The following is an 84114-nucleotide window of genomic DNA, read 5'->3' as shown; positions in this document are numbered from 1 at the left end:
TCCCCGGTCTGCACATCCCGCAAGTGGGAGAGGGGCGGGGGAGAGGGTGCGACGGCTCAAATTGAGACAGGTCTCAGATCTAAGCGTTTGCCCTCTCCCCCAACCCCTCTCCCGCATGCGGGAGAGGGGAGCAAACCGGCAGCCTACGCCGCTGCCGCATCGCCGGAGGATCAGGCCGATGCACTGCACAAGGCAGTGGGGCAGTTCAGGCTGGCCGGGGCGATTTAAGTGGGTTGTCTCCCCTCTCCCACAAAGTGGGAGAGGGGCAGGGGAGAGGGCGCGGCAGCTCAAATTGAGACCGGTCTCGGATCTAGCCGCTTGCCCTCTCCCCCAACCCCTCTCCCGCATGCGGGAGAGGGGAGCAAACCGGCAACCTACGCCGCTGCCGTCATCTTGAAGATCCCCTGCGCGTTGCCCGCATCGAACCCGAGGTCATAGCGTGTACGCGCCGCTTGTTCGTCGTGGAAGCGGTCCCGCGTGATGAACTCGTAGAACGATCCGGGCACTTCGCGCTGCACAGTCTTGCCATCGGCGCCAACGAAGTCACGCACCACCGGGTCCGCGCGGAACGCCGTCTGCTTGACGCGGCCGCTGCCGGAGACCTCGACCTTTTCCTTCATCGGGCGGCCCACGGCCTTTTGCTGTTCGGCCAGCGCGAACACATCGTCGACGCGATCCGTGGCGTGGTTGAACGCATTGCCTTCGGTGGAAATCCAGGCCATCTCGGCCGATTCCTTCAGCAGCGTCTCGTAGTCCTCCAGGCGCGGGGCCGGATGGTGGCGTTCGAAGCAGCGCGCCAGCAGGCCGACCAGTTCGGCGCCGTCGTCCACGCTCAGCAAGCCGTCGCGTTCCAGTTGCCACAGCAGTGACTGCGCGCGCGGCGTCAGCGGATCGGCCGACGTTTCGGTAACGCGGGTCACGGCTGCGCGGAATGCATCGCTGTAGCGTTCGCGGTCCGGGTGGAATTCGCTCAGGAAGAACTGGGCGATCTGCTCCGGCGCGTCGGCGTGCGCATAGGACCGGCCCGTCATGCCGATGCGATCCAGCGGATAGGTGCCGTTGAGCACGTAGCCCAACGGACGCAGGATTCGCGTGAACGCCGCCTCGCCCTCCGGCAGCGCGCCATTGGGCCACTTCACCGTGCGCAGCGCGCCGTGGTCGAACGTGACCTTGCCACCGGCCCGGGCCACGTCATCGGTATATGCGCGGCCCGTGGGCACGCGATCGAGAATTCCGCCGAACAGGACGACATTCAGCGCCTGGGCGATTTCGGCACGCGTGGCACGGCCCTCGATATCGACGGGCAGGCCCTCCGGCATGGCGACCAGCGTCATCAGGTGGGCGGCACGCGTGTCGCCGAGGTTGGCAGTGAGCAGCTTGGCTATATTCGGATTCATCGTGGGATACGGCGTCAAAGAATTCGCGCGCAGCATAGCGGGCGGGCACGCCGCGTCACAAGCGACGAATGCTCACAACGTTGTGCGTCCAGCGCACGATTGCCGTATCGCTATACTTCCCGGTCCGCCCGCCCCCATCCGCCGCATCATGAGAAAGGACATTCCCAACCTGACCGCGCTCCAGGCATTCGAAGCCGCCGCGCGGCTTGGCAGCTTCACGCGTGCGGCGGACGAACTGGCGCTGACGCAAAGCGCGGTGGGCCGGCAGGTGGCAATGCTGGAGCAACGGCTCGGCGTGGCGCTGTTCACGCGGGTCAGGCGCAGGCTGGAACTGACCGAGACGGGCCGCGAGTATGCGGCGCGCGTGCGGCGGCATCTGGACCATATCGAACGGGATACGCTGGAAATCAGCGCGGGCCGCACGCAGGGCTACACGCTGGAACTGGCCGTGGTGCCGACCTTCGCCACCCAATGGCTGATTCCGCGCCTGCCCGATTTCGCGCGGCGCCATCCCGGCATCACGGTCAATCTCAGTGCGCGTTCGCAGCCGTTTTCGTTCCAGGACTGCGCCTATGACGCGGCGATCTATTTCGGGGACCAGTTCTGGCCCGGCACGCGCGGCGGCATGATCTTTCGCGAAGGCGGCATGGTGCCAGTCTGCAGCCCCGCATTCCGCGCCGCGCACGCGCTGGAGGACGCGCAGGACTTTGCACACTGCTGCCACCTTCACTTGAGCACGCGCGCGCAGGCGTGGCGTGACTGGTATGCCGTGCAGCAGTGGGACTACAGCGTGGCTGCGGCACGCGGACCGCGCTACGAGCTATTTACGATGATGACAGCGGCTGCCGCTGCCGGGCTTGGCATCGGGCTGGCGCCGCGCCTGCTGATCGAGCAGGAACTGGAGACGGGCCAGCTTGTGATCCCGGTCGAGCGCGTGCTGGACGTGAGCCAGGGATACTACTTCGCGTACCCGGAGGGTCGGCCGCAAGTGCCCGCGCTGGAGGCGTTCCGGGACTGGGTGCTGGGCCTTGCGCCCGATGCGGCGCGGCGCGGATAGAGAGGAAAGAGAGAAAAGGGAGGAGAGACAAAGGCGCCGCTGCCCAGCCCCCTCCCGCAAGCCGAAGAGGGGGCTGGCGCGCGCAGCGCTTCCAGCGCTTACTTCTTGCTGGAGTTGTTGTTCATATTGTTGAGCGCCGCGAACTGCTGGGTAAGGTAGGAGCTGGTGCGGTTCATTTCGGCCACGACCTTGTCCAGCTGCGTGAACTGCTTGCGATAGCGCTCGACCGTGGCATCCGCGCGCGCCGACATCGCGTCATATTGCTTGCTGAGATCCTTCATGCTCTTCTCGATGCCGCTGGTAGCAGCACTGAGCGCACCATTGGTCCCCGTCACGCGATCCACCGCGTCGGACAGGCGGCGCGCGAAGCCGCCCTTCGTGCCGTCTCCGCCGAACAGCGCGGCCACGTCGTTCAGGTTGGCGCCAAGCGCAGCATCGAGCTTCTTGGTGTCGATCGACATCGTGCCGTCCTTCTGCAGCGTCACGCCGATCTGCGCCAGCGTGTTCGGTGCATTCGCGGCCATGCCGTCCTCTGGCGTATTGAGGATCGCGCGCAGCGTCGATTGAATACCGCGCAGCACGGCGTCACCGGTCAGCGCAGCCTTGGTGCCGGCCTTGACGTCGAACGCGGTCAATTGCTTGGCGGCGGCCTGGATGTTGTTGTAGGCCGAGGCCAGCCCCTGGACCGCAGCCTTGATGCTGTCGAGATCCTGCGAGATGGACATCGACGTGGTGCCGGTCTTCTTGAGCGTCATCGTGACGCCCTGCGCGGCGTCCGTCACGACATTGCTGGCGCTGGTGACTGCGATGTCGTTGATGGTCAGCGACGCGTTCAACGCGCGCATCGTTTCCTTCATGCCGCCGGCCTGGGGGCCTGCCACGGGATCGTAGCCCACCAGCGCCTGCAGTTCCGGCGACGAACCGGTGATGCGCATGCTCATTGCCTCGCCGGTCTTCTCCGAATTCAGGATCAGGCGGTACGGCGTGCCGCTGCCGTCGTTGATGATGCTGGCCTTGACGCCGATGTTGGCCTTGTTGATCGCGTCGCGAATGCCCTGCAGCGTCTGGTTGCTGCTGTCGATCTTCACGGTCTTGCTGGCGTCCGGGGTAGCCGTGAACGTCGGGTTCACATACTGGCCGTACGTGGGCGACGACGGATTGTCGTCATAGCCGCCCGTCACGCCGAAATCGAACGTCAGCGTGCCGGTGCCAATGGCCACGTCCTGCTTGGCCTGGCCGGCGCCCGCCAGCGACTGGGCTTGTGCCAGGCGCTTGACGTTGACCGTGAAGTCGCCGGGTACCGAATTGCTGCCAGCGGCAACGCTCATCACATCGCTATTGCCCACCTGGGCCTTGACGGCGGAAAACGTGTCTAGCTTGGCCAGCGACTTGGCCGACGCCTGGAACGCGGACAGCATGCTCTTGATCGTGCCGTATCCCGACAGCTTGGCCTGATAGGCCGCGTTCTGGTTTTGCAGCGCCTTCAGCGGCACGCGTTCCGCCGCGGAAAGCTGGTCGAGAAGGTCGCCGAGTTGCAGGTTGGAGCCGATGCCGATGGAGGAGATTGTCATGTTCTTGTCCTTCGCCGTACGTTACTTCGATGTGATGCATCCAGCCAGGTGGATGAATGTCTTGACATCCAAGGTTTACGGCCAGCCAAAGTGGCTCTTTAGCCTTTTCGATACGAAATCGATACAGAACGGATACACAAGCGGCAGCGAGACTCCAGACGTGAGCAAATACTCACGCCGGAGGGCCTGCAAGAAGGGACTCAGCGGTTTTCGCTGTGCTGTAGCGCGGCCAGGCAGAAGGTAGCGACAACGTCGGCCATCTGCTCGACGCCGTGCGGCTCGGCCGAGATCGCGCGGGAGCCGCCACGCGTGGCCGTCAGCGTGGCCAGGCCGTGCGCGGCGGTCCAGACACAGAATGCAAGCTGCTCCTGCGTCAGCGTGCCCGGCTCGCGTCCATCCAGGCATGCGGCAACGGTTTCACGCACGCGATCGAACGAGCCGGACGACGCTTGCTGCAATTCGGGATACTGCTCGCGGTGTTCGATCACGGGGCCGAACATCAGGTGAAAGCGCGCCGGATACATGTGCGCGAACTCGGCGTAGCCGACCAGCAGCGCGCGGAGCATGTTCGCCGGCGAATCGCGCGGAATCCGCTGCGCGCGGTCGCCGCGGAACGCGCCAAGTTCGCGGAACGCCTGCGCGGCGATGGCGGCAAGCAGGCCGTTGCGATCCTGGAAATGGTGAGCCGGCGCGCCCGGGGACACGCCGGCCAGCTTCGCGGCTTCGCGCATGCTCATTGCCGCGATGCCCTGCGTATCGAGCAGGTGAAGGCCCCACGCGATCAGCGACGCACGCAGGTCTCCGTGGTGCCATTGCCCCGCTGGCTTGATGGAGCCCCCGGCGGCCGCCTTGCGCGCGCCGCCCTTGCGCTTCCCGCCCTGCTTCGTACCGCCTTCCGTCATCCGTACGCTATCCCGCTACCCAGTTGCCATGAAATCCGAACGGCACGCGTTGCGGCAGTTCGACGGTTGCCACCGGCCCCGCCGCGACATGACGCGCGTCGAACACCAGCAGCTCGCTGCATTGTGCCGCAGCACGCCACACCACCGCCAGAATCCATCCGTCGCCCTCCTCGCTGCCGCGCGGCGCGAAAACGGGCTCCGATGTGATATCGCCAGCCGGCAGCCAGTACGCATCAAGCGCGCCGGTCGACATGTCGACATGCATGATGCCGTTGAGTTCGCCGTCGCCATACTCGCGATGCGAAGCGGCGAACCACCCATGGCGATGCCTCACGCCAGACAGGCGGTCGTCGATGCGCGGAAACTCCCCGGCCGTATCGTCCAGGCGCTCCGCGGCAAAGCGGCGGGTTCCGGCCGACAGATCGAATGTCCAGCGCGTCAGGTAGGCCTGCTGCCGTTCAGGGTTGCCGGGCGATCCGTCCGCATGCGGAAACAGCGGCGGCTCATCGTAGACCATCACATCGGCCAGGATCCGATCCCCGTCTTCCCATGCGTTCATCACGTGGAATACGTAGCAGGCCGGTCCCTCGAACCATTGCACGTCCTCGGCACCGCCGCGCCTCGGCAGAATGCCGATCATCGCCGGCTTGCCCGGCTCCCACGCATACCCCGGCCCGCCCTGCTCAACGCGCGCCAGACTGCCGGTCAGCGGCAGCACCGGAATCAGCAGATGACGCGGCGTGGCCATGAAGTCGTGGATCATGCTCGGGTATGGCGCCTGGAAACGCGCGTAGTGCGTCAGGCGCCCATGCGCGTCGATCGCGCCGATCTGCACGCCCGGCGTGAGCTTGCCATCGGCGTTGTAGCCGAAGAACAGCAGCTCTCCCGTCTGTGGATCGGTCTTTGGATGGGCCGTGAACGGACCTTTCAGCGGGCCATATTCCATGTAGCCCAGCGTCTCGACGGTGCGCGGCGTGACGGCGGTGGGCATGTGCGCCTCTTCAAGCGCCAGCAGCGCGCCGGCGTGCCAGATGATGTTGGTATTGGCCACGCCGCTGTCCGTGCCTGACCAGTCGGGCGCATCAGGCAGCTTGCCGGCGAACGCGCGGAACAGCGCCCGCCCGGCGCGGTCCTCGTCACGCCACTTCGGCGTGTGGACCCAGCGATTGCGGTACGAAACTCGCCCGTTGTCGAGATCGAACGCGTGCACCATGCCGTCGCCGCCGAACCAGTGGGCTTCAGGCTGGGGAAAACGGGGATTGGGGCCGATGCGGTACAGCGTGCCCCGCAGCCCTTCGGGCAGCTTGCCGCGCACGGCAAGATTGTCGGCTTCGATCTCGCGCGTCACCGGCGCAAAGTTATCCACCTCGGTGTCCACCTTAGTGTCCACTTCAGTGCCCACGTCAGACAGGCTCGCTTCCATGTCGCCTCCAAACTATTCAGTGAATAGTTTGCGAAGTATCGGTGCCAGTATCTCCGCCGTCAAGCATGATTTCCCCGATGGCCGCTGACCGCACATTCTCTGATTTTGATGAGTGTCAACGCGATCACGAGCATGCGAACTAGACTGCTTTGGTTGCTGCCCGGCAGGCTGCGGGCGGCCTTTCTCGCCAACCAGCAGGAGGTATCACATGGCAGGCATGCAAGCGGCAGTATTCCTTGGTCCGGGCAAGATCGTGCTGCAGGAGAAGCCGATCCCCGCCGTCGGACCCACCGACGCACTGATCCGCATTACCACCACCACGATCTGCGGCACCGACGTCCATATCCTCAAAGGCGAATACCCGGTCAAGCAAGGCCTGACAATCGGCCACGAGCCGGTGGGCATCATCGAAAAGCTCGGCAGCGGTGTCACTGGCTATCGTGAAGGCCAGCGTGTGATTGCCGGCGCCATCTGCCCCAGCTTTTATTCCTACGCGTGCCAGGACGGCTGCTCGTCACAGGATGGGCAGGGTCACGCGCACGGCTACAAGCCGATGGGTGGCTGGCGCTTCGGCAACACGATCGATGGCACGCAGGCCGAGTACGTGCTGGTGCCCGATGCACAGGCGAACCTCGCACCGATCCCCGACGGACTCACGGACGAACAGGTGCTGATGTGCCCGGACATCATGTCCACCGGCTTTGGCGGCGCGGAACGCGCCAATATCAAGATCGGCGACATCGTCGCGGTATTCGCACAGGGGCCGATCGGGCTGTGTGCAACGGCCGGCGCGCGCCTGCGCGGTGCGTCGATGATCATCGCCGTCGACGGCATCGATGAACGGCTGACAATCGCGCGCCAGATGGGCGCGGACGTGACGCTCAATTTCCGCAATACGGACGTCGTGCAGGAAATCCTGCGCATCACTGGCGGCCGGGGCGTGGACGCATCGATCGAAGCACTCGGCACCCAGGCCACGTTCGAATCGGCGCTGCGCGTGCTCAAGCCCGGCGGCACGCTGTCCAGCCTTGGCGTCTATTCAAGCGACCTGCGGATTCCGCTCGATGCCTTCGCCGCGGGCCTGGGCGACCATCGCATCATCACCTCGCTGTGCCCCGGCGGGAAGGAACGCATGCGCCGGCTCATGAACGTGATTGAAACGCAGCGAATCGATCTCGGCCCGCTGGTCACGCACCGCTACAAGCTTGCGGATATCGAAGCTGCGTACGATCTTTTCTCGCACCAGCGGGACGGGGTGCTCAAGGTAGCCATCACGCCCTGACGCTTTCCCCCAGCAACCGGCGGAAAGCCACATCTGTGCGTGCGCCCCGGACGGCATTGTTACGTGACACGTAACGCCTCCGGGGCGTCTGTTTCAAGTGCCGGCGCGGGCATGCCCTGCTTCCGCAATGATCTTTTATGTAGACATGCAGCGCATCGTCCAGTGCTGCTGGACTGCCGACAGGTTGACCGCTGTGATCCAGCGCGGTGCGGTCAATCCGTCATCCTAGGTGCGGTATCGCACTTGCGGGCCGACGTACGGCAGCATAATCTCCAAAGCCAGTGCATCCAGAGCCCGAAGGCAGTCAACGCAAACATGAGCACGTTTGCGGTGCATGGAAGGACAACCACCCGACTGATTTCTGGCATTCAGGTAGCCGAGCGTCGCCCCCTGGGAGAAAAAGACGTCATGAAGAAGCGCTCGCTGCGGGGCATTCGTTGTGCCAGTTGCTCCACGATGCTGCTGCTTGGCGGTCTGGCGCACGCGCAGACGACGCCCGACGATGCTCCCCCCACGGCCGCGCAGTTTGAATCGCTTCAGAAGGAGATTGCCGAGCGGGCGAAGCAGCTCGAAACCATGAAACGGGTGCTGACCGAGCGGGCGGACATGATTCGCGCGCTTCGGAGCACGGTGGATAACGAGATGTTGTCGCACAAGCGCGGCGGGCAGGCCGTGGGCAACGGCGTGACGCCAGGCAATGGCTCGCCCGACCCGGCCGCGTCGGGCTCGGCAAGCAATTCCGCGCAGATCAACAAAACGGTCCAGCAAGGCGCGCAAGACCAGCAGACGCCATCTGACATGCCGCCGCAGGCCGTTGCGCCGCAGGGCGTGCAACAGGTTCAGGCGGGCCAGGGCGAACAGCAGGGCGAGTCCGCGCCTGACTCGGGGCAGCCGGTCGGCACGCCACCGGAACGCGATACGCGGCCGCCGGCAATCGCGCCGATCTTCGACCAGCCAGGCGTGCTGACTCCGCAGGGCAAGATCGTCGTCGAACCGAGCTTCCAGTACAGCTACTCGTACGGCGATACCGTGTCGCTGGTTGGCTACACCGTGATTCCAGCCGTGCTGATCGGGTTGATCGATATACGCGATATCAGGACGTCCACGTACGTCAGCGCGTTCGCATTCCGATACGGCATCACCAAGCGCCTCGAGATCGAAGCCAAGGTGCCGTACGTGAGCGCAAGCAGCAACACGGTCAGTCACGAGGTTTTCACGGGGACCGCAGTCGACAGTGCCTTCACCGCCAATGGCAGCGGCCTTGGCGATGTGGAAGCGACGCTTCGCTACCAGCTCAACTATGGCAACGAGAAGATGCCTTACTTCATCGGCTGGCTGCGCTACAAGTCGAACACTGGCAGGGACCCGTTCCAGGTGGTGACCGATTGCGTGACACGCTGCGTGGGAAATACCACAGGCACCGGTCTGCCGCTGAGCATGCCGACGGGCACCGGCTTCCAGGCAATCCAGCCAGGCATCACGTGGCTGTTTCAGACAGATCCGGCCGTACTCTTCGGCGGATTCAGCTACCTGCACAACTTCGCGCGCGATGACGTCTACCGCAACGTGCTGGCCGGCCAGCAGGAGTCCCTCGGCAAGATCGCCCCGGGGGATATGTTCGAGTTCAACTTCGGTCTGGGTGTGGCCCTCAACGAGCATGGGTCTTTCAGTATCGGCTACGACCAGAGCATCATCTGGCCAACCAAACAGAACGGAGAAACCATCGCAGGATCGGTGCGCATCACGCAGGGTACGCTGCTGGTGGGCTACTCGTATCGCTTCAACAACAGGTACACGCTGAACCTGTCGGTCGGAGCAGGCCTGACACGCGATACCCCTGACCTGACCGTCACGGTGCGGCTACCGATCACGTTCTGAAGGGCATGATCGAGGGTGAAGGAGCCTGCCAGACTTAACGCGCGCGGCGGTACAGGAACACAGGCAATGCGGTAAGCCGCAGGGATCAAGACAGCCGTCTGGCTTTACCTTAGTGAGACCCCGGATATACAACCAGCGCCGGGCGGGCATGAGGATGCGGTGCCGGTGACAGTGGCATGCCCAATGCCGCGCCGCCTGTGCCCGCCGCTTTCACCACGGTCACGGGCACCGATGTCTTGCGCATGACGCTTGCTGCCAACCCACCCCCGAAGCAGGCCTTGATCTGCGTCCACAGGTTGACGCCGATCACGATGCCGTCGCAGTTCATCGACTCCGCCGCGCTTGCGATTGCCCGGGCCGGACTGCCGACCCCGATCATCGCCGTATAGCGCACCCCGGAGTCGTCAAGGATGTTGCTGGCCAGTTCGAGCGCGGATTCGCCTTCGCGGGATTCCTGCTCGCGCAGTTCGGCAAGCGAGTGAAACGCGCTGGCCCGTGTGTGTTCCAGTGGCGGCTGCACGTTCAGCAGCACCACCTCGGCCACGCTACTTTCGCGATACAGGAACGCGGCGTGCCGCACGGCAGACAGCGCGCACGCGGAACCGTTCACTGGCACAAGTATCTTGATCATGGTCCATCCCTTTGGTCATTCCCCTGACTCAAGGGTAAGCAACCGTTCATACAGGCTGGATCAAAGGATGGCGACGAGGGATAAAAATCTCGTAAAAATATCGCCACGCCGTCCGCGCGCGCTTCCGGCGGCGTGAAGTCCCGCCTACATTAGTCGCAGAGCCGAACTTGCCGCGTGGCGGCACATTCGGCCGGCTTGCGGATGCGCAAGTGGGGAGACGACGATGGCGGAACTGTCCAGATGGTGGCGATACCTCGCCGGCAAGCCGCTTGATCCCCTTTCGCCGGCCACACGCCATGCCATCGCGGTGGCGCCCGTGCTGGCCTGGGTTGGGCTGGGGGCGGACGGCCTGTCGTCGTCATGCTACGGGCCGGAGGAAGCGTTTCTCGCGCTCGGCTCGCACACTCCGCTGGCACTCTTCCTGGCGCTGGCCACGGCCACCACGGTGTTCATCATCGCGCTTGGCTACAACCAGGTCATCGAACTGTTTCCCACGGGGGGCGGCGGGTACCGGGTGGCAACGGCCCTGCTCGGTCCGCATCCGGGGCTGGTATCGGGGGCGGCGCTGCTGGTCGACTATGTCCTGACGGTCTCCACATCGTTGGCCAGTGGTGTCGATGCCTTCTTCAGCCTGCTGCCGCTTGCCGCGCAGCCCTACAAGCTGGTGACGGAGCTGGGCATCGTTGCCGCCATGACCATGCTGAACTTCCGCGGCATGAAGGAATCGATACTGGTCCTGCTGCCGATCTTCATGGGATTCGTGGTGCTGCATCTGGTGCTCATCATCTATGGCGTGGCCGCCCATGCCGGGTCGATCGGGCAGGTGGTGCCCGGCGCGGTTGGCGAAGCGTCGTCGATCTCGCAGGCAATCGGTCCGGTCGCCATGCTGGCGCTGATGATGCGCGCGTTCTCGCTCGGGGGCGGTACCTACACCGGGCTTGAAGCCGTTTCCAACAACGTCAACATGCTCGCGGAGCCCCGGGTTTCCAACGGCAAATGGACCATGTTCTACATGGCGACCTCGCTGGCGTTCACGGCCGGCGGCATCATCCTGCTGTACATGCTCTGGCATGCAAAGCCTGTGGAGGGCCAGACACTCAATGCCGTGGTGTTCGGCAGCATCATCGACAATCTTGGCCTCGGTTCGCCGCTGGCTCGTCACGGCCTGCTGGCCGCCGTGCTGGCGTTCGAAGCGGGCCTGCTGCTGGTTGGCGCGCAGACCGGCTTCCTGGATGGCCCGACCGTGCTTTCGAACATGGCTGGCGATCACTGGGTGCCACGCCATTTCCGCGATCTGTCCGCCAGGCTGGTGCGCCAGAACGGGATCATGGTGATGGGTGTATCCAGCGCGCTGATCCTGCTCTGGACGCACGGCGACGTATCGGTGCTGGTGGTGCTCTACAGCATCAACGTGTTCCTGACCTTCAGCCTTTCGCTGTTCGGTCTGTGCGTGTACTGGTGGCGGCACAGGACAGAGCAAGGCTGGGTACGGCATTTCGGGCTGTCGCTGCTGGGCTTTTCGGTCACGGCAACCATCCTGGTGGTGACGACCGTCGAGAAGTTCACCGCCGGTGGATGGCTGACACTGCTCGTCACGGGACTGGTGATCCTGTTCTGCATCCTGGTCAAGCGTCACTACTCGGCCACGCGCGCCGAGCTTGCCCACGCGGACGCCATGTTTGCCGGAAGTCCCCCGCCGGTCGATCCTGCACAGGCGCCCCGGCTCGATCGGGACAAGCCGACGGCCATCGTGCTGGTCGGCAAGCATCGCGGCGTCAGCATGCATGCGCTGCTGTGGGTGCAGCGCCTGTTCCCGGGGCACTTCCAGAACTTCATCTTCCTGGCCGTCGGCGAAGTGGACGCGCAGAGCTACGAGGGACAGGAAACCCTGCACAGGCTGCAGCACACCATTGGCGATGCACTGCAATACTACGTGGGCACCTGCCAGCGGCACGGCCTGGCCGCCGAATCGCGCGCGGTCTACGGCACCAATCCGGTGATGGAGTTCACCCTGCTTGTGGATGAGGTCATGGCCGAGTACCCGAACAGCGTCTGCTTTGCCAGCAAGCTGATCTTCCGCCATGTCAATTTCCTGACCGCGTGGCTGCACAACCAGACCCCGAACGAAATTCAGAACCGGCTGCACTTGCAGGGCAAGCAGATGGTTCTCCTGCCCATGAACGTTGCTTGAAGCACTTGAAGCCGTTTCAGAATGATTCTGGCGTCGTTGCGCCTTTGCCCTACCCAAGCCAGTTTGCACCCGGCCTGTGTTCAAAAATCGTCCAGCGCACTACACTTTGCTTATCCAATGAAGCAATCAGCCAACCGTCATGGACGATACGGATCGACAACTCATTGCCCTGCTGCGGGATGACGCCCGCATGCCCGTTGTGATGCTTGCCAGGAAGCTGCGCGTGGCGCGGGCAACGGTTCAGAACCGCCTGGCCAGGCTGGAGGGCGACGGGACGATCGTCGGCTACACCATCCGGCTACGTCCCGAAGCGGAGGCATTCCGCATCCGCGCGATCATGAGCATCGAGATCGAGGGCAATCACAGCGAGGATGTACGCCGGGAGTTGCGCGGACATCCGAACGTCGTCGCGCTGCATACCACCAACGGCCGCTGGGACCTGATGGCCGAACTGCGCGCCGACACGCTGGAAGCGTTCGACCGCATCCTCAGCGCCATCCGCCTGGTCCCCGGGATCGCCAACACAGAGACGAGCATTCTGCTGTCAACGCTGAAGCTGTAGTCGTACACCTCGACCGATCGGCATCGCGGAGTCGTCAATCAATAAGGCAAGAATCTCTGCACGCGCAGTAACTGTGGACGGGCGTGCCTTGCACAACACGGCCGCAACGTATCTGCCAACGGATGTGTAAATCGGTTTGACTTGGTGCCATCGATGACAGATTGTGAGAGAGGCCACGCGCCCTCACCCGGTCTGTCTGTTCAACCCATTCCCCCATCTCCGACACGCAATCGATGCTGGCTCTGACTGCCCGCCACCCTTTCGGGTGACGTGAAGCGTCTTCAGCCGAAGCAGCAGCCCTTTGTCTTGCGTCGTCGTGCCGGTATCAGCGGAGGGCGCCCCGCCGATGTCGTTGCATGACGTTGCAAAGAAGGAGTTGCTGATGCATCCCAAAGTCTTCCTGCCCACCTCTCTGGGGCATGAGCTGGCGGTCGGCGTTCTTGCGCTGATGGCTGGCACCGCCGCCTGTGCACAGTCCGCGTCATCGCCCGAGCAAAAGTTTCCACCCGGATACCTCGAGGCTGTGTCCACCGGATATGAAAACGGCCAGACGGCAGTGGCGCCGTCATCGCCCACGCAAGGGGCAACGGAACCCGTGGGACGCCTGACCCAGGCGTCGTACCTGGTCCCGCCCACGCAACCGGCGACAACGGCCACCCAGCCCCACAAGGACAAGAAACACCACTAAGTCCGGTCTGGAGAGCGATGCGCCTCGAACGGGGGCGCATCCAGGCAGGCAGATCCTGCCGAATCATCGACCGTTCGCCAGGTTAATCCCGAGAATTAAATTTCTTCGACACGCGTGATAAGCACTTTCGTGCGCCGATGTTTGTGCGGCGGCCGTTACGGCATACTGCGATGCGCCTCTCTACATCTGGAACCACGACAAGGCTTACTCCGTGAAAAAATCGCTAATCGCACAGCACGTCATCGTCATCGTCATCATGCTCGCCGGTCTCGGCGTGGCACATGCGCAAACCGCCACCGCACCCGCACCCGCAGATGGAAAACCCGTTCCGGTCACGGTCGACAATTTCATACGCGCCGAGTCCGACACGTACTTCGGAGGTCTGGCCAAACAGGGTGGCCTTGGAAAGATCCTGCACCGCCGCGAGCCGGCCTCGATCGATCACCAGACCGTGATCCGCCTGAACCGCGACACGCTCTATTCGTCTGCCGTATTCGATCTGGACGCGGGTCCCGCGACCATCACGATGCCCGACCCGGGCAAGCGCTACATGTCGATGCAGGTCATCAGCGAGGATCACTACGTACCCAACGTCTTCTATGGCGCCGGCAAGCACGTGCTGACGCGCGAAAACGTGGGTACGCGCTACGTGGTGGTAGGCATTCGCACACTGGTCGACCCCAACAATCCGGAAGATGTGAAGCAGGTACACATGCTGCAGGACGCCATCCAGGTAAGCCAGCAGGCGCCTGGGAAGCTGGAACTGCCGCGCTGGGACCCGGCAAGCCAGAAGAAGGTGCGCGATGCGCTGCTGACGCTGCAGGCCACGAGCCCCGATTTCCGCGGCGCATTCGGCAGGAAGGGGGAAGTCGATCCGGTGAAGCGGCTGCTGGGCGCGGCTGCGGCGTGGGGCGGCAATCCCGAGAAGGACGCCACCTACCTGAACGTGACCCCGGCGAAGAACGACGGCAAGACCGTCTACCGGCTGGCGGTGAAGGACGTGCCGGTTGACGGCTTCTGGTCCGTCAGCGTTTACAACGCCGAAGGCTATTTCCAGAAGAATCAGTCCGGCGCGTACACGCTGAACAACCTGACCGCCAGGCGCGGCAGCGACGGCGCCATCGCGATCCAGTTTGGCGGATGCGATACGGGCGTCCAGAACTGCCTGCCGATCGCCGATGGCTGGAACTACACCGTGCGGCTCTACCGGCCACGCTCCGAGATCCTGGGCGGTACCTACAAGTTCCCCGAAGCGCAGCCGGTGGACTGACGTACACCGAATTGGCCTACGCCCGCAAGCCACCTGACCGAAGGGGTGACAGGCCACACGCAGCATGGCTAAATGTCGTCATCGTGACTTGACCCCACGATGCACCTATCGCCCGCGAACCCCCGATCTCGCGGGCGTTTTTTTCGTCTGTGCGTTGACCTGTCGCCGGGGCATGGGCCGGCCCTACTGCCAGCCGAAGCGACGGATATAGAACCGCTTCATTGCCGTGGTCAGCAGCGTGTAGCTCAGCACGATGCCGAGCATCCACGGGAAGTACGCGGCCGGCAGCGCCTGCAGCTTGAAGTAGCCGGCCAGAGGCCCCATCGGCAGGAACACCCCGAATACCATAACGACCCCGGTCGTCACGATCAGCGGCCAAGCCGCGCGGCTTTCTATGAATGGCAGCTTCGGCGTGCGGATCATATGAACGATCAGCGTCTGCGTAAGCAGGCCCACGATGAACCAGCCGGACTGGAACAGAGACTGCCCGGCAACCGTCCTGGCGCCGAATACAAACCACATCACCAGGAACGTGGTGATATCAAAGAGTGAGCTGATCGGCCCGAAGAACACCATGAAGCGGCCGATATCGCCCGGGTTCCACTGCAATGGCCGCGCCACAAGCTCGTCATCCACGCGGTCGAACGGAATGGCGATCTGAGAGATGTCATACAGCAGGTTCTGCACCAGCAGTTGCAACGGCAGCATCGGCAGGAACGGCAGGAACGCACTGGCCACCAGCACGGAGAACACGTTTCCGAAGTTGGAGCTGGCCGTCATGCGGATGTACTTGAGCATGTTGCAGAACGTTCGCCGGCCCTCGATGACGCCCTCCTCCAGCACCATCAGGCTCCTTTCCAGCAGGATCAGATCGGCCGCTTCCTTGGCGATGTCCACCGCGCTGTCCACCGAGATGCCGATATCGGCGGCGCGCAGCGCCGGGGCATCGTTGATGCCATCGCCCATGAAGCCGACGATATGGCCGTTGGCCCGCAGCGCACGGACCAGGCGCTCCTTGTGCAGCGGCGACAGGCGCGCAAAGACGTTGTGCGTCTCCACAAGGCGCGAGAGCTGCGCCGTTTCCATCTTTTCGATGTCCGAGCCAAGCAGGATGCCGTCGATCTCCAGCCCAACCTCGCGACAGATCTTGGCGGTGACCAGCTCGTTGTCGCCGGTCAGCACCTTGACCGTGACGCCATGCGCTGCCAGTGCGCACAGCGCCGGCGCCGTGGATTCCTTGGGCGGGTCGAGGAAGGCGATATAGCCGATCAACGTGAGATCGCGTTCGTCAGCCACGCCGTAGGTGGTGAGCGCCGGCGGCGTTTCCTTCATGGCGACCGCCACCACGCGCAACCCTTCCGCGTTGAGATCCTGCGTGACCTGACGCACCTGTTCCAGAAGCGTATCGTCGAGCGCCAGCGCGTTGCCGTCGATCTGCACGCGCGAGCACACGCTCAGGATTTCCTCGACGGCGCCCTTGCAGATCAGTTCGTTGTGGTCGTCGCGTTCGGATACCACCACCGACATGCGGCGGCGCTGGAAGTCGAACGGAATCTCGTCGACCTTGCGGTAGTCCTGCACGGGCTGGAGTTCTCGCTGCAGTTCCACATGCTCCAGCACCGCGCGGTCAAGCAGGTTCTTCAGACCGGTCTGGAAGTAGCTGTTCAGGTAGGCGTGCTTGAGCACTTCCGTCGACAGGTGGCCCAGTACATCGGTATGCCGTTCCAGCACGATCCTGTCCTGCGTCAGCGTGCCGGTCTTGTCCGTGCAGAGCACGTTCATCGCACCGAGGTTCTGGATTGCATCGAGCCGCTTGACGATCACCTTGCGGCGTGACAGCAGCACCGCCCCCTTGGCCAGCGTGGAAGTGACGATCATCGGCAGCATCTCCGGCGTCAGGCCCACCGCCACCGACAACGCGAACAAAAAAGCCTCCATCCAGCTGCCCTTGGTGAAGCCGTTGACCAGCAGCACGATCGGCACCATCACCAGCGCAAAGCGGATCAACAGCCAGCTCACCTGGTTCACGCCCGCCTGGAATGCGGTCACCGTACGGTCGGTGGCGGTCACGCGCGCGGCCAGCGTGCCGAAGTAGGTGCGATTACCGGTCTCAAGCACCAGCGCAGTTGCCGCGCCGGACACCACGTTGGTGCCCATGAAGGCGATGTTGCTGAGTTCCAGCGGGCTGTCCGCGCCCTGGCGCCGGTCCGCAAACTTCTCGACCGGCAGCGACTCGCCGGTCATTGCGGCCTGGCTTACGAACAGGTCCTTGGCGACGAGGATGCGGCAGTCTGCCGGAATCATGTCGCCCGCCGACAGCGCGACGATCTCGCCGGGGACCAGTTCCCGCAATGGCACTTCAATCCTGGCTGGCGGCTTCGAGTGCAAAGGCAGATGCAGGTACTGCGCGCTGGTTGCCGTCACACTGGCGGCCATGTCGCGGCGCACGACGGTGGCCGTGGTACTGACCATGGCCTTCAGGGCTTCGGCGGCGTGGTTCGAGCGGCGCTCCTGCACGAACCGTATCAGCGTCGACAGCGCCACCATGGAACCGATCACGACCGTGGCCTTGACGTCCTCGGTCAGCCAGGAAATCACGGCCAGCACCGTCAACAGCAGGCTGAACGGGTTGCGGTAGGACTGCCACAGGTGCAGCCATGCCGGCAGCGGCTTCTCGTGGTCGACTTCGTTGGGCCCAACGCGCTTGAGACGCTCCTGCGCCTCTTCCGTGGTCAGGCCGTCCTCATGAGAGTGCAGACGCACCAGCACGGCGGGCACATCGTCCCGCGCCGCACGCTGCAGCGCACGCGTCAGCGCTTCGGGCATCGCGCGCGACAGCCCCGGCTCGCCCAATGATTCGAACAGGGCCAGCCGGCGGAAATGGTGCGTCACCCGGCGCGCACGCAGGAAAGCACCGTAGAGGGTTTTCAGGAACTCCAGGGTCATGTCCGGTTCTCCGGATCAATGTACGCCGCAATGGCTGCCAGCGCACACATGCAAACCCGGCCTTGTATGGATATCCAGACACCCGGACAGGCGAGGGAAGGGCATGTCCAGCCTAGGGATTTCACTGAATTTGGCCCCGCAAGACTCTTATGGATCACAACATGATGCATTTCGAAAGGTTGGCGCAAGGCTAACGAAAGGCGATTGCAAGCCATCCCTTATAGATTGCTCGGACCCGGCGCGCCGCGACTACCCTGTCTACAGGCGCTTGGCGCCGTTGGCGTTCTGAAAGGATGGAGGAGAGCATGACCAGTCGACATAGCGGCGTTCGCGCATCTGCAGCGGACAAAGCCGAAGGACAGCCCCAGTGGCGCAACCGGAGGAGGGCCTTCAAATGAGCCAATCCAAAGGATTCAAGAAGGATTACTACGGCGGCACGCTGATGACACTGGTCGGGCTGGCTGCGGTATGGGCCGGCATGCAGTATCACACCGGTACGCTCAGTCACATGGGGCCGGGCTTCTTCCCGGTGGCCGTGGGGTCGCTGCTGGCTTTCGTCGGCGTGCTGATTGCCATATCCGCGCGCGGCGATGCGCCCCAGGGCGCGCCAGCGGCCGGCCATGGGCACGGGCACGGCCACGCCGCGCCGGACCTGCGCGGCACGGTATGCATCGTGCTGGGCACTCTCGCCTTCCTGCTGTTCGGCAAGTACGGCGGCATGATTCCCGCCACGTTCGCCATCGTGTTCATCTCCGCTCTTGGTGATCGCAGCAACAGCATCAAGCAGGCCTTCCTGCTGTCGGTTGCAATGTGCGTGATCGCAGCAGTGGTGTTTTCCTGGGCGCTGCAGCTGCAGCTTCCTCTGTTTACGTGGGGAGCGTGAGTACCATGGTTTCGAATGCCTTACATGATCTCTGGTTCGGCTTTGGCGTCGCGTTCCAGGGCACCAACCTGATGTGGTCGTTCTTCGGCGTGCTGGTCGGGAACCTGATTGGCGTGCTGCCCGGCATGGGCGCGCTCTCGGCGATCTCGATCCTGCTGCCGCTGACCTACGTGATGCATCCGGTCCCCGCCATCCTGATGCTGGCCGGTATTTTCTACGGTTCGCAATACGGCGGCGCGATCGGCGCCATCCTGCTGAACCTGCCGTCGCACCCGCCGCACGCAGTCACCTGTATCGATGGCTATCCGATGACCAAGGCCGGCAAGGGCGGGACGGCGCTGGGCATCACGATGATCTGCTCGTTCTTCGCCGCGTCGGTGGGCATTCTGGTGATGATCTTCGCATCGCCGCTGCTGACGGCCATCGCCTTCAAGTTCGGTCCCGCGGAGATCTTCTCGATCATGCTGCTGGGCCTGCTGGCCGGGTCGACGATGTCGCGCGGCTCGCCGCTGAAGGGCGTGGCGATGACGCTGTTCGGCCTGCTCTGCGGCGTGGTTGGCACCGACGTGAACACCGGTACGTTCCGCTTTGCGATGGGCATCCCTGAGCTGAGCGACGGTCTTGAACTCGTGGCGATCGCGATGGGCCTGTTCGGCGTTGCCGACTTCATCCTGAACGTGAACCGCATGACCGCGGTGACCAGCAACACCAAGCTGCGCATCCGCGACATGCGTCCTAGCCTGGCCGAGCTGAAGCAGGCCTTCTGGCCGATGGTGCGCGGTACCGGCGTGGGCACGCTGTTCGGCGCCATGCCCGGCACTGGTCCGACGATCACGACGTTCGTGGCCTATGCGCTGGAACGCAAGATCTCCAAGACGCCCGAGAAGTTCGGCACCGGCATGATCGCCGGCGTGGCGGGACCGGAAGCGTCCGCGCACTCGAAGACGCAGGTGGACTTCATCCCGACCATGAGCCTGGGCATCCCCGGCGACGCAGTGATGGCACTGATTCTCGGTGCGCTGATGATCCAGGGCATCGCCCCGGGGCCGCAGCTCATCAGCGATCACCCGGACATCTTCTGGGGCCTGATTGCCAGCTTCTGGATTGGCAACGTGATCCTGATGATCCTGAACGTGCCGATGATCGGCGTGTGGGTCAAGCTGCTGCAGGTGCCCTACCGCTACCTGTTCCCGTCGGCAATGTTCTTTATTGCGGTCGGCGTGTTCAGCACGCAGAGCAGCCTGTTCCAGATCTGGGAAGTGCTGGCGTTCGGCCTGATTGGCGCCTTGCTGATGTACCTGGAGTTCTCGGTGGCACCGATCCTGCTCGGCTTCGTGCTCGGACCGATGGTGGAAGAGAACTTCCGCCGTGCCCTGCTGCTGTCGCGCGGCGACATGATGGTGTTCGTACAGCGCCCCATCAGCTGCACGTTCGTGGTGATCTCGGCACTGCTGATCGTTGGCGTGACCTGGTCGGCATGGCGCAACCGCGGGCCGAAGAAGCCGGCATTCGATGTGCCGGAGTCGGATCTGGCTGTGAACGAGTAATCGCTGCACCCTGAACGCCAACGCACGGGCGGGTGTCCTCCGGACTCCCGCCCGTGTTTTTTTATGTGTCCCATGCGCGGGCACCTCGCCGTCTTCAATCGCCTCGGTCTTTTTGTATGCAATTTACGGATACAATGCAGACCGCCCGCGGACCGATGGCGAGGCGTTTCCGATTACGTACTGGAGGACACATCGTGACGAACCAAGCAATCCCTGCTCAATACCTGGCGGCCCTGGAGCCGATCGAGAACTACCTGGAAGGCCACCGTACCGGCCGCGCCGAATTCATTCGCCGCGCCTTTCATGCCGACGCCCGGATCATGTCGTTCCGCGACGGCACCCTGCATGCGCTGACGGTCGATGAATTCTCGGCCCGCTTCCAGGGCGAGCCCGCCGCTGACGAAGCACAGCGCAAGCGTTTCATCGCCAGCTTCGACGTGGTCGGCAATGCGGCCACAGCGAAGGTCGTGCTGCAGTACCCCGAAGTGACGTTCACGGACTACATGAACCTGCTGCAGATCGACGGCGTCTGGAAGATCTCGAACAAGACGTTCAGCGCGGCACCGAAGGCGCCGGCGCAATAAAGCTCGCAACGCGGCGAGCCATCCTGATCGAAACAGCGCGATTTCTTGCCAGTGCAACCTAGAATAGGTTCACACCGGTTCACACCGGCCATGAAACGGGAGGGGACTCACCATGACACGCCTGCTTTCGATCTGGACGCTCTGTCTCGGCCTGATACTGGGTGGCTGTACCTACTATGGCTATCCGCCCGGCACGGTGCCCGCCAGCTACGATCGTTCCTTCTTCGCGGCGGCCGATGCCATGCGCGATCAGGGCGTGTCGATCAACGTGCAGAACCAGGTCAGCGGACTGATCTCCGGAAACTACGGCAGTACGGCGGTCACGGCCAATGTGCGCCAGCAGCAGGACGGGAGCGTCGTGGTGCAGTTCAACGCCGACGACACGCGCGATCCGGGCCTGGTCCAGCGCATCTCGCAAAGCTATGACCGCCGCATGGGACGTTGATCAGCCCGCGCTGTAAATCTGGCTGGGCTCGATGAACACGTAGACGTCATGGGCCTGCGGCACGCCCGGCATCAGCACGGCGAGGTTCATCGCACTGCCGTTGATGGACTGGAGGAACGTCCACCCAATGGTCTGCCCGCCGGCGCGGAATGCCACCGATTCGCCCGAGGCGACGGTCACGCGCTTCATGCCGGGGGCAACGTCGATGGTGCGTGTCACCGTGTCCACTCCGGCGCGGGTTCCAAACAGCGCGCTATCACGGCTGACGGCTGAAGCCACGGGGGCGGCGCCGCTGGACGCGGCTGTCGCGCTCCAGGCCAGCACGGGAGTGAGCACCAGCAAAGTGGCAAGCAGGGAGGAGATGGGGCGATTCTTCGAGGTCATGGCGCACATGGTGCAATTCGTGATGCAAATCGTGGCCCTGCCTGGATGGCAGTCCGCAGCAGGGCTGGCTTCGCCGGATTCTTGCCGGGCTGCCGGTTGAGCGCTGGGAGCGGGAACGATGCAGTCGTGGCGCGGAGGGGCGATGTCTCCGCCAGGCGTTTTGGATTCAGCCCAGGTGACAGATTAGCCCCTTCACATCAATTCGGAAAATGACTTGAATTCACAGTATTTAGTCGATTTTTTCCGAATCGCGTCGAATCAGCCTCATCCGCCATGCCATCCGGGGGCGCTGGCGGCACCCAACCCCGCCCTCCGAGAAAACCAATACAATAGCGACCCCGCGCGGCGGGCCCGGCCGGGCACTGCCTTAAGTTCTGCTGTACCTCAATCCGGAATTTCATGATCTCAAACGCATGCGGTGTCGACTTCGGCACGTCCAACTCCACCGTCGGGTGGGTTCGCCCGGGCGCCCCGACGCTGTTACCGCTAGAGGACGGCAAGGCAACCCTGCCGTCGGTGATCTTCTTCCACGCCGAAGACCCGCTGGTCAGCTACGGCCGCGCGGCGCTGGCCGACTATCTGGCCGGCTACGAGGGTCGCATGATGCGTTCGCTGAAGAGCCTGCTGGGCACCTCGATGATGGACGACAGCACCGAGGTGATGGGTCAGGCCATGCCGTTCCGCAAGCTGCTGGCCCACTTCATCGGCGAACTCAAGGGCCGCGCCGAGCGTGCCGCCGGTCGGGAATTCAGCGCGGCGGTCCTCGGCCGTCCAGTCCATTTCATCGACGAGGATGCCGCCGCCGACCAGCTCGCGGAAGATACGCTTGCCGAGATTGCACGTGATGCCGGCTTCCGTGACATCGCGTTCCAGTACGAGCCCATCGCCGCGGCGTTTGATTACGAGGCTGGCATTTCCGGCGAGGAACTCGTGCTGGTCGCCGATATCGGCGGCGGTACCTCCGACTTCTCGCTGGTGCGCCTGTCGCCCGAGCGCGCGCGCCGTACCGACCGGCTGGACGACATCCTCGCCAACGGCGGCGTGCACATCGGCGGCACCGATTTTGACCGCGCGCTGAGCCTGGCCAGCGTGATGCCAATGCTGGGCCTGGGCAGCGAACTGCGCAACGGCAAGGCCATGCCGTCCGGCCAGTATTTCGATCTTGCAAGCTGGCACACCATCAACCTGGTCTACACGCGCAAGGCGTGGTCCATCGTCATGGACAACTACCGCGACGTTGCGGATACCACGAAGCTGGACCGGCTGATCCGGCTGATCCGCGAACGCGCCGGACATTGGCTGGCCATTCAGGTGGAAGCCGCCAAGATCGCACTGTCGACGGACGCGCAGACCGTGGTCGACATGGGCCGCGTCGCGCCGGACACCACGCTCGCCATCACTCGCGAGGAATTCGACGAGTCGATCGCCAAGCTCGTCGGCAAGACGGCCACGACAGTGCAAGGCATGCTGAAGACAGCCGGCGTCACCGCCGACGCCGTCGATACGATCCTGTTCACCGGCGGCTCCAGCAGCGTACCGCTGTTGCGCGAACAACTGGCTCAACTGCTGCCCGGCGCGCGCCGCGTGGAGGGTGACCTGTTTGGCGGCATCGGCTCAGGGCTGGCGCTGGACGCCATTCGCAAGTTCGGCTGAGCGTCGTCCAGACAAGATCGCGCGTCGCGAGAGGGGCAGGCGATGCGCCCGCTACGCGACGCAGATGCCAGGTATCGCGACCTTCTGGAACACGTGCGGACTGGCAACCGCCGATGCGGGATAGGCCGGCAGTTTCGCCTGAAACTCCGGGTGCATGAACGCGGCCCGGAATGCAGCCGTGGACTCCCAGACCGCGTAGTTCAGATAGGTTGGACTATCGCCAATCGCCCGGTGCAGCTGGGTCGAGATAAAGCCGGGTTGCCGTCTCATGAACGCCGCATCATCCGTCCACACTTGCAGAAAGGCCGGCTCATCTGCCTTGTCCATCGTGAATACGTTCACCAGCACAACCGGCGCCGCATCGAGCGCGAGCTGACGGTCAATCGGGAAGGCCGGGTCCATCGGGCGAATAAGAGACATGAGCGGCTCCGTTCGGTCTGGTCATCCAGGGTCTTACGAGCCTAGTACATGCGAGCGGCATGTGACGGTCCCGGCCGTCACCGCCACGAATATGCCAATCCGGCGCCGTAGGTGATCTGGTTGCGCGTGCCGCGCTGGCTGACGATCGGGCTGTCCGCGGCGCTGCCGGTAATGCGCTGCGCGTAGACCATGGCCCCCGCGAACCAGTGCTTGTCGATCTGGTAGATCGCCGCCAGCCATCCCGTGCCTTGCTGCAGCCCGCCGCCTGGCGAATAGACAGGCAGGCCGCTTGCCACGCTGTCGTCGGGCGTCACGCCAAAGTAGGTCTGGTTGAAGCTGCGGCTCACCCAGGTCAGGCCCAGCCCCACGCCAACCAGCACCTGCGGGTGGACCGGCATCCAGAAGCTTCCGTTCATGGACACCCGGGGGCCGCCGTACACGATGCCCGCGTTCGTCATGACATTGATGCTGCCGCGCAGGCGATACGGGATCCCGCCGGCGTGGATGTACTCGTAGCCGACGAAGCCGCCCGCCTCCGCTGTCGTGTCGATCTCATGGACGCGTGCCACCACGGGATCGTCGACATTCTTTCGTCCCAGGCGCAGCGAAGCAGCCGGGCCATACTGGAAGCCGGTCAGGCTCCCGAAATTGAACTGCGCGTACGGGCCATACCATTCGAGCAGCTTGCCGCCCTCGGTCGTGTATCGCAGGCCCGGCAATGCGCCGATGATCCGCTCGTTGGCGCCGGCGTACTGGGTGGTTGAACCAATGCCCAGGCCGACCATATTGGGGATGGTCCCTGGCAGGTCCACCGGTGACGCACTGGCGCAGCCGGCCGCGCAGGCCAGGCCAATGCCGGCAAGAACGCGCCAGCGCGCGCAGTGGGCAAAAAAATTCCGAAACGTGGTCATTGAGTTGGGGGGCTTTCCCGTCATGTCTCTTGTCATCCCGCTTGGACGATCGGAGCCATGCGAGATTCCATGAAAGACAGGCAAATCCGGGGAACACGTCAAGCGCTCTGCCAGATACGAACTGCAGGCGACGGGCGTTGGGCGCATCGCTGCCCAGGGCGCGATTATGCGTCATTGCCGGCGAAGGCCCCGGCTTTCGCCCCCTTTTCGTCCCCTTTTTGCCGCCTTTCACCGCCTTTCTCCCACCACGCCCGTCAACGGGCAGCGTCCGCCGATGCCCCCTGTGAAGGGACCGTACGAGGTCCGAAGACGCAAAAAATGCAGTGCCCGCGCAATTCCCCAGCGATGACTGAAGGAACTGCGCGGGCATCCGCATTCGATGGCGTTAATGTGCTTCTTGCGTCTTACACCTTGGCAAAGCGCTGGGTGAATCCAACCTGGCCAGGCTTGCGGTTCGGTGCAAACCCGTTCTGTGCCAGCGTCTCATCGGCGCTGTCATAGAAGGTGCCGATCTTGTAGATGCTGCGTGCCTCGCTGGCATTGGCCACGTCGCGCCCGAACTCGTGCGAAATGCGTGCGAGCTGCTCGATCTGCTCGACCGTGCCCATCTTGCGGTCGCGGCGTTGCGTCCAGATGTTGTCTTCGATGCCGCACCGCACGTGCAGGCCCATGGCAATCGCCGTCATGTTCAGCGGCAGCACGTTGAGCATCGACGATTCCACCGTCAGCACCGAGCCATTCGGGCACGCCCGCACGAAGTTGGCGAGGTTGTACAGGTTGGGCGCCTCGAAGCCGCCGCCAATCGCCACCCAGGTCAGGATCAGCGGCACATTGCACGTACCACGGCGCATCATCCGCTCCACCGTTTCCAGCTGCGCGCTGGTGGCAAGCTGGAAATGCGTCTGGATGCCGTTGCTGCTGAGCCTGCGGATATGCTCCTCCACCCATTCCGGCCCGGCGGGAATGGTCATTTCGCGATAGGCGCGATAGGCCACCGGATCGGCCAGCGAAGTGCCGACGATATCGGCCGGGCACATCTGCTCGACCACGTTCATCTGGTTGGTGTTGATCGCAATCGTTACCTGGTCCGGCGTGGGTTTCAGTTCGGCCAGCATGTGGCGCGTATCGTCCGACAGCCATTTGGCAACATCGCCTTCGTTCTCGGGTGCAAACGAGATGGAGCCGCCCACCTGCAGGATCATGTCGGGGACGCGGGAACGGATGCCGTCAAGCAGTTCATTGAACTTGGACAGCCGCTTGGAACCCTTGCCGTCCGATTCGCGCACATGCACGTGCAGCACCGTGGCCCCGGCGTTGTAGCAGTCCACGGCCTTCTGGATCTGCGCCGACATCGACACCGGAATGTCTTCAGGAAAATCGGAGGGCATCCACTCCGGGCCGTACGGGGCTGCGGTAATGACCAGCTTCTGCTGGTTTTCGGGGAACAACGAACCGTCGATGAAATCCATGTCTCGCTCCTGGAAGAATATGTTCAGGCCAATGCCGGTTGAGCCTTGCGTGCAACCACTTCACGTTCGCCAATGCCGAATGGCTTGTCGCCGATGATGCCGGCGCGTTCCATCTTGCGGTGGCATGGCTGGTAGTCCATCACGGCGTAGTGCTGGGTGCTGCGGTTGTCCCAGATCGCCATGCTGTTGGGACGCCAGCGCCAGCGCACCTGGTACTCGGGGATAAAGGCCTGGGTGACCAGGTAACGCAGCAGGTCGCCTGCACCCGGATTGCCGTCCTGGCCGAAGCGCACATTCGCCGGCGTATGGAAGTTGGTGAAGTGCGTGGTAAAGGCGTTGACGAACAGCACCTTCTCGCCGGTCTCGGGGTGCACGCGCACCACCGGATGTTCCGCGTCCGGGTACTGGGCCTTCAGCGCGAGCCGCTTCTCGATCGGCAAGGCCGCGCCGAAGCTTGCTTCGATGCTGTGGCGTGCGCGCAGCGTGGCAATCTGCTGCTTCACGTGCTCGGGCAGGTTCTCGTAGGCCAGAACCATATTGGCCCATGTGGTGTCGCCGCCTACTGCCGGGCTCTCCACGCAGCGCAGCACGCATCCCATCGGGGGCGCCTCGCGCCAGGTGGCGTCGGTGTGCCAGGCGTTCTCGTAACGATCCAGCGGCTGGTCCGGCCGCTTGTAGATCTGGACCAGACCGGGGTACTCGGGATGGCTGCCGGCCACGGGGTGGTCTTCCAGACTGCCAAAGCGTTCGGCAAACGCGACATGCTCGGCGCGGGAAATGTCCTGGTCGCGCAGGAACAGTACCTTGTGCTGAAGCAGCGCCGCCCGAATCTCTTCGAACAGCCCATCATCATGAATGGCATCGGCCAGGTTCACGCCAACCAGTTCGGCGCCGATGCTGGCGGTCAGTTGTTCCACGCGCATCATGCGGCCCTCCGGCTGGTGCCATAAGAAATCTTGCTGCCTGTCATGTCTGTCTCCTGTGTGATCCTGTGTGTTCTGTTTTGGCAATCAACGCTCGTCGCGTTGGTTCCAAGTTAGCCCCTGCAAATTGGCCGGACTTTTCATTGCGCGACAAGCGCGTTGCGTTTGGCGCCAGCGCATCGCTCGGGGTCGGATCGCCTTGATCGAGATCAAACTAGACGTGCCGTCCGAACACCATCCTTGCCAGAAATACAAAAGGGGAGACGGACCATGGAAGCGCAGATACGTGCAGCGGCATTGGAGAACTACTTCGACGTAGCGCGGCAGTTGAAGCTGGAAACGCTGCCCATCCTGCAAACGGCCGGTCTCACACGAGCCATGTTCCAGGATCCCGATCGGCGCATCCCGGCGTATTCGGCCATGGCGCTGCTCGATGAGGCCGCCCGCGTGAGCGAATGCCAGACGTTCAGCCTGCGCATGGCAGAGACGCGGAAGCTTGCCGACCTGGGCGCCATCGGGCTGGTGCTGGCGCATCAGGCCAGCCTGCGCGATGCGCTGGATACCCTGGTCCGATACCGCCGCCTGATGAACGAATCGCTTGCGATGCTGGTGGAAGAGGTTGGCAAGACGGTCATCGTGCGCGCCGAAGTTGTGCTCGACAAGGCACCCGCCTCGCGCCAGGCCAACGAGCTTGCGATCGGCACGCTGCATCAGGCCTGCAAACTGATCCTGGGCGAGCGCTGGCAGCCGCTAAGCGTCAACTTCACCCATGGTGCGCCGCATGACCTGTGTCTGCACCGGCAGGTCTTCCGGTGTCAGTTGAAGTTCCACAGCGACTTCAATGGCATCGTCTGTGCAACATCCGATCTCGATCACCGGAGCACGGACGCGGATCCGATGATGGCCGAGTACGCTCGCCGCTTCCTGGAGCATCGGCTACCGGAAGCGAGCGCGGCATCGTCTGTGCTGGAAGTCCGCCAGGCAATCTATCTGCTGCTGCCCATGGGCTGTGCCTCGATCGAGCGCATTGCACAGAAGCTGGAACTCAACGTGCGCACGCTGCAGCGGCAACTGAAGGCCTTGGGCACCGTGTACACAGACCTGGTGAATGAGGTGCGATGCGAACTGGCCATGCGATATCTCGCCAACCCTCACTTTCCGCTTGCGCATACGGCGGCACTGCTCGGCTTTTCCATGCCGAGTTCGTTCACACGCTGGTTCTCGATCTGGTTCGGCGTCTCACCTTCGCACTGGCGCGGGCATGAAGCGCCCGGCGCCAACAGGTAGCCGCAGCGGCTGCGCGCGATCGGCACCAAGCACATCGACGGTCAGCTCCATGAACTTGGCGTCCTGCTCTTGCTGAGACATGGGGTTGGCCACCGTGCCGATCGGATCTTCGACGAACAAATCGGCCTCAGTGACTGCGTGGTATTGACCTTCGGGCCGAGCCGATCAAGGCACGCAAAACCGTACGCCCTTGCGTGGGAAGGCGACGGAGCCTCTAATTAACCGAAGGTGGTTCTATTGCGGTTCCAAGGAGGCCCCATGGCGCAGTGCACAAAATGTGGCTTCGAGAATGCGTCTGGAGCCAATTTTTGCCAGCAGTGTGGCACGAGGCTGGCACGCCTGTGCGCGCGCTGTGGGCACACACTGGAGCCGGCGGCCCGCTTCTGCAGTGCGTGCGGCGCATCCGTCGACGAAGTGCCGCAAGTATCGTCCTCTCCCCCCATTCAATACACCCCGCCCCACTTGGCCGAGCGCATCCGGGCCGAACAGGCCGCCATGGAAGCCAGGGGCGCCACCGCCGGAGAGCGCAAGACCATCACGGCGCTGTTCGCGGATATGGCCGGCTCGACGGCGCTGATCCACGACCTGGACCCAGAAGACGCACGCCGCCTGATCGATCCAGTTGTGGCCCTGATGATGGAGGCCGTGCACCACTATGAGGGCTACGTTGCCAAGTTGCTGGGTGATGGCATATTGGCCCTATTTGGTGCACCGATTGCCCACGAAGACCATCCCCAGCGTGCTCTGTATGCGGCGTTACGCATGCAGGAGGCCATGCGGCGCCACAGTGACCGCATTCGTCTGGCGCAAGGCATACCCCTCCAGCTTCGGGTGGGCATCCACACTGGAGAGGTGGTCGTGCGTTCCATCCGGCGGGACGACCTGCACACGGACTACGATCCGGTGGGTCACACAATCCATATTGCCTCACGAATGGAGAGCATCGCCACACCTTCGTCCATTCTCGTGAGCGACTCGGTCCGCAAGCTCGCCGAAGGGTACATCGACTTCAAAGCCCTGGGCGCAACCCAGATAAAGGGCATTCCGGAGCCGCTCGCCGTGTACGAAGTGCTGCGCCCAGGGGCGTTACGCACACGCCTGCAATTGTCGCAGCGTCGCGGTCTGGCGCGGTTCGTCGGACGTCAGGTCGAGCTGGCGCAATTGCATGTCGCCCTGGACCGGGTCAAGGCGGGTAGCGGGCAGATCGTTGGCGTGGTCGGCGAGGCCGGGGTTGGGAAGTCCCGTCTGTTCCACGAGTTCAAGACGCTGTCACAACGCGGCTGCATGGTGCTGGAGACGTTCTCGGTCTCGCACGGCAAGTCCTTTGCCTATCTGCCGCTAATCGAACTGGTAAAAAACTACTTTCAGATCGAGGCAGACGACGATGAGCGGAGGTGCCGGGAAAAGGTGGCTGGCCGGGTGCTGATGCTCGACCGCACGCTGGAAGATGTCTTGCCTTACCTGCTCCATTTGCTCGGTATCGCGGACCCAGGCTCGGCACTACCCAATATGGACTCCGGGATCCGCCGCCAGCGCACCTTTGAGGCGATCACTCGCCTGCTGGTCCGGGAAAGCCGCAATCAGCCACTGCAACTACTGTTCGAAGACCTGCAATGGCTCGACAACGAAACCGAGGCCTTTCTGGAGGTACTCGTCGAGCACCTGGGAGGCGCCCGCATTCTGCTTCTGCTGAATTACCGCCCCGAGTATCAACATGGCTGGAATCGGAAGCCCTGCTACACGAACATCTGGCTGGATCCGCTGGGCCAGGTCGAGGCCCAGGAACTGCTTACTGCCTTGCTCGGGGATGATCCCGCCCTCATGCCGCTGAAGGCGCTCATCATGGAGAAAACGGAGGGCAATCCATTCTTCATGGAGGAGGTGGTGCAGACCCTCTCCGAAGAGAAGGTATTGCTGGGCGATCCTGGCCATTACCGCGTCGAGAAGAGCCCCACTGCACTGCATATCCCAACCACAGTACAAGGCGTACTGGCCGCCCGCATTGATCGGCTGCCCCCTGCCGAGAAAGACTTGTTGCAGAGCCTTGCCGTGATCGGGAAGGAGTTTTCGTTAAGTCTGGTCCAGCGGGTTGTCGCGCAATCGGAAGATCAGCTCCGCCACCTCCTGTCCCGACTGGAAGCCGGCGAATTCATCTACGAGCGGCCGGCCTTCCCCGATGTGGAATACACGTTCAAGCATGCGCTGACTCAGGAAGTCGCTGGCAACTCCTTGCTTACGGAACAACGCACCGCACTGCATGAACGCACGGCTCAGGCGATTGAGTCCCTTTTCCAACATCAGCTAAAGGATTACTACAGCGAGCTGGCACGGCACTATAGCCTTAGCGGGAATGACCCGAAAGCAGTGGAGTACCTGCAGTGCACGGGACAGCAGGCCCTTGAGCGCTCAGCCTATGAGGAAGCAATCCGCCAACTGACTGCAGCCCTGGCATTGCTCAGGCGCCTCCCGGAAGACCCCGAGCGAGACCGCCGCGAAATCGCGTTGCAGCTTGCCATCGGGCCTGCGCTGATTGCAGCCAGGGGATTTGCCGCGCCCGAAGTGGAGGAAACCTACATCCGCGCGCTGAGGCTGTGTGACCAGTTCGGCGAAACCCCTCAGCTCTTCCCGACTCTGATCGGCCTGCGCAGCTATTTCTCCCTGCGCGGAGAACACGCAAGAGCCTACAAATTAGGAAAACGGCTGATCAGCCTGGCCGAGACGGCGCAAGACCCGGATTTTCTCGGCGAGGCCCAAGCCTCGCTTGGAACCACCTTGTATTTTTCAGGCCGGTTCAGGTCGGCATATGCCCTCACTAGCCATGCGATCGCGCTCTACTCCGCGAAGACTCTTCACGCCCATCTCACATTCCATGGCGTCTCCCCGGAGATCCGTGCGTTTTCGGTTTCAGCAATAGCCCTTTGTACGCTCGGATATGCCGACCAGGCCAGCAAGCATGCGCAGACATCCCTGAAACTTGCCCGGGAGCTTTCACACCCCTTCAGCATGGGTCATGCCTTATGCCTGGTGGCGGAGTTGCACTTGCTGCGTCGCGAGCCGCGTCTCACGCAAGAGTTAGCCGAGGCGGCCATCGCGCTCTCGACCGAGCAAGGCTTCCCAGTCTGGCTGGCCTGGGGGAAGATCCTTCGCGGCTGGGCATTGGCGGACTTGGGAGGCATCGCGGAAGGCATCGAGCTGATGCGCGAGGGGCTTGCAGATTATCTTGCCACCGGAGCAAAGCTTGGGCAGTCGCACTTTCTGGCCCTGCTGGCGGAGGCCTATGGACGCATCGGACGCGTCGACACAGGCATGAGCGCGCTTGCCGAAGCGAAAGCCATGGCAGAGACGACGGGAGAGCATTATTGCGAAGCCGAATTGCATCGGATCGAGGGGGAACTGCGACTGCACGCTTTGAACGTCGGGGCTTGCGCCACGGACGACGCAGCCGCCGTCGCGTGTTTCGAGAAGGCGATCGACATCGCGCATCAGCAGGGGGCCAGGTTGCTGGAACTGCGCGCAACCCTTAGCCTGGCGCGGCTCTCGCAGCAACAAGGCAAGACTCGTGTGGCAATCCAGGAACTTGCCGAACTCTATGGTGGATTCACCGAGGGATTCGATCTCGCTGACCTGAGCGAATTCAAGGCAATGCTTGACAGCCTTTAGCTACAAACGGTCGAGTTCAATCGGAACCAGTTGCGCAAATGGATCCACCCGCATCAGAAGGCGAATAAGACCGCTGCGAAGGAGATGCCATGGCGTTGCTGCTGCTATTTGCGTTGTTCACCAAGCATCTCGTATGCGACTTCCTTTGGCAGCCGAGTTGGATGCTAGCCGGCAAAGGCGACTTCCGGAGCCCAGGTGGCTATGCCCATGCGGGCCTGCATGGTCTGTGTACGGCCGTGCTGCTCGGCGGATTCGGCGTGACCCACTGGCTCTGGTTGGGGATCTTCGACGCCGTCGTCCACTACATGATCGACCGCTGGAAGGTGCGCCTCGGCCGACGTGCCAAATTGACGCCGGATCTGCCGCGGTTCTGGTGGGCGTTTGGCCTGGACCAGTACGCGCACGTACTGACCTACCTTGCCATAGTCTGGCTGGTTGGCAGGCTGAACTGATTCGCCGCCTTCCATTCACGGAATACGGTATCCAGACAGGATGCGGTGTCGCAGCCGTCACGCTTCTTCCGGAACGCCGCGATGTCGGCCTGGCTGATGGCGCCCGCCTTGAGCAGCCGCTGCTGCTCGGCATAGATGCGTTGGTAGCCCATGGAAAACAGCGCGGACTCGCAGATCAGCCGTTGCGTCTGCACGGGGACGGCAGGCGTGGCGGACGGGTCGCAGTCGATGTCGGAGGCATTTGCGCTGCCCTGTGCCATCAGGACCGCGGCGATCAGCCCGTGGAGAGATAAACGAGCGAAGCGGGGGAAGCTGGTGAGGCGGGTCATGGCCGGTGCCGGGGAAACACGAAAGTCGCCAAGTGTAGAATCCCCCGCATCATTTTTCCTCGGGGACCTTGGCATGAAGATGGATGCATTCGCATTTGGCACAACCGATTGGTCGAAGGTCGAACGTACCGAGCACAAGGGCGAAACCGGGACGGCCTTCTGGCGTACGCAGTATTTTGGCGAGGGCGATCGCCGCGTGCGTGTGCGCATGGTCGAGTATTCGCCCGGCTATCTTGCCGATCACTGGTGCAAGAAGGGGCATGTCCTGTTCTGCCTGGACGGGGAACTGGAAACCACGCTGGAAGACGGGCGCCAGTTCGTTCTTCGGCCTGGCATGAGCTATCAGGTCGGCGACGACGCCGAGCCGCATCAGTCGCGGACGACGACGGGCGCCACGCTCTTCATCGTCGATTGAGAAACGAGGATTGAGAAACGGGAGCGGGTGGCCAGGCGCCCGCCCGTGGTTCTGAAGGGCCGGCCTTACTGCGCCTTGCCCGTCGTCATGGCCATGCTTTGCAGACCGATGGCCTTACCCGAAGCATCCGTCACGCGCGACAACTCGCGATATGCATTGGCCTGCACCTGGGCCGGCAGCGGAACGAACTTTGCCTCACGCGCGAGCTGGTCACCGTGCAGGTAGCCCCAGGTAACGAACTTCATGGCCTCCAGCGTGCGCTCGCCTGCATGACTGACCGCAGGGACGACGATGAACGTCCCCATGGTGATCGGCCATGCTTCAGCGCCGGGCTGATTGACCAGCGTCGCGGTGAAGTCGCCTTTCCGGTTCCAGTTGCTGTGCACAACGGCGTCGCGGAAGCCCGCAACCGTCGCACTGACGAAGTTGCCGTCAGCGTTACGCAACTGCGCCGGATTCAGGCCTGCGTCCAGCACGTAGTTGTAGTCGACATAGCCAATCGCACCGCGAATACTCTGCACGGACTTGACCACCTCGCCGCTGCCCTTTGCGCCCGTGAAGCTTGCGGGCCACGTGAACGACGACTTTGCGCCGTTGGCCGATTTCCATTCCGCATTCACTTCGCTCAGGTAGGCGCTGAAGTGGTAGGTCGTTCCCGAACCGTCGGTCCGCACGACAGGGGTGATCTTCAGGTTGGGCAATGTGAGCCCGGGATTCAGCGCACGAATCTCGGGCGCATCCCACGCATCCACCTTTCCAAGAAAGATCCTTGCCAGAAGATCGCCCGTCAGCCTCAACTGGCCTTTCGGGATCGACGGAAGATTGACCACCGGAACCGCCGCGGTGACGACTGCGGGAATACAGATCAGGCCTGTCTTGCTTGCCTCTTGCGGCGACAGCGGTACGTCGGATGCACCGAAATCGACCTTGCTATCGCGAATGCGACGGATGCCTTCACCAGAGCCAACGGCCGCGTAGGTGAGCCTGGTGCCGGTGGCTGCCGCGTAGCCCGTTGACCAGACCTGGTAAACGGGCGCCGCGGCTGTGGAACCTGCGCCCTGAATTTCTACGGACTGCGCCGCAGTGGAGATCAGGGCCGTGCCGAGTATGGCCAGTGCGGTGTACTTGAGCATGTCCGTTCGCAGTAAATGAGCAGAGGGCATTGTATCGACATCACCCCGGTCTCGGCATCCCTCGCGGCACGGCCTGTTGCTAGTTGACAGCAGTGCTTACGCGCTGGCCACCACGATCATGCGCAATGCTTCCCCGCCAGCCACGATGGCCAGCAGCCGGTCGATGTTCGGGTGGGCGTTCGGGCGATTGCGCGCATCGGCCGTGTGTTCGCCGAACAACGCGAGGCCGAATTCGGCGGCCTTGGCGTCAAGCGTGCCGAATGCCTGCTGCAGGTAGTTGTACACGGCCAGCGAGCCCTGCTTGCCGGGCTTGTTCTCGATGCTGGCCACCACCGTACCAGCGGCGTCGACCAGATCGATGCGGTCGATGCCGTCGATGGCTGGCATCTGGGCCAGGTTGTCCTTGAATACGTTGCTCGGTTGAATCACTGAATCACTCCGCTTGTTTGTTAGACCGACTAGACCGATTTTCGGGCGGCCGTATCTTATCCGTTTTCGTCAACGCGCCCCGGCGGGCGTGCGCCTGAACTGATCCAGTACGTCGGCGGCGTCATGGCCTGCCTTCTGCTCCCATTCAGCAACGGCTTGCCCTCCCGCGCGCTGCAGCGCCGTGCGCAACGCGGCCGACGGCGGTTCTATGGTCACGCCGCTGCGCTGCATGTGCTGCCGGTTATCCTCGGCCCGGCTCCGCAGCCGCAACCACTGCTGGGTCTCCGTGGCCTGGGCGGCCTGGTCGACCTCGCGTCTTTGCTCCGGCGATAGCGCCGCGTACGCGCGGGCACTGACCGTGGCAAACGACAGCGGCATTGCATATTCGATGGTCGTGAAGTACGGGAGCCAGCCCCACAACTTCCGGCCCGCGTCGCCATCCCCCGACGACAACGCGGCGTTGATCGTTCCAGCCTTCAGCCGTGCCGGAAGCTCGGAAAACGAAAGGAACTCCGCCTTGGCCCCGGCAGCCTGCATGACGCTGGCGGACGTGGTGTCATAGGTGCGAATGGATAGCGTACGCAGCGCATCGACGCTGGATGCCGGCTGGCTGGACCAGATCCCCGATGCTGGCCACGGCGTGACATAGAGCAGATGCTGGCCGAGCGCCTCGAATGCCTTGGCGTAGAGCGGGCGCGCCAGGTCAAGCAGCCGCTGCGCGTCCTGGATGTTACCGACCACGAACGGCAGCGAGGACAACGCGAATACGGGATTCAATCCGGTCAGCGCGCCGCCGTAGGCATCCCCCGCATCCAGCACGCCGTCGCGCACCGCCTTGGGGATATCGGCAGACTTGATGCCTGCCGAGGCATCGTACGAAGGAACGATCTCCAGCGCCCCGCCCGTGCGGGACTTCACTTCCGCGGCAAAGGTGGACACCCCTTCGCCGGGCATGGTGTTCGCGGGGTACTCCGTTGCCATGCGCCATTGCGTCGGCTCGGTGGCGTGGGCCGGCAGCGCGGCGCCTGCCAAACCAGCCAGAATGGCCAGCGCCACTGTGGCGCGGCGTGCGGTATGGTGAAACTCGCGGTGAAATTCGATCATGTTTGACTAGTTGTGGGTGCGGATACGCGGGCACGCGGGCACGCGGGCACGCGGGCACGCGGGCACGCGGGCACGCGGGCACGCGGGCGTTGCATCGTGCACCCGGTTCTCCGGCGGCGCAACCGGGTGTAGCCACAATGCCAACTACAACCGCTACCCCAACCACTGACCGGCGAGCGAACCTCCCCGTGCCCGGGCGCGTCAAAGGTTACGACGCGCTAGAGAGCACGTCTCCTTCCATTCCCTGACAACCCGGCATGCCCCACTCGGCACACACGCGCTGGGCGACGCGCATGCGCAACATGGAGGCGATCATGAAGGGTCCGCCACGGCAATCTCACGGCCAGGGGAAAGGTTCTCCCCCGACAACGCCCATGAGCCAGTCTGGCGCACCGGGAAACCCGCCCGCCACGACAAAGGCCAGCGGCGGCGCGCCAAAGGGCGGCTTTGTTACCCGGTCACAGCGCGCGGGTTCAACCCGCGGACACTAACCGGTGACGCGGCGCAATGGCCCGGCTGGTTCTGCCGGGCCATTTTCGTTTCCCATGCGGCCGATGGCGATGTACGACAGGCCCTTGCGCAGGCCCTTGATCCGGTCCTCGATCCGCACTAAGTTGAAGCAGCCGCCATACCCAGGCGAAGGCCGATATGTCGCGATTGCCACTTCTACCGTGGTTGCTGGCTGGTGCGGTCATGCTGTCCGGGCCAGGACCACTCGCCCAAACGAGGCCATCGATGCCGCTCACCCTGACCTCTTCCGCATTCGCCAACGGCGGCGCAATTCCCGCCGTGCACACCTGCGAAGGCTCGGATACCTCACCGCCGCTTGCATGGTCCGGGCTGCCGCCCGGTACGGCCAGCCTGGCGCTGATCGTCGACGACCCGGACGCGCCGGACCCTGCTGCGCCGCAGATGACCTGGGTCCACTGGGTGGTATATGACCTGCCACCGCACGATGGATCGCTTGCCCAGGGGGTCAAACGAAGCAGCCTGCCGCCCGGCACGCACGAAGGCCTCAACGACTGGCAACGCACCGGCTTTGGCGGCCCGTGCCCGCCGGTTGGCCGCCATCGTTATTTCCACAAGCTCTACGCACTGGATGTCGTATTGCCCGATCTGGGCAGGCCGGACAAGGCTGCCCTGGAACGGGCGATGAAGGGGCACATCCTTGCGCATGCCGAACTGATCGGCACTTACCAGAAACGCAGGCCCTGATTGGAGCCGGCACGGGACCGCTGGCCCCGTGTGGCCCCGTGCACTGGCGATGGCGTCAGGAGCAGGCCTTGCCGTGATCGGGCTTGAAGCCCTTGGCCTTGGCGTCCGACTCCGACATGTACTCACCGCTCTTGGTCTTGCCGTAGTAGCGGTCTGACGGGCAATGGTAGACCTTGGTAGACGTGTTGACCCAGACCTGGCCCGGGCCGCCGCCCGGCGCTGCGGCAGTCTTCTTCTCTGCGGCAGGAGCCGCCGGCGTCGCGGCCTTGGGTGCAGGAGCCGCAGGTGCCATTGCCGCTGGAGCGGCCGGAGCGGACGCGGCGGCCTCGGCGCCGCCATACCAGTCCTTGATGCCCTTGTGTCCGGCGCAAGCGCCTTTCTTCGAGGCGCCGGAATAGTAGGTGCCGTCCTTGCAGAGGGCGGTACTACCCGATGGCGCGCCGGCGGGCGCCTGCGCCTGTGCACCGAGCGACAGGCCCAGCGCGGCCGCAACGGCCATCGACATCAGCAGATTCTTCATTGGCTGCTCCCATGATCAGGTGAAACAACGACACGAAAGAAACGCTTGCCCCAATGACCAGGGGCCAGGCATGCGAGTGTGGCGGCCTTGCATGTTGCAACGCGCGACGGCGTCACCGCGCCGCTCGCTCACGCTCACGCTCACGCTCGCTTCCTTTAACTGTTGCCGGATTCATGGCGTTGACACCGGGCCGGGATCAGCCGGCCAGTTCGGGAGCAATGCGCGCATTAGCGCACTCTGCAGCGGCAAGCGTCTGGCGAATCCCCTCCCGGTAGGGCGTCTTGCGGATTGGCCCGATCAGCCGCTGCAGCGCGGAATCGTCCAGGACGACTGGATCGGTCATCAGATAGTTCATCTCCACCATTTCACGCATAAGCGGATTGAACAGGCCCAGCAGACGCAGCGTCATCTTGCCCGCAACGCGCCGCTTCAGCGGCCGGCCGGTCTGGCGCTCCATCTCCTGAATCAGTTCGCGCTGCGTGATGACGCCGGCGCCGGCAAGGTGCCAGATCTTCCCGAACGCGGCCGGGGTGTCGATGACCCTTGCCACCACGGGCCCCACGTCCGGCACGAAGACGAATTCGTGGGGCCGGTCGATCGGCCCGATAAGGTCCGCCGTGCCGCCATTCGCCGCCGCCAGCGCAGCGCGATGCAGCAGGCTGGCCTCGACGCCGGGACCATAGAAATCGGGCAGCCGCAGCACCGTCGCGTTGATGCGGCCATCGGCATGGGCCTGCATCAACATGTCCTCCTGCGCCTTGCGCATCTGGCCCTTGAACGTGTGCGGATCACGCGGATGGTCTTCACGCACCGGCGTGGTCCGTGCCCTGCCATATGGATACACCGTGCCAATCAGGACGATGTTCGTGACTCCGGCCGCCACAGCGGCATCCAGCGTCTTGCGCATCAGTTGCGGGTGCAGTTCGAACTGCCAGTAGTTCACGCCAACCAGGTAGATCAGCGTTTCGGCACCGGCAACCGCGGCACGCATCGATTCCGCGGAATCCGTATCCCAGGTCACGATCTCCGCCAGCGGGTCGTTGCCAAATGCCTGGCGCAGATTCGCATCGTTCCTGCCTACCACCCTGTAGCGCTCGCCCTTGCCGCGCAGCGCAGCGGCGATGCTTTGTCCGATGACTCCCGCCGCCCCAAGCAATGCAACCTTCGGCATGGTGATTCTCCCGTGAGATGTTGAGTCTGCAGTGTGGATGAGCGGCAAGGGAAAGAAAATTGCCTAGAATCGACTGGCGCCCATACAAAAATGCATACCGTGCCCCGAACCGACCAGACCCACAGCGCCCCCATCCGAGCTGAACCCATCCAGAGCGAACCCAATTGGGAGTGGTACCGGACGTTCCTGCAGGTGCTGGAGGTCGGCTCGCTATCCGCAGCAGGCCGTGCGCTCGGCATCACACAGCCCACCGTCGGCCGGCATATCGACAGTCTCGAATCCTCGCTGGGACTGAAGCTGTTCACGCGATCGTTCGACGGTTTCACGCCCACCGATGCCGCCCACGAGTTGCGGCCCTATGCGGCAAGCCTGGCGGCCACCGCGGCCGCCCTGCGCCGCGTGGCCAGCAGCCATGGCACAGGCGTTCGGGGCACGGTGCGCCTGACGGCGAGCGAGGTGATCGGCGCAGAGGTGCTGCCGCCAATCCTGGCCGCGCTGCGCGGCACGCATGGCGAGCTTGTGGTCGAACTTGTATTGTCGAATCGGCCGGAAGACCTGCTGCGCCGCGAGGCCGACATCGCGATACGCATGTTCCGGCCAGCGCAGGGTGCCCTGATCGCCAGGCGCGTGGGCGGCGTTGAACTGGGCCTGCACGCCCATGAACGGTATCTGCAGACCCATGGCGTGCCGGCGTCCATGAGCGATCTGTCTCGCCACGCACTGATCGGCTATGACCAGGAAACCGCGTTCATCCGCAGCATGCAGAGCAAGCTCAAGCCGATCACGCGGGACAGTCTCGCATTCCGGAGCGACAGCGACCTTGCCCAGCTTGGCGCAATCCGCGCCGGCTTCGGCATAGGCGTGTGTCACGCACGGCTGGCGGCAAGGGACAAGCGGCTGGTAAGAGTGCTGCCGGAACAGTTCTCCGAAACGCTCGATACCTGGGTGGCCATGCACGAGGACCTGCGCGACAACGCGCGCTGCGCCGTCACGTTTGCCGCGCTGGTGGCCGGCCTTGGCGCGTACATCCACGGCGCTTCTCGCGACGGTGACGAATAGGCCCGCGCTGCGCGCCCATCGTCACCGGTGGTCAGCGCCGCTTGTGGAAGCTGACGCTCGCTAGTGTTTTTGGCTGTGATTGCCGTTGTTGTGCATCCGGTTGTCCTGGGCCTTTTCGTGGCTGGTCCCCGCAACGCTCCGGCGATCCGACGCACGCTGCTGACCCTTGTCCCGGTCGCTGGAGAACGCACCGTTTGAGTTCATCGCGGCCTCATGGCCACCATGACCCGAAGGCGCACCCATACCGCCGCCACCTCCGCCACCATGGGCGGCAGCGGCAACACTCAAACCGAGCAGCACGCTTGCGCATGCAAGCTGCATCGTCTTACGGAACATGGCATCTCCCTGGTTGTCTCGAAACTTGTCGGATGTGCCATTCCCCGTGGGGACGGCCATTGGCGATATGCCTCATCTATCTCAAGAACGACGCTTCAACGATCCAAGTTGACCCTGAGTCGTGACATTCGGTAAGTTGTGCCCCGGGAGTGACTACTGCCCGCGCGGCCCTGCGCCAGCCCGCACAACAAGCGAACCGCCACATGACGCTTGATGCGGCGCTTGGTGCGGTTTAATGCAGCTTAATGCACTTATCAAACATCGCATGACCACACTTCACATCATCATCCTGGCCTGCGTCCAAGGCCTGGCCGAGTTGCTACCGGTTTCCAGTTCAGCCCACGTCATCCTGGCCGAGAAATGGCTGGGCCTGGACCCGACCTCGCCCGACATGACGCTGATGCTGGTCATGTTGCACACGGGCACCATGTTCGCGGTCATCGCTTATTTCTGGCGCTCATGGCGGCAGACGTATTTCTCTTCGACCAAGGCACTGTGGGACAACGGCGTCCTGCTGGCGGTGGCCACGGCAGCAACGGGGGTCGTTGGGCTGGCCCTGCTGTATGTCATCAAGCATGCCGTGATGGGCAACGCCGACAGCTTCGAGGTGGAACACCTCTTTGGCAATACCAGGCTGATGGCGGTCAGTCTGGCCGTGGCTGGCGTGCTCATCATCGTGTCGTCCAGACGCGCCAACACGGCAACTGAAGACCTGACTGGCCGGCGTGCCTTCTGGGTTGGGGCTGTACAAGGGCTGTGCCTGCCGTTCCGCGGACTGTCGCGTTCGGGCGCAACGATCTCCAGCGGCATGCTGCTGGGTGTGCAGCGCCGCCGCGCGGAAGAGTTCAGCTTCGCGCTCGCGGTAGTGCTGACACCCGCCGTCATCGCCAAGGAGGGCTATCGCTTCGTCAAGGCGCATGCGGGCGCGACTGACGGCCTGCTGCACATGCTGGCACCGAGCCTGCTAGGCATGGTGTTCAGCTTTATCGCCGGATTGCTGGCGCTGCGCTGGCTGTCACGCTGGCTGGAGCAGGGTCGGTGGTACTTGTTTGGCTGCTACTGCCTGATCGCGTCGGTTGTTGTGTGGACGTTCGCCGGCTAAAGCTGCGCCTGCGTCATGTCGGGAGCCGCTACTGCTTCGTCGCGTCCTTGCCCATCGAGTCCTTGCCCATAGCGTCGTCCTTGCTCATGCCGCCCTTCTTTTCGGGCTTCTTGGTGTAGCTCTTGCTCATCTGGTCCTTCTTCATCTCATCCTTCCCCATCGACTCTTTCGCCATGCTGCCGCTTGCGCTCATGGCGCCTCCCTTGCCCATCTCGTCCTTCTTCATGGTGTCCTGCGCGATGGCGTTGCCGGCAAGCAGGGCCGCAGCCGAAAGCAGCAAAACAAGGTACCTTTTCATGGTGTTCTCCTTGAGTAGGTAAGTAAGGAGACCGGCGAAGTTGCAATTGCCAGTCGGGCCCGGCTGCTCCATCAGGAACCTCCGAACCAGTTGTATCCCTGGTCTTCCCAGTAACCGCCCGGATATTTGTTGGTAAGGAAAATGGCAACGATGTGCTTCGGATTCTTGTACCCGAGCTTGGTCGGCATGCGAAGCTTCATCGGGAACCCGTACTTCGGTGGCAGGCGTTCGCCGTCGTAAGTAAAGGCAAGCAGCGTCTGCGGGTGCAGCGCAGTGGGCATGTCAATGCTCGTGTAGTAGTCGTCAGCGCAAAGGAAGCCTACGTACTTTGCACTGGTATCTGCCCCGATACGTTGGAGGAACTCGGAGAATCGAGTGCCGCCCCATTTGCCAATGGCACTCCATCCCTCCACGCAGATATGGCGTGTCACTTGTGACGTCTGCGGAAGCGCATACAGTTCATCGAGGGTCCACGCCGCATTGCGCGAGACCATGCCACCGATTCTCAGACGGAATTCCCTGGCATCGACCTGCGGTACCTCGTCGACACCGTAATAGGCATTAAACGGGAATGGCCGCGTCAACCTGGATTCCGGATAGGTTGGCGCCAGCCGGTTCGGGTCGAAAAGCCAACCCTGCACACGGTCATTGAACCGTGAAACCGCCATCAGGAACGATTCAACGGATGACTCGTCGGTAAGACTGCAGCCAGTCAACAGCAGCAACCCACCGAGCGTAATGGCCTGTTTGCCGAATAGTCGGCGCGACGGCGCGCTCAACTCACGCGTTGCATCGTGCAGAATCAGCTTGCGGTCCAGCTTGACGATTTCACCAGACTTGTTCACGACACGTCTCCAGATCTCGGTCTATCTGCCGCGCAGCATGATGATGAGTGTGCGCGGGACCAGCGCAACCATCACTACGTGAACGACAAGAAAGAGCGCAATCGCACTCATGCCGATGAAGTGCACCCAACGCGCTGCGTCGTAGCCGCCCATCAGCATGCGCAGTAGCGGGAACTGGACTGACTTCCAGATGGCAAGCCCGGACAGCACCGTCAGCACTATCACCACAACGACGCCCAGATAGAAGAGCTTTTGGGCTGCGTTGTACTCGGTCAGGTCGGGATGTGCGAGCTTGCCTCGCAAGGCGGCAGCAACGTCGCGTAGCGCCGAGGAGATGGAGAGCGGAATGAAGCGCCGCCGAAAGCGGCCCGTGACGATGTTCATCGCGAGATAAACCACGCCATTGGCTACCAGCAGCCACATCGCCGCAAAGTGCCATTGCAAGGCTCCCGCAAGCCAGCCGCCGAGCGTGATGTCATTGGGGAAGCGGAAGCCAAATAGCGGCGAAGAGTTGTAGATGCGCCAGCCGCTCAACATCATGATGACCACCGCTATCGCATTCAGCCAGTGAGTGATGCGAACCCACGCGGGCTGGACCGTGGACGATTGCCGACTGCGCGGTGCCAACTCGTCCGGTGGCACGGGAGAGGGAGTATTCGGCACCTGACCGGCGGTATTCACTTCAATTCTCCGAGGTTGGGAGATACACCCACGACGCAACATATGCCCACATATGCCCGACCGCTGCCCCCCGGACGCCCTACCGAAACCAAAGCCAAATTATTGCTGTTACGTCACTGCTGTGGAAAGCAGGCGCAGCATGCACATTGACGATAGGACCAAAACGCAGGAGAGGCAAAGCAAGGATGTTCGGACTTGCGCGAACGTGCCAATAGGCGCCGGCTAAAGCAGCAACGTCAGGCTTCGGGCGATTGCACGCCCAGAATGGCCACGGTGGCCACCACGGCCACGCCAAGCAATGCTTCGATAACGATGCTCCTGCGCAGCGCGCGCACCGCCATGGCACTGCCGTTCTCCGATGCCATTGAGAGCGCCGGGCTCAGCCGATACCTGTTCAGCGCGGCCAACCCGAGCATCGCGGCGAACAACGCGAGCTTGATGAGCAGAAGCCGGCCATAGGGTGACATCAGTCCGTCGATGCCGGGCATCCCGGCGATGAACCAGTAATTGGCCGAACCAGTGACTACCAGCGTCGCAACGATCGCCGCGCCAATATGTGCGAACCCGTGGGAAGCGCGACCCAGCAGCGCGATGGGTGCCAGCCGCGCCAGCAGCATCAGACCGGCCAGCGCCCCGATCCACGCGCCGGCCGCCAGCAGATGTGCGATATCAATAAGGAGATGCGCCACGCCCGCCAGCCCATCGTTCATCGCGCCGTGACCGGCCCATGCCAGCGATGACAGCGCAATGGCGCCGCTGGCGGCAAGCGCAACGTTGCGAAACGTCGGCCTGTGCCCAAGCGCGAACCCGGCAATCAGGGCCGCCAGCAGTGCGCTCATCTGAACGAAACACGCAATGCCAAACCCCGTCTCCGTCATCACCATCGCGAAATCGTTGCTGCCAAGTTCCGCATAGGCTTCCACACCGGACATGGCCTTGGTCACCACGACCATGTGAACGGCCGACAGTACCAACCCGATCATTGCGGCAATCGTTGCGTATCGGGCGTAGCACCGGAATTTCGCGGCGCCGCGTTCGCCCTCGCGCAATGCATACAGCGCAAACAGCGGCAGGCCGAACAGCAGCATCAGGTCCAGATAGAGTGCGAACCGCACCAGGATATCGAGCCAGTCCGCCTGCATGGGATTACTTCGCCGTGAACGTGATGCTGCCGTTGACGCGGTGGGTATCGGACGACACCGCGCGCCAGTCCACGCGATAGGTGCCGGGCACCAGTGGGCTCTTCGGCGTGATGATCATCGTCCGTGGGTCGTCGCCGCCGGAAACGCTCACGGCGACTTTCATCGGTGGATGGTCCGTCATCCCCGGCATGCCCGTCATCACGAGGTTCGCCCCCGAGAACTGCTTGACGAGGTTCTCCGAGAACTGCAGTTCGATCCTGGTCGGCGCTGGCACTTCGGCGTTGTCTGCCGGCGTGGCGCTGACGAGCTTGGGATGCGCGAATGCGGCCGCACTGGCCAGCAGCGCGACCACGGGAATCAGTACCCTGGCCGCCGTAGTGACAAGTTTCATCAAATCTCCCCGAGTAACACCACTAGAACCATACGCGGACGCCGGCGACGAAGCGCGTCTCGCCGCTGCGGCCGCCGGATGCGCGAAGCATGTCGGCCGTGTTACCGAACGTCTGGTAGCGCTCCACGCCGATATACGGCGCGAACTGTCGGCTGAATTCATAGCGCAGCCGAACGCCCACCGCGCCATTCGAAAGCCCGCTGCCCGTGCCCGTTGCCGGATCGTTCTTGCCATACAGGTTCGCTTCGATACGCGGCTGGAGTATCAGCCGCTGTGTGATCAGCAGTTCGTATTCGGCGGACAGGCGCATCGCGGTACGTCCCTCGGTGCCAAGATACGCCGTTGCATCGACTTCGAACCAGTACGGCGCCAGCCCCTGCACGCCAAACGCGAGCCAGTTGCGGGCCGGACGGCCGTAGCCCGCATCGTTGCGCAAGCCGATCTGCGTATCCCAGTAAGTGGAGATCGCATGGCCCCAGAGCAGTTCGGTACGGGCGTCATGGACCTTGCCCTTCTCCGCCTCGCCTTCGGCCTTGATCACGAGCTTGTCATAGGCGCTGCCGAACCACGCCTGCGCTTCATATGAAGCGGCATTGCTGTCGCTGCCGTGTGTCCACTCGAGGCGATCCACCAGCACCGCGGCATACAGGTGCTCATCGGCCATGTGAAGCTGACGGTTCTCGCCAAGCGCGTACTTGCCGACGCCGAGTTGATACCCGCCAGAGTATGCGTTCGGATCGCGCGCGTCTGGCGGGGCGCTGCCGCCCTGCATCTTCATGTCGCCATGATCCATGACAGGCGGGGGGGCGCTCTCCGCATTTCCACCATCCATGGTTTGTACATCGCCGCTATCCATCGTCTGGATGTCGTCGTCACTCATGTTCTGCGTCGATGGCGTCGATTCGGACGCCGGCGCTTGTGCCGCGTGACCGGCGTGCGAATGCTGCGCCCATGCGGTACCCATGCTGACGGACAGAACGGCGGCCACTAGCAGCGGTGGCTTGAACAATTGGAATCCGCGCGTCATGCCACCACCACTTCGCGGAACATGCCCATGTCCATATGCATCATCAGATGGCAGTGCCATGCCCATCGCCCGAGCGCATCGGCTGTCACGAGGAAGCTGATGCGTTGCGCCGGCTGTACGGGGATGGTGTGACGGCGTGCCTGGAACGATCCATCTGGCGCCTCCAGCTCACTCCACATGCCATGCATGTGCATCGGGTGCGTCATCATCGTGTCGTTGTGGAGAATGACCCGCAGCCGCTCGCCATGCTTGAAGAAGACCGGCGTCGACTTGCCATACTCCACGCCGTCGAACGACCACGTGTAGCGCTCCATGTTGCCGGTCAGGTGCAGTTCCACTTCTCGGCCTGGACCGCGCGGGTCCATCGGGCCGCCTACCGTGTGCATGTCCGCCAGCGTCAGCACGCGGCGGCCATTGTTGCGCAGGCCGATGCCGGGATCGTCGAGATTCGTGCGCGCCATGTCCACGCGCATGTCGGTACTCGGCCCATACTCGGTACGCGCGTGGCGCGCCTGCTTGCTGGGCACCTTGAGCAAGTCTCCATGCGCCATGCCGGCCATGCCAGCCATTGCCGACATGTCGTGCTGGCTGTGATCCATCGCCCCATGATTCATCGCGCCGTGGTGCATGCCGTGCATGTCGCCCATCATGTCGGCCATCGTGAGCCACTCCACCTTGTCCAGCGCCGGAACCGGCGGCTGCAAGCCCTCGCGCACGGCCAGCGTGCCACGCGCGAATCCCGTGCGATCCATCGACTGCGCGAAGATCGTGTAAGCGTCGTCGGCAGGCTGCACGAGCACGTCGCAGGTTTCCCCGGGGCCGATGCGGAACTCGTCAACCGTCACCGGCTCGATGTTCTGCCCGTCGACCTGGATGACCTTGAGCTTCAGACCCGGGATGCGCACGTCATAGAACGTGTTGCCCGCGCCGTTGACAAAGCGCAGCCGCACCCTCTCGCCCGGGCGGAACAGCCCGGTCCAGTTGCCAGCCGGGGTCACCCCGTTCATCAGGTAGGTCAGCGTGGCACCCGACAGGTCTGCCAGATCGGTCGGATTCATCCGCATCTGGTTCCACATCTTCCGTTTCTCCAAGGCGGCACCAAGGCCGTTGCTGGAAACGTCACGGAAGAAGTCCACCACCGTGGGCTGGTTGTAGTTGTAGTAGTCGCTCTGGATCCTGAGCTTGGACATGACCCGCATCGAGTCTTCATCGGTCCAGTCGGACAGCAGCACGGCGTAGTCGCGATCGGCGCGCACGGGATCGTCCTCGCCATCGATAAGCAGGCTGCCATAGACGCCGGTCATCTCCTGCATGCCGGAGTGCGAGTGATACCAGTAGCTGCCGGTCTGCTCCACCTTGAAGCGGTACGTGAATGTCTCGCCCGGGGGGATGCCCGGAAAGCTGATGCCGGGCACGCCGTCCATCTGGTACGGCAGGATGATGCCGTGCCAGTGGATCGATGTCGGCTCATTCAGGCGGTTGGTGACGCGGATCGTCACCGTGTCGCCCTTGCGCCAGCGCAGCGTGGGGCCGGGCAGCATGCCGTTGATCGTGGTGCCGATGCCCGGCTTGCCCGTGAAGTTGACCGCCGATTCCGCAATGACGAGATCGAACTCGGTCCCGCTCAGGACCGGCGCGGTGCCGCTGCCAGCATGCGCGTGGCTGCCGCCCCCATGCGCCGAGGCGCCTTGTGCCAGTCCGCCGAGTGCGCCAATGACGCCGCCGGCAACAAGCCCCTGGACGAATCGGCGCCGGGACAAGCCCGCCGAAGCGGGCCGAATCAGGTCGGCCGGAACTTTGGCTCGCATGCAATGCTTCCTTTTACGCGTGAACAAGCGCCTGTAATTGGCGCGGCGGGCACAGATTAGTCAGGGTGCAGTAACCGCCCAATGACCCGAAAATTACATTCCGGTAATGTCCGCGTCATGTTCGCACGGCGGCGTACACTTGCGGCGTTTCCGGGCGCAGGGCCCATGCACAGGCGAGACGAGGACGCGAATGAAGCTGTTGGTGGTCGAGGACGAAACGAAGACCGGCGAGTACCTGAGGCAGGGCCTGACCGAGGCTGGCTTCGTTGTGGATCTGGCGCAGAACGGCCAGGATGGCCAGCACCTGGCGCTGACGGATTCCTACGACCTGCTCATCCTCGACGTAATGCTGCCGGACATCGATGGCTGGCGAATCCTGCAGAACATCCGGGCCGCCGGGAATCCCGTGCCGGTGTTGTTCCTCACTGCGCGCGACAGCGTTGCCGACCGCGTCAAGGGTCTGGAACTCGGTGCGGACGACTACCTCATCAAGCCATTCGCGTTTTCCGAGCTGCTGGCCCGCGTGCGCACGCTGCTGCGTCGCGGCGCCGCGCAGATGCCGGTGGACCGCATCCAGATCGCCGATCTCGTGCTGGACCTCGCGCGCCGTCGGGCCACGCGCGCCGGCCGCAGGATCGTGCTGACCGGCAAGGAGTTCGCGCTGCTGGAGCTGCTTGCACGCCGCCGTGGCGAGGTGCTGCCACGATCGCTGATCGCATCGCAGGTCTGGGACATGAACTTCGACAGCGACAGCAATGTGATCGACGTGGCGATCCGGCGCCTGCGCGCGAAGATCGACGACGACTTCGACGACAAGCTGATCCAGACCGTGCGCGGCATGGGATACGTGCTCGAAGCGCCGGAGGATCAGCACTGATGCGCGGCTACTCGCTGACCACACGCCTGACCGCGTTCTTCTCGCTGTCTTCGGCCTGCGTGTTGCTCGGACTAGGGCTGTTGATCTTCACGGCGATGGACAGGCACTTCGCGGAAGAGGACTACGCGCTGCTGCGCGACAACATGCGGCTGGTAGAGAAGACGATTGCCGCGAACACCGGCGATGCGCTTCCTGCAAGGCTGACCGATACCTACCAGCATCACAGCGGCCTGCTGGTGCTTGCACGCGGCGCCGATGGCAGCACGCGCTACGCTACGCCGGACTTCGACTTCGGCACGGCAATCGCCGCATCGCGCGATCACGTCAGCAACGAAGGCTTCTTCCAGTGGAAACAGGGGGACAAGAGCTATCGCGGCATGCGCGCCGAACTCGCGGCACCGGGCAATCGCATCGACATCCTGCTGGCGATGGACACCGAGATCCACGAACACTTCGTGCATGCGTTCCGTCGATCGCTCGTCTCCTACGTGGCGCTAGCCGTGCTGGCCAGCGGCATCTTTGGCTGGTGGGCGGCGCGCCGGGGCCTGGCGCCATTGCGCGCAATGGCCACGCGGGCCAACGTCGTCACGGGAGACAAGCTCCATGAACGCATGCCGGTTGATGCCGTGCCCGAGGAAATGGCGGATCTGGCCGCCAATCTGAATGCGATGCTGGAGCGCTTGCAGCGCGATTTCCGCCGGCTGTCCGAATTCTCGTCCGACCTGGCGCACGAACTACGCACGCCGCTGACCAACCTGATGACGCAAACGCAGGTGGCGCTGTCCCAGCCGAGGGACGCTGCAAAGTACCGCGATATCCTGGCGTCGAACGCGGAAGAGCTTCAGCGCCTGTCGCGCATGGTGTCTGACATGCTGTATCTCGCCAAGATGGAACACGGGCTGGATCTGCCTCACAAGGAGCCCATTTCCATCGCGCAGGAAGCGCAGGCGCTGTTCGATTTCTATGAGGCGCTGGCCGAAGACAGACAAGTGGCGCTGCGGCTGCTTGGTGACGGCATCGTCGAGGGCGATCGATTGATGCTGCGGCGCGCACTGAGCAACCTGCTCTCCAATGCGTTGCGCCATACGCCGCAAGGGGGATCGGTTGTCGTCGAAGCCCATACGGAAGCGGCCGAGGTTGTGGTGGCCGTGGAGAACGACGGCCCCGCCATTCCGGCCGAGTTGCTGCCATCGCTATTCGACCGATTCTTCCGCGGCGATAAATCGCGAGTGCGCCCGGAATCCGACAGCGTCGGCCTTGGGCTTTCCATCACCCGCGCGATCATGACGGCGCACGGTGGCGCGATCTCGGTCCAGTCAGCAAACGGGAAAACCCGCTTCACGCTGCGCTTCCCCGCTGCGCCGCAGCCACAACGCCAAGGCGCCGGCGCCTAACTGACAGGACGTGCTGCAGTCAGGCACGCACCACGCGAGCCCTGGCACGTTCCATCACCTCGAATACGAGCATCCCCGCCACCATGGCCATGACAAAGCCGACGGCCTTCGGGTAGCCGGCGCCAAGCGCCACCAACGCGGGGCCGGGGCAGAATCCCGCCGTACCCCAGCCGACTCCGAACAGCGCGCTGCCGATCACGAGCCTCGGCGTAATGACAGTGCTTGCCGGCAATTGCATGGGCAGCCCCAGCAGCGAACGCTGGCGGCGCCTGGCAAGCAGGAACGCCATTGAGCCAATGACGATGGCGCCCACCATCACAAAGGCCAGCGATGGGTCCCAGCGTCCGGCCAGATCGAGAAAACCGAGCACCTTGGCCGGATTCGCCATGCCGGAAACCATCAGGCCAATGCCGAACAGCAGGCCTGCAAGCAGTGCAGTAATGGCGCCCATGTCAGCCTCCAATCAGATGACGGGTTACGAAGACGGTCAGGAATCCCGCTGCCATGAATGTCAGCGTGGCCACCAGCGAACGGATGGACCCGCGCGAGATGCCACAGACACCATGACCACTCGTGCAGCCGCTGGCATAGCGCGTGCCGATCCCCACCAGAAAGCCTGCGATGAGGACTTCGCCCCAGCTCGCCTGGATGTCGGCCTGGGCCGGCATGCCAAACAGTGCTGCGGCTACTGGTGCGCCGATCAGGCCAGCAAGGAAAGCCAGCCGCCACGTCATGTCGTTGCGCGGCAAGCTGAGCAGCCCGCCCAGGATGCCGCTGATGCCCGCAATCCGGCCATTGAAGAGCACCAGCACGGTGGCGGCCACGCCGATGATGAGCCCGCCGGCCAGGGACAGGCCCGGTGTGAAGTTGCCAAGATCAATCAGCAGCATGTCGCCCCTCTCCTTGCGTGTTCGTTGTCGTGTTCGTAGTCGTGTTCGTATTGGCGCAGAACTGTTCATACAGCACGCCCATGACAGCAAGCGCCTGCCCGCTGGCCACCGCATAGATGATGCTCTTGCCCTCGCGGCGCGTTGAAACCAGCCCGGACTCCCGGAGCACGGCAAGCTGCTGCGACAGCGTCGGCTGATGAATGCCAAGCCGCGCTTCCAATTCGCCGACGGACATTTCTCCCTGGGAAAGCTGGCACATCAACAGCAGCCGGTCACGATTGGCCAGCACCTTGAGCAGCGCGCAGGCATCCTCCGCTGCACTTTGCAGGCTGACGAGGTCTGTGGAGGGATGGGGGTGGCTCATGCGCAATCCAATACTTTCGCGAAGTATAGTATATAAATTTATATATTGTTGAACGGCCCAACAGACGGGTTGCGTCTGCCGGGCCCTTCAGGGAGCTAGCTCCTCACTCATCAAAGTCCCACATGCGGTGGAGATCCAGCTTCAGACGGCTGTCCGATTCCAGGACGTCAACGCTTGCCAGGCGCTCCGCCAGCAAGGCATCCGCCAGGCTGCGGCGCACGGCAATGAGTTCGGGCAAGCCCGATTCACCCGCGCGATAGGCGCGCGTCGCACGCTCGGACGCCGTGCGCTGCAACGCGGCGGCCTCGGTCTGCGCCACCGATGCGGCGCGCTTGCCCGACAGGTTCCGGTACAGCACGTCGAACTCCGCGCCCAGCTTGCGCTCAAGGCCGAGCCGTCGCCGCGCCGCGGTCTCGGCATCCGCCGCGGCCGCTACAGCGTTCGAGCGGCGATAGGCAGACCCGAGCGGCATCGACACACTGACACCGAGAATCCGCTCGGCGCCGCCGCGCTCCACCGTGACGAACATGCCCACCGTCGGATCGGGCTTGCGATCGAGATCCGCGCGTTTGGCCTGTTGCTGTGCATGGGCCTCCTCCGCCATCGCCAGCCGGTACTCGTGGCTGTCCTGTACGTACTCGGTACGCAGCTGCTCGGCGGGCTCCTGCGGAGCGGGCGGCAGCACGATCCTGACCGGTTCTGGCGTGGGACGTCCCACCATCGGAAAGCGCGCGCGCAGATCCGCCAGCGATGCCGCTTCGGCCGCCTCGGCCGTCGCCACGGCGGCACGCGCACGGGCCAGCTCCGCCGCCGCCAGTTCGGCATCGAGACGCGCGGCATCGCCCACCTGAACGCGGCGAGCGGTCATGGTCGCCAGATCCGATGCAGCACGCGCGTTGTCTTCGGCCGCCATGCGGGCCTGGCTCGCACGAATGACGGCGATCCAGAGACTCAGGATCTGCCGCGACGTTTCGTGACGGGCATCCTTCACCGCCAGATTGCCGGCTTCCGCCGCAAGATCGGCCAGCGCGCCATCGGCCTGGGCCTTGCCCCAGAGGCGCAACGGCCGTTCCACCGCAATCTGGCCTTCGGCATAGCGTTCGGAAGGCTCGCGAACCTGCCGGCCTTGTCCGATCGCACGGATCACGGTTTCCGCAGTACCGGCGCGCGTGCCCTCGGCACGTGCCAGCGTGGCGTCCCGCCGTGACTCCGCAGTCAGTACGTCAGGCGATTGCAAGACGGCCTCGCGCACTGCCCCTTCGGCAGGCAGGTACGACAGCGCATCCTGCGCGCGCGCCGCGATGCTCGACAGCACGGCCGCCCCAATCAGCACCTTCGTGATGCTCAGCATGATCGGCTTCATTGCGTTTCTCCCTGGGCAGTCAGACGAAGCCCGGGCAAGCCGAAGCGTTCGAACAGCAACGGCAGCAGCAGCAGCGTGAGCGCCGTGGAAGTGACCAGACCACCCGACACGACAACGGCCAGCGGACGCTGGATCTCTGACCCGGGCCCGGAAGCCAGCAGCAGCGGAATCATGCCGAGCGCCGTGATACAGGCAGTCATCAACACCGGCCGCAATCGATCGCGCACGCCCACGCGCACGGTCGTGGCCATGTCGTGGCCGGCGTCGAGCAGCGCATTGAAATGCGACACCAGCACCACGCCATTGAGCACGGCGATGCCAAGCAGCGCGATAAAGCCCACCGATGCCGGCACCGACATGTACTCGCCCGACAGCCGCAGCGCGGCAATGCCGCCAACCAGTGCGAACGGAATATTGGCGATCACCAGCACCGCCTGACGAATCGAGCGGAATGTCAGCATCAGCAGCAGGAAGATCGCGCCAAGGGCCAGCGGCACCACCAGCGCCAGACGCGCCGCGGCGCGCTGCTGGTTCTCGAACTGGCCGCCCCACACGATGCGCAATCCGTTGAGCGAGCCGATACGGCCCACCGCGGCCTGCGCTTCCTGCACGAAGCCGGCCAGGTCCCGACCGGTCACGTTGACCTGCACCACCGCGAAGCGCGCACCATCCTCATGGTTGATACGTACCGGCCCGTCGATCCGCTCGATACGCGCCAGCGACGTCAGCGGCCAGACCTTGCCGTCCGGCGCCGTCACCAGCAGGTTCGCGAACGACTCCGGCGCCTGTCGCAATCCAGGCCCGCCGCGCAGAATCAGCGGCGTACGCACGATGCCTTCCGGCACCACACCGATCCGGTCGCCCTCCACCAGCGCGCGAAGTTGCGCCTGCAGCGCATCTCCGCTGAATCCCGCCTGACCGGCGGCCGCGCGATCGAGCACCACGTTCATGTACTGCACGCCGCTGTTGCTCGGCGCAATGACCTCGGCCACGCCGTTGATCTTGCGTACCGTGGCGGCGATGGTCTGCGCTGCGCTGTCGATGGCGGCGAGGTTGCTGCCGAAGATCTTGATGGCCACATCGCCGCGCGTGCCGGTCAGCATCTCCGATACACGCATCTCGATCGGCTGCGTGAATCCGTAGACCACACCGGGGAAGCGCTCCATCACCTTCCGGATCGCCTCGACGATGTCGTCCTTGCTGCCACGCCATTGGTCCTTCGGCTTGAGTACCAGGAACGTATCGGTCTCATTCAGGCCCATTGGATCGAGCCCCAGGTCATCGGAGCCAGAGCGTGCCACGATCGAACGGATCTCCGGCACCTCCTTGAGCAACGCCTGCTGTACGCGCTGGTCCAGATCGAGCGATGCCGCCAGCGATACCGACGGCGCCTTCTGCAGTTGCACGATCAGGTCGCCCTCGTCCATGGTCGGCATGAACGTCTTGCCGACGGATACGTACAGCAGCACAGCCAGCGCCAGCGCCGCGCCTGCCACGCCAAAAACGATGCGGCGATGCGCGAAGCTCCACTGCTGCACCCGTGCAAACCCGTCAGCCACCTTGCGCATCAGCCACGGCATTTCGTCGGCATGGGCCAGCAACAGCAACGACGCCAGCGCCGGTACCACCGTGAAGGCAATGACGATCGACGCAGCCAGCGCCAGCACGATCGTCAACGCCACCGGCGCAAACAGCTTGCCCTCCAGCCCCTGCAACGACAGCAGCGGAAGGAACACGATGGCGATGATCGACACGCCTGCCAGCATCGGTGTGGCCACCGATGCCACCGCATGGCGTATGGCGGCGCCGCGCAGGTCTGCATGCGTACCGTGTTCGCTCTTGCGCGCCAACGCGGTCTCTATGTTCTCCACCACCACCACGGCGGCATCCACAAGCATGCCCAGCGCGATGGCCAGGCCACCCAGGCTCATCAGGTTGGCGGTGAGCCCGACGTAGTGCATCAGCAGGAATGTGGCCAGCATCGACAGCGGCAACGTAGTGGCCACCACAAGCGCCGCGCGCACGCCGCCGAGAAACAGGTACAGCGTCACCACCACCAGCACGCTGGCCTCGATCAGCGCGCGCACGACGGTATTGGCTGCACGCGACACCAGTTCGCCACGGTTGTAGAACACATGCGTGGTCATGCCCTTTGGCAACTGCGGCGCCAGCGTGTCAAGGCGCGCCTGCACGGCTTCCACCAGCTTGCGGGCGTCCGCGCCGCGCAGGCCGAGCACCAGGCCTTCGACCACCTCGCCGCGTCCGTCCTGGCTTACCGCGCCATTGCGCGTGGCCTCCCCAAGCTTGACGGTGGCCACATCGCCCACCGTCACGGAAGCCGCGCTCACCATGCCCTGTGCGGGCTCGATCACGATCGCACGCAGGTCATCGACGCCACGCACGCCGCCTTCCACGCGCACGACCCAGTGCTCGTCGCCCTGCTCCAGTCGCCCTGCTCCATCGTTGCGGTTATTGGTATCGAGCGCATCGCGCAACTGCTGCAGCGTTACGCTTCGGGCACGCAGCCGCGCCGGGTCGGGAATGACTTCGTAGCTGCGGACTTCGCCGCCAAGCGCATTGACATCGGCCACGCCCGCCACCGTTCGCAGCGCGGGGCGAATCACCCAGTCGAGCACGCGACGGCGTTCGGCCAGGCTGTAGCCATCGCCATCGACGGTGAACATGAACATCTCGCCAAGCGGCGTGGTGATGGGCGCCAGCCCGCCTACCGCCGACGAAGGCAGATCGCGCGCGATGCCTGCCAGACGTTCAGAGACCTGCTGGCGCGCCCAGTAGACGTCCACGCCTTCCTCGAAATCGACCGTCACATCGCTGATGCCGTATTTCGACACCGAGCGGACGATCGTCTTGTGAGGGATGCCGAGCAGTTCCTGCTCGATCGGTGTCGAGACACGCTGCTCGACTTCCTCGGGCGTCATGCCCGGCACTTTCAGCACCAACTTGACCTGCGTGGGCGAGATGTCGGGAAACGCATCGATCGGCAGGTTCAGGTAAGCCCATGCGCCGGCAATCGCCAGCACGCATGCGGCGATCAGCACCAGCGGGCGCTGCCGCAGTGAAAATTCGATCAGTCGGCCCAGCATCACTGATCTCCCGTCAGGATGCCCTTGAGCGCGCCGATGCCGCTGACCGCCACGCGCGCCCCGGCGGGCAGGCTGGTCCGCACCACTGCCGTCGCTTCGTCCGTGCTTTCAACCGTGACACCGTGGAACTCGAAGCCCTTGTCCGTGGCCAGGAACACGCCCGGTGTGCCCTGCCAGTACACCAGCGAGGCGGCGGGAATGCGCACCCGGCCCTCTGCGCCGACACCCGTGGCGCCGCGCAGCACGAGCGTCACGTTGATGTTCTCTCCCGCGCGCAGGTTGCCACGCTGCTCCAGCGATGCGCGCACGCGCACGCCCGCCGTGCCGTCGCCGGTCGGCGCAATGCCGATCACCTTGCCGGCCGCGCCGCGCTGCCTGACCTCCACGCCATCGCCAGGCGAAGGCACCGGTATGTCACGGCCGACCAGCAAGTCCAGCTCCAGCGCGTCCGGATTGACGATCCGGAACAGCGGCGCCGCAGCGTCCACACGTGCCCCGGGTATGGCATTGACCTCGGACACCACGCCAGCCCGGCTGGCCACAAGCTGTGCCTCTCCGCCTGCCCCGCCGAATGCAATGCCGGCCGACGCGAGTTCGGCACGCCGGGCCTTGACCATCGCGGCGGCCTCCGTAGCGCGTGCCTCGGTTGCCTGGAGCCGACTGTTGGCGATGATGCCGTCATCGAACAGCAGCTTGTCGCGGGCGAGGGACTTCTGGGCAAGGTTGGCCTGCGAGTTGGCCTCGGTCAGCGCACGGCTTGTCTCGAACAGTTGCGGACTGGCGAATGTCGCCAGCGCCTGCCCCTGCCGAACGGTCTGGCCGACAGCCACGATCACGCGCGGAACGATGCCGGCATAGGGGGCCGCCACAACGTACTGGGCATCGGGCCGGAAAACCACGCGTGCGTGCGTGCCGACTTCCAGCTTCGCAGACGTCTGGACGGGGCTGAACCGCACGCCCAGCGCGCGCGCCTGGTCCGCGGACAAGGGCACGGGCGGCACCGCCTGCGGGCTTGGAGACTGGGCAAACGAATGCCCGGCAAGAATCATGGCCGACGCGATCCCCGCGCCGGTCCTCAGGATCCGGGTGAAAAACATGGATAACTCCAGAATGCGTTTGATCCGCGCGCGCACCAGATCAAGGCGCGTGCACGAGAGACGCCGGCGAGCAGCCGGCCAACGGCATCAGGAGCAGAGCGGTGGGGCTTGTGCGGGTGGTGGCCGACTGACGCGGCTGGACCATCGCCCGCAACGCGGAACCGCGCGCCAGCGCGGCCCAGGCATGGCGTGGACCGCCAGCGCTTCACGCAGCAGGAACGTCAGGACCGAAGCGCCAAGTACGGCGGCGGCCAGCAGCAGCAAGGTAAAGGAAGCCGGACCGATGCCCGTTTCAACATCCACCTCGAAGGGCTCGCGGTGGGAGGCAAAGGCATGGTGATGATGCCCATGCCCAGGCAGCAATTCGAAACGCGAATGAGAATCGACAGACCGTGACGGCGTCGTATGCACGTGGAGGCCAGTCTGGGTAGGAGTACCAATATGGCCGTGCAGAAGCGGGGTCAACAACTGCGCCAACACGATGATCAGCAGCAGCGCGCCCCGAAGCGGAACGCTCAGGGTTGCACGTGTCATGGGTGCGCATTGTAGCGGAACAGGCTTGCGGATGGACAGGCCTGTTCCTGCTTAATCACCGATTAACGCTGCGCTGGCCTTCTTACCCTGTCAGTCGATACCCCTGCGCCAGAAGATTCGATAGCGACGCCCGAGCGCCGGGCCAGGAGGAGAAATCACCTGAGTGCCACTGATTGCGACGTCATAGATACTGCTTCCGATCTTGACCGAGACAGGTACCGGCGTCGGCGGGAAGCCGCCGCCTGCACGCACCTGGTAGCGATCCACAACGGTAAGCGAACCGCTCTGGTTCACGTCGAACACCGCCGCACCGTTCAGGTAGTTCACCATGTAGATGCGTGCTTCCCCCATATTGCCCGTGCATGAGTTGGGTGCGGCAGCCTGCGGCGTATTGGTACTGAAGATGACGGTGCCCGACAGCGTGGTAGAGCCACTGACCACTTTCTCGCCAGTTCCTAGGACGATGTACCAACCGCTCGCGGCGGCCAGCGCCGTCTGGGCCGCCTGTACCTGGGCCGAAGTCCCGACCTGCACCGCGTCGGACGTGGCATCGAAAAGCTGGCCAGCGCTAACCGACGTACTCCCAAGGGCACCCTCGGTAATCGGACTCGCGCGCACCGCATTCAAGCCGTGGTCGTCGTTGATCATGTAGAAGCGGTTCTGGATCGACGTGTCGAGAGGATGCTCGCGATCTCCGGAGCCGATCAGCACGGTGTCGTACGGGTTCGTTGGTGTGGCGGGAACGACATCCGGCGCGAACAGGAACTTGCGTGCGTTGGTGCCGCTCCCGCCAAGGGCGGCCAAAAGCGTGACCGTCCAGTTGGAAGGCGAGGCGTCGCTGATATTGATGCGCCAGATATTCGCGCCGGTATCGGCCGCATAGATCCGGTCGATATAGCCGTCCCGGTCGGAGTCGATGATCGCCATGCTTGCGGGGATCGCATAGGCCATGTTGGTACCGACCGCAGCCGATGGCCCCGCCTGCCAGATGATCGCGCCGGTAACAGCGTCCAGCACCATCACGCCACGCCCCATCGTGGCTGCCTGCTGCGTGACCGGATCGTTGGCGTTGGCATCGTAGCCAAGGCCGAAGATCAGGACCGGATCGCTGGAGGCACGGATCTTCGCGACGCGCAGGTCCGACCATGTCTGCCCAAGCTCGGCAAAGCCCGTATCCGTGTTGCTGTGCTTCCAGAGCATTCTGGGAGCCGAGGGGTTACTGACATCCAGCGCATAGATGAACCTGCCGCCGCGCCGCATGGTCAGGAACAGGTAGGCCTTGTCGCCACGCGTGTAGTCGATCTTGCCGTCGGTATATGCGGAGTAGGTATAGACCGAGGCTGATCCGTCCACGAAATACGGCTTCGGTGACGTCGACGAGATCGTCGGCGAATGGTTGTACATCCGCTGGAACTTCGAGAAATGCTCCGATGGAATGAAGTTCCAGAGTTCCGCGCCATCGCCCGAGTTCGGACCACCCTTTACCGCGTGCAGCATCCCGTCGTTGGCGCCATAGAACACCACCACGTCGTCGGAGTTGCGGTTGTAGTTGATCACGGCCGGCCGCGAGTGCAGCACATCACCGTGCACGAACCCGCGGATGTTGTAGACCGGAGGCGACGAGGGATTCGCGACCGCAGGATCGTCAACCAGCGTATTGCCGCCGCGTATCCAGTTGATGATGGGCTCGGTATTGGTTCCGCTGGCAAATCCAAGGGCCGTGGCCGTAATCGAGGTATTGGCAGTGCTGAACGGCGTGGTGGACAGCAGGGACCCAGATGCGCAACTTCCGGTACACGTGTAGGCCGCGCGCGATGCCTGGTTCGATGCGAAAGCGGTACGCAGGTATTGTCCGACGCCGCCTTTCTCCACCAGGTCGCCATCGGGTGCGTCCGAGCTTCCTCCCGCACCTTGCGAGAACGGGTAGTACGTCGCGTTCCAGTAGTTCGAGACCGTACTCCAGATGCTGGTGACATCGGGGTTGACGAACCCGGTGTTCTTGTTTTCTACGACAGCGCCGTTGGCGTCCGCCAGGAACACGGTAGGCGGCGTGGTGGTGGTATCCGCGTTGAGCTGGTACTGCTTCAGGTTGCCGACCCAGTTTGGCTTGGAGTTGGTATCCGGGCGGAACATGCCCAGATAGACCTGGTTAAGGTAGGTACCGCGTACGCTGACCGACACCGGCAACGATACGGAGGCAAATACCGAGTTCACGGCCTGGATCCGGCTGAGAATGCTCTGCAGTGCAGTCGCCAGCCCAGCGTCATCGCCAGCCTGAAAGTAGGCTCCACCTCCATTGGCCGCCATGTTCTTCATCATCGCGGTGAAATCGGGGTTTTGCTCCTGATTGTATGCATCGATCGTATAGGTGACCACCGAGCCGTTCGTGGCAGCGGCGCTGCCCGCACCAAGATCCGGGCGCAGGTTCAGGAACCTTGCCCAAGCAGACTGCACATCTGGCGCTGTCGAGTAGTTGTACTTGGCAAGCGTCGCACTGGAAGGGTCGGTTGGAGGCGGTACCGGAGGCAATTGGCCCTTCCGGTTGTTGCCGATGAAGATGATGTACGTCTTGCCACATCCGCCACCTAGCGGGCTGTTATAGCCGGAACCGTTCGCAGAACCCTTGTACGCAAAACCGCTCGAGAGGTGTACCCCCGAAGCGGTGAGATTGTCCTTGCTGGTACCTGGGTTTCCCGCGTAGTCGGCCATCGGGTCCATGCCCGCCCAGCTGAACGGCGAGCCCGTCAGGTAGAGCCACGCTTCGTACAACGCGTTGGCATAGTCTCCGGATGCTTGGTCAATCTTCTCGTCGGGCCAATTCACAGTAACGGTATTGACGATGCCGTTGGTAATATTCTGCAACGCTGCGTTGTTGGCAGCCGATGTCATATCTCGGATTCCAAAGCGCACATACCCGCCGTAGCGCCCGCTCCCGTTCGTCGTCAGCATCATGAGGCCGATGTTTACCGGCTGCGTCAGCCCCTTGACGAAGCTCGCAATAGCCTGCAACTCCGCCTCGCCCTGGGTTGATCCCGGCCACTTCTGCGAAGTCTTGGACCAGTTCGCTGTGTTGTCGAGAATGAACAGGATGTTTGGTGCGGTGGCCGACGATGCCCCGTTCGGCACAGTGAAGATGTCGGTATCGTCAGGATAGCCTGCAATCGGCACGAGGGCAGTCGCCACCAGGACGACGTATCGGAGCAGCTTGAGCATTGACATGGTTTGACCCCAGCGAAGCGTTTTGTTTGTTCTTTGGCGCCCAGCCCTCATCCGGGGCAGGTGGCAGTCGGGTCCATCCGCACCTTGACACCCTGATGCACGGTGACGGAGACACCGCTGCCACGATTGTCGGTGGCAGTGGCGGCAACATCCCAATAGGTGTCCTGCGGTGCAGAGGCCGCGAAGTCATAGCTGTATCCGTCCGCCGGCAGCATCTGCAGGCAGACGGGCGAGGCAGTCTGGACGGTATAGTCCGCGACCCCGTCATTGTTGATATCGATATTGAAGGTCTGCGCAACCGGCGTATAGAAGTTCGCCGACGAGCTGACGATCTTCTCGATGGCCTGCTGGGCCGCCGCGGTCGCTTCGGCCCTGACCTGGTGGTTGCCCACGACACGAAGGCTGGAATTGCCCATGCGCACCGCGGATACGACCAGCAGCGTCAGCACCAGCAGCATGACCAGTCCGACAACGAGGCTGATACCGGCCTGCTTTCGCCGGGCAAGTTTGAACCTGCGGATCATCGTCATTCCCTCCGTCCGCTCGGGTTGATGACGCGCACCGTTCCCGCATAGACGTGGCGCTTGTAGGCATCGGAGAACGGCCCCACCACGCCCGAGACACCCATGCTGTAGGTCTTGGCGTCGGAATAGCCGTTCGAGGATTGCGTGTTGCGTGCGAGCAGATTGACTTCCACCGCCATGACGTTGGGCCAGTCGCTCAGCGCCGGCGCCGTGATGAACGGCGAAGCCGGCGAGCCCGAGTTGATCGCATCGACGCCGTAGTCGAGCTGCATGTTCTGGATGCCGTCAACCAGCGGTGTCATGACAAACGTGGTGGCCCCACCCGAGGTCGAGATCTCCAGGCGTTTGAGCGTGGGAACCGGCTTGCCACCATCGGCAGCCGCGGTACAGGTGGTTGCGCCAGCAGCATAGAGATTGCAGGGGCTCACGAAGTAGATATGTTCAACGTAGCGTCTCAGATCGGCCGGCGTGACACCATCTTTCTTCACCAGTGTGTACTTGCTCGGCGTGGCAGGCGTCGGGTCTGGCCCGATGTCCGTGATCCGGCCTGCCGGTGTGGTCTGTACGTAGACCTGACCCGCTGCGGCGCTGGCGATGGCGGGGGGCGGATCGTCAGTCTCCAGCCGCCGGACTACCAGAATGTCCGTTCCCGGTACATGATCCGTGTCGGCCAGGCACGTCGACAGCGGTGCCGGCACCGCCGCCGGGCTGTCATACCCTTGCAATGGCAACGCCAGCGATGCGTCGATGCTCACCTTGTCCATGGCACACGGATTAGGTAGTGCGGTCGGCACGGCAATCGCGGTGGCGTATTGACCGTAGTAGCCGGCATTCTCGATATCGTCCTGAAGCAGCGTGAAGGCATAGCGTCCGCTTTCGATCTGGCGGCCGGACTTGTTCAACTCTGCGCGCGCACTGCTTTGCTGACTGATGAGCGCCGTTATGCCGGCGAGCAGGAACAGCGCAATGGTGATGGCAACCATCAGCTCGATCAGGGTCAGGCCCGTCTGATAGCGGTACCGCCCGGCGCGCTGGCGAAGTTCGACAGTTTTCTTCACGGGTATCAGTTCAGATTTGCGATCTGCAGGGTGGCACTCACCACGCGCCGCTCGTTTTCGTTCCCGTACAGCCCCGCCCCGCAGGTGAGCCCACCCGCCGGTGCGGTAGTCGGGGTCTTGCCCTGCCAGGCAACGCTGACCATGTACACGCCAGATACGGCATTGAAGCTGACACACCCTCGTGCGCCGATCATCGCGCCAACGCTGTTGGCACCTTTGGTTTCGGCCGCGCCCGCAAGCAGACCGCTCCAGGCGGCAAGATCGCTGTTGGCCAACGTATAGGCCTGTGTCGTGCCCAGCGAACAGGACGGTATGGTGCCCGCTCCGGAGCCCAGATAGGGAACACCGTTCGTGGTGTCCGTAGTGATCGCGTAGCAGCCGGCCGCGGTACGGTTGGCGTTGATGCGATCGACCATGTCTTGCATCAGAATCAGGGCCTGGGCGCGCTGGTACGTCTCCGCTTCCGCACGCTGTGTTGCCAGCAGCAGGCCGACAAGCCCCAGCAAACCCACGAGCAGGACAATCAATGTCACAAATGTCTCGATCAGGCCAAAGCCACCCTGGCGAAACCTATGTCTCGATGACCTGCGCATCAGCAACTCCCCGTCAGGCTGGTAGGCAGTCCGCTCAGGTCGACGTTGACGCATTGAGGTGTTGCCGTACTGTTCGTGGCGGAGATGCTGAAGGGATTGACCGTTGCCGAAAGCCGCCCGCTGCTGTTGTAGACAAGGTTGCCGGTCGGCCCCGCAACGGTCAGCCCGGACAACCCGTCGTGCGCGGTCAGCACACTTGCCCCCGCCGATACCGACCAGCCGTTCTGCCATCCGCCCGTGGCAGGCGCCACCGTGACACCGGTATTGCGCTTGATCGCCTCGCTGCGCGCGTAGGTCAGTGCGGAGACGAGGTCATAGGCAGCCGTCTTGGCTCTTTGCCCCTGGATGAAGTCTCGAAAATACGGCGTGGCGATCGCCATCAGGATGGCCGACACCATGACCGTGGTCATCAATTCGATGAGCGTAAAGCCTTTCGCGCCGGAGCTTCGCCACTCGGCCAGTGAGCGGGTGTTCTGTGCATGTTTCATGGCTCACACTCACCAGCAGTTTGTCAGGGGGCCAGGACCGCTGATGCCCTTGGTGCCGGTCTGATCGACGGTAAGGTTCTGACACTGCGTGTCACCAGCAAGCTGCGTCCCAAACGGTGTCGCCGTGACGGTATAGGTCGGCGGCGTTGCCGCGTTGTTGGCCGTGAGCGTGACGTTGTAGTGCTGCGAGACTGCTGCGGGGGCCGACGCACCCAATATCGTCATCGACGTCGCGTACTGGCGAGCATCGAGGTTGTATTGCTCTTGCTGGTTGGCAACGCCGAGTATGAAGCTCTGGGCAGCGGAACGATTGCTGCGGATGACGTATTGCGTATAGGAGGGATAAGCGATGGCTGCGAGTATCGCGACGATCGCGACCGTGATCATCAACTCGATCAGCGTGAACCCGTAAGTTCGTGGCGCGCGACGCAAGCGCGCCCGACGGCTCGCCATGTCCGCAGACCCAATACCCGATTTGACCCGAAACGGCAGGTTTCCCCCACTGCCGTGACGCCCTGCATGGGTTCTTTGCCCCATTTTCGAGCTCCGTATTCGTTATGTACCGGTTGACCAAACCGGCTGATATTGCGCGAAGTGTATGTCACAGAATTCGGCAAGGTCAAAGAAAATGCAGTGCACTGATCATCGCGTTGCGCACGCCAGACAACACGCGATGTATCAGTGTGGAAATCTTAAGTTGACCTTCACGAATATGCGCATTGATGTACACATGCCTCATATGTCTGCACGGTATGTAAGCGCATGAATGACGCATACATTCACGCACCTGGCCCGCTACGGTTGAATGCATCACACCATGATGGACAGCAGACTGGATATATCACGTCGTGATATCACGCCGGTACCGAATCCGCATACTCGTCGTGCCGCTTCCACCAGGTGCCCGTCTCGTTTCGTCCTCTCGGTGCGCGGTCGAGCCACTGGTACATGCCCCAGAGCCCATCGAGTCCGCGCGCGTAGGTCGAGTAGGTGTGATAGACCACGCCCTCCTCCAGCACGAATGCGCTCAGGCCCGGTCTGTCGCGCGAAAACGTGGCGGCATCGGTGCCGCATGTGGCCGCGAACTGCTTGACCGGCTCCGGCGGCTGATCCATGTCCAGCGCGTGCCCACGGCGTTCGTAGTTGTACTCGGCATCGCCCGCGCGCTGCTGCGCCTCTGTGATCGAGACATTGAAATCAAAATTGAAATCACTGCTGGCCGACGATGCCCAGGGGAAGGTCCAGCCCATCCTGCGCCGATAGGCCAACAGCTTGTCGAGCGGTGCGCGTGATACGGCCCAGAGCATGACGTCATGATTGGCCAGGTGGATGGCGAAGCCGTTGAAGCTGTCCGCGATCGACGAGCAGGACGGGCATCCGGCCTTGTAGTCCGGGCCGAACATGAAGTGATAGACGAGCAGTTGCGAGCGTCCGCTGAAGAGATCCGCCAGCGACACGCTGCCGCCCTCGGTATCGAACCGGTACGCCTTGTCCACGCGTACCCATGGCAACGCCTGCCGCCGGCGCGCCAGTTCATCACTGCGCCGCGTCAGTTCCTTTTCCGCGTTGAGCAGATCGAGCCGCGCCGCCAGCCACTGTTCGCGCGTCCCGGTGGAATGTGTAGTCATCGTCGCTCCTTCCGGTGAAGTGGGGTCCCTGTGCTAGATTAGCCGCGGCCTTCACACAGCGGGAGTGACAAAAATGGCGGGATTCGGATGGACTCGTTGATCACCGCCGCGGCGCTTGCGTTGGCGGCCGGTGACCCGCTTGGCGCGCTGAACCGGGTGGCCCTGCGCGACGATCCGCCCGCACTCGCGCTGCGCGGCATTGCCATGGCGCAGCTCGGCGATTTTGATCGCGCGAAGATACTTCTGCGCAGTGCCGCGCGGGGCTTCGGCGCCAGGGAAGCCGTGTCCCGGGCGCGATGCGTCGTCGCCGAAGCGGAGATCGCCCTTGCCTCGCGCGATCTGGGCTGGACTGGGAAAGCACTCGAAACAGCGCGTGCCACGCTGGACGCGCACGGCGATCACGTCAATGCCGCGCATGCGCGCTATCTCGAAGTCCGTCGCCTGTTGCTGATCGGCCAGCTCGATGCCGCCGAGCGTGCGCTTGACACGCTCGACCCTGCGCTGCTCCCGCCCGCCTTGCACGCCGCCCATGAACTGGTGGTCACCGGCATTGCGATGCGCAGGCTGCAGACAGCGGCCGCGCGCGCCTCGCTGGCCCGCGCCGGGCAAGCGGCGCGGCAAGCCGGCATTCCCGCGCTGCTTGCCGAAGTGGAAAGCGCGGCGATGCATCTCGACGCCCCGGCCGCACGCTGCATTGCACGTGGCCAGATGCGTGAGCTGCGGCTCGATGACGTGGAAGCGCTGCTGAGGTCGGACACGTTTGTCGTCGATGCATGCCGGCTGGCGGTATGCCACATGGGCACGGTGGTTCCGCTCTCCAGGCGCCCGGTACTGTTTGCGCTTGCCCGGACGCTTGCCGAAGCGTGGCCCGGCGACGTCCCGCGCAATACGCTGATTGCGCAGGCCTTCCGCACCCGGCATGCCGATGAAACGCTCCGCGCACGCCTGCGTGTAGAGATCGGTCGATTGCGCGCGATGCTGGGCGCGCTGGCCGGCGTACATGCAACGAAGCATGGGTTCGCGCTCGCCCCGCGGAATGGATGCGATGTGGCGGTACTGGCGCAGCCGGTCGAGGACGACAACGCAACGCTGCTCGCCTGTCTTGCGGATGGCCAGGCGTGGTCGAGTTCATCGCTGGCGCTTGCCCTCGGCGCCAGCCAGCGCTCCGTGCAGCGCGCGCTGGAGGCACTGGCCACTGCCGGCCGCGTCCAATCAATCGGACGCGGGCGCGTTCAGCGCTGGATCACCCCGCCGATGCCCGGAATCACGACAGCCTTGTTACTCCACGTTCCGCTGCCTGCCAACTAGCATGAAGTCCCACACTACGGACTACGGACGACCATCATGAAACGATCCAACGCAACAATCCTCCGCGAATTCGGCCCCTTCCCCGGGATCGAGCACGTGCACGGCGTCACCTATGACGGCACGCAGGTCTGGATGGCGGTCGGCAACAGCCTGGTTGCCCTGGACCCAGGCAACGGCAAGACGCTTCGATCGATCGATTTGCCGGCGCATGCGGGCACCGCTTTCGATGGCCAGTACATCTACCAAATCGGCGACGATCGCATCCGCAAGATCGACCCGCAGACGGGCCGCATCCTGGCCACCATTCCGGCGCCTGGCGGCGGTGGCGACTCGGGGTTGGCGTGGGCGGAGGGATCGCTCTGGGTGGGCCAGTACCGCGAGCGAAAGATCCATCAGATCGATCCGCAAACCGGCGCCATTCTGCGCACGATCGACTCGAACCGCTTTGTCACCGGCGTGACGTGGGTTGACGGGTCGCTATGGCACGGCGCAGGGGAAGGTGATGAAGGTGCGCTGCGGCGCATCGATGCCCAGACCGGCGAGGTGCTGGAACAGCTGGACATGCCGAAGGGTCTGGGAGTGTCAGGACTGGAGTCCGATGGTGGCGATCAGTTCTTCTGCGGCGGCGGCACCAGCGGCAAGCTGCGCGTGGTGCGGCGGCCTCCGCGCGACTAGTGTCGTCTGGCGGGGCCGTCGGATCGCAGTCCCCGGCGAGCCCCATCCGCGTGCTACGCGCGGATTGCGCATGCACGCGGCTTCAGACACTGCGGCTTGCACCGGCCGCATCCTAGTAGCTGTAGTACGGCTGCGGCGGCGCATAACGGACCGGCGCAGCGCCGCACGGTACATAGGCGCCGTCATAGCTGCGATAGCAGTAGCCCGGCGGCACCTGCGGCGCGGCGTAGGCAACGGGCTGGGGCGGCGGCGCATAGACCGGCGCCGGCGCGGCCACTACGGGCTGGCTGCTGGCTACCAGCGCGCCGATGGCGAGTCCTGCGACGGCCGCAACGGCCAGCGCAGCGCCCGCGGAATCGCCGCCGCGATAGTAGCGGTCATGGGCTGAGGCCGATCCCGCTACCAGCATGGCAGCGCTGAGAACGGCAATACCGGTATAGCGAATCGACTTGCGCATTTCGGACTCCTTGACGGCCAACGATTGGCCTTGCTTGTTGGAATCCATCATGGATGACAGTCGATTACAGTGGGTTACGCGATGGTGAGCAGATGTTAATGGCCGCAGGATTTGCGCTGTTGTGAAATCAGCCGTTGCAATTGCGGGAATCGCTGCAACATCCTGCCCCCCGCCCTGAACCGCCGCCACGCAGGCAGGCAAGTAGGGCGGGCTATCGGACTGGTGCTATCGGGTCGGTGCTATCGGGTCGGTGCTATTGCGCCGGCCTTGGCAACGCGGGGTTGGTGCCCTGCTGCGTTGCGCCGGCTTCCGCCTGATGCCGGGCCTCCAGCTTGCGCAACGATTGCTCGAGCGAGTTGGGGTAAGCCTCGTCGTTGATATCAAACCCGACAGCCTTCAGTTCCTGCAATTCCTTGAGGATTGACGCGCGGGTGACGGGAGGTGTGTCACTTGCCGTAGCCACCTGTGCGCTTGCGTAGCCGCAAACGGTGCTCAACGACAGGACGATGGCGCAGGTGCGGCACATCTTGAAGAAGGATCCGGATTCCATGTTGCTCTCCTGTTCTTGTGGATCGCTTCCTCATATTAGTCAGCAGACAGAAGAAATCTCTTGTAATGAGATCGATTCGCATTTACCATGCATTCACTGTCTGACGAACGGCACATCGCCGATACCGGACACCCAGATTGCAGGGCGCCTCTTGCAGGCAAGACCTGGTAACGCGGAAACAACGCGGCGCCCGTTACCGACTTTTGTGGGGACCGCTCCGAGACACGGAGCGTTTGGTAGTAGCCAGTTGCAGGAAGATCGGGAAAACATCCAGACCCCGTTTTCCCGATCGCGTCATCCAGCAACAAGCCAGGCCACCTTTTTATTCCGCGCGCCGGACAGGCACCGCGCGCCGCCCGGGACGATGCAGCATGAACGGCCCGGGCGTCTCCCGCCTGATCTAATCCGTTCCGTTGTTTTTGCACCTTCATTGCACCGCCCGCTGGGCGCAGGCTGCCTCACGATGAATTCCTACGCGAATGCCGATGCCGTGCCGCTCAGGCGTGCAGGCCTGAAGGCCACCTCACCGCGCCTGCACATACTGGAAGTGTTCCGCGGTAGCGAACGCCGCCACCTGAGCGCGGAGGACGTCTATCGGGCGATGCTGACGCTCGGCATCGACGCCGGCCTGTCCACGGTCTATCGCGTGTTGAACCAGCTAGTGCAGGCGGACATCCTGCTGCGCCACAGCTTCGAGTCGGATCACGCGGTATTCGAGCTTAACGAGGGTGGCCACCATGACCATCTGATCTGCCTGGAATGCGGCCGGGTGGAGGAGTTTCGCGACGAACGCATCGAGCAGCGTCAGATGCAGGTTGCGGCACGGAACGACTTCGTGCTGCGTGAGCACATGCTGGTGCTTTACGGGCTCTGCCCCGCATGTCGCCCGGCCCAGGAACCAGAGGTTGGCAGGGGGCTGCCAAGTGGTCGTTAGGTTACCGTTGCGTTGCCGTTAAGCTGCCGTTAAGAAGGCCGGTCGACCAGGACGCACATCGCTTACAGAAATGCTAATTCCCGTTACAAACGCGCGTGAATGGTAATACGCCACTTGGGTAGAGTGGAGGCGTAGTAGCTCACCCCTCTGGTGATAACCGTGAACAACAAGCGTCCTCTCTATCTTTCGATTCTCATCGCCGGCGCCGCCGCGCTGGCTGCATCCATGTCCGCGATGGCCCACGTCGATATCGACGTCAACCTTGGCGTTCCTGCGCCCGTGATGGTTGCCCCGGCACCGGTTGTGGTGGCTCCGCCGCCGCCCGCCTACGTGGTGGCGCCCCCGCCCGTGGTCTATCGCCCTGGCCCGCCCGTGGTGGTGGCAGCGCCCGCCGTTGTCGTTGGATGGCACGGCGACCGCTACTGGGACGGCCGCCGCTGGTATGACCGCCGCGACTATCACGCGTACCACGATCACGACCACGACCACGACCACCACCACGACCACGATCGCGACGACTACTACCGCCGCTGATCCACTCCGATCATGACCGGGCCACGGCCGGCGCCACCGCCGGCGTGGTCTGTCGCAGAACCAGCCAGACCGCGGCCCCGATCAGCAGCATGCCCACGGCGTGGGCCCACGACAGCGCCTCGCCCAGGAACAGCCATCCCCAGATAATGCCGAACGGCGGAATCAGGAAGGTCACGGTCAACGACCGCACCGGGCCAAGATCGGCGATCAGCCGGAAGTACAGCACATAGGCGATCGCCGTACAGAACATCCCAAGGCAGAGCATCGCCGTCCATACTCCCGCCCCGGCTGCAGGCAGCGTGTTTTCATGTAAAAGCGCGGCCACGCTGAACGGCAGCAGAAACAGCGTTGCACCGACCATGCTGCCACCGGCCACCAGCCGGTTATCCAGCCCGCCGCGCGCCGTGATCCACCGGCGCGTCAGGAACCCGGCCAGCCCGTAGCAGGACGTCGCCACCAGGCATGCCAGCGCACCGAACAGCACTTCGCGCGAAAACACCACAGGGCCCGTGCGCGTCAGCACCGCAACGCCGGCCAGCCCCATGACGACACCAGCGGCCTTTGTGCGGGTCAGCTTTTCGGCAAAGAACAACGCGCCGATCAGCACGCCCATCAACGGCGTCATGGCATTGAAGATCGCCGAGTAGCCGGCAGGCAGCCAGAGCGCAGCAATCGAGTACATCACGAAAGGGATGCCGGAGTTGATGATTCCGAGCACGATGACGGCGCGCCACTTGCCGTGCATCTCCCACTTGAGTCCAAGCATCGGCAGGCAGGCAGCAAGCGTCACTGCGCCAATCAGCACCCGAAAGAATGCCGTTGGCAGCGGCCCAAGCACCGGGGCACCAATACGGAGGAACAGGAAACTGGCGCCCCAGATGGCGGACAGCGTCAGCAGGCGAATCAGGTCAGCGGGTTTCATTGAGCGATTTGGAGCGATTGGAAGCAATGATCAAACCAAAAGACAATAGACTGTTGCCGCAATGCGACAAAATCGGCACTTTGGCGCATCGTCTCGTAGCGCCACCGGTCCATGGGATCGTATTAAAGCGCTGAAGCTGGCTGAAGGCGCGCTGATTTCGGACATACGCCTTCGCACGCCTAAATCATCGAACTGGCGCCCTAATTTGGTGAAAAAGCCACGATTGTTGCGCTTTCGCCGCTCAATGCTTTCGATTTGCTTTCGGAACCACCCCCCCGATGTAGGGGTAACTACCACAGCGCGTGACATCGCGTGTTCGATTCCATTAAAATCTGTCCTGCGCCAGAGTTAATTGACCCCTCCGACGCATTCCCGACAAGCCGCCAGGCATACCTGGCGGCTTCTTTTTTTTGGGCGTTACAGAAAGATGTATCGTATGTCACAGCGGGGCCGTCACGGCACTGGGCGTTCTGTGCACGTTGCGTTCCTGCGTCAACCGTCCGGCACTCTACCGCGTTGCCTGCGACATGAAACGACAGTTCCTAGGCTTGCTAGCCCGCGTCTACGTCATGCAATTCGCCATGGAGGTGCCCGCCACCGTGGCCATGCTTGCAGAAATGCTCATGGATTACGGATTCCAGGTAGACATCGGCTCCGTACGACCTCTGCTGCGCGCGCTGCAGATGGAGGGCTATCTCGAAAGCGTGCTGCGCGACGGCATCGGGCGGGTCTACCTGCTCACGGAACTGGGCCGCGAGGAGTTGGCAAACAGCCGCACGCGCATCGATGAGCTTTACCGCCGCCTGCACAATCCAGTGGCAGAGAGCATTACCATGACAGCGGCACCTGTCTCGAATACCTGAACCCCTCGCCCAAGATCACAGGAACCGGCACGCCGCCACAGCGGTCTGCCGGTTTTTTTTGCCCGGTTCCGTACCCGTTTCTGCGAGCGATCCGGACGCGCCCTGCGCATCACGGATCAGGCCGCCAGCTCAGCACTGTTGACCAGCCCCCGGTCCCCGCGAAGGATCTGCCGTAGCGCATCCAGGCCAACCGGCTGGCAGAACAGGTAGCCCTGCAAGGCATCGCAGCCAGCCCCGCGCAGAAAGTCGAACTGTGCCTTCGACTCCACGCCTTCAGCCACCACCTGCAAGTGCAGTTGATGCCCCAGCGTGATGATGGCCGCGGCCACCGCCCGGTCGTGCCCTGGCGCCGCGAGATCGTCGACAAACGACTTGTCGATCTTGAGCTTGCTGATCGGCAGCCGGGTCAGGTAGCCGAGCCCCGAGTAACCTGTGCCGAAGTCGTCGATCGACAAACCCACGCCAAGCTCGCGCACACGCCTGAACGTGTCGAGCGTGGTTTCGCCGCCGTCGACGAGGATGCCTTCCGTTACCTCGATCGTCAGGCTGGCGGCTGGCAGGCCCGATGTCTGGAGCGCCCGCGCCACGGTGTCCGGAAAATTCGCCTGGCGCAACTGCAGCGGCGAAACGTTGACGGCCACGTCGAAGTCGCACGCAAGCTCCCGGCGCAGCGACTGGATTTCGTGGCAGGCGGTGCTCAGGGTCCACTCGCCAAGCGCGCTGATCAGCCCGCTCTGCTCGGCAATCGGAATGAACTCGGACGGCTGCATCACGCCACGTTCCGGCGTTTCCCAGGCGATCAGGGCCTCCACGCCTAGTAGCGCCAGCGTCGACGCGTCGACGATAGGCTGGTAACGCAGCCGGAACTCGCGCTCCGCCAGCGCCCGCCGCAGCAACGCCTCGATCGTGAACCGCGTGCGCGATGCCACGGCCATCTCGCTGGCAAAGCGGCGCAGTTGTGCGCGCCCGCCGTGCTTGGCCGCGTACATCGCCGAATCGGCCGATTTCAGCAGGTCCGTCAGCGTGTCGGCATCCTGGGGAAAGATCGCCATGCCAAGCGAGGGCGTCACGCGCAGATGCTGGCCGGCAAGCGGAAGATCCTCGGAGACGCGCGCCAGGACCTTGGCGGCCACCAGTTCCGCCTCGCCGTCGTACCGGACGTCGCCCAGCACGACGGCGAACTCATCGCCGCCCATCCGCGCAACGATGTCGCGCGGCCGTACCGCGCCACGAATGCGGTCGGCGATCGTGCGCAGCACGTCGTCGCCTACCGGGTGGCCCAGTGTCTCGTTCAGATGCTTGAAATGGTCCAGATCGAGCAGCAGCAGTGCCACGCCACTGCTCCGCAGGCGTGCCTCGAGGAGCAGCGCCTCGCACCGCTCGTGCAGTTCCGCGCGATTGGGCAGCCCTGTCAGCGCGTCATGCTGGGCCATGTGTCGGATGTAGGCGTCGGCCAGCGTCGCCTGTTGCCGTGCCTCCCGGCGCTCGTGCCGGAGACGGCCCGCGAGCCAGGCCGCCAGCAATACGGCAGCCACGGCCACAAGCAGCGCGAGCCCGACGAGCGTTGACGAAAGCAGGTTCATGAACGGCTGAAGAGGATGCGGCATTGGAATGTCTGGCGCACTATACCGTGTGTGCTTACGCCCGCACAGTGCCTGCCCGCACGCGTCCACCGAAGTGACGCATCGGCTGTACCCTGTCAACCTGGAATCTTCGGGCTGTTCAAACGGGTGAGCCGTGGTAGCTTACGCTGGCCAATGGTCCGGGTTGTCAGATCAGACACAGGTGTATCCACCGGCAAAAATCCGGCCGCTGTCGCCGCGTCGATTCGTAACCGCCAAATGCCCCCGTTGCTGCCCTCGCTCAAAGTGCGCATCGCGCTGATCACCACGGTGCTTGCCGCCGTGCTTGGCGGTGGCATCGTTGTCGGCTCGCTCTACTTCGCGCACCGCGATCTCGAGGACGCGCTGCAGAACCAGCAGGATTCCATCGTAAAACTCTCTGCGGACCAGCTCGATACAGCCATGGAGGACCGTATCGAGCTGCTTGCACACCTGGCTCCCCAGCTACGCGACACGCTTGCGCACACCGATAGCACCCCGCACGAGGCCCTGCGCGCGGCAGTCCTGCAGGTGGTGAGCCGCACCATTCCGATACCGGAGGCATTCAACGCGGTCATGGTGACCGACGCGTCCGGGGCTGTTGTGACAACGGAAGGCAAGCCGATCGAGATCGGGGACCGCGCTTACTTCCGGGAGGCCATGCGCACGCGCAATGTCGTCGTGGCCGCACCGATCCGCGCGCGCACCGATGGATCGCTGGGCGTGCTGGTGGTGGCGCCTGTGCTGTCGCAAACGGGAGCCTTCCTTGGCATCGTGGGTGGCTGGCTCGACCTTGCCAGTTCCAACTTCCTGGTGGAGATCGGCAATAACCGGCTGGGCACTACGGGCTTTTATTGCCTGGCATCGGCTGGCCCCGAGCCACGCTATATCCAGCACCCGGACCCTGCCATGGCGCGGCAGCCTGCGCGCGCGGTCGGCGAGACCTGCGGCGCGGACGACCGTGGCGCGGCGCTGGAATTCCTCAACCCGAGCCGCCCGGTCATTGCCCGCCGCCTGATGGCGACCACGGGCTGGGAACTCGTGGCGGTACTGCCCGCGCAAGAGGCCTATGCGCCGCTGCGCCAGATGCAGCGCCGCTTCCTGATGATGTCCGCCATCGCGCTTGCTGTGGTAGCACTGCTGATATGGCTGGCGGTGCGCCACTTGCTGGCGCCGCTTTCCCGGCTGCATCAGGTGGTACGGGCCAGCACGGACGACGTTGACGCGTTCGAGCGCCTTCCGCAGCGCCCGCACCGTGACGAGATCGGCGATGTCACGCGCGCGTTTATCCGCCTGATGCGCGACGTCCGGCAGCGCGGGCAGCAGTTGGCGCGCAGCGAGCGCCGGTTGCGCGCGGTCACCGACACGCTGCCGTCCCTGCTGGCCTTCATCGACAACGAGGAACGCTACGTCTTTAACAACGTCGCGTACGAGCGGCTATTTGGCATGACCCCCGACGAGATCCGCGGCAAGACCGTGCGCGAGGTGCTGGGCGAGGAACGCTACGAACGCGCCAGGCCCTACCTGGAGCGCGCGCTTCGCGGCGAGGTGGTCAACTTCGAGGCCGAATTCCATTTCCCGCACCACCACTGGATGGAGATGAACTATCGCCCCGAGTGGAGTGAGGACGGCCGGCACGTGGTGGGCGTGCACATCCACGTTCAGGACATCACGCGGCGCAAGCTCGAAAACCTGCGCCTGTCCCATATTTCGCGCACCGACCATCTCACGCAGTTGCAAAACCGCGGCGCATTCGAGACCCAGCTGCAGGACGCCATGACACTGAGCCGCGCCGAGCATCGGCTGATGGCACTGCTCTACCTGGACATGGACCGGTTCAAGGCGGTCAACGACATCCACGGCCATGCCACGGGGGACTTGCTGCTGCAGGCGTTCGCGCTACGGCTGCGGCGCTGCGTGCGCGAGAGCGACCACGTCGCGCGGCTTGGCGGCGACGAATTCGCGGTGATTCTTGAAGACATCGGCAACCCGGCCGTTGCGCAGCGGATTGCCAGCGCGGTCCTGGAGTCTGTTGGCCGGCGCTTCTACTTCGACGGAATACTGGCCGACGTCGATGTCAGCATTGGCGTGGCGCTCTATCGCGGCGCGCCAATGAGCATGGAAGCGTTGATGCGGCAGGCCGACATGCTGCTGTATCGCGCCAAGTCCCTGGGCCGCGGCCGTTTTGAGATCGGCCCCTCCGAGTTGATGGAAGCCGAGACCTGACGCCACACTTTCGGCGCTGAAAGGCGCGCTGCCGCGCCCTTCTGGCCTGATCTTCAGTGCTTGGTGGATTCGTCCGATGCGTCGGACGCCAGCGGCGCGTCCGCGTCGAACGGCACGTGGCGGCCGTCGGCCGACTGGTAGCCGAGCTTCGCGTTCTCGCCCATCATCCGCTCGTAGGCCAGCATCGCCTCGGCCACGGCCTTCGATTCGCCCTTGAATACGACTACGTCATTGCCGCAGTTGGGGCACTGGCCGCCGAATACGGCATCGATACCGTGCAGGCCCGGGGCCGGAATGGCATCGAAGTTGGTGAACGAGGTCTTGCAGGCTCCGCAGACCAACTGTGCAGGCCGCAATGCGTCAATGCGCGCACGCGCCTGCTGCGCCCGTTCCTCGGGCGTCCCACGCCGTTTTGCCTCACCCATGATGCTGTCCTTTCTGACTACTGCTACCCGTGTTCATCTACTGCGGCGTTCTGCACGTTTCTTCAGCCAATTCCAAACTGCCGGAAGCCGTGACCGACGTTTGCCGCGCTGCAAAGGCGTGCCATTGTAGACCAGTCCACCGATCCGGCACGACCGCAATGCGCCTGCTATTGTGGATAACGGTATGCCTACCACCTACCCCCAAGGAGGACACCGATGATCAAACCCACCGTGCAGGAAAATTTCTCCCGTTACGCTGACTGTATCGCCGCTTGCAATGCCGCGGCGGCGGCCTGCCTCAAGTGTGCCGCCGCCTGCCTGGAAGAGCCAGACACCAGGAGACTGGCGCGGTGCATTGCGCTGGACATGGACTGCGCCGGCATCGCCAGCCTGGCCGCGTCCTACATGCTGCGCAACAGCGAATTCGCGCCACTGGTCTGCGAAGACTGTGCCGAGGTATGCAAATGGTGCAAGGAGGAATGCGAACACCATGACCACTGGCATTGTCAGGAATGTGCCAAGGCCTGCGCAGCCTGCATGGAGATGTGCCTGAAGATGACCGCCTGACCGCACCCGTAGCAACCGGACCAGGCAACCGCTGCCAGCGTGCGTCATGCACACGCTGGCGGCAGGGCTTCGCCCCGCGATTGCCCCGTATGCAGCAGATGCCACCCCGGGCGGCTATCCTTGTAGATCCTGCTCTGATCCTGCTGTGATCTCTTTCTGAAGGAGTCCGTCCATGTCCGAGAAGTCGTCCGCCACACGCATCGAGAAAGACAGTCTGGGAGACGTTGCCGTCCCCGCAGAACATCTCTGGGGTGCCCAGACCGAGCGGTCGCGCCAGAACTTTCGTATCGGCAGCGAGAAGATGCCGCCCGCGCTTATCGAAGCATTCGCGGTGCTGAAGCTGTGCGCCGCGCGCGCCAACCGCGAACTGGGCGTGCTCAAGCCTGAGCTGGCCGATGCCATCGAAAAGGCCGCCGAGGAAGTGATCGCCGGAAAGTGGCCCGGCGAATTCCCGCTGTCGGTCTGGCAGACCGGTTCCGGCACGCAGACCAACATGAACCTGAACGAGGTGATTGCGAACCGCGCCATCCAGATCCTGGGCGGCGAAGTGGGCAGCAAGAAGCCGGTTCATCCGAACGACCACGTCAACTGCAGCCAGTCTTCGAACGACAGCTTCCCCACCGCGATGCACATCGCCGCCACGCGTGCGATCCAGCAGACGCTGCTGCCCTCGCTGGAGAAGCTTCAACAGACCTTTGCGAAGAAGGTGGAAGCGTTCGACGACATCGTCAAGGTCGGCCGTACCCACTTGCAGGATGCCGTGCCACTGACGCTGGGCCAGGAGTTCTCCGGCTACATGACGCAGGTGGCCGATGCCCAGTCGCGGCTGCAGCAGGCCATGCTGCGCGCAATGCCGGTGGCGCAGGGCGGTACAGCCGTCGGCACGGGACTCAACGCGCCTCCGGGATTCGCCGCCGCATTCGCACGCGCACTGGCCGCCTACACGGGCCTGCCGTTCGAGGCGGCACCCAATCGCTACGCGCTACAGGCCGCGCACGATGCGCTGGCAGACCTGTCCGGCGCACTGAATACCACTGCGTCGTCGTTCCTGAAGATCGCCCGCGACTTCATGCTGCTCGGCTCCGGCCCGCGCGCAGGCTTTGCCGAACTGCAACTGCCCGCCAACGAGCCCGGTTCGTCGATCATGCCGGGCAAGGTCAACCCGACCCAGGCCGAAGCGCTGGCCATGGTCTGTTGCCGCGTGATTGGCAACCACACGGCCGTCACGCTGGCAAACGGCCTTGGCACGCTGGAACTCAACGCGTACAAGCCAGTGATCATCTACAGCCTGATGCAATCCGTGACGCTGCTGGCCAATGCCGCATCGAGCTTCGCCGAACACATGGTCGAAGGCGTCGAGCCCGATCGTGCACGGATTCAGGAACTGCTCGAACGTTCGCTGATGTCCGTGACCGCGCTCAATCCGCATATCGGCTACGACAAGGCCGCCGAGATCGCCAAGCTCGCGGTGAAGAAAAACCTGTCGCTGCGCGAGGCAGCCATCGCCTCGGGCCATTTGACCAACGAGCAGTTCGACCAGTGGATCGACTTCAAGGCCATGACGAAGGAGGTCTGAGGCGGTTTTTTGGAACGTGACAAATCCAGCTCAACCGAACTGATCAGGCTCCGGCGTTCCCTGCCCATGGACATCGCCGGGCATGGCCTGATCGGGGGACTCGCCTGTCACGACGTTCGGTTTCTTTGCGTGCAGCACGGTGTCAATGGCTTCCTGCAGCGACGCGAGTGCGACAGGCTTGATCAGGCATGCGTTCATGCCCACTTCCATGCACAGCGCGTGCTCCTCGCGCACGATTGATGCGGTGAGGCCCACCACGGGCGTCACCCGCACGCGCGGATTCTGGCTGGCCCGGATCGCTCGCGTCAGGTCGAAGCCATTCATCTCCGGCATATGGCAATCGGTCAGCACGAGATCGTAGGCGCTGGCCTCCAGCGCTGACAACGCCTCGCGCCCGTTAGCATAGGTCGTGATGTGACAACCGAGCAGACGAAGTTGCCGCCGAATGACCTCACGGTTGATTGGATGGTCCTCCACGACCAACACGGTGCTGCCCTGGAGCGCGGCATCCATGCGCGCCACCTCGAACGTCTCAGCCGACGGAGGTATCTCGACCGTGGCCGGCCCGCAAAGTGCCTGCAGCGCGCCAACGAACGCGGTCCAGCGTAGCGGGTTTCTGCTGAGCCACACCCGCTGGCCGTCGACACGGAACCCCAGCGGTTCGAGCCCGTCGGTCAGGAAGATCATGGACGGAAACGATGCCGTGGGAGGTGAACTGTCGACATCCACAATGTGGATGCAGTCCTCCGCCAACATGTCACCAACTTCCAGGCAGCGCATGCCTGCCGCTTGCCCATAGGCCACCAGGCTCGCGTGTCTACCCTGCTCAGCGACATGCAAGCAAAGCGCCCGGTCCTCCAGCATCGGCAGCTTGTACCGCATCTGAATGATCTCGCATGGCACCTGCAATCTCACGATTGTGCCGGCGCCCTCCTGGCTTTGCAGGGCAACCTCGCCATCCATGAGTTCGGCGAGCCTCTTCACGATCGAGAGGCCCAGCCCCGTACCGCCGAATCGCCGTGCAGCGCTTTGCTCGCTCTGCACGAATGGCGCAAACAGCCGCTGCATATCCTCGCGGGAAATACCAATGCCAGTGTCCTCGATAGCGATTGCGAGAATGCCCCGGTCGCCCGCATCGGCCTCGAACGTGGCACGCAGCAACACACTGCCACGATCTGTGAATTTGACCGCATTGCCAAGCAGGTTGAACAGAATCTGCCGCAGGCGGATGCCATCGGCGCGCACGGTGGCCGGTACTTGAGCGCTGATATTCTGTTTCATGAGCAAGCCCTTCCGGTAGGCCTGCGGCAACAACGCACTCAGCACACCATCGCACAACATCCGGATATCCAGGGGTACGGGCGAAATCGCCAGCCGTCCTGCATCGAGCTTGGCATAGTCGAGAATATCGTCCAGGATCTGGGCCAGTGCCCGGCCTGACTCTCTTGCCAGCTCGACCATGCGGTGCTGCTCTGTTGTCAGCGATGACTTCTGCAGCAGCTCAATCATCCCCAACACACCGCTCATGGGCGTACGGATTTCATGGCTCATGACTGCAACGAAATCTGTCTTCATCCGGGCGGCGGCTTCTGCGGCCTCCTTCGCCGCGTGGATCGCCTGCTCGGCGGATTTCCGCAGGGTGATGTCCTCAAACGTGCCAAGCAACAGTGTCGTGGCGCCGTTCTGGAACAGCGACTGGTGTACCGATGCGTCCCACATCGCGCCGTTCGGTCTCTGATAGCGCCATTCGAAGCGCTTGCGACGATCGTCGAACGGTGCGCGCAGTGTCTGCCAGTAAAGCGCAATCGACTCACTCCCGTCATGCTGACAAGGCGGAGACATGTCCGCTCCGGTCTTGCCGACCAGTTCGGCCTTGTCCCTGAACCCAAAAATCTCGACTGCCGCCGCATTGCAGTCCAGAATTCTCCCGCTTGCAGGGTCGCCCACCACGATCGGCACATGGGATTCCTGGAACAGCACCCTGTTATAGGCTTCGCTGTCGCGCAGCGCCTGTTCGGTGGCCTTGCGCTCGGTCACATCATTCGCAATCCCGCATAAGGCGTAGGCATTGCCGCTTTCGTCGAGCAGCGGGAACTTGATGGTCGATACGATGGGCGTCGCTCCCGCCGTGGGCATGGTTTCCTCGAACTGCTGCACGGAGCACGTCGCAATTACCTCGGTATCGATAGCGCGATACTGCTGCGCGACTTCGGAAGGAAATAGTTCGTCGTCCGTCTTGCCAACGGTTCCGCCGTCCGCTTGTCCCAGCAACCGGTCACAGGCCCGGTTGGTCAGCATGTATTCGCCGTCCAGATCCTTGACATACACCGCCGCCGGACACTCGTCGAGGACGTCATGCAAAAGCTGCTGCGTGCGCCGCTGCGCGGTGACATCCTGGTAGTAACCGCTCACAGTAAGCTCGCCTTGCGGCGAAGGCGCCGCCGCATAGGCTGTCGAGTAGACCAGGCGCGTCTCGCCACCCACTATGACCCTGTTGACCGATTCCATCGAAACGCCCACCCGCCCCGCCGCGGTATGCGCCATCAACTCGGCGACGCTCTGCTGCGCCTGCTCGATATCAACGGGATGGACATTGCGCCAGCGGGTGGCCGAATCTGCCATCAGTTCATCCACCGAGACTCCCAGGATCTCCACAGCGCGACTGCCGACAAAGTTATACCGGTACTGTCCGTCCGGGCCAACCCGCGCCTGAAAGACCGCCAACGGCAATGCGTTGGACATGTCCTCGAGTTGCTTGACTCGCGCCTGAATCTCGTCGGACATCGCGCGCAGCGCGGTCTGCATTTTCGTGAGGCTCTCCAGCAATCGTCCGAACTCGCTCTCACCGGCAGGGGGCAGGCTCGTCGTGAAATCTCCTTCCGCAATGGCATGCGCGGCGGCAATAGCGGCGCCAAGCGGCCGGGTGATCGAGCGCATCAGCATCAGTGCGGCTCCGACCGCAAACAATGCGGTGCAAGCGAGTGTGGCAATCATCAGTAAGCGGTACTGTGAATACGCCTGGTCGGCCGCCTCGTAAAGCGTGCGCGCAACCCGCGCCTGCAGATCAATCAGCGCATTCATGTCGGCATGGAACGCCTCGAAGGAATTGTCCATGCCGGTCGCCAACATGGCCGCAAGGCCTGCGGATTTGCCGCCCTGCCGGTACGCGTCGATCACCGCGCTGCGCGCCTTGGCAAGCCGCTGCCGATGCATCTCTGCGGTCTTGACCAACTGCGTTTCCTCGGTAGTCATGCGCGAGCGCAGGTAGCCCTGCCAGGCCTGTTCACGCTCCGCTTCGAGCCGCTCTACCTCATCCAGCCCGTGCAGCATTGCCTCGTGCGTGGAAGCATCCTGGGCCAAATCGAACTGCCGGCTGATCGACAGCGTGTCATAGAGCACGCTGGCCAGTTGAACCAGCGCGACCGTCCGGTCCTGATAGACCGTCTCCAGCCGCCCCTTTTCTGCCGCCATGCCATTCAGGCCGAGCCATCCAACCGTGACCGCCACGAGCGACAGGATGCCCACCAGTATCCCGAGTCGCGTCCCCACTTTGAGTCTGCTCACGTCGATACTCCTTTGCGATGGCTGGCCGGTCCCGGGTCATTGCACAGGCTCCGCGCGATCATTACAACGATTGCATGCAGGGGCTCGCAGGCGGGGGAGCGTCGTTTCGAAGTTACGTGGAGTCTGGCAAAACCCTCTGGGAGACTATGCGTGGCATCTGCAGTGATGCCTCACCCCGATGACCTGTAATCAAGCGGACGGCAATAGTACTTCCGCTCCTATTTGCCATTTGCGCCGAAGGTAGCAATCAGCCAATCGTACATGCCAAGCACATCGCGTGCCCCGTGTTGAATCCCGGATTGGTCTCCAGTGGACACGGCCGTGTGGAATGTCTCCATTATTTGATTGATTTCCTTGCTTTCCAGCAGCAACAGACACCCCTCCGCCCGATGACACCACTCCAGTAGCGTTTCGCGCACCCCGAGTTCCAGGTACTGGCAAAGCATATCCCGGTCCTCCGTGAATCCCTGCAGATAGATCTTTCGCATCTCATCGTCGACGCGCAAGCACTCCTCGGAAACGTGAGATAGCAGCAACGCGAGGTCGGATCCAGCGGAGCGGTTGTCTTCATCAGGCATGGCCTTCTCGTGACTTAGCCAAAATCATGACGGCAGAGCGAAAGAGATGTCTTCTGGGGTCCGAAATGAACTGGTGGATCTGGAGAGTCACCCACGAAGTCTGCGAGTGGTTTCGCACAAGGGGGTATCGCGGCGCAACGGGGCGTTAAAGTCTATCGCGAGCATCAACGCCACGCCATAGGCGGCCTAAGCGAATGTGCTGACAAGTACGCAGCGTGTCCGATTGGACACCACTTGAATTCCATGGCAAATCGGGCACAAGCGCTGAACCGGGGACTTGGGACGTTCAAAAATAGCGCCGCGTACCGCACAGTGGATGCCGGTCTTGGCCTATGCTACAGGGAGCATCCTGGCTGGCAAAAGGTGCCGGCCTTCATCATGTGGAAGTAGGCCGATCGCCATAGCGCTGTCACTGCGATGAAGACAAGACCCGCGGTTCTGATAGCAGACGACCACCCCGTGGTACTGGCTGGTCTTGACCTGCATTTGCAGCGGGAGAATTTTGACGTCATCGTCAAGGCAACGAATGTCGAAGAATTGATCTCCGGACTGCAGAGGCCGGAGTTGGACATTGTTATCACTGACTACAGTTTTGGCGGCGAAGGAGACGGCCTTCGGATGATCGAACGGGTACGCCGGCTGAGGCCGGAGATCAAGATCATCGTATTTTCACGTGTACGGCCTGTGGGCCATGCGCGCCAATTGATGGCAGCCGGAGCGGATGCTTTCGTCTCCAAGACGGTTGGCCTGGGCTTTGTGACGATAGCCTGCAATACGGTACAAAGGGGGGCCAGATACATTGACCCTTCGACGGAGAAGCTGCTTCAGGCCACGTCCGAGGGAAAGAGCGATACCGACGTCAATTCCCCAGGATTCCCGGAGACGCGTCTGAGTGCGCGCGAGCACGAAGTGCTTCGTCTACTGGCACAGGGCCTTAGCATCCGGGAAATCGCGCAGCGCTTCCAGCGCAGTGCCAAGACGGTCAGCGTGCAGAAGTGTGCTGCCATGAGCAAACTCGGACTGAGCAACGAGATAGAACTCGCACTGTATTTGAGCAAGCTGGAGGAGCAATAAGCGACAGGCCAGGCGACGCTACGCGCGACGTCGCTGGTGCGGATGCCCGAGTCTAGATCCAGGACGCCGCAATATCCCGACGAACCGCCCTGCGGCGCGCGCGATGCCGTTTCGCAATCTCGGCTTTCGACAGCGCAGCGGGCTTGATCGCGTCACGCCCCCGTCCAAGTTGCCACAGCGCTTCCTTGTGTCGCCCGGTCGTGTACCCCGCAATATGGACGTCGGCGGGAGAATGTGCCCGCAACTCGACACCGATGTAGTTTCGGCTCAGGCCAGTAAGCTCGGCCAGTTGACGGCACGAGAGAGGAAAATCGTGCGCCAGGACGTTACGAATCATGTTCCACGTCAAGGAGCCCAATACGTTAGTCCGAACATTGCGACGGGGTAATCCCAGGAAATTCGCCATGCTCAATATGGCACTTTCGGTGCGGGCGGGCAGTTCATGCTTCCACATCCGAATGGGGAGCACCCCAGACCAATGGTCAGATAAAAGTGCAACCTCCTTATCTGACCAGGCGTTTGGCCGATTGCTTGAGCGCTGACTCACGGATTCTTTCACGTGCACAGGAAATAAAAATTCCAAGGATGTTCGAAGCCATGACGGCGCGGCAGGCACGCCAGTCGAATTCGGAGAGCCGCAAAATCTTCGGCAATCGGAGTAAATCAGGTCACCGGCGCCGGGTTGAACAGCGCCAGCGAGTTGTGAAGCTGGTGATGTTCGGCCCAGGTTTTCTTGCGGCCGCTGGCCACGTCGATCATCAGGCGGAACAGCTCCCAGCCCACGTCCTCGATCGTCGCTTCGCCCGTGGCGATACGGCCCGCGTTCACGTCCATCAGGTCATGCCAGCGGCGCGCCAGGTCGCTGCGCGTGGCCACCTTGATCACGGGCACTTCGGCCAGGCCATAAGGCGTGCCGCGGCCCGTGGTGAACACGTGCAGGTTCATGCCGGCGGCTAGCTGCAGCGTGCCGCAGATAAAGTCGCTGGCCGGCGTGGCAGCGTAGATCAAACCCTTCTGCCTGACTTTCTCGCCCGGCGACACCACGCCGGTGATCGGCGCGCTGCCCGACTTCACAATCGAACCCATGGCCTTTTCCACGATGTTCGACAAGCCGCCCTTCTTGTTGCCCGGCGTGGTATTGGCGCTGCGGTCGACGCGGCCGCGGTCGAGATAGCGGTCGTACCAGTCCATCTCGCGGATCATGGCCTCGGCCACTTCCGGCGTGGCGGCGCGCGCCGTAAGCTGGTCGATGCCATCGCGAACCTCGGTCACTTCCGAGAACATCACCGTGGCACCCGCGCGCACCAGCAGGTCCGTGGCGAAGCCAACCGCCGGATTGGCGGTCACGCCGGAAAACGCATCGCTACCGCCGCATTGCACCCCCACCACAAGCTCGGAAACCGGCACGGTTTCGCGCTTGCGGGCATTGAGCGTTGCCAGATGGGTCTCGGCCATCGTCATGATCGATTCGATCATCGACGCAAAGCCCACGTGCTTGTCGTCCTGCAGGCAGACCACGCCCACCTGTACCTCGCCCGCGCCGGTCTGGATCGGGATCGTGCCCGGCGGCATCAGGCGTTCGGGCTGCAGTTTCTCGCAGCCCAGGCTGACCATCATCGCGGTGCCGCCGAAGTTCGGGTTCAGCGCGATATTGCGCAGCGTACGGATCGGCACGATCGCATCGGGCGCATCGATCGCCACGCCAC

Annotated in this window: 77 protein-coding genes and 1 pseudogene; 30 read left to right on the top strand and 48 right to left on the bottom strand. The window is 63.4% G+C overall.

Features of this window, described 5'->3' with window-relative positions; translation table 11 throughout:
* Positions 1-374 precede the first annotated feature (374 nt).
* Positions 375-1397 carry a DUF1338 domain-containing protein gene (locus B552_RS0111840; RefSeq protein WP_026035576.1) on the bottom strand — a complete coding sequence of 341 codons (1023 nt, stop codon included), beginning with the start codon at positions 1395-1397 and terminating at the stop codon, positions 375-377.
* A 148-nt stretch (positions 1398-1545) separates the two neighbouring features.
* Here B552_RS0111840 and B552_RS0111835 point away from each other — a divergent pair, with 148 nt between their 5' ends.
* On the top strand, positions 1546-2454 hold the full coding sequence (locus tag B552_RS0111835; RefSeq protein ID WP_019449235.1) for a LysR substrate-binding domain-containing protein: 909 nt from the start codon (positions 1546-1548) through the stop codon (positions 2452-2454).
* Positions 2455-2552: 98 nt separating this feature from the next.
* Here B552_RS0111835 and fliD read toward each other — a convergent pair whose 3' ends face one another.
* The 3 genes from fliD to B552_RS0111820 form a co-directional block, all read right to left on the bottom strand.
* Positions 2553-4025, bottom strand: coding sequence for a flagellar filament capping protein FliD (gene fliD, locus B552_RS0111830; protein ID WP_019449234.1), 1473 nt, complete (start codon positions 4023-4025; stop codon positions 2553-2555).
* A gap of 200 nt (positions 4026-4225) precedes the next feature.
* On the bottom strand, positions 4226-4927 hold the full coding sequence (locus B552_RS0111825) for a TetR/AcrR family transcriptional regulator (protein ID WP_019449233.1): 702 nt from the start codon (positions 4925-4927) through the stop codon (positions 4226-4228).
* 7 nt (positions 4928-4934) lie between these two features.
* Positions 4935-6350 (bottom strand): carotenoid oxygenase family protein, encoded by a 1416-nt coding sequence (locus B552_RS0111820; protein WP_019449232.1) that lies wholly within the window; start codon positions 6348-6350, stop codon positions 4935-4937.
* A 208-nt stretch (positions 6351-6558) separates the two neighbouring features.
* On the opposite strand from B552_RS0111820, the gene B552_RS0111815 reads away from it, so the two are divergent.
* Positions 6559-7632, top strand: coding sequence for an NAD(P)-dependent alcohol dehydrogenase (locus tag B552_RS0111815; RefSeq protein ID WP_019449231.1), 1074 nt, complete (start codon positions 6559-6561; stop codon positions 7630-7632).
* 408 nt (positions 7633-8040) lie between these two features.
* A complete protein-coding gene (locus tag B552_RS0111810; RefSeq protein ID WP_019449230.1) occupies positions 8041-9510 on the top strand; it encodes an acetate kinase in 1470 nt (489 codons plus the stop codon).
* A gap of 109 nt (positions 9511-9619) precedes the next feature.
* Here the strand turns inward: B552_RS0111810 and B552_RS0111805 are convergent, their stop codons facing one another.
* On the bottom strand, positions 9620-10141 hold the full coding sequence (locus B552_RS0111805; RefSeq protein WP_019449229.1) for a universal stress protein: 522 nt from the start codon (positions 10139-10141) through the stop codon (positions 9620-9622).
* 223 nt (positions 10142-10364) lie between these two features.
* Between B552_RS0111805 and B552_RS0111800 the strand changes: the two genes are divergently transcribed.
* From B552_RS0111800 to B552_RS0111785, 4 genes are all read left to right on the top strand, one after another.
* Entirely contained in the window at positions 10365-12332 is a 1968-nt protein-coding gene (locus tag B552_RS0111800; protein WP_019449228.1) for an APC family permease, read from the top strand.
* A 139-nt stretch (positions 12333-12471) separates the two neighbouring features.
* Complete coding sequence (locus B552_RS0111795; RefSeq protein WP_019449227.1) at positions 12472-12894, top strand: Lrp/AsnC family transcriptional regulator; 423 nt, start codon at positions 12472-12474, stop codon at positions 12892-12894.
* 382 nt (positions 12895-13276) lie between these two features.
* Complete coding sequence (locus B552_RS0111790; protein ID WP_035879750.1) at positions 13277-13582, top strand: hypothetical protein; 306 nt, start codon at positions 13277-13279, stop codon at positions 13580-13582.
* A gap of 256 nt (positions 13583-13838) precedes the next feature.
* Positions 13839-14852 (top strand): DUF1254 domain-containing protein, encoded by a 1014-nt coding sequence (locus B552_RS0111785; RefSeq protein WP_085958776.1) that lies wholly within the window; start codon positions 13839-13841, stop codon positions 14850-14852.
* A 183-nt stretch (positions 14853-15035) separates the two neighbouring features.
* On the opposite strand, the gene mgtA is transcribed toward B552_RS0111785, so the two are convergent.
* Entirely contained in the window at positions 15036-17792 is a 2757-nt protein-coding gene (gene mgtA, locus B552_RS0111780; protein ID WP_026035574.1) for a magnesium-translocating P-type ATPase, read from the bottom strand.
* A gap of 400 nt (positions 17793-18192) precedes the next feature.
* On the opposite strand from mgtA, the gene B552_RS0111775 reads away from it, so the two are divergent.
* The 4 genes from B552_RS0111775 (at position 18193) to B552_RS0111760 (ending at position 21257) form a co-directional block, all read left to right on the top strand.
* On the top strand, positions 18193-18681 hold the full coding sequence (locus B552_RS0111775) for a tripartite tricarboxylate transporter TctB family protein (RefSeq protein ID WP_019449223.1): 489 nt from the start codon (positions 18193-18195) through the stop codon (positions 18679-18681).
* Between the two features lie 5 nt (positions 18682-18686).
* Entirely contained in the window at positions 18687-20228 is a 1542-nt protein-coding gene (locus B552_RS0111770; RefSeq protein ID WP_019449222.1) for a tripartite tricarboxylate transporter permease, read from the top strand.
* A 194-nt stretch (positions 20229-20422) separates the two neighbouring features.
* The gene (locus tag B552_RS0111765) at positions 20423-20812 is read left to right on the top strand and encodes a nuclear transport factor 2 family protein (RefSeq protein ID WP_019449221.1); all 390 of its coding nucleotides are present in this window, start codon (positions 20423-20425) and stop codon (positions 20810-20812) included.
* Between the two features lie 112 nt (positions 20813-20924).
* The gene (locus B552_RS0111760) at positions 20925-21257 is read left to right on the top strand and encodes a hypothetical protein (protein ID WP_019449220.1); all 333 of its coding nucleotides are present in this window, start codon (positions 20925-20927) and stop codon (positions 21255-21257) included.
* On the opposite strand, the gene B552_RS0111755 is transcribed toward B552_RS0111760, so the two are convergent.
* Entirely contained in the window at positions 21258-21641 is a 384-nt protein-coding gene (locus tag B552_RS0111755; protein ID WP_237718197.1) for a CzcE family metal-binding protein, read from the bottom strand.
* A gap of 399 nt (positions 21642-22040) precedes the next feature.
* Between B552_RS0111755 and B552_RS0111750 the strand changes: the two genes are divergently transcribed.
* Positions 22041-23294, top strand: a complete 1254-nt coding sequence (locus B552_RS0111750; RefSeq protein ID WP_019449218.1) for an Hsp70 family protein — start codon at positions 22041-22043, stop codon at positions 23292-23294.
* A gap of 51 nt (positions 23295-23345) precedes the next feature.
* On the opposite strand, the gene B552_RS0111745 is transcribed toward B552_RS0111750, so the two are convergent.
* The 4 genes from B552_RS0111745 to B552_RS0111730 form a co-directional block, all read right to left on the bottom strand.
* On the bottom strand, positions 23346-23714 hold the full coding sequence (locus B552_RS0111745; protein WP_026035573.1) for an antibiotic biosynthesis monooxygenase family protein: 369 nt from the start codon (positions 23712-23714) through the stop codon (positions 23346-23348).
* Positions 23715-23791: 77 nt separating this feature from the next.
* Complete coding sequence (locus B552_RS0111740) at positions 23792-24625, bottom strand: MipA/OmpV family protein (protein WP_019449216.1); 834 nt, start codon at positions 24623-24625, stop codon at positions 23792-23794.
* Between the two features lie 404 nt (positions 24626-25029).
* Positions 25030-26094, bottom strand: coding sequence for a 3-keto-5-aminohexanoate cleavage protein (locus tag B552_RS0111735; RefSeq protein WP_019449215.1), 1065 nt, complete (start codon positions 26092-26094; stop codon positions 25030-25032).
* Positions 26095-26117: 23 nt separating this feature from the next.
* Positions 26118-27017, bottom strand: coding sequence for a TauD/TfdA family dioxygenase (locus B552_RS0111730; RefSeq protein WP_026035572.1), 900 nt, complete (start codon positions 27015-27017; stop codon positions 26118-26120).
* A gap of 270 nt (positions 27018-27287) precedes the next feature.
* Between B552_RS0111730 and B552_RS0111725 the strand changes: the two genes are divergently transcribed.
* The 3 genes from B552_RS0111725 (at position 27288) to B552_RS0111710 (ending at position 32416) form a co-directional block, all read left to right on the top strand.
* The gene (locus B552_RS0111725) at positions 27288-28304 is read left to right on the top strand and encodes an AraC family transcriptional regulator (protein ID WP_019449213.1); all 1017 of its coding nucleotides are present in this window, start codon (positions 27288-27290) and stop codon (positions 28302-28304) included.
* A gap of 258 nt (positions 28305-28562) precedes the next feature.
* Positions 28563-31964, top strand: a complete 3402-nt coding sequence (locus B552_RS0111715; RefSeq protein WP_019449212.1) for an adenylate/guanylate cyclase domain-containing protein — start codon at positions 28563-28565, stop codon at positions 31962-31964.
* An 89-nt stretch (positions 31965-32053) separates the two neighbouring features.
* A complete protein-coding gene (locus B552_RS0111710) occupies positions 32054-32416 on the top strand; it encodes a DUF3307 domain-containing protein (protein ID WP_019449211.1) in 363 nt (120 codons plus the stop codon).
* On the opposite strand, the gene B552_RS0111705 is transcribed toward B552_RS0111710, so the two are convergent.
* The gene (locus B552_RS0111705; RefSeq protein WP_026035571.1) at positions 32377-32745 is read right to left on the bottom strand and encodes a hypothetical protein; all 369 of its coding nucleotides are present in this window, start codon (positions 32743-32745) and stop codon (positions 32377-32379) included. The genes B552_RS0111710 and B552_RS0111705 overlap by 40 nt on opposite strands.
* A 73-nt stretch (positions 32746-32818) precedes the next feature.
* Here B552_RS0111705 and B552_RS0111700 point away from each other — a divergent pair, with 73 nt between their 5' ends.
* Positions 32819-33160 (top strand): DHCW motif cupin fold protein, encoded by a 342-nt coding sequence (locus B552_RS0111700; protein WP_019449209.1) that lies wholly within the window; start codon positions 32819-32821, stop codon positions 33158-33160.
* Between the two features lie 65 nt (positions 33161-33225).
* Here the strand turns inward: B552_RS0111700 and pstS are convergent, their stop codons facing one another.
* The 3 genes from pstS to B552_RS0111685 all read right to left on the bottom strand — a co-directional run bounded on the left by pstS (position 33226) and on the right by B552_RS0111685 (position 35826).
* Positions 33226-34293, bottom strand: coding sequence for a phosphate ABC transporter substrate-binding protein PstS (gene pstS / locus B552_RS0111695; protein WP_019449208.1), 1068 nt, complete (start codon positions 34291-34293; stop codon positions 33226-33228).
* Between the two features lie 96 nt (positions 34294-34389).
* A complete protein-coding gene (locus tag B552_RS0111690; protein ID WP_019449207.1) occupies positions 34390-34722 on the bottom strand; it encodes a DUF2322 family protein in 333 nt (110 codons plus the stop codon).
* A 69-nt stretch (positions 34723-34791) separates the two neighbouring features.
* Positions 34792-35826, bottom strand: coding sequence for a TRAP transporter substrate-binding protein (locus B552_RS0111685; protein WP_019449206.1), 1035 nt, complete (start codon positions 35824-35826; stop codon positions 34792-34794).
* Positions 35827-36561: 735 nt separating this feature from the next.
* Here B552_RS0111685 and B552_RS0111675 point away from each other — a divergent pair.
* A complete protein-coding gene (locus tag B552_RS0111675) occupies positions 36562-37041 on the top strand; it encodes a YbhB/YbcL family Raf kinase inhibitor-like protein (protein ID WP_019449204.1) in 480 nt (159 codons plus the stop codon).
* A gap of 55 nt (positions 37042-37096) precedes the next feature.
* Here B552_RS0111675 and B552_RS0111670 read toward each other — a convergent pair whose 3' ends face one another.
* Both B552_RS0111670 and B552_RS0111665 read right to left on the bottom strand, forming a co-directional pair.
* Positions 37097-37561, bottom strand: a complete 465-nt coding sequence (locus tag B552_RS0111670; RefSeq protein WP_019449203.1) for a DUF3761 domain-containing protein — start codon at positions 37559-37561, stop codon at positions 37097-37099.
* A 196-nt stretch (positions 37562-37757) separates the two neighbouring features.
* A complete protein-coding gene (locus tag B552_RS0111665; protein ID WP_019449202.1) occupies positions 37758-38732 on the bottom strand; it encodes an NAD-dependent epimerase/dehydratase family protein in 975 nt (324 codons plus the stop codon).
* Positions 38733-38822: 90 nt separating this feature from the next.
* Between B552_RS0111665 and B552_RS0111660 the strand changes: the two genes are divergently transcribed.
* Positions 38823-39791, top strand: coding sequence for a LysR family transcriptional regulator (locus B552_RS0111660; RefSeq protein ID WP_019449201.1), 969 nt, complete (start codon positions 38823-38825; stop codon positions 39789-39791).
* Between the two features lie 60 nt (positions 39792-39851).
* Here the strand turns inward: B552_RS0111660 and B552_RS0111655 are convergent, their stop codons facing one another.
* On the bottom strand, positions 39852-40187 hold the full coding sequence (locus B552_RS0111655) for a hypothetical protein (protein ID WP_237718196.1): 336 nt from the start codon (positions 40185-40187) through the stop codon (positions 39852-39854).
* Positions 40188-40392: 205 nt separating this feature from the next.
* Between B552_RS0111655 and B552_RS0111650 the strand changes: the two genes are divergently transcribed.
* Positions 40393-41229 (top strand): undecaprenyl-diphosphate phosphatase, encoded by an 837-nt coding sequence (locus B552_RS0111650; protein WP_019449199.1) that lies wholly within the window; start codon positions 40393-40395, stop codon positions 41227-41229.
* Positions 41230-41257: 28 nt separating this feature from the next.
* Here the strand turns inward: B552_RS0111650 and B552_RS0111645 are convergent, their stop codons facing one another.
* The 7 genes from B552_RS0111645 to B552_RS0111615 all read right to left on the bottom strand — a co-directional run bounded on the left by B552_RS0111645 (position 41258) and on the right by B552_RS0111615 (position 47421).
* Entirely contained in the window at positions 41258-41527 is a 270-nt protein-coding gene (locus B552_RS0111645) for a pentapeptide MXKDX repeat protein (protein ID WP_026035567.1), read from the bottom strand.
* 71 nt (positions 41528-41598) lie between these two features.
* Positions 41599-42372, bottom strand: a complete 774-nt coding sequence (locus B552_RS0111640; RefSeq protein WP_019449197.1) for a molybdopterin-dependent oxidoreductase — start codon at positions 42370-42372, stop codon at positions 41599-41601.
* A gap of 21 nt (positions 42373-42393) precedes the next feature.
* The gene (locus B552_RS0111635; protein WP_051003558.1) at positions 42394-43014 is read right to left on the bottom strand and encodes a cytochrome b/b6 domain-containing protein; all 621 of its coding nucleotides are present in this window, start codon (positions 43012-43014) and stop codon (positions 42394-42396) included.
* Between the two features lie 275 nt (positions 43015-43289).
* Positions 43290-44195, bottom strand: coding sequence for a copper homeostasis membrane protein CopD (copD, locus tag B552_RS0111630; RefSeq protein WP_019449195.1), 906 nt, complete (start codon positions 44193-44195; stop codon positions 43290-43292).
* Positions 44196-44199: 4 nt separating this feature from the next.
* Entirely contained in the window at positions 44200-44586 is a 387-nt protein-coding gene (gene copC / locus B552_RS0111625) for a copper homeostasis periplasmic binding protein CopC (protein WP_019449194.1), read from the bottom strand.
* A gap of 22 nt (positions 44587-44608) precedes the next feature.
* On the bottom strand, positions 44609-45613 hold the full coding sequence (locus B552_RS0111620; RefSeq protein WP_019449193.1) for a copper resistance protein B: 1005 nt from the start codon (positions 45611-45613) through the stop codon (positions 44609-44611).
* Positions 45610-47421, bottom strand: coding sequence for a copper resistance system multicopper oxidase (locus B552_RS0111615; protein ID WP_019449192.1), 1812 nt, complete (start codon positions 47419-47421; stop codon positions 45610-45612). Before B552_RS0111615 ends, B552_RS0111620 begins: the two co-directional genes overlap by 4 nt.
* Before the next feature lie 190 nt (positions 47422-47611).
* On the opposite strand from B552_RS0111615, the gene B552_RS0111610 reads away from it, so the two are divergent.
* Together B552_RS0111610 and B552_RS0111605 are read left to right on the top strand one after the other, a co-directional pair.
* Positions 47612-48298: a heavy metal response regulator transcription factor gene (locus B552_RS0111610; RefSeq protein ID WP_019449191.1), complete on the top strand. Its 687-nt coding sequence runs from the start codon at positions 47612-47614 to the stop codon at positions 48296-48298.
* Positions 48298-49692, top strand: coding sequence for a heavy metal sensor histidine kinase (locus B552_RS0111605; protein ID WP_019449190.1), 1395 nt, complete (start codon positions 48298-48300; stop codon positions 49690-49692). Before B552_RS0111610 ends, B552_RS0111605 begins: the two co-directional genes overlap by 1 nt.
* Positions 49693-49711: 19 nt before the next feature.
* Here B552_RS0111605 and B552_RS0111600 read toward each other — a convergent pair whose 3' ends face one another.
* From B552_RS0111600 to B552_RS0111535, 14 genes are all read right to left on the bottom strand, one after another.
* Positions 49712-50143, bottom strand: a complete 432-nt coding sequence (locus B552_RS0111600; protein WP_019449189.1) for a YeeE/YedE family protein — start codon at positions 50141-50143, stop codon at positions 49712-49714.
* Position 50144: 1 nt separating this feature from the next.
* Positions 50145-50579, bottom strand: a complete 435-nt coding sequence (locus B552_RS0111595; protein ID WP_026035565.1) for a YeeE/YedE family protein — start codon at positions 50577-50579, stop codon at positions 50145-50147.
* Entirely contained in the window at positions 50569-50946 is a 378-nt protein-coding gene (locus B552_RS27445) for a metalloregulator ArsR/SmtB family transcription factor (RefSeq protein ID WP_019449187.1), read from the bottom strand. The genes B552_RS0111595 and B552_RS27445 overlap by 11 nt, the downstream gene beginning before the upstream one ends.
* 103 nt (positions 50947-51049) lie before the next feature.
* On the bottom strand, positions 51050-52309 hold the full coding sequence (locus B552_RS0111585) for a TolC family protein (RefSeq protein WP_019449186.1): 1260 nt from the start codon (positions 52307-52309) through the stop codon (positions 51050-51052).
* On the bottom strand, positions 52306-55413 hold the full coding sequence (locus tag B552_RS0111580) for a CusA/CzcA family heavy metal efflux RND transporter (protein WP_019449185.1): 3108 nt from the start codon (positions 55411-55413) through the stop codon (positions 52306-52308). Before B552_RS0111580 ends, B552_RS0111585 begins: the two co-directional genes overlap by 4 nt.
* The gene (locus tag B552_RS0111575; RefSeq protein WP_019449184.1) at positions 55413-56510 is read right to left on the bottom strand and encodes an efflux RND transporter periplasmic adaptor subunit; all 1098 of its coding nucleotides are present in this window, start codon (positions 56508-56510) and stop codon (positions 55413-55415) included. The genes B552_RS0111580 and B552_RS0111575 overlap by 1 nt, the downstream gene beginning before the upstream one ends.
* Before the next feature lie 87 nt (positions 56511-56597).
* On the bottom strand, positions 56598-57044 hold the full coding sequence (locus tag B552_RS28410; protein WP_083860279.1) for a hypothetical protein: 447 nt from the start codon (positions 57042-57044) through the stop codon (positions 56598-56600).
* A gap of 90 nt (positions 57045-57134) precedes the next feature.
* Positions 57135-60263, bottom strand: coding sequence for a PilC/PilY family type IV pilus protein (locus B552_RS0111565; RefSeq protein WP_237718195.1), 3129 nt, complete (start codon positions 60261-60263; stop codon positions 57135-57137).
* A gap of 47 nt (positions 60264-60310) precedes the next feature.
* On the bottom strand, positions 60311-60793 hold the full coding sequence (locus tag B552_RS0111560; protein ID WP_019449181.1) for a PilX N-terminal domain-containing pilus assembly protein: 483 nt from the start codon (positions 60791-60793) through the stop codon (positions 60311-60313).
* Entirely contained in the window at positions 60790-61845 is a 1056-nt protein-coding gene (locus tag B552_RS0111555; RefSeq protein WP_019449180.1) for a PilW family protein, read from the bottom strand. The genes B552_RS0111560 and B552_RS0111555 overlap by 4 nt, the downstream gene beginning before the upstream one ends.
* Before the next feature lie 5 nt (positions 61846-61850).
* Positions 61851-62438 carry a type IV pilus modification protein PilV gene (pilV, locus tag B552_RS0111550; RefSeq protein ID WP_019449179.1) on the bottom strand — a complete coding sequence of 196 codons (588 nt, stop codon included), beginning with the start codon at positions 62436-62438 and terminating at the stop codon, positions 61851-61853.
* The gene (locus B552_RS0111545) at positions 62438-62926 is read right to left on the bottom strand and encodes a GspH/FimT family pseudopilin (protein ID WP_019449178.1); all 489 of its coding nucleotides are present in this window, start codon (positions 62924-62926) and stop codon (positions 62438-62440) included. The genes pilV and B552_RS0111545 overlap by 1 nt, the downstream gene beginning before the upstream one ends.
* A gap of 9 nt (positions 62927-62935) precedes the next feature.
* Complete coding sequence (locus tag B552_RS27440) at positions 62936-63463, bottom strand: type IV pilin protein (protein WP_035879734.1); 528 nt, start codon at positions 63461-63463, stop codon at positions 62936-62938.
* 317 nt (positions 63464-63780) lie between these two features.
* Entirely contained in the window at positions 63781-64554 is a 774-nt protein-coding gene (locus B552_RS0111535; RefSeq protein ID WP_019449176.1) for a DUF899 domain-containing protein, read from the bottom strand.
* 87 nt (positions 64555-64641) lie between these two features.
* Here B552_RS0111535 and B552_RS0111530 point away from each other — a divergent pair, with 87 nt between their 5' ends.
* Together B552_RS0111530 and B552_RS0111525 are read left to right on the top strand one after the other, a co-directional pair.
* Positions 64642-65862: a hypothetical protein gene (locus B552_RS0111530; RefSeq protein WP_019449175.1), complete on the top strand. Its 1221-nt coding sequence runs from the start codon at positions 64642-64644 to the stop codon at positions 65860-65862.
* A gap of 36 nt (positions 65863-65898) precedes the next feature.
* Positions 65899-66537, top strand: a complete 639-nt coding sequence (locus B552_RS0111525; RefSeq protein WP_019449174.1) for a DUF5074 domain-containing protein — start codon at positions 65899-65901, stop codon at positions 66535-66537.
* Between the two features lie 112 nt (positions 66538-66649).
* Here the strand turns inward: B552_RS0111525 and B552_RS0111520 are convergent, their stop codons facing one another.
* Together B552_RS0111520 and B552_RS0111515 are read right to left on the bottom strand one after the other, a co-directional pair.
* Positions 66650-66994, bottom strand: a complete 345-nt coding sequence (locus tag B552_RS0111520; protein ID WP_026035562.1) for a hypothetical protein — start codon at positions 66992-66994, stop codon at positions 66650-66652.
* Between the two features lie 253 nt (positions 66995-67247).
* The gene (locus tag B552_RS0111515; RefSeq protein WP_019449172.1) at positions 67248-67544 is read right to left on the bottom strand and encodes a DUF4148 domain-containing protein; all 297 of its coding nucleotides are present in this window, start codon (positions 67542-67544) and stop codon (positions 67248-67250) included.
* A 463-nt stretch (positions 67545-68007) separates the two neighbouring features.
* On the opposite strand from B552_RS0111515, the gene fur reads away from it, so the two are divergent.
* Positions 68008-68478: a ferric iron uptake transcriptional regulator gene (fur, locus tag B552_RS0111510; RefSeq protein ID WP_019449171.1), complete on the top strand. Its 471-nt coding sequence runs from the start codon at positions 68008-68010 to the stop codon at positions 68476-68478.
* Positions 68479-68637: 159 nt separating this feature from the next.
* A complete protein-coding gene (locus B552_RS0111505; protein ID WP_019449170.1) occupies positions 68638-69012 on the top strand; it encodes a hypothetical protein in 375 nt (124 codons plus the stop codon).
* A 10-nt stretch (positions 69013-69022) separates the two neighbouring features.
* Here B552_RS0111505 and B552_RS0111500 read toward each other — a convergent pair whose 3' ends face one another.
* Positions 69023-69934, bottom strand: a complete 912-nt coding sequence (locus B552_RS0111500; protein WP_019449169.1) for a DMT family transporter — start codon at positions 69932-69934, stop codon at positions 69023-69025.
* 527 nt (positions 69935-70461) lie between these two features.
* On the opposite strand from B552_RS0111500, the gene B552_RS0111495 reads away from it, so the two are divergent.
* Positions 70462-70797, top strand: a complete 336-nt coding sequence (locus tag B552_RS0111495; protein ID WP_026035561.1) for a PadR family transcriptional regulator — start codon at positions 70462-70464, stop codon at positions 70795-70797.
* A 116-nt stretch (positions 70798-70913) separates the two neighbouring features.
* On the opposite strand, the pseudogene B552_RS0111490 reads toward B552_RS0111495, so the two are convergent.
* Positions 70914-72248 (bottom strand): annotated as a pseudogene (locus tag B552_RS0111490) (EAL domain-containing protein); the annotation flags it as partial.
* Positions 72249-72638: 390 nt separating this feature from the next.
* On the opposite strand from B552_RS0111490, the gene B552_RS0111485 reads away from it, so the two are divergent.
* Positions 72639-74624 (top strand): diguanylate cyclase, encoded by a 1986-nt coding sequence (locus B552_RS0111485; RefSeq protein ID WP_026035560.1) that lies wholly within the window; start codon positions 72639-72641, stop codon positions 74622-74624.
* A gap of 53 nt (positions 74625-74677) precedes the next feature.
* Here the strand turns inward: B552_RS0111485 and B552_RS0111480 are convergent, their stop codons facing one another.
* Complete coding sequence (locus B552_RS0111480) at positions 74678-75049, bottom strand: hypothetical protein (protein ID WP_019449165.1); 372 nt, start codon at positions 75047-75049, stop codon at positions 74678-74680.
* 216 nt (positions 75050-75265) lie between these two features.
* Here B552_RS0111480 and B552_RS0111475 point away from each other — a divergent pair, with 216 nt between their 5' ends.
* Both B552_RS0111475 and fumC read left to right on the top strand, forming a co-directional pair.
* Positions 75266-75616 (top strand): four-helix bundle copper-binding protein, encoded by a 351-nt coding sequence (locus tag B552_RS0111475; protein WP_019449164.1) that lies wholly within the window; start codon positions 75266-75268, stop codon positions 75614-75616.
* Between the two features lie 172 nt (positions 75617-75788).
* On the top strand, positions 75789-77192 hold the full coding sequence (fumC, locus tag B552_RS0111470) for a class II fumarate hydratase (RefSeq protein WP_019449163.1): 1404 nt from the start codon (positions 75789-75791) through the stop codon (positions 77190-77192).
* Positions 77193-77222: 30 nt separating this feature from the next.
* On the opposite strand, the gene B552_RS28105 is transcribed toward fumC, so the two are convergent.
* Both B552_RS28105 and B552_RS0111460 read right to left on the bottom strand, forming a co-directional pair.
* A complete protein-coding gene (locus B552_RS28105) occupies positions 77223-80756 on the bottom strand; it encodes a PAS domain-containing protein (protein WP_083860278.1) in 3534 nt (1177 codons plus the stop codon).
* A 218-nt stretch (positions 80757-80974) separates the two neighbouring features.
* Positions 80975-81334 (bottom strand): hypothetical protein, encoded by a 360-nt coding sequence (locus B552_RS0111460; protein ID WP_019449161.1) that lies wholly within the window; start codon positions 81332-81334, stop codon positions 80975-80977.
* A 417-nt stretch (positions 81335-81751) separates the two neighbouring features.
* On the opposite strand from B552_RS0111460, the gene B552_RS0111455 reads away from it, so the two are divergent.
* A complete protein-coding gene (locus B552_RS0111455; protein WP_019449160.1) occupies positions 81752-82408 on the top strand; it encodes a response regulator transcription factor in 657 nt (218 codons plus the stop codon).
* A 52-nt stretch (positions 82409-82460) separates the two neighbouring features.
* Here B552_RS0111455 and B552_RS0111450 read toward each other — a convergent pair whose 3' ends face one another.
* Positions 82461-82745 carry a hypothetical protein gene (locus B552_RS0111450; RefSeq protein ID WP_157160235.1) on the bottom strand — a complete coding sequence of 95 codons (285 nt, stop codon included), beginning with the start codon at positions 82743-82745 and terminating at the stop codon, positions 82461-82463.
* A gap of 326 nt (positions 82746-83071) precedes the next feature.
* On the bottom strand, positions 83072-84114 hold a 1043-nt coding region (locus B552_RS0111445; protein WP_019449159.1), incomplete at its 5' end, for a UxaA family hydrolase.

The sequence above is a fragment of the Cupriavidus sp. BIS7 genome, from assembly GCF_000292345.1.
Classification (GTDB): domain Bacteria; phylum Pseudomonadota; class Gammaproteobacteria; order Burkholderiales; family Burkholderiaceae; genus Cupriavidus.
Note: the sequence above shows the minus strand (reverse complement) of the source record. Positions and strands in the feature narration are given on the sequence as shown.

Coding starts and splice junctions, on each gene's coding strand:
- B552_RS0111840 (WP_026035576.1), bottom strand. CDS start 1,397: ATGAATCCGAATATAGCCAAGCTGCTCACTGCCAACCTCGGCGACACG.
- B552_RS0111835 (WP_019449235.1), top strand. CDS start 1,546: ATGAGAAAGGACATTCCCAACCTGACCGCGCTCCAGGCATTCGAAGCC.
- fliD (WP_019449234.1), bottom strand. CDS start 4,025: ATGACAATCTCCTCCATCGGCATCGGCTCCAACCTGCAACTCGGCGAC.
- B552_RS0111825 (WP_019449233.1), bottom strand. CDS start 4,927: ATGACGGAAGGCGGTACGAAGCAGGGCGGGAAGCGCAAGGGCGGCGCG.
- B552_RS0111820 (WP_019449232.1), bottom strand. CDS start 6,350: ATGGAAGCGAGCCTGTCTGACGTGGGCACTGAAGTGGACACTAAGGTG.
- B552_RS0111815 (WP_019449231.1), top strand. CDS start 6,559: ATGGCAGGCATGCAAGCGGCAGTATTCCTTGGTCCGGGCAAGATCGTG.
- B552_RS0111810 (WP_019449230.1), top strand. CDS start 8,041: ATGAAGAAGCGCTCGCTGCGGGGCATTCGTTGTGCCAGTTGCTCCACG.
- B552_RS0111805 (WP_019449229.1), bottom strand. CDS start 10,141: ATGATCAAGATACTTGTGCCAGTGAACGGTTCCGCGTGCGCGCTGTCT.
- B552_RS0111800 (WP_019449228.1), top strand. CDS start 10,365: ATGGCGGAACTGTCCAGATGGTGGCGATACCTCGCCGGCAAGCCGCTT.
- B552_RS0111795 (WP_019449227.1), top strand. CDS start 12,472: ATGGACGATACGGATCGACAACTCATTGCCCTGCTGCGGGATGACGCC.
- B552_RS0111790 (WP_035879750.1), top strand. CDS start 13,277: ATGCATCCCAAAGTCTTCCTGCCCACCTCTCTGGGGCATGAGCTGGCG.
- B552_RS0111785 (WP_085958776.1), top strand. CDS start 13,839: ATGCTCGCCGGTCTCGGCGTGGCACATGCGCAAACCGCCACCGCACCC.
- B552_RS0111775 (WP_019449223.1), top strand. CDS start 18,193: ATGAGCCAATCCAAAGGATTCAAGAAGGATTACTACGGCGGCACGCTG.
- B552_RS0111770 (WP_019449222.1), top strand. CDS start 18,687: ATGGTTTCGAATGCCTTACATGATCTCTGGTTCGGCTTTGGCGTCGCG.
- B552_RS0111760 (WP_019449220.1), top strand. CDS start 20,925: ATGACACGCCTGCTTTCGATCTGGACGCTCTGTCTCGGCCTGATACTG.
- B552_RS0111755 (WP_237718197.1), bottom strand. CDS start 21,641: ATGACCTCGAAGAATCGCCCCATCTCCTCCCTGCTTGCCACTTTGCTG.
- B552_RS0111750 (WP_019449218.1), top strand. CDS start 22,041: ATGATCTCAAACGCATGCGGTGTCGACTTCGGCACGTCCAACTCCACC.
- B552_RS0111745 (WP_026035573.1), bottom strand. CDS start 23,714: ATGTCTCTTATTCGCCCGATGGACCCGGCCTTCCCGATTGACCGTCAG.
- B552_RS0111740 (WP_019449216.1), bottom strand. CDS start 24,625: ATGACCACGTTTCGGAATTTTTTTGCCCACTGCGCGCGCTGGCGCGTT.
- B552_RS0111735 (WP_019449215.1), bottom strand. CDS start 26,094: ATGGATTTCATCGACGGTTCGTTGTTCCCCGAAAACCAGCAGAAGCTG.
- B552_RS0111730 (WP_026035572.1), bottom strand. CDS start 27,017: ATGCGCGTGGAACAACTGACCGCCAGCATCGGCGCCGAACTGGTTGGC.
- B552_RS0111725 (WP_019449213.1), top strand. CDS start 27,288: ATGGAAGCGCAGATACGTGCAGCGGCATTGGAGAACTACTTCGACGTA.
- B552_RS0111715 (WP_019449212.1), top strand. CDS start 28,563: ATGGCGCAGTGCACAAAATGTGGCTTCGAGAATGCGTCTGGAGCCAAT.
- B552_RS0111710 (WP_019449211.1), top strand. CDS start 32,054: ATGGCGTTGCTGCTGCTATTTGCGTTGTTCACCAAGCATCTCGTATGC.
- B552_RS0111705 (WP_026035571.1), bottom strand. CDS start 32,745: ATGACCCGCCTCACCAGCTTCCCCCGCTTCGCTCGTTTATCTCTCCAC.
- B552_RS0111700 (WP_019449209.1), top strand. CDS start 32,819: ATGAAGATGGATGCATTCGCATTTGGCACAACCGATTGGTCGAAGGTC.
- pstS (WP_019449208.1), bottom strand. CDS start 34,293: ATGCTCAAGTACACCGCACTGGCCATACTCGGCACGGCCCTGATCTCC.
- B552_RS0111685 (WP_019449206.1), bottom strand. CDS start 35,826: ATGATCGAATTTCACCGCGAGTTTCACCATACCGCACGCCGCGCCACA.
- B552_RS0111675 (WP_019449204.1), top strand. CDS start 36,562: ATGCCGCTCACCCTGACCTCTTCCGCATTCGCCAACGGCGGCGCAATT.
- B552_RS0111670 (WP_019449203.1), bottom strand. CDS start 37,561: ATGAAGAATCTGCTGATGTCGATGGCCGTTGCGGCCGCGCTGGGCCTG.
- B552_RS0111665 (WP_019449202.1), bottom strand. CDS start 38,732: ATGCCGAAGGTTGCATTGCTTGGGGCGGCGGGAGTCATCGGACAAAGC.
- B552_RS0111660 (WP_019449201.1), top strand. CDS start 38,823: ATGCATACCGTGCCCCGAACCGACCAGACCCACAGCGCCCCCATCCGA.
- B552_RS0111655 (WP_237718196.1), bottom strand. CDS start 40,187: ATGGCCGTCCCCACGGGGAATGGCACATCCGACAAGTTTCGAGACAAC.
- B552_RS0111650 (WP_019449199.1), top strand. CDS start 40,393: ATGACCACACTTCACATCATCATCCTGGCCTGCGTCCAAGGCCTGGCC.
- B552_RS0111645 (WP_026035567.1), bottom strand. CDS start 41,527: ATGAAAAGGTACCTTGTTTTGCTGCTTTCGGCTGCGGCCCTGCTTGCC.
- copD (WP_019449195.1), bottom strand. CDS start 44,195: ATGCAGGCGGACTGGCTCGATATCCTGGTGCGGTTCGCACTCTATCTG.
- copC (WP_019449194.1), bottom strand. CDS start 44,586: ATGAAACTTGTCACTACGGCGGCCAGGGTACTGATTCCCGTGGTCGCG.
- B552_RS0111620 (WP_019449193.1), bottom strand. CDS start 45,613: ATGACGCGCGGATTCCAATTGTTCAAGCCACCGCTGCTAGTGGCCGCC.
- B552_RS0111615 (WP_019449192.1), bottom strand. CDS start 47,421: ATGCGAGCCAAAGTTCCGGCCGACCTGATTCGGCCCGCTTCGGCGGGC.
- B552_RS0111610 (WP_019449191.1), top strand. CDS start 47,612: ATGAAGCTGTTGGTGGTCGAGGACGAAACGAAGACCGGCGAGTACCTG.
- B552_RS0111605 (WP_019449190.1), top strand. CDS start 48,298: ATGCGCGGCTACTCGCTGACCACACGCCTGACCGCGTTCTTCTCGCTG.
- B552_RS0111600 (WP_019449189.1), bottom strand. CDS start 50,143: ATGGGCGCCATTACTGCACTGCTTGCAGGCCTGCTGTTCGGCATTGGC.
- B552_RS27445 (WP_019449187.1), bottom strand. CDS start 50,946: ATGAGCCACCCCCATCCCTCCACAGACCTCGTCAGCCTGCAAAGTGCA.
- B552_RS0111585 (WP_019449186.1), bottom strand. CDS start 52,309: ATGAAGCCGATCATGCTGAGCATCACGAAGGTGCTGATTGGGGCGGCC.
- B552_RS0111580 (WP_019449185.1), bottom strand. CDS start 55,413: ATGCTGGGCCGACTGATCGAATTTTCACTGCGGCAGCGCCCGCTGGTG.
- B552_RS0111575 (WP_019449184.1), bottom strand. CDS start 56,510: ATGTTTTTCACCCGGATCCTGAGGACCGGCGCGGGGATCGCGTCGGCC.
- B552_RS28410 (WP_083860279.1), bottom strand. CDS start 57,044: ATGACACGTGCAACCCTGAGCGTTCCGCTTCGGGGCGCGCTGCTGCTG.
- B552_RS0111565 (WP_237718195.1), bottom strand. CDS start 60,263: ATGTCAATGCTCAAGCTGCTCCGATACGTCGTCCTGGTGGCGACTGCC.
- B552_RS0111560 (WP_019449181.1), bottom strand. CDS start 60,793: ATGACGATGATCCGCAGGTTCAAACTTGCCCGGCGAAAGCAGGCCGGT.
- pilV (WP_019449179.1), bottom strand. CDS start 62,438: ATGCGCAGGTCATCGAGACATAGGTTTCGCCAGGGTGGCTTTGGCCTG.
- B552_RS0111545 (WP_019449178.1), bottom strand. CDS start 62,926: ATGAAACATGCACAGAACACCCGCTCACTGGCCGAGTGGCGAAGCTCC.
- B552_RS27440 (WP_035879734.1), bottom strand. CDS start 63,463: ATGGGGCAAAGAACCCATGCAGGGCGTCACGGCAGTGGGGGAAACCTG.
- B552_RS0111535 (WP_019449176.1), bottom strand. CDS start 64,554: ATGACTACACATTCCACCGGGACGCGCGAACAGTGGCTGGCGGCGCGG.
- B552_RS0111530 (WP_019449175.1), top strand. CDS start 64,642: ATGGACTCGTTGATCACCGCCGCGGCGCTTGCGTTGGCGGCCGGTGAC.
- B552_RS0111525 (WP_019449174.1), top strand. CDS start 65,899: ATGAAACGATCCAACGCAACAATCCTCCGCGAATTCGGCCCCTTCCCC.
- B552_RS0111520 (WP_026035562.1), bottom strand. CDS start 66,994: ATGCGCAAGTCGATTCGCTATACCGGTATTGCCGTTCTCAGCGCTGCC.
- B552_RS0111515 (WP_019449172.1), bottom strand. CDS start 67,544: ATGGAATCCGGATCCTTCTTCAAGATGTGCCGCACCTGCGCCATCGTC.
- fur (WP_019449171.1), top strand. CDS start 68,008: ATGAATTCCTACGCGAATGCCGATGCCGTGCCGCTCAGGCGTGCAGGC.
- B552_RS0111500 (WP_019449169.1), bottom strand. CDS start 69,934: ATGAAACCCGCTGACCTGATTCGCCTGCTGACGCTGTCCGCCATCTGG.
- B552_RS0111495 (WP_026035561.1), top strand. CDS start 70,462: ATGAAACGACAGTTCCTAGGCTTGCTAGCCCGCGTCTACGTCATGCAA.
- B552_RS0111485 (WP_026035560.1), top strand. CDS start 72,639: ATGCCCCCGTTGCTGCCCTCGCTCAAAGTGCGCATCGCGCTGATCACC.
- B552_RS0111480 (WP_019449165.1), bottom strand. CDS start 75,049: ATGGGTGAGGCAAAACGGCGTGGGACGCCCGAGGAACGGGCGCAGCAG.
- B552_RS0111475 (WP_019449164.1), top strand. CDS start 75,266: ATGATCAAACCCACCGTGCAGGAAAATTTCTCCCGTTACGCTGACTGT.
- fumC (WP_019449163.1), top strand. CDS start 75,789: ATGTCCGAGAAGTCGTCCGCCACACGCATCGAGAAAGACAGTCTGGGA.
- B552_RS0111460 (WP_019449161.1), bottom strand. CDS start 81,334: ATGCCTGATGAAGACAACCGCTCCGCTGGATCCGACCTCGCGTTGCTG.
- B552_RS0111455 (WP_019449160.1), top strand. CDS start 81,752: ATGAAGACAAGACCCGCGGTTCTGATAGCAGACGACCACCCCGTGGTA.
- B552_RS0111450 (WP_157160235.1), bottom strand. CDS start 82,745: ATGATTCGTAACGTCCTGGCGCACGATTTTCCTCTCTCGTGCCGTCAA.